The following is a 115343-nucleotide window of genomic DNA, read 5'->3' as shown; positions in this document are numbered from 1 at the left end:
AGAAGTTACATCCCACTTGTCATTAAGTGACGACTTTAAAATCCCAGTAAAACCATAAACTGTACGGTCTAAACCCAGTTCTTTACCACGCTCTAAGTCTGCAAAAGAATTAGGATTTAAATCGCCTCCTAAAGGAGCAAAAGTTCCACTTTTAAAAGAAGTACCTGGAGGTGTATCTTGTTGCCAATTTGCAATAAAATCAAACGTAGTATTATCACTAATCATATATTTTAAAGAACCTCTAAGTGCCAAAGTTTCTTTACCATTTAGGTCTCCACCAGAAAGGTTTTCTATATACCCATCTCTTCTATTGTAAATTGCAGCTACACGAGCAAATAACTTATCTTTTACCAAAGGAGTATTTACATAACCGTTTACTAAAAACTGATTGTAATTACCAATACCTGTTTTTAAAGAAGCAGAAGTCTCATTTTTAGCTTTATTTTGAATAATGTGCATTGCTCCAATTTGCGCCCCTCTACCAAAAAGAGTTCCTTGTGGGCCTTTTAAAACCTCTACACGTTCTATATCAAACAGCTCTACAACAGACCCACGAGATTTACTAATAGACACTCCGTCTTGAAAAACGGAAACTCTTGGCTCTACTCTAGAGTCGCCGCTATCACTAGTAATTCCTCTAACAACTATACCTGGGTTATTTACACTTTGAATTTGGATTTGCAAACCTGGTACATAATCTGAAAAAGTATCATACTCAAACGTACCTTGATTGTTTATAAACTCACTGCCGTAAGAGGTAATTGCAATTGGCACATCTTTATTTAACTGTTCTCTTTTTTGTGCTGTAACCACTAAACCATCCAACTGAAAAGAAGGTTCCTTTAATTTAAAGTTTACGGTAGTATTTGGAGTAGAAATTGTTACTGATTTTTTTATACTCTTGTACCCTAAGTAAGATACTGTAACTGTATATGTTTTATAGACTAAGCCATCAATTTTATAAGCTCCAGATTCATCTGTAACCGCGCCCATAGAAATGCTCTGTATAACCACATTAGCTCCAATTACAGGAGCTCCTGTTTCATCTACTACTTGCCCGTTAAGATTTCCTTTGTTTTGTGCCGCAACAGTACATACTGTTAGTAATAATAAAATAAAATAGTAATTCTTTTTCATTGTGTGTTTTTAAGTTGCCCAAAACTATATAGCTATTGTTAAGCTAAAAGTGCGGCTACTTTATAATAATGTTACACTAACATTAACACGCATTAAGTAAGTATTAATAAAAAGTTACTATTGTTAATACAAGTTTAAATAAAACACACAACTAACTCATAAACAAATAATTAACATTAAAAGTGTTATTCAACTTATAAATTGTACAACCATTCAATTTATACAATAAAAAAAGCCCTAAACAATATAATTAAATATAATGTTTAGGACTTGTATCAAAAATTAAAAACAATCGCTATTTTTTTAAATCGATGTCTTTTATGTTTTTAATCTTATTACGTTCTAAAAAGGCATCAATAGTTTCAAAATGTTCTATTACACGTTGATCTTTAAACTCAAATACTTTTTCTGCTAAACCTTGTAGAAAATCACGGTCGTGAGAAACTAGTATTAAAGTACCATCAAAATCTAACAATGCTTCTTTTAAAACATCTTTAGACTTTAAATCTAAATGATTTGTAGGCTCATCTAATATTAAAAGGTTTACCGGTTCTAACAATAGTTTTACCATTGCTAACCTTGTTTTTTCACCTCCAGATAGTACACTTACTTTTTTATCTACATCATCACCTTTAAACATAAACCTACCCAAAATATTTTTTATTTGCGTACGTACATCTCCTTTAGCAACCTCATCTACCGTCTGAAAAATAGTTAAATCTGGATCTAGTAATGAAGCTTGGTTTTGAGCAAAGTAACCTACTTGCACATTATGCCCTAAACTACACTTACCTTCGTACTCTATTTCTCCCAAGATAGATTTTATCATTGTAGATTTACCTTCTCCGTTTCTACCTACAAAAGATACTTTTTCTCCTCTGGAGATAGACATACTTGCGTTTTTAAACACAGTGTGGTCTCCGTATGTTTTGGTTAAATCTTCAACATTTACAGGGTAATCTCCAGAACGTTGCGCTGATGGGAATGACAACCTTAAAGCTGAATTATCTACTTCATCAATCTCTATAATATCTAGTTTTTCTAACATACGTTCTCTAGATGTAACCTGATTTGTTTTGGAATACGTTCCTTTAAACCGCTCTATAAAACGCATATTGTCCTCTATAAACTTCTGCTGTTCTTCATAAGCTTTTATTTGGTGTGCTCTACGCTCTTCTCTTAATTGCAAATAGTGAGAGTAATTTGCCTTGTAGTCGTAAATTTTACCCATAGTAACCTCTATGGTTCTATTAGTAATATTGTCTATAAAAGCCCTGTCATGCGATATTACCATTACAGCTTTTGCTTTATTTACTAAAAAGTCTTCTAACCAAATTACAGATTCTATATCTATATGGTTTGTTGGCTCATCTAACAAAATTAAGTCTGGCTTTTGCAGTAGTATTTTTGCTAGTTCTATACGCATACGCCAACCACCACTAAACTCACTTGTTTGTCTTGCAAAATCTTCCGACCTAAAACCTAAGCCTTTTAATGCTTTTTCTACCTCAGCATCATAATTTACATCTTCTAAGGCATAATATTGCTCTCCAAGCTCAGATACCTCTTCTATAATCTTCATATAGGCATCACTCTCATAATCTGTTCTTGTCTCTAGCTCTTTGTTTAAAAAGTCCATACGGTCTCTCATTGTAAAAACGTGACTAAAAGCCTTAGAAGCCTCCTCTACAACCGTACAATTATCCTCTGCAAGTAAATGCTGAGGCAAGTAAGCTATTACAGTATCTTTAGGACAACTAACTTTGCCTTTAGTAGCCTTTTGTTTACCGGCAACAATTTTCATCATTGTAGATTTACCTGCACCGTTTTTTCCCATAAGTGCTATTTTATCATTTTCATTAATAACAAAATTTACACCACTAAATAAGGTCGTTCCACTAAATTCTACTGCAATATTATCTACTGTAATCATCTGTATATTTTAAAGACTACAAAACTAACAAAAAGTAAAGTATGTAATACGTAGTTTAAATAGTTTAGTAAAAAATATACAAAAAGCCATTTAACACTCATTAACAAAGACTTAGAAGTATATTAACTAAGAAACTATAAGTTATCTTGTATATTAAGCTTGAACTTAAAAAATAAAATGACATGGGAATTATTGAAGATAAGAGATTAAAAAGAAAAGTAAAACAAACAAACCCTACAAACCCTACAGGGAATACCAATATAAACACTAACAAGTTTGATATTGATTCTGAAACCATTAAGGATCAGCAAAATAAGAAATAACCCCACTAGCTTTTATATGCAAAAGCTCTGAGATCTTTATGATTTTCAGGGCTTTTCTTTTTTTACAAAAAAATACGTTAGTAGTAATTTAAAGTGAAATTTTAAAAAATAAAGTCATATAATTGCAATAATTTCCTACGGAAATAGTTTTATTTAATCAATTTAAAAACAAATAATGAAAAAACAAATTTTACTACTTACTACATTCTTATCTGTTACGTGTTTTACGTATGCACAAGAATTAGAACCTACTGAACAAGCTAATAATGAAGAACAGTCTACTTTAGAGTATCAAGACAAAAAAAACATTGCTAAACTTAGTTTAACAAGTTTGGTCTTTAGAAACTTTCAGTTTCAGTACGAAAGAGTTTTAAACAAAACTTTTTCTGTTGCATTATCTTATGGTACAATACCTGAAGGTGGTATTCCTTTTGGAAGTTCTTTTGTTGATGAAGACGAAGATGATGACTTGTCTAACATTGTTAACAATGGTAAAATGAGCTACTCTAGTTTTACACCAGAAGTACGTATTTACACAGGAAAAAAAGGATATGGAAAAGGCTTTTATTTAGCTCCATTTTTTAGAGCATCTAAATACACTTTTAAAAATGTGAACTTTAGCTATGATGCAGATGGTGGCGGAACAGAAACTTTAACTACTAGCGGTACTATTAAAGGGAGTACTTTTGGCTTATTAATTGGGTCTCAGTTTAACTTAGGAAGTAACCTTGTTTTAGACTGGTGGATTGCTGGTCCGCACATTGGATCTAGTAATGGAAATTTAAAAGGTGTGTCATCTAGAGTTTTATCTCAGAACGAACAAGATGCATTATTAGAAACTTTACAAGACACAGATATTCCTTTAGTAGATACAGAGTATAAAGTTGATGCTAATGGCGCAGAAATAGATTTAGATGGTCCTTGGGCTGGCGTACGTGCTGGTTTAAGTATTGGATATAGATTTTAAAAAAACAACAATTTAAATATAAAACTCAATATTATGAAAAAAACAATTTACTTATTTGCACTAGTTACATTTGGCTTATTTATGAATAGTTGTAGTAGTGATGACGATTCTGGCAGCGACAATGTAATTGGTAGTTTTTTAAAAATTGATGACAACAAAACAGACTTTGTTCTTGGTATTGCAGAAGATTATGGTGCTTATAACGAAGAAGGTGAAGAAGGTATATATAACATAGATTTATCTTTACTAAGTACTGGATTTACTTTTGAAGATCAAGAATTGAATGGTACTGGTATTGGTATATACTTTGAAATTTTTTCATCTACACCTAATAAATTAGCCCCTGGAGTTTATGAATATGATGCTAATGCGCAAACTGCTTTAATTTTTGATGATGCTACTTTGTTTGAATATACTGAAGATGAAGAAAAGGAAATTGATCTAGTAAGTGGTACTATAACTATTATTAAAAGCGAAATTGGTTATTATGAATTAACTTTTAATGGAGAAGATGAATTAGGAAGAGTTATTTCTGGTAGTTTTTCTGGTAACGTTGAGTATATAAAAGAAATAGAAGAAGAAGATTAATAAATTCTATTTATATAAAAAACCCCTAAAACCATTTTGGTTTTAGGGGTTTTATTTTTGCAAAAAAAGTACAACTAACTACGGTTGTACTTTTCTCTTTATAAACTTATAATTAAATTAAAAAAAACCACTCTTCTACAGCAAGAAGAATGGTGTTTATTATTTTACAAAGCTACAATCGCTATTTAAGTACTAGCACTAAATCATCAGAATTTACTAAGGAACCACCAGATAAATGCACTTTATCTACAACACCTTCTGCTGTTGCGGTAACGGTAGTTTCCATTTTCATAGCTTCAATTACAAATAAAGGCTGGTTCTTTTTAACCTCTTCTCCTTTTTTAACTAAAACATTAGATAATAAACCTTGCAGTGGAGCACCTATTTCTTTATCATTTTCTTTATCAGCTTTAATATTTTGAGCTTTAACAACTTTTATTGCCTTATCCTTAACCATAACATTACGTAGCTGTCCGTTAATTTTAAAGAATATGCTTACGTTTCCGTTTTCATCAGGTTCGCCTTTTAACATTAATGATACTAGCACGTTTTTACCACGATCTAGCTCTACTATAATTTCTTCACCTACTTCCATACCATAAAAGAAGTTCTTTGTTGGTATGTTCATAACATTACCATATTTAACATGGTTGTTATAAGCATCTGTAAATACTTTTGGATATAGCTTGTAAGACAAGAAATCTGTCATTTCTAAATCTCTACCCATACCTTTTCTAAATTTACGCTTAAAAGACTTAAACTCTTTATCAAAATCTATAGGTTCTAAATGTGCATTTGGTCTTTCTGTATATGCATCTTGGTCCTTTAAAATTATTTTTTGAAGCTCTTTTGGAAAGCCTCCTACAGGCTGACCTAAATCTCCTTTAAAGAAACTAATTACAGACTGAGGAAAAGAAATTGAACCTCCTTTTTCTAAAACATCTTGCACAGTTAAATTATTACTAATCATATACTGCGCCATATCACCTACTACTTTAGAGCTAGGCGTTACTTTTATAATATCTCCAAAAAGCTGATTTACTTCTCCATACATTTTTGTTACATCAGGAAACTTATCCTCTAAACCAAGAGCAATTGCTTGTCCTTTTAAGTTAGAATATTGTCCTCCAGGAATCTCATGCTTATATACTTCTCCTGTACCAGATTTTAGTCCAGACTCAAACGTGTAGTAATAATTACGTACAGTTTCCCAATAGTTAGAGTATTCTGCTAACTTATCTGTATCTAATTTATTTTCGCGTTCGTGAAAACGTAACATTTCTACTAGAGAATTAAAGTTTGGTTGAGACGTTAAACCAGACAATCCGCCTAGTGCCACATCTACAACATCTACACCTGCTTCTATAGCTTTTAAATACATTGCTCCTTGTATAGAAGATGTATCATGTGTATGTAAGTGTATTGGTATATTTATTTCTGATTTTAAGGCCGATATAAGCTCAAACGCAGCGTTTGGTTTTAACAAACCAGCCATATCTTTAACTCCTAAAATATGTGCACCAGCATTTTCTATATCCTTTGCTAATTGAATATAATACTTAAGATCATACTTTGTTTTCTTTGGATCTAATATATCACCTGTATAACAAAGAGATCCTTCTGCTAAACCACCTGTTCTATTACGTACGTGCTCTATAGTTGGAGCAATAGATTTCATCCAATTTAACGAATCAAAAATACGAAACACGTCTACCCCTGTTTCCCAAGATTTTTCAACAAATTTTTCGATTAAATTATCTGGATATGCCGTATAACCAACGCCGTTAGAACCACGTAAAAGCATTTGCAGTAATACGTTTGGCATAGATTTACGAAGTAATGCTAAACGTTCCCATGGGTTTTCTTGTAAAAAACGCAAACAAACATCAAAGGTTGCACCACCCCAAACTTCCATACTAAATATTTCTGGAAAGTTTTTAGCATAGCCTTCAGATACTTTTAGCATATCTGTAGTTCGCATACGAGTTGCCAACAAACTTTGGTGACCATCTCGCATTGTAGTATCTGTAAAATGTACTTTTTTCTCATTGTTTAACCACGTAGCAAAACCTTCTGGCCCTAGCTCTGTTAACAAGTCCTTTGTTCCTTTTGGATACGAACTCATTTTTTCAAAAGAAGGTACCTTTGGTTTAGAAAAAACGTGATTTGGATCTTTCTTTTTTACATCTGGATTACCATTTACAATAGTTTCACCTAAGTATTCTATTAATTTATTAGCACGGTTTCTTGGCTCCACAAACTCAAACAAAGAGGGTTCGTTTTTAATAAAGTTAACCGTAACCTTACCATCTCTAAAAGTTTGGTGCTTAAGAATATTATCTAAAAACGCCATATTACTTTCTACACCTCTAATACGAAACTCTGCCAAAGCTCTACGCATTTTACGACAAGAGCCATCTAACGTTCTACTAATAGCAGAAACTTTTACAAGCATAGAATCAAAAAATGGAGAAATACGTACTCCTTGGTAAATACTACCTGCATCTAATCTAATACCAAAACCCGAAGCACTTCTGTAAGTTGTAACTACACCATAATCTGGTTTAAAATCGTTTGCAGGATCTTCTGTAGTAATTCTACACTGCAAAGCATAGCCAGTTATTTTTACAGAATCTTGGTCTTGTATTTTTATTTGTTGATCTGATAATTTGTAACCACCGGCAATAAACAACTGTGCTTTAACCAAGTCTATATTGGTAATCATTTCTGTTACCGTATGTTCTACTTGTATTCTTGGGTTAACTTCTATAAAGTAAATACTACCATCATCATCTACCAAAAACTCTACCGTACCTATATTATTATAATTTACAGCCTTACAAATATCTATTGCATATTTATATAAACTATCTCTGGTTTCTTGCGGCAAACCTATAGATGGGGCAAATTCTATTACTTTTTGGTAACGTCTTTGTACAGAGCAATCTCTCTCATACAAGTGTACCATATTACCGTGTGTATCTGCAACTATCTGTACCTCTATATGCTTAGGGTTTTCTACAAATTTTTCAAGAAAAACAGTATCATCTCCAAATGCATTTAAAGATTCTCTACGGGCTTCAGGGAAAGCTTTTTCTAATTCTTCTTGTGAACGTATTACACGCATTCCACGGCCTCCACCGCCAGAAGCAGCTTTTAACATTACAGGATAACTAATACGCTTAGCCTCTTCAATTGCTATGCTTACATCTGTTAAATCTTTATTACTACTTTGTATAACAGGAACATTATTAGCAACCGCTACCTCTTTTGCAGTAATTTTATCTCCTAAAGACTTTAGTACTGACACCTTTGGACCAACAAAAATAATATCATTGTCTGCACATTTCTGAGCAAACTCTGCATTTTCAGACAAAAAGCCATAACCAGGATGAATAGCATCTACACCATTTTCCTTAGCTACCTCTATTATAGCATCTATATTTAAATATGGTTTTAAAGGCTCATGATCTTCTCCTATTTGGTAACATTCATCTGCTTTGTACCTATGCAATGAATAGCGATCCTCATAGGTGTATACACCAACCGTTTTAATGCCTATTTCTACACAAGCTCTAAAAATACGGATTGCAATTTCTCCCCTATTTGCTACTAAAACCTTATTAATCTTCATTTATTACTATATTTATTAGTGTTTACTAATTAATTCCAATAATTTTATAAAACTACTCAAACACATTCAGAATAATTTAACAAAATCACCTCCTTATTCCCTGTTTTCAAAGGTACTTTATTTAAGCGTTTTTAACAATACTAAAATTTTACAAAACAGGGTTATTTCGTATCATATTATCACTATTTTACCTATATTACAATTATTTAATAAGTAATAAGCATAATACACTGCATATTTAATTCTTGGTAGTTTTTATTTTTAGCTTGACTTTCTCTTATAATTTTAGTACCTTTTAAGAGAATTAAAAAAAACTATGGGAAAAGGAGATAAGAAATCTAAAAGAGGAAAAATAATAAATGGCACTTACGGTGCAAGAAGAAAACGAAAAATTAAAAAACAACCAACATTACAAGAAAAAATTAGTCCAGATAAAAAGAAGTAAACCAACCAGTTATGCTTTTTATCTATAAAAAGTTACAGTTAAACCGACATAAAAGGGCATTTACACCACAACTTTGCTTATGTTTACCACATAACTTTTAATAAAAACCAAAAAAAAACCAACTTTGTAATAACAAGTTACAAACAAAACCAACCCCCAGGATATGCTTAAAAGTACATTTGTATTAATATCACTTGTAATAACAACATCTTTTACAAGCACAACTACTTCTAATTGCGATAATGCTTACTCCGCAAGTTCATACGCACTTAATTATGCTAAAAAATCTTTAAAAGCTGATAATTTTGATCACCAAAAATTTTATGCAAATAAAGCTTTTATTGCTCTTGAAAAAACCAAAAAGTTAATGAAAGAGTGTGATTGTGCTGATGCTAAAAATTCGGTTTTAAGTGGGTTAGAAAATATTGATAAAGCTGCAACACCTAAAGATTGGGATTTAGGAAGACATTATGCTAAACTAGCACTGCTAGATGTTGAAAATACAATTACCGCATTAGACATTTTTACTCAAAACGGCATTAACACCATTTCTTCTGATATAGAATTAAAAAATAATGCTTTATTGTTAGAAGCTGTAGAATTAGAAAAACAACGTGTAGCTCTTGAATCTGAGATAGAAAAGTTACTTTCTAAAAAGAGAGCTTTAGCTATTAAAATTGCTGAGAATATTCAAAAACAAAGGCAAAACTAAAATTAGTCAACCACTAATTTTAGTTCTACTCCGTTATTTTCTTCTACAACATTAAGCTCATAAGTATAAAAACCTAGCGGCAAAGGTGTTTCTCCTACGTAATCTATTGCTTGCAATGTATATGTTTCACCATCTGCTTCTATCAAAATTGAAGCGTATGCGTATGCCGTTTCATACTCAAAATACTCAGACACTTGTCCTGAAGCAACATTTGTATGCACATTTTCTGCATCTCCATTTACTTGCACCATATCATAATTTACCTCACTAACATTTTTTATCCTAATATTAACAGCTTCAAGGTTGTCATCCCTATCATCACAACTAAAAATAGTTAGCACTAATACAAGTAAAGGAAATAGAATTTTATTTTTCATAGGAAACATTTATTTGTCTACTGTAAAAAACGGAATTTTAAAGATATTATTATCTAATAAAAACTGGCATATTCTCTTTTTCAGTGTACTCCTCACTAAAAGTATAGCCATCTGTGGTAAAGTTTTTAATATCATCTAAAGTTTCTGCATTAGTGTCTATAATATAGCGCACCATAGAACCTCTTGCTTTTTTAGCATAAAAACTTATTACCTTTAACTTATCATTCTTCCAATCTTTAAAAACTGGAGTAACAATTGTAGTATTTAATGCTTTTTTATCTACTGCACCAAAATATTCGTTACTAGCTAAGTTTACAAAAACCTCATTTTCTTTTAATTCTGAATTTAAATACTCTGTTACATCTTTTTTCCAGAACTCGTGTAGGTTTTTATTGGTATCTACCGGCATTTTTGTACCCATTTCCAAACGGTAAGGCATCATTAAATCTAACGGTCTTAAAACGCCATACAAACCTGATAAGATTCTTAATTTATCTTGTAAAACTGCTAATTTATCTTCCTGTAAAGAATACGCGTCTAAACCTTGATACACATCTCCATTAAAAGCAAAAACAGCAGGTCTTGCATTTTTTACAGTAAAAGGAATTGTAAAATCTTGATTACGTTGCCAGTTTAATTGTGCCAAATTATCAGAAATACCCATTAGCTCAGATATAGCCTTAGGCGATTTCTTTTTAAGAACCTCATTTAGCTTTTTAGCTTGTTTTAAAAACTGAGGCTCTGTAAATTCTTCTGTTGGCAATTTAGAGTCAAAATCCAATGACTTTGCTGGCGAAATAACAATCTTCATATTATTTTTAATTTGGTATAAAAATAAACATCATTTTTATGTTATTACACAAACTCTAAAAGAGATTTTAAATACTAGTATAGTAAAAACTAATGTTATTGAGAATGCTTAGCGTAATGCCTCCACTTTTCTATAACACTTGCCATATCTTCTGGTATTTCTGTATTAAACTGCATAAGTTCTTTTGTAACAGGATGTACAAAACCAAGTGTTTTTGCGTGTAATGCCTGTCTTGGCAATATCTTAAATGCGTTTTCTACAAACTGTTTGTATTTTGTAAAGGTTGTTCCTTTTAAAATACGCTCTCCACCGTAGCGCTCATCATTAAATAATGTATGCCCTATGTGCTTCATATGCACTCTAATTTGGTGTGTTCTTCCAGTTTCTAGCTTACAAGAAATAACCGTAACATACCCTAAACGTTCTATAACTTTATAATGCGTTATTGCTTCTTTTCCTTCTTCTCCATCAGGAAAAACGTGCATTTGCAATCTATTTTTTGGATGTCTACCTAAATTACCCTCAATAGTACCTTCGTCATTTTCAACATTACCCCATACAATAGCTACATATTCCCTTTCTGATGTTTTATCAAAAAACTGTTTGGATAAAAACGTCATTGCTGCCTCAGTCTTGGCAACTACTAAAAGTCCAGACGTATCCTTATCTATCCTATGTACTAAACCTGGTCTATCACTACTATTGTTTGGCAATTCATCTTTACAATGGTGCAACAAAGCATTAATTAAAGTACCAGAGTAATTTCCGTGTCCTGGATGCACAACCATACCTGCTGGTTTATTTACAACCATAAGCACATCATCCTCATAAACAACGTCTATAGGAATATCTTCTGCTTGCAGCAAAAACTCATATGGCGGATGCGTAAACATAACACGTATGTCATCATTTGCCTTTACCTTATAATTTTGTTTAACCACCACATTATTAACCCAAATATGGCCATCTTTTGCGGCTTTTTGTATTTGACTACGTGTAGCGTTTTCAATAAAATTCATTAAAAACTTATCTATACGTAAAGGCTCTTGCCCTTTAGAAGCAACTACTTTATGGTGCTCATAAAGCTCATCTTCATTGGCTTGTGGCCCAATTTCTTCAGTCATATATTATGTTGCTTACTATTATTAGTGGTTACCGTTACCACAAACCAACTCTACCTTAGAGGTCTTTGGTAATTTATCTCCGGCTTTAATTTGTTTTCCTTTGTACTTTATTTTAAGTACCATATCTTCACCTATATTGTCTACATAGGTAACCTTTAAAACATCTAAACCAACAGCACGTAACATAGACGTAGCATTACGCTTTGTTTTTTGTATTACTTGTGGTACAGATACTTTTTTATATCCAGATGGGTTTACTGTAAAATATATTTTCCTGTTCTTTTTGACTTTATTACCTGCTGGTGGATTTTGCTCAATAATAGAAAACCTTGGGTAATTAGGGTTATAATTTGCAGAATCTAATACCTGAGAACGTAATCCTACCTTATCTATTTCGTGTTTCATTTGAGAGACTGCCATTTTAGAAAAATCTGGCACCTCTACAAATTCACCATGATTTGTTGTAGACTTTAACCATTGCAAAGCAACAAACACCAGTACAACCACTACTCCTAGTGCAATACCTAATTGTATTATTAATGTTTTACTTTTTAAAAAGTTGAAAAAATTTCGCATAACTATAATATTATCGCACAAATATATAAAACCCAATGCTTTTTTCTTTAATTTAAAAAAATGATATTTGTTATTAGCATTAATGACCCTTATTAATTTACCATGAAAAAAAATATTGCCATTATAATGGGAGGCTACTCTAACGAGTATAAAATATCCTTAAAAAGCGGAAACGTTGCTTATAAATACCTAGACTCTAACAAGTTTAACCTATATAGAATTCATATTTTAAAAGAAAAATGGGTTTATGTAAATGCTAATGATATAGAGTCTCCTGTAGATAAAAGTGATTTTAGTATTAAAGAAAATGGACAAAAAATAAAGTTTGACTGTGTGTTTAACGCTATTCATGGTACACCTGGCGAAGATGGCTACCTACAAGCTTATTTTAACTTAATTGGAGTTAAGCAAACAGCATGTGATTTTTACCAAGCCGCACTTACATTTAACAAAAGAGATTTACTTAGCACATTAAAACCTTATGGCATTAAAGCTGCTGCTTCTTATTACTTAAATAAAGGTGATGTTATAAAAGAAGAAGAAATTACAAATACAGTTGGACTACCTTGCTTTGTAAAAGCTAACAAAGCTGGTAGTAGCTTTGGAATATCTAAAGTGCACAAAAAAGAAGATTTAGCAAAGGCAATTGAAAATGCGTACCAAGCTGATGATGAAATTATTATTGAGGCTTTTTTAGATGGCACAGAGGTTTCCGTTGGCGTTATTACTTATAATGGCAAACCTAAAGTTTTACCAATTACAGAAATTACAACAGAGAACGATTTTTTTGATTACGAAGCCAAGTACGAGGGCAAATCACAAGAGATTACACCTGCTCGCATTACTAAGGAGCAAGAAGAAAAAGTCAGTAATATAACTAAAAGAATTTACAAGATTTTAAAAATGAAAGGCTATACCAGAAGCGAATTTATTTTTGTAGACAATGAGCCATATATGTTAGAAATGAATACTACACCTGGCCTAACCGAAGAAAGTATTTTACCGCAGCAAGCAGCAGCAGCAGGAATATCTTTACCAGAATTGTTTGAGAGTGCTATAACAGAGGCATTAAGATAAATTAAGTAACTTTAGCGTTCGTAAAAATCTGCTATACAACTTAATACATTTTTACATTAAAATAAAAACCACTACTATGAAACGTGCCATATTCCCTGGGTCTTTTGACCCTTTAACTTTAGGCCATACAGATATTATTAACAGAGGCATTACACTTTTTGATGAAGTAATTATTGCTATAGGTATTAATGCTGATAAAAAATACATGTTTACCCTAGAACAACGTATGCAATTTATTGGTGAAGCTTTTAAAGATGAGCCAAAAATAAAAGTTATGACCTATGAAGGGCTTACGGTAGAATTTTGCAAAAAAGTAGACGCTCATTTTATTTTACGTGGTCTGCGTAATCCTGCAGATTTTGAGTTTGAAAAAGCCATTGCACACACCAACAGAAAATTATCAGAAATTGAAACCGTATTTTTACTAACGTCTTCTGGCAAATCTTATATAAGCTCATCTATTGTGCGCGATGTTATTAGAAACAATGGTGATTATACCAGCTTAGTACCAGATACAGTTAGAGTTTTATAAATACAAAACCACCCCTTATTAAACCAAAAAATCAATTTTTAAAATGAAAAAAATTATAGGTCTTTTTAGCTTGCTATGCATTATTGCTTGTAGCGATAAACCAGAAGACAAGGAGAAAGATTTTCAGACTTTTTTTGAAACTAGCAACGGGTTAGAAACACCTACTTATACAGAGGTTATAGATTTTTATTTAGAACTTGCTCGTGAGTTTCCACAAATAAACGTGCTTACTATTGGCGAAACAGATAGTGGCCTTCCTCTGCATTTAGTAACTTATAATCCTGACGGAGAATTTAATTTTAATAAGTTAGACGATAAAACGGTTATATTAATTAATAACGGTATTCACCCTGGTGAAAGTGATGGTATAGATGCTACAATGCTCCTTTTTAGAGATTTAGTAGTAAATAAAATTAGTGCTCCTAGAAAAACAGTATTAACCACCATTCCTATTTATAACATTGGAGGCGCACTAAATCGAAACTCTACATCTAGAACCAACCAAAACGGACCTAAAGAATACGGGTTTAGAGGTAATGCGCAAAATTATGACCTAAACAGAGATTTTATAAAAAACGATACCAAGAATGCAAAAACTTTTGCAGAGATTTTTCATTTAACAAAACCAGATATTTTTATTGACAACCACGTTAGTAATGGTGCCGATTACCAATATACATTAACACATTTATTTACACAACATAATAAATTAGGTGGCGATCTGGGTAATTATCTTCATACAGAGATGATGCCAAATTTAGAAACTTCACTAGAAGAAATTAATTGGCCTATAACGCCATATGTAAACGTTTTTAATAGTGTTCCTGAAAAAGGTTTTTCTCAATTTATGGACCATCCTAGATATTCAACCGGTTATACTACGCTTTGGAACACCCTAGGGTTAATGGTAGAAACCCATATGCTTAAACCTTATAAAAAGCGAGTTATGGGTACGTATTATCTAATGCAAAAAATGATAGACATATCTGAAAAAGATCATAAAAAAATAAAAGAATTAAGATCAAATGCTTTTTTAGCAGACCAAGAAAAAACAACTTACCCTATACAATACACAATAGACACCACTAAAACATCTACTCTAAACTTTAAAGGGTATGAGGCAGATTTTTTAGAGAGTGAAGTTACTGGACTTACCAGATTAAAATATGACAGGTCTAGACCATTTACAAAAGAGGTAGAATATAAAAACTACATAAAACCTACCAAATTTGTTACCATACCAGAGGCATATATTATTCCTAAAGGTTGGAAAAAAGTGATTCCGTTTTTAGAGGTTAACAAAATAAACTATACCCAACTAGAAAAAGACACCATTATAAACGTTGCATCTTACAGAATTAAAGATTACCAAACACGTAAATCTGCTTATGAAGGTCACTACCCTCACAACAACACAACTGTTACTAGTAGTATGCAAAATGTACAATTTTTAAAGGGCGATTATTTTGTTCCCACTAACCAACCAGGTTTACGCTACATACTAGAAACATTAGAACCAGAAGCAGTTGACTCATTTTTTAACTGGAACTTTTTTGACACTATTTTACAGCAAAAAGAAGGTTTTTCTCCTTATGTTTTTGAAGACGTAGCTGCTAAATTATTAAAAAACAATCCGGCGCTTAAAGCAGAGTTTGACAAAATAAAAACTGAAGATGAAGGTTTTGCAAACAATTGGTATGCACAACTAGACTGGTTACACAAAAAATCTGCACATTATGAAAAAGCGCATTTGCAATATCCTATTTATAAATTATTGAAGAGTAATTAAAATTACTCTTCAAACAGTATTTTAATATTAGCATAAGAATTTTCTAAGGCCTTGGCAATTTTGCTTGGGCCTTTCCATTTTACCTTCTCTATACCCTCTTCAAGCTGGCCAGTAAGCTCTCCTTTATATGAGGTTTTCATTGCAAACCAATGCACCTCTTTTAACTTGTACTTCCCATTTCGCTTAAAAATATGGTAGGTAATCTTCAACAAGTTTTCAATTTTTAAACCTTGCACACCTGTTTCTTCTTCAACCTCTCTAATAGCACATTGCTCTATAGTTTCGCCTTTATCTAGCTTACCTTTAGGCAAATCCCACTTGTCATTTCTATAAATAAAAAGCACTTTACCCTCTTTATTTGTTACAACGCCACCACCAGCAACCACTATTGGAATTTTTTTAGAGAATTTTTTTAAAATCTCCTCTTTATTAGGGTGGTATATGTATGCCTTTGGCAATTTATTCTTAGACAAGGCCTTAATTGCCTCGTTAATTGCCTCTTCATTTAACAAAAAATATTTATTATCTGCTATATCTGACAGTTTATTTGTCAAAATCAAGGGCAATTCATTCACAAAAACTTTATACATTTGCGCTATGGTTTTAAATAAAGACACTGCAAAAAAAACAGCCGAACTTCTATTGCAAATTAATGCAATTAAGTTGAAACCAGAAAATCCTTTTACGTGGGCTTCTGGATGGCAATCTCCAATTTATTGTGATAATAGAATTATTCTATCTTATCCTATAATTCGTAACTACATACGAGAAGAAATGGCTAAGCAAGTAGAAGAACTGTACGGCAAACCAGACGTTATTGCTGGTGTAGCTACTGGTGCTATTGGTATTGGTATGCTTGTTGCTGAGTACTTAGGACTTCCGTTTGTATATGTTAGACCAGAACCAAAGTCTCATGGAAGACAAAACCAAATAGAAGGTCAATTATCTCCTAACCAAAACGTTGTGGTTATTGAAGATTTAATTAGCACCGGAAAAAGTAGTTTAAATGCTGTTAAGGCTTTAAAAGAGGCCGGAGCAAATGTTAAAGGTATGGTAGCTATTTTTACCTACGGATTTAATGTTGCAGACGAAAACTTTAAAACTGAGGATATAGAATTACACACACTTAGTGACTACCCTAATTTAATACAACAGGCGTCTGACACTAATTACATTAAAGAAGAACAATTAAACACATTACTGCAGTGGAAAAGTAACCCAGCAGTTTGGAAACCATAATATTATGCACATAGAAGCTCCAAAAAAAACAGTAAATAAAAGCGACAAAGAAGTTTTTGATTTTTTAATTGATATTAAAAACTTTGAACAGTTAATGCCAGAAAACATTAGTAAATTTGAGGTATTAAGTGAAGATAAATTTCTTTTTGCTCTTAAAGGAATGCCAGAAATAGTTTTAAAACTAAAAGAGCAACATCCTAATAATAAAATAATATTAGGAGCCGCTAGTGACAAACTTCCGTTTACTTTAACTGCAGATATTAATAGCATTGCAGCAGCAGAAACAGAAGTTACGCTTAGTTTTGAAGGCGAATTTAACGCAATGATGGCTATGATGATAAAAGGTCCTATTACTAAATTTATAGATACCTTATCAGACAACCTAAGTGTCATTTAATAAAGTAATTGTATTTCTTTTAAGTTATACTCTTTAAAAATATTATCCTCTAGTAGAACTATTAATCTTCCGCTAGAGGATACTCCTTTTATAAAGCCCATAAACAACTCTCCCTCTTTACTTTTAAAAGTTGATGGTTTATCTACTCTAAACATTATTTCCTGATATAACGCACGTAATGCGTCTGGACTATTTAAATAATCTGTAGTTAGATACTTTTTCAACTTAGTTAGTATCCCACTTAATACTTCATCTAAATTAAAAGTCTCTCCTTTAAGTAACTTTAAAGAAGATACATTGGGCAAATTGTTAAATTCTAGCTGATTTACATTTAACCCAATTCCTATAATAGATGACTGTATTTTACTGCCAGTCAGTATATTTTCAATTAAAATTCCACATATTTTAGAATTAGCTGACAGAATGTCGTTAGGCCACTTCACAGCTAAATTTGGTATATTTAATTCTTTTAAGGCTTCAAAAACAGCTAAAGAAACACACATATTTAACAAAAATTGATCTGCAACCTCTAAACCTTCACTTTTTTTTAAAACACTAAATGTTAAGTTTTTACCGGGTTCAGCAAGCCATTGTGTTCCCATTTGCCCACGACCTTGTATTTGTTTTTCTGCCGCAACCACAGTAAAATCGTCTAATGAGGTAGACACAATTAACTCTTTTAAATACTCATTTGTAGAGTTGGTGGCATTAAGTTTGATTATCTGCATATGTAGATTATAATAATATTCTGCAATCTTATGTTAAAAACAATAGTTAAAAAAACAAAAAAACAATAACTTTGTATAATCTAAAATTTTTGAATGCAAAAAAATACACCTAGTGCAGACGAACTTATTGCTTTAATTTTACAAGGAATTGAAGAAGTAAAAGGGCACGATATAAATTTACTAGACCTTAGAGAAATAGAAAATACTGTTTGTGACTATTTTATAGTTTGCAACGGTACCTCTAATACGCACGTTAATGCAATAGTAGGCTCAATCCAAAAAACCGTTAGTAAAGCCATACATGATAAACCTTGGCACGTAGAAGGCACAGATAATTCTGAATGGGTTTTACTAGACTACGTTAATGTTGTAGTACACGTTTTCCAGAAACAAATAAGAGATTTCTATGACATAGAAGGCCTTTGGGGAGACGCAAAAGTTACCGCAATAGAAAGTAGTTATAACCAGTAAATAATAAGAATGGCAAAAGATAATAGCACAAAACCTACTAAACCTAAATTTAACTCATGGTGGATTTATGGTATTTTAGTAGTTATAATTATAGGATTTCAATTTTTAAGTAGTGATGGTTTATCATCAACTAGTAAAAAAACAACATCAGATTTATTAGAATATATAAAAAACGGTGATGTTAAAAAGGTAATGATTATATCTAATGCAGGTTATGCAAAGGTATACTTAACAGAGGAAGCCTTAAAAAAGGACTCTCACAAGCCTGTTTCTAAACCTAGTTTCTCTTTAAATCCAACAGAGTCTCCTAGCTATGTTGTAAACTATGCTTCTTTAGAAATTTTTGAAAAAGAAGTAAAAGATGCAAAAGCATTAAATAATGTTGATACAATTATAGACAGTGAAAAAGAATCTAACACGTTTGAAAACTTGTTATTTACTTTACTACCATTTGTACTAATCATAGGTATTTGGATATTTATGATGCGTAGAATGTCTGGTGGTAGCGGCGGCGGTGCTGGTGGCCAAATATTTAATATTGGCAAATCTAAAGCAAAGCTGTTTGATGAAAAAACAGACACGCGTACATCTTTTAAAGATGTTGCTGGTTTAGAAGGTGCTAAAGAAGAAGTTGAAGAAATTGTTGAGTTCTTAAAAAACCCAGAAAAATATACATCTTTAGGTGGTAAAATACCAAAAGGAGCTTTATTAGTAGGCCCTCCTGGTACAGGTAAAACATTATTAGCTAAAGCCGTTGCTGGTGAAGCTAAAGTACCTTTCTTCTCTTTATCTGGTTCAGATTTTGTAGAGATGTTTGTTGGTGTAGGTGCATCTAGAGTACGTGATTTATTTAAGCAAGCAAAAGACAAGTCTCCTGCAATTATTTTTATTGATGAGATTGATGCTATTGGTAGAGCCCGTGGAAAAAATAATGTTACAGGTTCTAATGATGAAAGAGAAAACACATTAAACCAATTACTAACAGAAATGGATGGTTTTGGCACCAACACAAATGTTATTGTATTGGCAGCAACAAACCGTGCAGACGTTTTAGATAAAGCATTAATGAGAGCTGGTCGTTTTGACAGACAAATTTATGTAGACTTACCAGACATTAGAGAACGTAAAGAAATTTTTGAAGTACACGTTAAGCCAATTAAAACGGCAGAAACGTTAGATTTAGATTTCCTAGCTAAGCAAACTCCAGGTTTTTCTGGTGCAGACATAGCTAACGTTTGTAATGAAGCTGCTTTAATTGCTGCTCGTAAAGAGAAAAAAGCCGTTAATAAACAAGATTTCTTAGACGCTGTTGACCGTATAGTTGGTGGTTTAGAAAAGAAAAACAAAATAATTACTCCAGGAGAAAAGAAAACTATTGCTTATCATGAAGCAGGCCACGCAACTGTAAGTTGGATGCTAGAGCATGCTGCGCCATTAGTAAAAGTTACTATTGTACCTAGAGGACAGTCATTAGGAGCTGCTTGGTATTTACCAGAAGAACGCTTAATTGTTCGTTCTGAGCAAATGCTAGACGAAATGTGTGCTACTCTTGGTGGACGTGCTGCAGAAAAAGTTATTTTTGACAAAATATCTACTGGTGCTTTAAGTGATTTAGAAAAAGTAACCAAGCAAGCAAGAGGTATGGTTACTGTTTATGGTTTAAATGACAAAATAGGTAACTTAACGTATTACGATTCTTCAGGTAATGACTCTTATGGTTTCTCTAAGCCATACAGTGAGGAAACTGCTCGTATTATTGATGAAGAAATTTCTAAATTAATAGAAGAGCAATACGTAAGAGCTATAGAGCTTTTAGACAAAAACAAAGACAAGCTTACAGAGCTAGCAGAACGCTTATTAGAGAAAGAAGTTATCTTTAAAGATGATTTAGAAAAGATTTTTGGAAAGAGACCTTTTGCTAAAGATGTTAGAGAAAATGCGGAGGAAGAAGCAAAAAAAGACGCTACTACTAAGTCTTCAGAGGAAGAATAGTACGTATATAGTATAAATTTTAAGAATTTTAATGAGCATATTTGGTAAACTTTTTGGAACCAGTAAAAAAAAGAGTTCGGATGTACCCGCAGAAAACCGTGGTGTTCATATGCCAGAACTGGATTTACCTATAGACGAAAAGTTTACCATATATTTTAAAAAAAATGGTGGTAAATTTATTTACTGCGATTCTAATGACGAAATTTCATCTGCATTAAAAAATATAATGGAAGAGAACGACTGGCAAAACAGTTCTTTCTTTTCTTTAGATGACAGATTAGAAAAAAAATTTACTAACGAGCATATTACATTTTCTAAATCTGCTCAAAAAAGTACGGTGTTCTTTACAACCTGCGAGCATTTAATAGCTCAAAACGGATCTATCTTAATTTCTTCTAACCAATTAAAAGAAAGAAAGATGAATGAGCTACCAGATAATTTTATTGTTTACGCAACTACAAGTCAGCTTACCGCTAGCTTAGGAGATGGCTTAAAAAGCATAAAAAAGAAATACCAAGGCAGAATCCCTGCAAACATCACCACCATAAAACATTTTCAGTCTAATATAAAAGAAGAGGATTTTTTATCTTACGGAAGTACAGCTAAAAACTTATATCTTATCTTGATGGAAGATTTATAAGTATGAAAGAAATTTATAAAAGAGCAATAACAGGTATTATTTACGTATTACTTTTATTATCGGCTGTATTTTTAAACTCAGATGCATTCGATTTTTTATTTATGGCATTTGGTTTAGCTTGTTTATTTGAGTATAAACGTATAGTAAAATTAAAAGGTTACTATGTATTTGTTGCCTATTTAGCACTTTGGTGGACTTTTATTTATTTTATACAAGATGAATGGGTTATTAATTTACTACTTATTGCAACTTTAATAACAGACGTTCTACTACTATACTTTTTACTCTCTAAAAAAGAAAAAACTTTTTCTCCAATTGAGAAATTCCTAACCGGACTATTATTTTTAGGAGGTGGATGTATTTTTTTAACTATGATACCTTACAGAGGTGGTGGTTTTGAAAAAATATTAATTATGGGAATTTTTATTTTAATCTGGGTAAATGACAGTTTTGCTTACCTAGTTGGCCGTAAATTAGGACGTAACAAACTTTTTCCTTCGGTTTCTCCTAAAAAAACTATTGAAGGCGCAGCAGGCGGATTAGTATTTGCCTTAATTGCTGCGTATATTATTTCTATCTTTGAAACTAATTTAAGTATTGTACAATGGCTTATATTAGCAACCGTAATAGTTGTAACAGGTAATTTAGGCGATTTAATAGAATCTAAATTTAAAAGAAAAGCTAAAGTAAAAGATAGCGGAGCAATATTACCAGGACACGGAGGAATTTGGGATCGTTTAGACAGTTTAGTCTTTGCTGCACCATTTGCATTTTTAACATTAATTATATTTTCACATGTTTCATAAAGAGGGACAAAAAATTATTATCATTACCTTTATTTTAGTAGCTGCAGCAGTTATATCTGCTCAATATTTTGTTACATTAAACTGGCTAAGATTAGGTTTGCAAGTTGCTGCATTAGTTTTTTTAGTATTGATATTACAATTCTTTAGAAACCCTAAAAGAAAAGTAGTTAAAACTTTTGATGACATTTTAGCCCCTGTGGATGGTAAAGTTGTTGTTATTGAAGAAGTAGAAGAACCTGAATATTTTAAAGGTAAGCGCAAGCAAATTTCTATTTTTATGTCTCCTGTTAATGTACATGTTACAAGATATGCAGCTTCTGGCTCTATAAAATACTCTAAATATCACCCTGGAAAATATTTAGTTGCTTGGCACCCAAAAGCAAGTACAGAGAATGAACGTACTACAGTTGTAATAAACACTCCTAAATTTGGAGATATTTTATACCGACAAATTGCTGGTGCATTGGCAAAAAGAATTGTAAACTACGCTAAAGTTGGCGATAGTGTACACCAAGGTGAAGATGCTGGTTTTATTAAATTTGGATCTAGAGTAGATGTTTACCTACCACTAGACACCGTAGTTACTGTTAAATTAAACCAAAAAGTTGTTGGAGCAAAAACTTGTATTGCTACCTTACCAAGCCAGGATGACTAATGAAGAGCTACATAAAGAGTTTTTAGAGACTGTAGAGTACGTTAATAGCTATACAGAACCTTTGCCTGCAGATTTACTTTTAAAGCTGTATGCTTACTACCGTATAGCTCATAAAAACTTTGACAATCCAGGAAGTAGAACTCCACTTATTAATGCTTTTAAAGCAAATGCTTTAATACAAGCTAAAAACTTATCGCCTAAACAGGCAATGAAAAAATACATAAAATTAGTAGAGAAAGAAATTAGAATTAAAGAATAACTACACTACAACCTCTTTATTAAAAAATTCTTTTTCTAACAATGTAAAATATATTGTTGCCGCTATAGTTATTAAAAAATAGCTCAGCATAACACTTGTTGCCCCCTTAAAATATATTTGCATTCCAAACCAACCATTTTGTATTATTAAATAGGCTACACCCAGCACACTCCTAATTACCTCAATAGTTAATGCATATTTTTTTCTATCCATTAGGGTAGTATACCCATAAATACCAACAAAAATAAAACTTCCATAAAGCAAAGCTGCTGTAAAACCTATGCTTTCAAAATTATAAAACAAAAAAAGCATTAGTCCTAAAGTAGCAAACATTTGAAAAATAACATACCCCTTAAATAACTTAGAAGCTTCAGTTGCATAACGATCAAAAGTATAAACATCTTCAATAATATCAATAGGATACTTTTGTTTAACATCATTTGGTCTCCAACCTGTTGGCATAAACCAAATTCTAATTTTATCCCACACATTTTTTGTATGCCAAGCATCTTTAGCTAAACGCAAAAAATGCTGAAAATTTATATGTACAGGGTTCCATGTCGCAGCAGGTTTTAAAACTCCATATTGAGGCGGAACATCATCTAACTCCTCTTGAAATGTACCAAAAAGACGATCCCAGAAACTAAAAATTTGACCTAGATTTTTATCTATATACTCTGAATTAATTGCATGGTGTACCCTGTGCTGAGAAGGCGTTACAATAACATACTCTAACCAACCTAACTTACCTATATGCCTTGTGTGGTACCAAAACTGAGCAAACAAATGCAGTGGTACTAAAACAGCAATTACTTGCTCTGGAACCCCCAAAATAGCTACTGGAAGCAATAATAAAGGTACATAACCAACTAAATTAGAAATTGATTGACGTAATGCACAAGACAAGTTAAACTCTTCACTACTATGATGAATTACGTGTTGATTCCAGAAAATATTAATTTTATGACTCAGCCTATGATTCCAATAACCAGCAAAATCAATAAATAAAAAGCCAATGAGCCAAACACCCCAAGAGTTACCAATATTAAATAGCGCTAAGTGTTTAACTAAAAAAGGATAAGACACAATTAATAGTCCTATCCCTAGAGAATCTTTTATAATATTTGTAAACCCAGAACTTATACTAGAAACAGTATCCAATACTGTATACATTTGTTTTTTAACAAAATATCCGTAACCTATTTCTAGAGCCATTAAAAGCATAAAAAACGGAATAGCGTACAAAAGAGCAGTGGTATAGCTAATCATAAATGTCTGGTTTACTCAAATTTACTAAAAAAAACCAAACGATTTACATTACACTTTTAACAAAAAAAAGCTACTCTAAAACAGAGTAGCTTTTTGCATATTTATCAAAATAACAAGCTTATTTTAAACCTTTTAAACTCTTTTCTAAAGTTTCTATTTTAGCTTCTGCGTCTGCTTGTTTCTTACGCTCTACATCTATAACCTTGTCTGGAGCATTATTTACAAAACGCTCATTACTTAATTTTTTTTGTACAGAAACTAAAAAGCCTTTAGTGTATTTTAACTCCTCTTCTATTTTTTTAATCTCTGCCTCTATATCTATAGCGCCAACCATTGGAATAAAATATTCGTTAGATTTTACCCTAAAAGAAAGTGCGCCATCTACAGCAGCATCTGCATAGTTAATTGAAGATACATTTGTTAATTTAGCAATAACAACATCCCATTCTTTAGATACATTTTCTGCATTTAACACAGAAAGCTCTAAAGCTTCTTTCATTGGAATATTTTTGTTTTTCCTAATTGTTCTAACTCCAGAAACAACCTCAGCAGCAAAATCAAAATTAGCAATAATAGTCTCATCTACTTTTTGTTGTTTTGGCCATTGCGCAACAACTAAAGCTTGCTCTGGTGTACGATCTTCTATATGCTGCCAAACTTCCTCTGTTAAGAAAGGCATAAAAGGATGCAACAACTTTAAATTTTGCTCAAAAACTGTAATTAGAGCATTGTAGGTTGTTTTATCTATTGGCTTTTGGTATGCAGGTTTTACAATTTCTAACAACCAAGAGCTATAATCGTCCCAAACCAGTTTATAAATTGCCATTAAAGCATCAGAAATACGATACTTACTAAAATGGTCTTCAATCTCTAACAACGTTTTATTAAACTTAGCGTTGTACCACTCTAATCCTATTTTAGACGCTTCTGGCTGTGGAATATCTGCTACTTCCCAACCTTTTATCAATCTAAAGCCATTCCAAATTTTATTAGCAAAGTTCTTTCCTTGCTGACAAAGAGACTCATCAAACATTAGATCGTTACCTGCAGCAGCACTTAACAACAGCCCTACTCTAACGCCATCTGCACCATACTCTTCAATTAACTTTAAAGCATCTGGAGAATTACCTAGAGATTTAGACATTTTTCGTCTTTGTTTATCTCTAACCAGACCAGTTAAGTAAACATTTTCAAAAGGCTTTTGATCTTTATACTCATACCCAGCAACTATCATACGGGCAACCCAAAAGAATAAAATATCTGGACCTGTAACTAAATCGTTTGTTGGATAATAATATTTAATTTCTTCATTTTCTGGCTCTAATATTCCATTAAAAACACTCATTGGCCATAACCAAGAAGAAAACCAAGTATCTAGCGCATCTTCATCCTGACGAAGATCTTCAACTTTTAATGCTGCATTACCAGATTTTTCTTGGGCTAATTTTAACGCATCTTCTTTACTTTCTGCTACAACAAAATCATCTGCACCATCACCAAAATAATAAGCAGGTATTTGCTGTCCCCACCATAATTGACGAGAAATATTCCAATCGCGAATATTCTCCATCCAGTGACGATATGTGTTTTCAAACTTTTTAGGAAATAATTTAACCTCTGCATCATCACCAAGAACAGCTTCTATAGCTGGCTTAGCCAATTCTTCCATTTTTAAAAACCATTGGTCAGACAACCTTGGCTCTATAACAGCCTTTGTACGCTCTGATGTACCCACTTTGTTTAAATGCTGTTCAGTTTTTATTAAAAAGCCTTTTTCTTCTAACTCTTTAGAAATTTCTTTACGAACAACAAATCTATCTTTTCCCTCATAATGTAGACCAAAACTATTTAAAGTAGCATCTGCATTAAAAATATCTACTACCTCTAAGTTATGCTTATCTCCTAAATTTTTATCGTTTACATCATGTGCTGGCGTAACTTTTAAGCATCCAGTACCAAACTCAAGATCTACATACTCATCTTCTATAATAGGTATAACCCTATTTACAATTGGCACTATTGCTTTTTTACCTTTTAAATGAGTAAAACGCTCGTCATTAGGATTTATACAAATTGCTGTATCTCCAAAAATAGTTTCTGGACGAGTAGTTGCAATTGTTAACGTGTCTTCAGATCCTTCAATTTTATAATTGATGTAATATAGGTTTCCTTGTTTTTCTTCGTGAATTACCTCCTCATCAGACAATGTAGTTTGTGCCTCCGGATCCCAGTTTACCATACGGTAGCCACGATATATTTTTCCTTTATTATATAAATCAACAAAAACTTTAATTACAGATGCTGACATATGATCGTCCATAGTAAAAGAAGTACGGTCCCAGTCACAAGAACACCCTAATTTTTTAAGTTGATCTAAAATAACTCCTCCATACTCATCTGTCCAATCCCAAGCGTGTTTTAAAAACTCTTCTCTGCTTAGGTCTGCCTTATTAATTCCTTGTTCTTTTAATTTTGCTACAACCTTAGCTTCTGTTGCTATTGAGGCGTGATCAGTACCAGGAACCCAACAAGCATTTTTACCTTGCAAACGCGCTCTACGTATTAACACATCTTGTATAGTGTTGTTTAACATATGCCCCATATGTAAAACTCCTGTAACATTTGGCGGCGGTATTACAATGGTATATGGCTCTCTTTCATCTGGAGTAGAATGAAAATAATTATGTTTTAACCAATAGTCATACCACTGGTTTTCAGATTTTTGAGAATCGTATTTTGATGCAAGTTCCATTCTTTGGTATAGTTTTTGTATTACTCTGTGTGTGAGTATTTAATTTTAACAATAAAGCCTGCAAATTTAAAGAAAAATTAAGGATTTTTACTGTGTTTAAATACGAAACAAAAATAAGTAACGTTATTACATAACAAAAGAATTTTTAAAGGTTAAATTGTAAATAGTATATTTGATCTTAATTAAAACCCAAAATGATGAAAAAGATAGTATTAGTATTATTTGTTGGCCTACTAGCATTTAACCTAAGTGCACAAGACAAAAAGGCTAAAATTGAATTTAAAACTGAAACTGTAGACTACGGAAAAGTTGAACGTGGTGGTAATGGTGTAAGAGTTTTTGAATTTACAAATACTGGAGATGCACCTTTAATTATCAGCAAAGTAAACTCTAGCTGTGGATGTACTATTCCTAAAAAACCAAAAGAGCCTATTATGCCAGGAAAAACTGGTGTAATTGAAGTTAAATATGACACTAAAAGACCTGCTGGTCCTATTAGAAAAGCAATCACTGTTATTTCTAATGCAGAAACACCAACTAAGGTTTTAAAAATAAAAGGTGAACTTGTAGAAGCTAAATCTGTAGCACAATAATTACTACAAACCACAAAAAATAAAAAGCACCCAAAAAGGGTGCTTTTTTATTTAAATAAGTTTTTAATACGCAAATTAAAGAGTAGCCTTTCTCCCCTACGCTCTATTAAAACTACTACTTTTTTACCTGGAATATCGTCTACCATATGCGTAAGCTCTTGTAACTTATACTTATGTGCTTCTTTTTTATTTACCTCTAAAATAACGTCGCCAACTTTTAAACCAGCATCTTTTGCAGGACTGCCCTCTCTAAGGTCAGACACAACTATTTGAGGCACTAAACTTATAACCACTTCATTATCATAACTAACAGTTACTTTAGACGCAGAACCATTTTTACTTACTCCGCCAAAACCTTTTTGCTGCTTTAGCTTACTTTGTTTAATATAACGCATCCCTCCGTGTTGTAAAGCCATACCACTAGTTCTAAACCAAAAAGGCTTTTTATAGTTAGAATTTTTTTTGAAAGAAACCTGTTTATTAGGATAATCAATCACCCAATTAAACCTTTTTAAAACCTCCCCGCCTACACTACCATTACGTTCTCCTTTTTGAGCTAAATACCTTATAGATGTACTATCCGGAAAAGCAGTTTTTGTATCTTTAATAACGTAACTTCCCAATTTAAGATAATCTATCTTAGTTCTTTTCCCATAAATATCACCACTTAATCCTTTTCCTAAAAAGTCTTCAAAATACTTATGTTGCACAGCAATACCTTTTACTTTATTTTCAAAAAGCCAAACAGCATCACTACTACCCGTGTCTATTAACAATTTTACAGGTACAGTATTTTGTTTTAATAACGCAGCCGCTTCTATATAGGCTTTTTTACGCTCTAAACTTAGCGGTAAATATTCTATTTTTTTATTTTTAGATTGCTTGTAAGTATTAGGGTTGTAAACTTTAATAAAGGTATTTGTGTAATTAATTTCTACAATATGATTTTTAAAAAAATCATACCCTAAAATACCGTGTATAGGAACACCTAATTTTGGAGAAAAATTTAAATCTTTTTCCAAAACAATATAAACTAACTGATTCGTGTTTTTAAACGAATTTAGCTCTAATAAGTTTCCTTTAGATTTTAGAGCTCTTATTGGCTCACCTCCACCAAGACCTTTAATAGTAATTTCTGATACGTTTTTAATATCTACTGAATCTTGATTAGAAAAATTAAAAAGTATAGGTTTACTTACACCAGTGTCTAATATAAAAGTAAATTGAGCACCATTAATCTTTGCTGGTAATACAATGAGGTTGTTAATTAATTTAAACTTAATTTTTTCATACTTTTTACCTTCTGGTAACTCAAAATTTTGAGCTCCTGATAAAAAAGGAAAAAGCAGACAAAAAATAAAGATCCTGTGCATCATAATTACTGATTTTCAGCTCATACCCACTTAAAATACAAAAAAAAATGTTAAACCCCTTATTTTCAATCTTAAAATAGATGAAAAATAAGTATTTGGTTGTTGTTTTCTATGCTTGTATTTCTCATTTTTGCCTAAAATATTTTTTATGCCATCAATTTCAACAAAAGGGCTAGCAATGCCAGAATCACCAATTCGTAAATTGGTACCTTATGCAGAAGATGCAAAGAAAAGAGGAGTAAATGTTATTCATTTAAATATTGGTCAGCCAGATATTAAAACTCCACAAGTAGCTTTAGATGCAGTAAAAAATAACACACTAGATGTTATTGCATACAGCAGAACTGAAGGATCTGAAACATACAGAGAAAAAATAGCTGCTTATTATAAAAAACAAAATATAAATGTTACAGCACAAGAAATAATTGTAACAACCGGTGGATCTGAGGCTTTAGCTTTTGTAATGGGTAGTATTGCAGATGCAGATGATGAAATTATTATTCCAGAACCATTTTATGCAAATTACAACGGCTTTGCTACTGCAGCTGGTGTAAATGTGGTTCCTGTTGTATCTAAAATAGAAGATAATTTTGCACTACCTGCAATAGAGGAGTTTGAAAAATTAATTACTCCAAAAACAAAAGCAATATTAATTTGCAACCCAGGTAACCCTACAGGATACTTATATAGTAAAGAAGAAATTAAAAAATTAGCTGCAATTGTAAAAAAACACAATCTGTTTTTAATTGCAGATGAAGTATACAGAGAGTTTACTTACGACGGTAAGGAGCACTACTCTATTTTACAAGAAGAAGGCTTAGAAGAAAATGCTATGATTGTAGATTCTGTTTCTAAAAGGTATAGTATGTGCGGTGCACGTATTGGTTGCTTAGTATCTAAAAATAAAGAGCTTATAAAAACAGCTCTTAAATTTGCACAAGCAAGACTATCACCTCCTACATATGCACAAATTGCTAGTGAAGCTGCTTTAGACACACCTAATAGCTATTTTACAGATGTTATTGAAGAATACGTAGAACGTAGAAACATACTAATAACAGAGCTAGAGCAAGTAAATGGTGTACGTGTTGCAAAACCACAAGGCGCATTTTATTGTATAGCAGAATTACCTGTTAAAGATGCTGATAAGTTTGCACAATGGCTACTAGAAGACTTTAATGTTGACAACGAAACTGTGATGGTTGCACCTGCTGCTGGTTTTTATGCTACTAAAGGTCTTGGAAAAAATCAAATTAGAATAGCATACGTTTTAGACAAAGAACGATTAAAAAGAGCTGTTAAAATTATTAAACAGGCTTTAGCTGTATACCAAGATTAATGATTATTAAAGAAAACATATCATTAAAGGAATACAACACTTTTGGTATTGATGCAAAAGCATCTTACTTCTGTACAGTAACATCTGTAGCAGAACTACAAGAAGCAGTAGCATTAACCAATTACCCTAACAAGTTTATTATTAGTGGTGGTAGCAATATGCTTATCACCACTAATATAAATGCACTAGTAATACACATAGCAATTAAAGGTATAGAGGTTAGCAAGGAAGATAGCAACAATGTGTGGCTAAATGTTATGGCTGGTGAAAATTGGCATAATCTTGTACTTTGGTCTTTAGACCGTAATTATGGCGGACTAGAAAATATGTCTTTAATTCCGGGTAATACTGGTACTGCTCCAATACAAAACATTGGCGCTTATGGTGTAGAGTTAAAAGATAATTTTGTAAGCTGTGAAGCTCTACATATTAAAAGTGGAGAAATACATAGTTTTACTAAAGAAGAATGCAAATTTGGCTACAGAGATTCTTTTTTTAAAAACGATGGTAAAGGAAAATACATTATTACATCTGTAGTTTTAAAACTGACTAAAAAAGATCATAATTTAAAAATATCTTATGGTGCTATTGAAGCAGAATTATTAAAAAATAATATAAACCAACCTACTATTAAAGATGTTTCTAATGCAGTTATAACTATTAGACAAAGTAAACTACCTAACCCGGCAGAACTTGGTAATAGCGGCAGCTTTTTTAAGAACCCAATAGTAGACAAATTAATTTTTGATAACTTTAGCCAAAATAATCCTGAAGCTCCATTTTACGCCTTGCCAGACAATACGTACAAAATACCAGCTGGCTGGCTCATAGAACAATGTGGATTTAAAGGAAAAAGATTTGGTGATGCTGGCGTTCACAAAAATCAAGCTTTGGTTTTAGTAAACTATGGCAACGCAACAGGAAATGACATTCTTGAGCTATCTAAAAAAATACAAAACACTGTACTAAAGAGATTTAACATCAGTATTGAAGCAGAAGTTAATATCATAAAATAACCCCTGAAACCATAAAGGAACAGGGGTTATACCAAACCAAACTAACCAAAAATAAGTGGCAGTAACCAGCTGCCTACTTAAGTTGTAAATATTTTAATTATCGCAATCATTTTTGTAATCTTGCGTTGAACTATATACGTTAACAAATGTATATTTGGATGACGCAGTGTAAAAAAAATTTACAGAAATAGCGTAACACAACTAGAATGAGTACACTACTTGAAAAACATATTGTAGAATTACTACAAGACAGGGATGAAAAAGCAATATCTTTATTGTACGACCATTATGGTGATACTTTATTTGGTGTAGCTAACAAAGTTGTTAGAGACGAAGATTTAGCACAAGATGTGCTGCAAGAAAGTTTTGTGAAGATCTGGAAAAAAGCAGACTCTTATGATTCTTCTAAAGCAAAACTATTTACTTGGTTATTTAGAATTACACGTAACACAGCTATAGATAAACTTAGAAGTGTAAACACAAAATCAGATAAGGAAATCCAAATAGACGTTTCAGACGTATATAATTTAGGAACAGAGAGCACTAAGCCAGAATTAATGGATGTTAAGGATAACTTACACAAGTTAGAACCTAAATATAAAATTGTACTGGAAGCCTTATTTTTTGAGGGAATGACCCAACAAGAGGCTAGTGAAGAATTAGATATCCCTTTAGGAACTATTAAGTCTAGATTAAAAATAGGTCTTAGAGAATTAAAGAAAATATACGGTTCTACCGCATTAACAATACTTATATCATTTTTGTTATGACAGATAAAATAAAAAAATTCTTAGAATCAGACCTTCTAGAAAAGTATCTTTTAGATACCACTACTACAGAAGAAACGCTTAAGGTAGAACGCTACATAGCAATACACCCAGAGGTAAGCAAAACGTATAATGAATTGCAAGAGAATTTAGAAATTTTTGCAAAACTGCATGCTATTGACACTCCTGATGGTTTAAAAAATAAAATTTTAGAAAGAGTAAAAGCAGAGAAAAAATCAAACAAAAAATTCTATAGATATATAGGTATTGCATGTTCTTTAGCTTTTCTTTTTGCTGCTGCATCATTTTTCTTCTGGAATCAGAATAAATCATTACAAGAAGAAAACACTATTGTTAACAATAAAATGAAGACTATTGAAGACAACATGAAACAGCAATTAGAGGATGTTAGAAACCAATTTATTGTTCTTAACAACCCTAAAACAAAAAGATACAATGTAAAAGGAAACACAAAAGCAAAAGAATTAAAAGCAGTTGCTTATATAAATCCTGTTAAAAAACTATCATATATAAACGTTAAAAACATACCTAATTTACCAGAAGATCAATGTTTACAAATGTGGGCAGAAGTAGATGGTAAAATGATAAACATTGGTGTTATTAAAGACATTAGTGATAAAGATAAATTACTGGCATTACCTTACGGAGAAAATGCTATGGGTTACATTACAATAGAACCTAAAGGTGGTAACAAAACACCTACAGTAGAAAATATTGTAGCCAATATATCATACGCAAACTAACGTTAAAGTGTATACATATAAAAGCTATAATTAGTATCTTTGCTTAAAATTTAATTATGAAACTAGTTTTAATAACCATAGGCCTTCTAAGTCTCGGTTTTGCAGGAATAGCAATTAAAATTTGGGCAAAGAAAGATGGCAAATTTGCAGGGACGTGTGCTAGCCAAAGTCCATTTTTAAATAAAGACGGACAAGCTTGCGGTATGTGCGGCAAACTACCTGCGGAGCAAGATTGCAAAATGGAGGCATCAACAGAAATACAATAGGCAAATGAAAATTTGCCTTTTTTTATGAAATTATCTGAAGAAGAACTTATCTCTAATCTAACCAAAGCTAAAGCAGGTAACCAAATTGCTTTTAGCAACCTTTTGGACACTTTCTGGAACGATGTTTATGGCTTTTTATTAGTTAGAACAGAGAACGAGAATGATGCTGAAGACCTTACCATACAAACATTTTCTAAAGCTTTTGATAAAATAAACACTTACGATGATAGCTATAAGTTTAAAACTTGGCTAATTACAATTGGTAAAAATTTACACGTAGATTTATTTAGAAAAAGAAAACGTAGCGTATTAGAAAATATGAATTATGGCAATGATGATGTTATAAAAGTATTAGACGACGCACCCACTATTGAAGATCAATTAATAATAGATCAAAATTTAGCAAATTTACTGCAAGACATAAAAAAGCTAAAACCAGCATATCAAAAAATTATAAACCTACGCTACTTTAACGAACTTAGTTACGCAGATATAGCCACAGAGCTAAACGAACCTATAAACAGTGTTAAAGTAAAACTACTAAGAGCAAAAAAACTACTTGCACAAATTATAAAAGCTAAACGTAAATCTTGACCACTACTCTATTATAAGTAACGCTATTTTGTTCGTATATTTGTACAAAATATTTTTATGAGTATTAACACTGTAGATAACGTAAAACCGCCTAAGGGAAAACCAAAATGGTTACGAGTAAAACTACCTACTGGTAAAAAGTACACACAATTAAGAGGCTTAGTAGATAAGTATAGCCTTAATACTATTTGTACTTCTGGTAGTTGCCCTAATATGGGAGAATGTTGGGGAGAAGGCACAGCTACATTTATGATTCTTGGTAACGTATGTACAAGATCATGTGGTTTTTGCGGTGTAAAAACAGGCAGACCAGAAGATGTAGATTGGGAAGAACCAGAAAAAGTAGCTCGTTCTATTAAAATAATGAGCATTAAACATGCTGTTATTACATCTGTAGACAGAGACGATTTAAAAGATATGGGTTCTATTATATGGGCAGAAACTGTTAAGGCCATAAGAAGAATGAACCCTGAAACTACCTTAGAAACTCTTATTCCAGATTTTCAAGGAATAAACACTCATTTAGATCGTATTATTGAAGTGGCTCCAGAAGTAGTTTCTCATAATATGGAAACTGTAAAAAGATTAACAAGAGAAGTGCGTATACAAGCTAAATATGAAAGAAGTTTAGATGTATTACGATACTTAAAAGATAACGGTGCCAGAAGAACTAAATCTGGTATTATGCTTGGTCTTGGAGAAAAAGAAGAAGAAGTTATACAAACTTTAAGAGACCTTAGAGATGCAAATGTAGATGTTGTAACTATTGGTCAATATTTACAACCTTCTAAAAAACACCTACCTGTTAAGGAGTTTATTTTACCAGAACAGTTTAAAAAGTATGAAGAATTAGGATTAGAAATGGGCTTTAGACACGTAGAAAGTGGCGCCTTAGTTAGATCTTCATACAAAGCACACAAACATATTAACTAACTTTAGCTTACCTATAATTTGCTAAAGACTGCTTTTAACTAAGCATTATTTTTTCGTATTTAAAATGAAAAAAATAAACATTGGTATTAACGGCTTCGGCAGAATTGGTCGTACGTTATTTAGGTTACTAAACCAATACCCAAATTTAAACGTAGTAGCTATAAATGATTTGGCTGATGCTAAAACATTAGCTCACCTATTAAAGTATGATAGTGTACACGGTATTTTTAATGAGAATATTTCTAATACAGAAAGTACTATCACTGTAAATGATGAAGTAATTAACCTTACAAATGCTACTACTCCAAAAGATATTCCTTGGCACGCTAGTAATGTTGACTTGGTTATAGAATCGTCAGGTAAATTTAAAACGCAAGAAGATTTAAATTATCATTTACAAAACGGAGCTAAAAAAGTTATATTATCTGTACCACCAGTAGACAACGCTATTAAAATGATTGTTTACGGTATAAATCACACAGATATAACTGCAGAAGATCACATTATTTCCAATGCATCATGTACCACAAATAATGCTGCTCCTATGGTAAAGGTTATTAATGATTTATGCGGTATAGAGCAAGCGTATATTACAACTATACACTCTTATACCACAGACCAGAGTCTGCATGACCAACCACACAGAGATTTACGTAGAGCAAGAGCAGCAGGGCAATCTATTATCCCTACAACAACTGGTGCAGCAAGAGCATTAACCAAAATATTTCCAGATTTGGCAGATGTTATTGGAGGTTGCGGTATACGCGTACCTGTACCAAACGGTTCTTTAACAGATATTACTTTTAACGTAAAAAAAGAAACATCTATAAAAGAAATAAATAACGCTTTTAAGTACCAAGCAGCCAATGACTTAAAAGAAATTATGCATTACACCGAAGATCCTATTGTTTCTATTGATGTAAACAATAGTTTTTATTCTTGTACGTTTGATTCTCAGATGACTTCAGTAATTGGAAAAATGGTGAAAGTTATTGGTTGGTATGATAATGAGTCTGGATACAGCAGTAGAATTATTGACCTTATAAATTTGTTGGTTCAAAAAAAATATATTTGAAAAAAGTAAAACATAATCTAATTTTTAAAACAGTACTTGCTGCTATTTTTAGTTGCTTACTGTTTTCTTGTGCAGTTGCTCAAGAATCCCCAACTGCGCTTAAAGATTTAGATTACTACTTTGCTCTTGCACGAAAATACAAGAACCAGAACAACACAAAACCTGCCTTAGAAGCAATACAAAAAGCTACCGAATACGCAGAAAAAAATGAAGATGAAAAAGGTCAGATAGATTGTTTTCATCAATATGCATTTTTATATTTAAAACTTAACAATGTTCCTAGATCTAAATTTTATTGGGAACGCACCAAAGTATTATTAAAAGGTATTACATATCCTTATGGGTCTAGTGAAAGCAAATACCTTGAGGCAATTTATTTATACTTAGATAAAAATAATTTTCAGGCTGAAGAAAAATTAGTAGAAGCAAAACAACTAAGTAATGATCGTAATTTACTTAACCGCATAGTATTAACTCAGGCCAACATCAACTTTCAAAAAACAAATTTTTTAAAAGCATCTAGGTTTTATAATGCATTAGTTGTAAACTCAGACATTTACGAAAAAGACTATTTTACCACTCAAGGCTACTTGGGCCTTGCTAATATTAATTCTTTAGATAATCCTGAAGATTGTATTAAGTTTTGCTTAGAAGGCTTACCTATTGCAAAAGCAAATGGCTTTGTAAATGAATTATTAGAATTTAATACACTAATAGCTAAGGCGTATGAAGACATTGAAGACTACAACTCTTCTCTTCTTTTTAATAAGAATTTAATTCATATTAAAGACTCTATTTACAGTATTACTAATGCTAAAGCCAAAGAAAGAACTGCAAATGATATACATATAGAAGGGTTAGAGGAAGACGTAAAAACTCTACTTGAAAAAAACATAGAGCAAGAGGCATCTATAAACAGGTCTGAAAGCACTAATATTGTAGCCTTTGCTATTTTGGCAATTATTTCTCTTTTAGCTATTTCTTTATATAGAAATAATCAAATAAAAATAAAAACAAATAAAATACTACACCAAACCAATAAAGAATTAGAAATTGCTAAGGATGATGCTGTAAAAGCTATGGAAGCCAAAACCAATTTCTTATCTACAGTAAGCCATGAACTACGCACACCTTTATATGCTGTTACCGGTTTAACTAATTTATTGCTTGAGGAAAACCCAACAGAAAGCCAAAAAGATCATTTAAAATCTTTGAAATTTTCTGGAGACTACCTCTTAAACTTTATAAATGACATACTACAGGTAAATAAAATTGATGCTCAAAAACTAGAGACGTTACAGATAGAGTTTAGTCTAAGAAAAACAATTAAAGACGTAATAGACTCACTACAGCAAAGTGCAAAATCTAACAACACTAAACTTAGTTTAAATATTGATAAAAAAATATCTAGAGCACATTTAGGAGATCCTATAAAAATATCTCAAATACTTATAAACCTTATAGGTAACGCCATTAAGTTTACTAAAAACGGAGAAGTATTTGTTACTATTAATGAAATTAAGAAGGTTGAAGACCTTTGTACAATTTCTTTTGAAGTCAAAGACACAGGTATAGGAATATCTAATGAGTTACAAGAAAATATTTTTGATAGTTTTGAGCAAGGCTCTATACAAATAAATAGAGAATATGGTGGCACAGGACTTGGTTTAACCATTGTAAAAAACCTACTAAAACTTTTTGGAAGTACTATTCATTTAGAAAGTACAAAAGGAGTTGGATCTATTTTTAGCTTTGATATAGACCTAATTTGCAAAGATAAAAACACAGAAAATCCAGAAGAAGAATATATTCCGCAAGAATTTATTTTTGAAGGCTTAAAATTACTTATTGTTGAAGACAACAAAATAAATCAAGTAATTACAAAAAAAATGCTTTCTAAAAAAGGAATGGTTAGTGATATAGCTAATAACGGCACAGAAGCAATAGAGCTTGCACAGAACAACACTTACGATGCTATTTTAATGGATATTCATATGCCAGGCATTAGCGGTGTAGAAGCTACTATAGAAATTAGAAAATTTGATTCTGAAATACCTATTATTGCACTTACTGCAATATCTTTAGATGATAGTGTAGAAAATTTTTATGCTGCAGGCTGTGATGATATTGTTACCAAACCTTTTAAACCTGACTATTTCTACCAAAAAATTGGTGAGAATATTTTTAACAAAAAAATTACTTAATTAAGTCATTAATAGAAGACAGTAATTTATCTTTTCCTTTATCTAAAATTTTGTGCTGCACTTCTATGTAACACAAGTTTTTTAATTTTCCTTTTAGTCGTACAAAATCTTTTTCTGTAGTTAATACAAATTCTTTACTAGCAAAAGTTTCTATTTCTGCCGCTGTAAAAAAATGATGATCACTATATGCCAGATGTTCAAAATCTACACCTTGAGTATTTAAAAAATCTACTAAAGGCTTGGGATTTGCAATACCCGTTACCAAGGTTATTTTTTTTCCTTTAAAGCTAGTTAAAGTTAAACCCTCTGTAAACCCCTTTAGTTCTTGCGCATAACTTAAACTTGCAAACAATAATTGCTGGTGTTTTTTAAGTTTTAGCTTACCCTCTATTTTTAAACACTCTTCATTATTAATTGTAGCCGGACATTTTGTTACTATAATAACATTTGCTCTTTTAGCTTCATTTTTTGCATCACGCAAGTTTCCTGTTGGCAAATACCAATCATCAACATACAAATTACCATAAGCAGTAAGTAAAATAGCAAAGGTTGGCTTTACCTTTCTATGCTGATAAGCATCATCCAATAAAATAACATCTGGTTTAATTTGTTGTTCTAAAGTCTCAATTCCGTTTCTACGATCACCATCTACAACCATTGTTATAGCTGGGTATTTCTTATAAATTTGATAAGGCTCATCTCCTAATTCCTCTACTGTAGTTGCATTTTTAGCTATTAGCAAACCCTTTGATTTACGACCATACCCTCTACTTAAAACAGCTAGCTTATAATGTTGTTGTAGGTTTGATATTAAAAGCTCTATCATTGGCGTTTTACCTGTACCACCAGCACTTAAATTACCAACACATACTGTTGTTGTCTTATAAGATTTTGAAGAAAAAACACCTATATTAAACAAATAGTTACGCAGATATACCACTAAAGCGTAAAGTAAAGAAAAAGGAAATGCTATTTTTCTGAGTAGTTGCATAAGAACGAAAGTAAATATTTTATCTTTGAAAACCATTAAAGCAATCAAAAATGACTGTAAAAGAAATTACAAACATTATTGAAGATTTTGCGCCGCTAAATTACGCAGAAGATTTTGATAATGTAGGCCTACTAATTGGTAATGCTACCACAAAAGTTACTGGGGTACTAGTTACTCTAGACACTTTAGAAAATGTTGTAGATGAAGCTATTGCCAAAAACTGTAACTTAATTGTAAGTTTTCATCCTATTATTTTTTCTGGCCTAAAGAAAATTACGGGTGCAAACTATGTAGAGCGTGTAGTTTTAAAGGCTATTAAAAATGATATTGCAATTTACAGTATGCACACCGCCTTAGACAATAGTAACAAAGGTGTAAATGCTAAAATTTGTGAAGTTTTAGGACTTACAAACACTAAAATTTTAATTCCGCAAAAAGGCACCATAAAAAAATTAACAACTTATGTTCCTAAAAAAGAAGCTGCAGAATTAAAAGAAGTTTTATTTGCTGCTGGCGTAGGTAATATAGGTAATTATAGCAATTGTAGTTTTACAACAATAGGCACAGGTAGTTTTAAACCTAATGAAAAAGCCAACCCAACAATAGGCGAAATTGGAAAAACACAAACCGAAGAAGAAGTACAAATAAATGTAACTTTTGAAAAAGCTAAAGAGAAGAAAATTTTACAAGCTCTTTTTAAAAATCATTCTTACGAGGAGGTTGCTTACGAAATAACAACCTTAGAAAACACCAATCAAAATATTGGTATGGGAATGGTAGGTGAGCTAGAAAATCCCGTAAATGAGACCAAATTTCTTCAAGATTTAAAGATAAAGATGAATGCCGACTGTGTTAGGCACTCTAATTTACTAAATAAAAAAATAAAAAAAGTAGCTGTACTAGGCGGGAGTGGCTCTTTTGCAATAAATGCCGCAAAGGCTGTAAACGCTGATGTTTTTATTACAGCAGACTTAAAATACCATCAATTTTACGAGGCAGAAAACAAAATATTACTGGCAGATATAGGACACTTTGAAACAGAGCAGTTTACAAAAAATCTTTTAGTAGAGATACTTACAAAAAAAATTCCTAATTTTGCAGTCTCTTTATCGGAGAGTATTACAAATCCTATCAAGTATTTTTAAAAATATGGCAAAAAAGAAAGAAGCAACGGTAGAAGAAAAATTAAGAGCATTATATGACTTGCAATTAATTGATTCTAGAGTCGATGAGATAAGAAACGTTAGGGGTGAACTCCCGTTGGAAGTTGAAGATTTAGAAGATGAAGTTTTAGGACTTAAAACTAGATTGGATAAATTAAAAACTGATGTGGAAACCGTTAATTTTGAAATAACAGCTAAGAAAAATTTAATTGAGGAAGCTAAAGGCCTAATTAAAAAATACGCTGAACAACAAAAGAACGTAAGAAACAGTCGTGAATTTAACTCTTTATCTAAAGAAGTTGAGTTTCAAGAATTAGAAATTCAATTGGCTGAAAAAAACATCAAAGAATTTAAAGCGCAAATAGAGCAGAAAAAACAAGTTATTTCTGATACTAAAGAGCGTTTATCTGCTAAAGAATCTCACTTAAAGCACAAGAAAAGTGAATTAAGCGAAATTTTAGCTGAAACTGAAAAAGAAGAAAAAGCATTACTAAAAAAATCTGAAGACTTCCAAAGTCAAATTGAAGAGCGTTTAGTAAAAGCTTACACTAGAATTAGAACCAATGTAAAAAATGGTTTAGCAGTTGTAGCTATTGAAAGAGGTGCATCTGGAGGTTCTTTCTTTACAATACCACCACAGGTACAAGTAGAAATTGCTGCTCGTAAAAAAATTATTACAGATGAGCACAGTGGTAGAATATTAGTCGACCCTGTTTTAGCTGAAGAAGAAAGTGAAAGAATGCAAAAAATGTTTTCTAAATTATAGAAACATATTTTATATTGAATAAAAAAAAGACCGCTAAATTAGCGGTCTTTTTTTATTTAAGTAATTCTATTATTTTGTTAGTAACCTCGTCACTATCCCACTTTTCTTTTATATTAGGCAGCTGCATTACTTTTTTCATTATTGCTTCTTGCTCATCTCCTAATGCTAATGCCTCTGCATAAGGCCTATTGCTAAACGTTACCCTAGAGTACACCGGCAACCATTTTTCTGGGTATTCTGTTGCAAATTTTTTCTCTATCTTTTTTTGTAGTAAAAACATTGGATCTGCAGTTTTACTACTCATTTCTACAAAATTCCTATAACTAAGTTCTGCTATAGCATCTGCATTTGGTTTACGCTCTTTTTGGTATTCATTAAAAGCCAAAGTCCAATTCTCTGGATACTTTTTAAGTAAATTTGTAAGCACAAAAATATCTTCAAAACCAGCATTCATACCTTGACCATAAAAAGGTACTATTGCGTGTGCAGAATCGCCCACAAGCGCAGCCTTATCCCAATACGTCCAAGGAAAACATTTCATTGTAACCATTGCACTTGTCGGATTTTTAAAGAAATCTTCTATAAGGTTATCTAAATCTGGCATTACATTAGGGAAATGCGTAGAGAAGAACGTTCTAGCATCTTCTTTGGTCTTAATACTCTCAAAAGAAATATCACCCTCATACGGCATAAAAAGCGTACAGGTGAAGCTACCATCTAAGTTTGGCATAGCAATAAGCATAAACTTACCTCTTGGCCATATATGAAAAGAGTGTTTATCTAATTTATGTGTGCCATCTTCATTAGGTAAAATAGACAGTTCTTTATATCCTACCTTTATAAATTCCTGAGAATAATCAAACCTACTACGTCTTTGCATTTTATGACGTACTCTAGAAAAAGCGCCATCACAACCAAAAACACAGTCAAACTTATATTCTTCCCAGACACCTTTTTCAGATTCTCCTGTAAATATTTTTGCTTCAGGTAAATCTACATCCCAAACTTTTTCTGAAAAACGAAATTCTGTTCCTTCGGCTTCTGCCAAATCTATCATTTTTCTATTTAAAATTCCTCTAGATGTAGACCAAATTGCCTCTTCTTCTTTACCATATTTTTGGTAATATAAAGGCACACCATCTACGTGCATTGCTCTTTGGTAAAGTGGTATTGCTATTTCTTTTATTTCTTTTTCTAAACCTACTTGCTGCAATGCGTTCCAACCCCTATTGCTCATTGCTAGGTTTATAGACCTACCAGAAAACTCTACTGTGCGTATATCTGGTCGCCTGTCAAAAACAGTAACCTTGTGTCCTTCTTTTCTTAAGTAAATAGCTAATAAAGAGCCCACTAATCCGGAGCCAACTATGGCTATGTCTTTTGGAGATTTTGACATATTTTATTTGTGTAAAGAGGTGATAACGAACGTTAAAATTATACTAACAAGCATCTAAACATATTGTATAGCTCGTATATATAAAACATCCGCTTAATGCGTCTACATATAAAAAAGTCCTTCATAATTTTACTTTTATGAAGGACTTTTTCTTTTATAAACCTTATTCTAAGATTCCGTCTACAATTCCGTAGGCAACAGATTCTTCTGCGTTCATCCAGTAGTCTCTGTCAAAATCTTTCATTACTTTATTAAAGTCTTGACCACAATTTTCTGCTAAGATTCTTGCACTCAATTCTCTTGTTTTTATAATTTCTTTTGCTTGTATTTCTATATTAGAAGCCTGGCCTCCTGCCCCACCACTTGGTTGGTGAATCATTACCTGCGCGTGCGGTTGTATAAAACGTCTTCCTTTAGCACCAACAGATAATAATATAGAACCCATAGAAGCTGCTAAACCAGAACAAACTGTAGAAACAGGACTCTTAAGAGATTTAATCGTATCATAAATAGCAAAACCTGAAGTTACATAACCTCCTGGGCTATTTATAACGAACTGAATTTCTTCATTCCCTTGTAAATCTAAATATAACAAACGATCTATAACGTGCTTTGCTGAGTTATCATCTACCATACCCCATAAAAACACTTTTCTTTCATTCAACAATTTTTCATCAATTGCTTCTTGAACTTTACCTTTTTTTGAACTCATGCCTTATTTCTTATTTACATCAAAAATAATCAATTTATTTATAAAGTACACGCTAGGTTTCATCAATCTAAAAAACATACTACAAAACATAGTATCTTTGTTAAAAAACAATAAATATGATGCGTAAAATATTCACTTTTATACTAACTACAACACTTTTTATTTCTTGTAAAGAAGCTAAAAAAGAAGAGGTTTCTTCACCTAAAGAAACTGTAGTTACCAAAGAAAAAGAACTTACAGTTTTAGATTCTGTTGCTCATGCACACGGATATAAAAATTGGAAAAATATTTCTCAGATACAATTTACTTTTAATGTAGACCGTGGAGAAAACCATTTTGATAGAACTTGGAACTGGCGCACCAAAAGTAATGATGTATTAGCAATGTCTGCTAAAGACACTATTGCTTACAACAGAGCCTCTATGGATTCTATTACCCAAAAAACTAATGCTGGCTTTATTAACGATAAATATTGGCTACTAGCCCCTTTTAATCTTGTTTGGGATAAAAGCAACATTACATTTACAACTACCAAAAATGAAGAAGCGCCAATTAGCAAAAAACCAATGCGTAAATTAACCATTATATATGGTAATGCTGGTGGGTATACTCCTGGTGATGCTTATGATTTTTACTTTGAAGATGATTACCTAATTAAAGAATGGGTTTACAGAAAAGAAAATGCAGCAGAACCATCTATGAGTACTACTTGGGAAAACTACACTGAACAAAACGGATTAAAAATTGCCTTAGACCATAAGAATGCCGAAGGCAATTTTAAATTATATTTTACAGACGTAAAAAGCATTAGCAAGTAATTATTTGCTTTGCAAAATACCTTCTTTTAAAATTTGACCAAAACGGTACATATCTTCAAAAGAACAGTAAAATGGTGCAGGAGCTAAACGTATTACGTTTGGCTCTCTCCAATCTGTTATTACACCGTTTTTCATTAAGTAATTAAACAATTCTTTTCCTTGTCCATGTAACAACACAGACAGTTGTGTACCTCTTTCTTTAGGAGTTATAACCTCAAAAGTAGCTTCTTCTACTTCTTCATCTATTTCCTGTAATACAAACTCCAAATAACTTACTATTACATCTCTCTTTTTAATTAAAGCTGGCAAGCCTACCTCTGTAAACATTTCTAATGAAGCTAAATAAGGTGCCATAGCTAATACTGGCGGATTACTTACTTGCCAAGAATCTGCAGTGTGACTAGACTCAAACTCTGGTTTCATTAAAAAACGAGTTTCCTTTTTAGATCCCCACCAACCTTCTAATCTAGGAATAGTATCATCTGCTAAATGTTTTTCATTAACATACACTCCAGATGCGTTACCAGGACCACTATTTATGTATTTATAACTACACCATGATGCAAAATCTGCATTCCATTCATTTAACTTAAGTTCTATATTACCAGCTGCATGTGCCAAGTCCCAACCTACAAAAGCACCAACATCATGACCCGCTTTTGTTATGGTTTTCATATCAAAAACTTGTCCGTTATAATAGTTAACACCTCCAATTAAAACAAGTGCAAGCTCATCTCCTACTTCATTAATCTTAGCAACCACATCTTCTGTTCTCCAAAAATGCTCACCTTCTCTTTTTTTAACCTCAACTATTGCTTCCTTTGGGTCTAAACCGTGAAATTTAACCTGACTAGTTAGCATATACTGGTCTGATGGAAATGCCTTTTCTTCGCAGATAATTTTAAACCTCTTAGCGGTAGGCCTGTAAAAAGAAGCCATTAAAAAATGAAGATTTACCGTTAAGGTATTCATTACACAGACCTCTTTTATTTTTGCTCCTAATAATGTTGCCATAGGTGCCGCTAAGCGCTCATGGTAATCCCACCAAGATTTTTCTGCATAAAAATGCCCTTCTACCCCCAACTGTGCCCAGTCTTTCATTACATCATCTACAAACTTCTGCGCTGTTTTTGGCTGTAAACCCAGAGAGTTTCCTGTAAAATAAATAGCATCTTTACCATTAATTTTAGGAAAGTAAAACTGATCTCTATATCCTTTTAAAGCATCATTAGCATCTAATTCTTTTGCAAACTCTAAGGTATTTTTAAACTGCATCTATTTAATTTTTATTCAAAAATAAGAAATCAAAATAACTATTTTTGCAAAAACTTTTTTATGCATTTTTTATCGTCTTTATTAGAAAACTACATTGCAAATAACTCTGAAAATGAACCTACAGTTTTAACGGAACTTACTAGGGAAACACATTTAAAAGTTATACAACCAAGAATGTTAACAGGCCATTTTCAAGGACGTGTATTAAGTATGTTGTCTAAAATTATATCGCCAGAAAATATTTTAGAAATAGGCACTTACACAGGATATTCTGCTATTTGTTTAGCCGAAGGCTTACGTAATAATGGTAAATTACACACTATAGATGTTAATGAAGAACTAAGCCACATACAACAGAAATATTTTGAAAAAAGTGGCTTTTCTGATAAGATTGATGCTCACGTTGGCGATGCCTTAGATATTATACCAACGCTAGACGTTACTTTTGATTTGGTTTTTATTGATGCAGAAAAAAAGAGCTACCCTGCTTATTTTGAAGCTGCACTAGCAAAAACAAGACCTGGTGGTATAATTTTATCTGATAATGTTTTATGGTCTGGTAAAGTTGTAGAACCTTTGAGTCCAAAAGATGTTACTACAAAAATCTTATTAGATTACAATAAAGCTTTAAAAGAAGACTCTAGAGTAGATACTGTATTGCTACCTATTAGAGACGGACTTACGTTAAGTAGGGTTTTGTAACCTTTTTACTTAATTTATAAATTAAAATAGCAAAAACAATACCTACTAAAGCACCTGTAGCAATGTCTAAAGGATAATGCACACCTACATATATTCTGCTCGTACAAAATAACAATGGCCATATGTAGGCAAAGTATATCCATTTATACTCCGCTCTTAATACCAACACAACAATTGTTGTTAATGAAAATGATGATGATGCGTGCCCAGAGAAAAAACTATAACCTTTAGCTTCTACAACTACACGTATAAGGTCTCCTAAAGCGGTATCACTACTTGGCCTAACCCTTGCAACAAAATCCTTAGTTAAGTTGGTTAGTAACATTACAAACAAAAACACTGCTAGTACAGTAAAAAAATCTACCAATGCTTGCTTTCTTGGACGCTTGTAAAAAATTAGAATAAAAAAAAGTACATATAGAGGAATCCAATTATTAATATTGGTTACAAAAGACCAAAAATAATCATACTCTTCAATACCTAGATTATTTAAGTAAATAAAGAGATCTCTATCCCAATCTAATATTTTTTCCAACATAGATTACTTTCTCTTAATTACGCCAGCAATATCTTCTACATCTTCTTTTACCTTAGTAACACCTTCTTTAATGTCTTTGGTAAAGCTAGTATCAATACCTTGCTTTTCTGCGCTTTTAGTAATCTCTTGTTTTATATCTTCGGTTGCATCTTTAAGTTGACGCATACCTTTACCAAGTCCCTTAGCAATGTCAGGAACCTTATCTGCTCCAAAGACCATCACTACAATAAACATAATGAAGAAAATTTCGCCTCCGCTAATAAATAAGATAAACGTTGAATACATACTACAAATATAAACAGAAGTTTTATTTGCACCATAAAAAAAGCCCCACATCTTGAATAATTAACAAGTGTGGGACTTTCTATATTTTTAGGACTGAAACTATTTCTTCATATTTCCTTTAAACTTATCAAAACCAGACTTAACTTCTTTAGCTGGCCAAGAGTTGTTTGTTGTATCTATATCAGCAGTTTCTGCTTTAGGATCTACAACTATACCTACTAATTCTTTTTGAGAAGAAACTACTTTCTTAATTTCTTTATCACTCATTCTCCAAACTTCTGCTGGGTAAGTAATATTCTCTTTAGAACCGTCTGCATAAGTATACTCTACAATTAATGGCATTGGTATACCACCTGGCTTGTTAAAAGTAACTTCATAAAAGAATTTTGGCTCTTTAACTGCTGCTCTCTCTGCTGCAGTTAAGTTATCCATCATATATTCTTTTAATGTTTTAGAAACATCAGATGGGTTTTTACCTTTTAAGCTAGCGTCATAATCATCACTATCTATATCTGCTAAGAAAACCATTGGAGGCAAGTCGCTCATTTTTAAGTTTCTCTGCTCCATAATATCTCTAATTTGCTTTGGTGGCTTAGATGATACTTGGTATTTTTTAACCTCTTTAACTCCCATATCTACATAATCTGTAGTATAGAACCAACCTCTCCAGTAGTAATCTAAATCTACTGCAGACGCATCTTCCATAGTACGGAAGAAATCTTCTGGAGTTGGGTGTTTAAACATCCAACGTTGAGAGTATGTTTTAAATGCATGATCAAACAATTCTCTTCCCATAACAGTTTCTCTTAAAATATTAAGAGCCGTTGCAGGTTTACCATATGCGTTGTTACCTAATTGGTATACGTTTTCTGGGTTAGACATAATAGGAGCAATAAATTCTTGGTCTCCTGCCATGTAAGGTACTATTTTAGAAGGCTCTCCTCTTCTAGATGGGTATTTAGCATTTGGCGCTATAGCATCTGGAAACTCTTCTCCAAATTCTTGCTCTGCCATATATTGCATAAAAGTATCTAAACCTTCATCCATCCATCCCCACTGACGTTCATCAGAGTTAACAATCATTGGAAAAAAGTTGTGACCAACTTCATGAATAATTACACTAATCATTCCGTATTTTGTACGGTCTGAGTATTCTCCTTTTTCATTAGGTCTTCCGTAATTCCAGCAAATCATTGGGTATTCCATACCTTGTTGTTTTGCGTGTACAGAAATTGCCTTAGGATAAGGATAGTCAAAAGTATGACTAGAGTAAGAACGTAATGTATGCGCTACTGCTTTAGTAGAGTACTCTTCCCATAATGGGTTACCTTCTTTTGGGTATAAAGAAACTGCCATTGCTGTTTTACCACTTGGCAATTTAACATTTTGCATATCCCAAATAAATTTACGAGAAGTAGCAAAACCGTAATCTCTAACGTTTTTAGCTTTAAATTTCCACGTTTTTTTATCTTTAGAAAAACCTTTTTCTGCAGCTTCTGCTTCTTTTTGTGTTACAATAATAACTGGCTTATCAAAAGACTTTTTAGCCTTTTCATAACGCTTCATCATATCTTTAGAAAATACTTCTTTTCTATTTTGTAACTCTCCTGTTGCATCTAATACGTGATCTGCAGGTACAGTAATATTTACTTCGTAATCTCCAAAAGGAAGTGCAAATTCTCCACTACCCCAAAACTGATGATTTTGCCATCCGTCTACATCACTATAAACAGCCATTCTTGGGAAAAACTGTGCTATAACAAAAGCTTTATTTCCATCTTTCTCAAAATACTCATATCCAGATCTTGCTCTGTTTACAGTATGGTCTGGTACATTGTACCACCATTTAATAGAAAAAGAAACCTGAGTTTTGCTTTTTAATGGTGTAGGTAAATCTACACGCATCATAGTTTGGTTAATTGTGTATGGTAAATCTTTACCACTTGCATCTTTTACATGCTGAATTTTAAATCCACCATCAAATTCTGCTCCTTTCATATGAGAACCTGCAAATTGACCTACAGGCATTGCTCCTTGTAAAGCAGAACCATTTCTTAATGCAGATTTAGTACCTTTTTCACGTACGTTCTGATCTAACTGAACCCATAAAAATTCTAAATCATCTGGAGAATTATTTACATAAGTAATAGTCTCTTCTCCGTATATTTTTGCGTTTTTATCATCCAACTCAATATCCATTTTGTAGTTGGCTTGTTGCTGATAATAATTTGGACCTGGTGCTCCAGATGCAGACCTGTACGTGTTTGGAGTTGAGAACTCCTGATACATTTGTCTAAATTTGCTCTGGTTGGTGTGGCCAGCTTGTTTTTCTGTTTGTTCCTGTGCTTGCACCATTACAGTGGCAAACAAAAATAGAACAGCAGCTAAATAGTAGTTAATTTTGTTCATTTTACATTGTTTTAAGTAGGCGAAAATTAACACTTTTTTAGCGATTTGATAAAGGAGTCTTAAAACTTTAACATTCCTTTATTATTTCCACGTGTTAACACCACACTTTTCTTATTTTTTAAGAACTTAAAGTGCACTATATTCTTTTGTTCCTCATAAATATCTGTAAGCACTGTACTTTCTGCTTCAATGGTTTTTAAGTCTTCTAGCTTTATATTTTGTACTTCTAAATACATAACAACATTATCTACGTCATACTCTTTTCCTAAATAAGTAACCTCAACTTCTTTTCCGTTTACATAAATATGAAACTTTTGCTTCATGTATTTTTTAATATAATCTTCAGCTAAAGGGTTCTCGTTTTTAGTTGCCAAGTTAGATTTTACATCGTATCGCTGTTTTAAAAGCTCATCAAAATCATCTATAAATACTCTAGACGTAATTTGCAAAGTGTGTTCTTTATCAGAATATTTAACACTAGTAACACTCACATAATATTTATGTATGGCAACAAAAGCAAAAAGGGGTAACAACAATAATAAAAATCTTTTTTTAAGCATAATGTGTAATTTACAATCATCAAAAGTAAGCAATTGGCGTGCCAAATTATAGAACGCAATTGGATTATTTAGTTTGATGAATACTCTATTTTTCCGTTTTAAACTCTACACTCATTTTACGTAAGTAAGCCCAAATTTTTAATTGATCTTTGGTATTTATCACAACCTGAAAATCATCTTTAAACTCACAATACCACATAAACAAGTCTATCTTATCCTTTTCTATCTTTAATTCATTTACAAATAAAGAGTCTGCATAATATCTTTTAACGCGCATAGTTTTCTGGTATCTACGGTTACGCTCTACTCTTTTCTTTAATAATTTGGTTTGCCCGTTTATTGCATTTATTAAAGATAAAATTGATCCGCCAGACATTGATGTATACAGTGCACGTTCATCTGAAGATAGTGTTTTTACATTTTGATTAGGCAACCCCAATGACCTACCATCTACCACTGGTTTTAAAGGTAAATTATTTAAGTCTGTAGATAAGTCTCCAGACAAATTAAAAGGCTTTACTACAACTTCATTTAAAGTTGTTACAGACTCGTATAAAGGCACTATATAGTTGTTAGTTTTTAACATACTTTCTGTAACAACTACAACTTTATTTGCAAACTGAACTGCAGAAAACTCTAAGGTATCTTTTACACGAACCGGAATAGAGAAATAGCCATTTAAATTGGTTATTGTCCCTTTTTCTGTGGTTCTGTTTAATACATACACACCAACGACTTCTTCTGTAGTACTAGTTACAGTACCTTTTAAATCTACCTGCTTTTTCTGTGCCACAGTAGACGTTACTACAAAAATTAAAACAATAAAAAACGAAAGTCTATTCATTACCCTCTTCTTTTAATGTTAAAAAAGTTTTACTTTTCATTTTAAAAAAAGCTTTTATAAAAACATCATTGGTTTGCAACATAAAGGCATCAAAATCCTCATCTTGCTCGCAATACAATACAAATTCTTGTAGTCTTGATTTTGGTATTTTTAGCTTGGTAAGAGTTATAGAGTCTAAATACTTATGCTGCATTTTTTGTCCTGTAGCGTAACGCTTGTTTCTGGCTACACGCTCATTTAACATTTTTGTACGCCCGCTTACAAAATTAATAACCGGATCTAATGAGTTTTTAATACCATCAAAAGACATAGTTTTACCAGAAATTAATTCCCTTTCTGCTAATTCTAATGTTTTTACGTTTGCATGAACAAAACCTAAACTCATTGCTGTTACTTGTGTTCTTTGGTCCAGAACAACCTCGTCTAACTCCTCTAGAGTTTCGTCTAAATTGATGATGTAGCTTTTAAAATCTAGTATTTTTTGGGTGATAATAATCTCCCTATTTTTAAACTGCACAGCAGAAAACAACAAAGTATCTTGTAAACTAACTGGGATAGAAAAACCTCCATTTTCATTAGTTATAGACCCTTTGTTACTTGTTTTATTTAATACATAAACGCCAACAACCTCTTGCTCTTTACTAACTACGTTTCCTTTTAACGTTTTAACTTTTAGCTCTTGTGCTGTACTAAACTGAACTACAAATACAAAAAACAATAAAAGTTGAAAACGAGTCATATCTATCTTATTTAAATTTTAAAAATAATTCACTTTTCTGTCGTAAAAAATCCCAAACAACAAGTTCATTTTTATTTTTGGTAATACCTTTAAATCTAGGATCGTACTCGCAATACAGCATAAACTCCTCTATCCTATCTATTGGTATTTTTAAATTTTTAGAAAAAATAGAATCTACATACCTAGTGCGCAGCTCTTTGCTACGTGCGTATATATCATCTCTTTTTATACGGTCTTTAAGCATTTTTGTGCGCCCACTTAAAAAGTTTATTAGCGGATCTATACTCAAGTAATTATTACCGTTGTTTGCAGAAAATAATTCTCTTTCTGTTAAAGACAATACTTTTACATCTGCATTTGGTAAGCCTAAACTCTTGGCTGTTATAAATGTTCTGTTATCTAAAACAACCTCATCTAACTCCTCTAAAGTTTCATCTAAGTTTACTAGAAACGATGAGTAGTCTAGAATTTTTTGAGTGATTATAATTTGTTTGTTTTTAAACTGTACTGCAGAGAACTCTATTGTATCTTTTAAGTGCACAGGAATAGAAAAATTTCCGCTCTTAGACGTAATTGTACCCTTTTTATTTGTTTTATTTAATACATAAACACCAACTACTTCTTGTGAGTTACTTACAATACGCCCCTTTAGTATTTCTATTTTTTGCTGCGCATTGGTTTGTTGCGCAATTAAAACTAAAAACAAAAAAGTATATACGTACCTCATATAAAAAATAGTATGGTTAATTTATTTGCTGTTATCCTCTGTATCTACATCATCTTCCTTTAAAAAGGCTATACTTTTGCGTGTTAAAAAGTCCCAAATAATAAAATCGTTTTTTTCTTTAGATACAGAAGTAAACTCATTATCTACCTCGCAATACAACATAAACTCTTCTATACGGTCTTTAGGAATACTTAAATCTTTTATAAAAACAGAATCTGCATAAGAGTTACGCATTTGCTGACTTTGTGCATATCTCCTGTCTCTGGCAACACGCTTTTTTAGCATTTTAGTACGGCCGCTTATGGCATTTAAAAGCTTGTTCATATTTAAACTTAAACCACCAAACATTGGTCCGTGATCTGCATCATGCAACAAACGCTCGCTTTGTGGTAATACCACAGCATCTGCATTTGGCAACCCTAAACTTTTAGCGGTTACAAAGGTTCTGTTATCTAAAACAACCTCGTTTAACTCTTCTAAAGTTTCTTCTAAATAAATTAGATTGGTCTTTTTTTCTAAAATTTCTCGGGTAACAATTAGCTGTTTCTTTTTAAACTGTACAGCAGAAAAAATTAAAGTATCTTTTTCCTTGGCTGGCATTACAAAATAGCCTCTGGCACTAGTAATTGTTGCTTGTCCACTGGTAGTGTTAATTACATATACACCATTTACCTCTTGCGCTTTACTTACTACAGCGCCTTTAACAGCTTTGTAGAGTATATCTTGTCCGTTTGCATAAAAACAGACACTTATAAAAGTTAAAAAAAATACGTATTTCTTCAACCGTTATAATTTTTTATATTCTTTACTGTGAGTAACTAAAAAATCTATCAGCTGAAATTCGTTTGACTTTTTTAACAAGGTTTGCGATGGTATTTTATCATCACAATACTGTAAAAAGTTATCTATCTTATCTTGCTTTATACCTAAATCGGTTACAAAAAAATCGTCCTCATAAACCTGTCTTAAAACTCTACTAAGTTTAATTTCTGGTATTTTTGCATTAGGATTTTTCTTCTTTAGAGACTTGGTTAAAGCTTTAAAAATGTTTACAAAATTAATACCGTTTTGCAAACCTCCGTTTTCAATATCTGTATTAGCAACGTTTACAACAGTAGTGGTACGGTCTACCTCATACTCTACCTCTTTAAACTCTTCGTTTTTAAGCTCAACAAATTTTTCTTGATCTTCTGGACTTACAACTACCTCATCTAACTCTGTAACTTTTTCGTTAACGTCTATTACCAAACGGTTTTTCTTTAAAATATCTTTAGTAATAAAAACTATTTTAATTTGATAATTAACTGCTGTAAAAACTATTTGGTCTCCTAATTTTACGTCTATAGCAAAATCACCATCTTCATCTGTAACAGTAGCATCTTCTGCTGTTACATTAATAACATCTAAGTTTGGAACGCTAATATCTCTGTAAATAACGCTACCTCTTAAAAGGTTTCTATCATTATCTTGCGCAAATACAGACACTGTGGTCAGCAGTAAAAAAAGTACTAGTAAATTGTTTTTCATAAAGGTAGTTTTTAGAGACTAAAAAAATAGTTTCTTTTAGCATCTCTTAAATATAATGAAATGCAATTTACATTCAAAAAAAATAGAGTACCATTAAACTTTTGTTAATTTGTAGTAATCAAAATAAAATAAAAAAAAGAGCACCGTTTATGAAAAACTTATTATTAGCAAGCACATCTACCTTATTTGGAGAGCATTACCTAGAATATATTTTAGACGATGTTGCCTTGTTTTTTAAAGACGTAGACACTATTACATTTATACCATTTGCAAGACCAGGTGGTATTAGCCACGACAATTATACAGAAATTGCAGCAAAAGCTTTTGCTAAAATTAACAAAAAAATAATAGGCTTACACACCTACAAAAACGCACAAGAAGGCATTAGTAAAGCACAAGCATTTTTCTGTGGCGGCGGAAATACATTTTTACTTGTACAACAATTATATACACAAGATGCTATGCATTATTTAAAAGAACATATTAACACTGGCAAACCATATATGGGTACAAGCGCAGGTAGTAATATTGCAGGTGTAAGTATGCACACTACTAATGATATGCCAATTGTTTACCCGCCAAGTTTTGCTACAATGCAATTGGTCCCTTTTAATATAAATGCGCATTATTTAGACCCAGACCCTAATAGCAAACACAATGGCGAAACCAGAGAAACTAGACTAAAAGAGTTTCACGCGTTTAACAGCACACCTGTAGTTGGCTTAAGAGAAGGTAGTTTTTTACTGGTACAAGACACAAAAATTACCCTAAAAGGCAAACACACTGCACGTATTTTTGAAGCACAAAAAACACCTTACGAAAGCAAAACAATAGATTTTTAAACAACATATAATGTTTAGATGTCATTTATAGGACAAATTTTGTCTTTTAACCACTGTTTTAGGTGTTAACATATCTTTACTATATTTTTGTTTGCAATGCGTAATTGCATTTTTAAAACACTCCTACTATATGAAAAAATTAGTTTTCGGATTACTTTTTAGTATCTGTCTCTTTACTAGCACACAAGCGCAAGTAAAAATTGGCGAAAATCCTCAAAACCTACATTTTAATTCGGTTTTAGAATTAGAAAGCACTAGTAAAGCTTTAGTAGTAACTAGACTTTCTACCCTGCAAATGGACGCCATTACACCACTTAACGGTGCAGTAATTTACAATACAGATACCAGTTGTTTGCATTATTTTAACGGGACAGAATGGATTAACTTATGTGAAGCAGAAAATGCTGCAGATATTAATTTAGTTGATAATGGTGATGACACTTACACCTTTACAAATGCGGCTGGTGATGATATTACGTTTGAGACTCCTGCCTTTACAAGCAATCATACAGGTAGTTTTGGAGCTACTTTTTCTAGCGGAATAAAAATAACAGATGATGGAAATACGGTTAATATTGAAGTAGATCAAGTACACGGAAACTCTATACTAAACAAAACAATTGGCAGAACTAAAATTGCAGATGATGCTATTGGTGTAGATGAGTTAGGAGATACAAGTGTAAATACAAATAATCTTATAGACGAGTCGGTTACACCCGTAAAAATACAACCAAGCACAACACCAAACCAAGTTTTAAAAACAAATGCTACAGGTACCAATGTAGAATGGGGAACTTTAGATGCTACCAATATTGCAGGACAAGATTTAACTGCAGATGATGCTTCTATAACAGTAACCGGAGGAATTGGCACAACTTTAAATGCTACAAGTATTGTGGTTACCGATGGTGGAATTACGAATGCGAAATTAGATAAAACAAATATTCCTTTAAGCGGATTTGGTGATGCTACAACAGATGTTTCTTTAGGGGGCTTTCAAATTAATAATCTTGCAAACCCAACCTTAGATGATGATGCTGTTACTAAAATATATGTAGATGATGCCATTACCACTGCTGGTACAACTGCTTCTGCCGCTTTAGCTGCTGAAGTTGCTAGAGCAACTGCAGCGGAAAATGCAAATACAGCAAATATCACTTCTAATGACACTGATATCGCTACTAATACAACTAACATTACTAGCAATGATACAGATATTACAGATTTACAAAATGACAAAGAAGACAGTGCTAACAAATCTACTGATGTAAACTTAGCAGATGCTACTAACACCAACTTCCCAACTGAACTTGCAGTAAAAACATATGTAGATACACAAGTTGCTGCTTCTGACCAAGTAATTGTAAGTGCTGATACCGATAATAAAATAACTATTGGTACAGATGGTGGTGCTTTTTATGATGATGCTACATTACAGACTAGTATTGCCTCTAATGCTACCAATATTACTAGCAATGACACAGATATTACAGATTTACAAAACAACAAAGAAGACAGTACAAACAAATCTAATGATGGTACTTTAGCGGGTAATTCTGCTACAGATTTTCCAACTGAACAAGCCGTAAAAACGTATGTAGATGCTCAAGTTTCTACAATAAATACAATCTCTGATGGAAACATTTTAGTTGGTGACGCTACAAATACAGCTGCACAGGTTTCTATTTCTGGTGATGCAACTCTTGCTAATACTGGCGCTTTAACTATTGAAGATAACGCTATTACTTCTGTTAAAATATTAGATAATGAAATTGTAAATTCAGATGTAAACGCAGCTGCTGCTATTGATGGCTCTAAAATTACCCCAGTTTTTACCTCTAATGTTTCAACCACAGGTACAGTAACAATTGGAGCATACACACTGTTAAATACTGATGGTACTACAGGACAAGTTTTAACTACTGATGGTTCAGGAACTGCAACTTGGAAAAACCCAACTACAGGAATTCCAACAGGTACAGCTGGTTCAATTTTCTTTTCTGATGGCGCAGGTAATTTAACAGAAAACAATACTGAATTATTTTGGGATAACACTAATAATAGATTGGGTATCGGAACTAGTTCACCTACTAGTACTTTACAAATAACTGGAGAAGTTAGATCTACAAGTTTTGCTTCTTCACAAGGTACTGCTAACACACCTGCTTATAGCTTCTACACAGGAGATGACACCAACACAGGAATGTACAGACCAGCTGCCGATGAAATTGGCTTTTCTGTTGGGGGTACACAAGCGGTTAAAATTGAAGAAGATTCAGGCGAAACAAACGTTACTGTAAATGGTGCTTTTTCAACACGAATTAAAAGTATTAATACAGGAACAACAGCTGTTCTTGAGGTTGATGAACACACAGTTATTTTTTCAGGACCTGTAACGAATGTTACTTTTCCTGCATCTGCTAGTTTAGGTCAAGTATTAATTCTGAAAAACATTACAATCAACCCATTAACATCAAGCATAAATTTTATAAATGATATAGGAGCTTCTACTTCTAGTCTTCCTATTGGTGTTACTCAATTGCAATATGACGGTGGAAACTGGCAACAAATAAACTAGTATGAAAAACTTACTTTACATATTTTTATGTTGTAGTTCTGTTGCCGTAGCACAAAATGCTATGTACAACAACGGTAGCATACGCATACACGATACTGGTACTCTTGGGCTGCACGCCAACCTTATTAACGATGCTACGTTTGACCAAAATTTGGGTACAGCAGGGTTTTACGGTCAAGTAACAACTAGTGTTACTGGTGCTTTTATTCCTGTTTTTTATGATGTAGAAATTTTTAAACCTTTTAGTTCTGCTATTTTAGAGACTTCTATTACAGTAACTAATGCTCTAAACTTAGTAGATGGCGACTTTGTAACCTATCGTAATAACCCGTTAGAGAACATAAAACTAACACAAGACGCATTTACTGTAGGTGAGTCCAACCTGTCTAAAGTAGATGGGTATATGATGGTAGAACAAAAACAAAATTTCTTTTTTACCGTAGGTGATTCTGGTTACATTAGACCATTAACATTACAGTCGCAAAGCGAAAATGCCACTGCTAAATGTGCTTACTTTTTTGAAGATCCTAACTTGCCATCAACCTTTGCTACCAGTTTTAATACCAATAGTAAAGAAAAAGAAGTTAGAGCCGTGAGCACTACAGAGTTTTGGGATATAGACAGTAGCCTACCATCTACCGTTAGTATTTCTTGGGACAACCGTAGTGATATTGGTAGCCTTGTAGATGAGTATTACCAAGTAGGTATTGCTGGTTGGCACAGAATACAAAGAAGATGGGTAAATTTAGGCAGTGTAGACCCAATTGGCGACATAAACCAAGGTGCAGTAACCTCTGAGACTTTTGTTCCTAACAATTACGAAGTTATTACTTTGGCTAAAATGGCCATACCAACAGAGTTATTAGACCTAGAAAATTACTACGTAAGTAATAATGGCGATGGTGTAAACGATTTTCTTGTAATTCCAGAATTAGAACAATCTCCAAATAATAGGCTTCGTATTTACGACCGAAACGGACTTCAAGTTTTTGAAAAAGACAATTACACTAATGAGTTTAATGGCTACTCTAACATAAACAATAACGTATACAAAAGAAACGAAGGTCTACCAAGTGGTGTTTATTTTTACCTTGTATTTTTAGACGATTTACAGCTAGAGTACCAAGGATTTTTGTACTTAACCGGCACAGGAAATTAGTACTATGTAAGTTAACAAATCATCATTATTTTATATAAAAGCAGGCTTTTTAGCCTGCTTTTTTTATGCTATAAATTGGTTTTAAGCAGCAAATAAAGTAGTAGAATAACAATGGTTATTTTTAGCCTTAACACAATTGTAAGAATTTACTTTTAATTGAATACGTAAATTCAAATCTTATTTTTGTATTTTTATAATAGACAAACACTAAAACTACTTAAAACAAAGGCTTTACAGACTTACATAAGCACATAAAGCCTACAAAAAAGTCGTAACACATACAATAAACTATGTTATACAACATAATTTCTACAATTTTCCATTAATTTATTAATTTACAAATGCTAACCCATATATAAACAAATGAAAATCAACAAATTATTATTAATCAGTTTTTTTGCTATGGCTCAATACTCTTTTGGGCAAGTAAAAATAGGTAATGATATAAACACAATAGATTCTGCTTCTATTTTAGAGTTAGAAAGTACAGATAAGGTGTTAATTTTAACTAGAGTTACAAATACTCAAATGAATGCCATTACTCCCCTAACTGGCGCTATGGTGTATAACACAGATGAAGGTTGTATGTTTCAATACAATGGTATTTTGTGGCAATCTTTATGCAACACAAGTTCTTTTAACCAAACTAACACCGTTATTTTTGATAATAATGACGGTACGTTTTCATACATAAACGAAAACAATATTACTGTTGTTATTACAAAAGCGCAGCTATCAGACAACGGAGATGGTACATTTAGCTTTGTAAATGGTGGTGGAACTTCCATTAATTTTGATGGTACAGATAATCAAAATCTAACTACAGATGGCAATCCTGGTAGTTTAACTTTAGAAAACGGCGGTTCTGTTACTATAAATGTTAATGATGCGGATGCGGATGATACAAACGAATTAAATACTGACTTTAGTTTAAACGGTACTGCTTTAGAAATTACAGATGCAGACGGAACCTTATCTCAAGATTTAGACGCTACGTTTGTTACTGAAGCAGAGTTAACAACAAATAATACAACTACTACTGCTGCAATTAATGCTGTACAAACTGATGTTGATAATAACGAAGCAGCTGCAAGCACAGCAATCACTGCTTTACAAAATGACAAAGAAGATAGCGCTAACAAATCTGACGCAGTAACTCTAGGAACTTCTGATGATTTGTTCCCGACTCAAAATGCCGTAAAAACTTATGTAGATAACCAAGTAGCAGGTTCTGCTCAAGTAATAGTAAGTACTGATGCTGATAATAATGTGACTGCAGGTGCTGATGGTGGTGCTTTTTATGACGATGCTGCTTTACAAACTAACATTGCAACTAATGCATCAAACATAACAACAGCTAATACAGCTATAACAAACGTTCAAGACGATGTTGATGCAAATGAAACTGCAGCAAATACTGCTATTGCAGCGGTACAAACTGATGTTGATAATAACGAAGCGGCTGCAAACACAGCTATCACTCTAAAAGAAGATAGTGCAAACAAATCTGATGTAGTAACATTAGGAACTTCAGATGATTTGTTCCCGACTCAGAATGCTGTAAAAACATATGTAGATAACCAAGTAGCAGGTTCTGCACAAGTTATTGTGAGTACTGATGCTGATAATGATGTAACTGCTGGTACTGATGGTGGTGCTTTTTATGATGATGCGGCTTTACAAACTAGTATTGCAACTAATGCATCAAATATTACTGCTGCTAATACTGCTATAACAAACGTTCAAAACGATGTTGATGCGAACGAAACTGCAGCAAATACTGCTATTGCAGCGGTACAAACTGATGTTGACAATAATGAAGCGGCTGCTAACACAGCAATCACTGCTTTACAAAATGACAAAGAAGATAGCGCTAATAAATCTGATGTTGTAACATTGGGAACTTCAAATGATCTGTTCCCTACTCAGAATGCTGTAAAAACATACGTAGATAATCAAGTAGCAGGTTCTACTCAAGTAATAGTAAGTACTGATGCTGATAACGATGTAACCGCGGGTGCTGATGGTGGTGCTTTTTATGACGATGCGGCTTTACAAACTAACATTGCAACTAATGCAACAAATATAACTGCTGCGAATACAGCTATAACAAACGTTCAAAACGATGTTGATGCGAACGAAACTGCAGCAAATACTGCTATTGCAGCAGTACAAACTGATGTTGACAACAATGAAGCTGATGCGGATGCTGCCATAACCTCAGCGAATTCTGCAATCACAGCTTTACAAAATGACAAAGAAGATAGCGCTAACAAATCTGACGTAGTAACATTAGGAACTTCTGATGATTTGTTCCCGACTCAGAATGCAGTAAAAACATATGTAGATAACCAAGTAGCAGCTTCTGCTCAAGTAATTGTGAGTACTGATGCTGATAACGATGTGACTGCAGGTGCTGATGGTGGCGCCTTTTATGATGATGCTGCTCTACAAACTAGCATTGCAACTAATGCATCAAATATTACTGCTGAAACTACAAGGGCTACTAATGCAGAAAATGCTATTCAAGCTGATATCGATGTGAATGAAACTGCAGCGAATACTGCTATCGCAGCGGTACAAACTGATGTTGACAACAATGAGGCGGCTGCAAGCGCAGCAATCACTGCTTTACAAAATGACAAAGAAAATAGTGCAAACAAATCTGACGTAGTAACATTAGGAACTTCTAATGATTTGTTCCCTACTCAAAATGCTGTAAAAACATACGTAGATAATCAAGTAGCAGGTTCTGCTCAAGTAATAGTAAGTACTGATGCTGATAACGATGTAACTGCGGGTGCTGATGGTGGTGCTTTTTATGATGATGCTGCTTTACAAACTAGCATTGCAACTAATGCAACAAATATAACTGCTGCGAATACAGCTATAACAAACGTTCAAAACGATGTTGATGCGAATGAAACTGCAGCAAATACTGCTATTGCAGCAGTACAAACTGATGTTGATAATAACGAAGCGGCTGCAAACACAGCAATCGCTCTAAAAGAAAATAGTGCAAACAAATCTGACGTAGTAACATTAGGAACTTCTGATGATTTGTTCCCGACTCAAAACGCTGTAAAAACTTATGTAGATAACCAAGTAGCAGGTTCTGCTCAAGTAATTGTGAGTACTGATGCTGATAATGATGTGACTGCGGGTGCTGATGGTGGTGCGTTTTATGACGATGCTGCTTTACAAACTAGCATTGCAACTAATGCAACAAATATAACTGCTGCGAATACAGCTATAACAAACGTTCAAAACGATGTTGATGCTAACGAAACCGCAGCAAATACTGCTATTGCAGCAGTACAAACTGATGTTGACAACAATGAAGCTGATGCGGATGCTGCCATAACTACAGCGAACACAGCAATCACTGCTTTACAAAATAACAAAGAAAATAGTGCAAACAAATCTGACGTAGTAACATTAGGAACTTCTGATGATTTGTTCCCGACTCAAAACGCTGTAAAAACTTATGTAGATAACCAAGTAGCAGGTTCTACTCAAATTATTGTGAGCACTGATGCTGATAATGATGTGACTGCAGGTGCTGATGGTGGTGCTTTTTATGATGATGCTGCTCTACAAACTAGCATTGCAACTAATGCAACAAATATAACTGCTGAAACTACAAGGGCTACTAATGCAGAAAATGCTATTCAAGCTGATGTAGATGCGAATGAAACTGCAGCGAATACTTCTATCACTGCTTTACAAAATGACAAAGAAGATAGCGCTAATAAATCTGACGCAGTAACATTAGGAACTTCTGATGATTTGTTCCCGACTCAGAATGCTGTAAAAACTTATGTAGACAACCAAGTAGCAGGTTCTAACCAAGTTATTGTTAGTACTGATGCTGATAATGATGTGACTGCAGGTGCTGATGGTGGTGCGTTTTATGATGATGCTACTTTACAAACGAACATTGCAACTAATGCAACAAACATAACTGCTGAAACTACAAGGGCTACTAATGAAGAAAATGCTATTCAAGCTGATGTAGATGCGAATGAAACTGCAGCAAATACAGCAATCACAGCTTTACAAAATGACAAAGAAAATAGTGCCAACAAATCCGATGTAGTAACATTAGGAACTTCTGATGATCTGTTCCCGACTCAAAATGCAGTAAAAACTTATGTAGATAACCAAGTAGCAGGTTCTGCTCAAGTAATAGTAAGTACTGATGCTGATAACGATGTAACTGCGGGTGCTGATGGTGGTGCTTTTTATGATGATGCTGCTCTACAAACTAGCATTGCAACTAATGCAACAAATATAACTGCTGCGAATACAGCTATAACAGACGTTCAAAACGATGTTGATGCAAATGAAACTGCAGCAAATACTGCTATTGCAGCAGTACAAACTGACGTTAACAACAATGAATCAGCTGCAAACACAGCAATCGCTTTAAAAGAAGATAGTGCTAACAAATCTGATGTAGTAACTCTAGGAACTTCAGATGATTTGTTCCCGACTCAGAATGCAGTAAAAACTTATGTCGATAATCAAGTAGCTGGTTCTGCTCAAGTTATTGTGAGTACAGATGCTGATAATAATGTGACTGCAGGTGCTGATGGTGGTGCTTTTTATGACGATGCCGCTTTACAAACTAGCATTGCAACTAATACAACAAACATAACTGCTGCGAATACAGCTATAACAGACGTTCAAAACGATGTGGATGCGAATGAAACTGCAGCAAATACTGCTATCGCAGCAGTACAAACTGATGTTAACAACAATGAAGCGGCTGCAAACACTGCAATCACAACTTTACAAAATGATAAAGAAGATAGCGCTAACAAATCTGATGCAGTAACATTGGGAACTTCAGATGACTTGTTCCCGACTCAGAATGCTGTAAAAACTTATGTAGATAACCAAGTAGCGGGTTCTGCTCAAGTAATAGTAAGTACTGATGCTGATAACGATGTGACTGCGGGTGCTGATGGTGGTGCTTTTTATGACGATGCTGCTTTACAAACTAACATTGCAACTAACGCAACAAACATAACTGCTGCGAATACAGCTATAACAGACGTTCAAAACGATGTTGATGCTAACGAAACTGCAGCAAATACTGCTATCGCAGCAGTACAAACTGATGTTGATAATAACGAAGCGGCTGCAAACACAGCAATCACTGCTTTGCAAAATGACAAAGAAAATAGTGCAAACAAATCTGACGTAGTAACATTAGGAACTTCTAATGATTTGTTCCCTACTCAAAATGCTGTAAAAACATACGTAGATAATCAAGTAGCAGGTTCTGCTCAAGTAATAGTAAGTACTGATGCTGATAATGATGTAACTGCGGGTGCTGATGGTGGTGCTTTTTATGATGATGCTGCTTTACAAACTAGCATTGTAACTAATGCAACAAATATAACTGCTGCGAATACAGCTATAACAAACGTTCAAAACGATGTGGATGCTAACGAAACTGCAGCAAATACTGCTATTGCAGCAGTACAAACTGATGTTGATAATAACGAAGCGGCTGCAAACACAGCAATCACTGCTTTGCAAAATGACAAAGAAAATAGTGCAAACAAATCTGACGTAGTAACATTAGGAACTTCTAATGATTTGTTCCCTACTCAGAATGCTGTAAAAACTTATGTAGACAATCAAGTAGCAGGTTCTGCTCAAGTAATTGTGAGTACTGATGCTGATAATGATGTGACTGCAGGTGCTGATGGTGGTGCTTTTTATGACGATGCCGCTTTACAAACTAGCATTACAACTAATGCATCAAATATTACTGCTGAAACTACAAGAGCTACTAATGCAGAAAATGCTATTCAAGCTGATGTTGATGCTAACGAAACTGCAGCGAATACTTCTATCACTGCTTTACAAAATGACAAAGAAGATAGCGCTAATAAATCTGACGCAGTAACATTAGGAACTTCTGATGATTTGTTCCCGACTCAGAATGCTGTAAAAACTTATGTAGACAACCAAGTAGCAGGTTCTGCTCAAGTTATCGTAAGTACTGATGCTGATAATAATGTGACTGCGGGTGCTGATGGTGGTGCTTTTTATGATGATGCTGCTCTACAAACTAGCATAGCAACTAATGCAACAAACATAACTGCTACCAATACAGCTATAACAAACGTTCAAAACGATGTTGATGCAAATGAAGCTGCAGCGAACACAGCTATCGCTTTAAAAGAAAATAGTGCAAATAAATCTGACGTAGTAACATTAGGAACTTCTGATGATCTGTTCCCGACTCAAAATGCAGTAAAAACTTATGTAGATAACCAAGTAGCAGGTTCTACTCAAGTTATCGTAAGTACTGATGCTGATAATGATGTGACTGCGGGTGCTGATGGTGGTGCTTTTTATGATGATGCCGCTTTACAAACTAATATTGCAACTAATGCAACAAATATAACTGCTGCGAATACAGCTATAACTAACGTACAAAACGATGTGGATGCTAACGAAACTGCAGCAAATACTGCTATTGCAGCTGTACAAACTGATGTTGATAATAACGAAGCAGCAGCAAACACAGCAATCGCTTTAAAAGAAGATAGTGCAAATAAATCTGATGCAACTGATTTAGGAGATACAACTCCCTCTACTACCTTATTTCCTACTCAGAATGCAGTAAAGACATATGTTGACACTCAAATTAGCGGAATAGTTGGCGGAACAGTGACGTCTTTAACTCAAGATAATTCTACAGGAGTAATTAGTTATGTTAATGAAAGTGTTGTTACACAAACAGCAGATGTGATTTCTGCCGATACTGGAAATGACGTTAAAGCAGGTACAGATGGTGGTGCTTTTTATAGTAGTATGGTTAAGGCTCTTGGAAAAGTTAATGCTCTTGGTGTTGTAATAAAAGGAACTACCGGTGTTACTGTTGTAAAGCAACTTGGAGTTGGACATTACCGTGTAAACCTACCAGCAGGTACTGTTTCTGACGCAAACTACATTATTCAGTTAAGCCAGCCAGGAAGAAATGGTGCTGGTAATGACGATCCAGGAATTTCATACAGCAATCAAACCTCTACAGGATTTGATGTTATTGTTGGTGACAATGATAATGGAGGTACAGACAGAGCAAGATTTGACTCAGAATTTATGTTTGTAATTCTTGATTTGTAAGAAACTATCAACCTAAATATTAAAATAAATTTTAACCCTTAAAACTATCAATTTATAGAAAAAATCAAAAATCGAGTTACTTTTTAGTCCCCCCAAGTAATTCTTCAAATTAAACAAAAACTATATACGCTAGAAAAACGAACAAACATAAACCCAGCTAGCAACTTATATTTTATTTCTAATCAACTTAAAAAATAATAAAACAATTATATAGTACAAACCAATAATTTAATGAAGATGAGAAAACTAATTTTATATTTTATGCTTTTTGCCCCAATAATAGCATCTTATTCACAAATAGACGCAAACCTATTACTTGGGCTTACATCGGCCACAACCACAGAAATGAATGCAATAACAGGATCATTAGAAGGTTCTATTTTATACAATACAACCGAAAAAAGAATATACCTATACAATGCAAGTCTCTGGGAAAAAATTCCAGATATCACAGATTTATTGCCAGCAACATATACCCCTGGCTCTATTTTATTTGCTAATAGCTCAGGAGCACTAGAGGAAGATAATAATCAAATATTTTGGAACAGTACTAACAACAGACTAGGAATTGGAACAAACACACCCGATAACAAAATGCAAGTAAGTGGGGCTATTAGAAGCGCAGGTTTTTTAAATAGTAATGGAAATGAAGGAGAACCTGCATACAGATTTACTAACGATACCGACACAGGTATGTATTCAACAAACGCAAATGAACTTAGTTTTACTGTTGGCAATAATGAAGCTTTAAGATTGGATAGATACACTACAACAAAAACTCAAGTACTAATAAGTGAACGCCTAGGTGTTGGTTTTGATTTACCTGAAGATTCAGCTTACTCAGGAGCAGATGCTAACTCAACTTTAGACGTTAAAGGTTCCGTATCAACAGCAATAGACGTTACAACAGGAGACTTAACGTTAGACGATACTCACCATACAATAATATTGGGAGGTGCTCATAACATAACATTACCAGCTGCAAATACTTGTAAAGGCAGAATTTATATTATTAAAAACCCAATACTTTTTGGTGTTGGAGTAACAGCAAACATAAGTACTTACAAAAGTTTATTAGGCTTAAACGTAAGCTTAATAATTAGTCAAAAAACAATTTGGTTACAAAGTGATGGAACCGATTGGCAACAAATACAATAACAATGAAACATATACTTTTCTATATCGCTTTTTGCATTTCTAGCATAGTTGTATCACAAAACGTGGCACAAAATATTGGAAATATGAAAATATTTAATAATGGCCAAATGGGGTTTCATATTGACTTAGTTAACGATGGTAATTTTGACCAAAATGAAGGTTTAGCAGGTTTTTATGGTAACGATACCAGAACAATATCTGGTGCCTTTAAACCTATTTTTAATGATATGGAAATTATTGTTACCAACGATTTATTTTTAAATGTAGCTGTTGGCATTACGAACAACAATAATTTTATTTTAGGTGATGTTGTTACTCCTAGAACAGCAACAGATGTAAATTTAGATTTTACCAATTATGCATTTTATAATGGAGATGCCAACTTAACAAAAGTAGATGGCTACGCTGCCATTGCAAACAAAAACAACTTTATGTTTCCTATAGGTGATGTAAACAAAATTAGGTCTCTTTATATAGATTCTGAAACAATTAACAATACTGCAAAAAGTGCTTATTTTTATGAAGACCCAAACTCCCCTTCTACATTTTCAAAAACCTTTGATACTAATAATTTTGCAGATATTTTAACTGCCATAAGCACTTATGAATTTTGGCACCTAGAAGCAAATACTAATTCTAAAATTACACTAACCTGGGATACGGACAGTAATATTGAAGACTTTGTAGACTCTATTGATGATTTACGCATTGTGGGATGGAATAAAGCACTAAACATATGGGAAAACTTAGGTAACACAGAAATATCTGGAGATTTTAACTCCGGATCTATAACGTCTAACACATTTGTTCCTAATAATTACGATATTATAACTTTTGGCTCTAGCTTAAGTATTGAAACTACTAATTTTGACAATTACTTTATTTCTCCTAATAATGATGGTGTAAATGATTATCTATATTTTGAAGAAGTTGCTCTTTCTCCTAAAAACAATAATCTAAAAATTTATAGCAGATGGGGAAGAATTGTATATGATAAAAATAGTTACGATAATACTTTTGGAGGTAATGCCAATGTAAGTGGTGTTGTAAAAGCTGCTAATGCTTTACCAGATGGAGTATATTTTTATGTATTAAGTTTAAGAGATGTAAATGTTGTTCATCAAGGATATATTTATTTAGGATATCAAAATCAATAATATGTATTTTTGTGGCACATTTATAATTTTATGATCACTGAAAATAAGATTTGCTTAAAATTAATTTCTGCAAAAGAAACATACTCCGTTAGGCAACCTATTTTAAGAGCTAACAGACCTATATCTTCTTGTAAGTTTACTGGAGATGATTTAGAAACTACTCTTCATATTGGTGCTTACCTTAATTCTGGTATCGTGGGAGTTGCAACTTTATTACAAGCGCAAAATAGTACCATTTTAGATGCCAGTGCCTACCAATTAAGAGGAATGGCAATTAGTGACGAGCAACAAGGAAAAGGAGTTGGTAAAAAAATTATTACCTACGCAGAAACAATTTTAAAAGAAAAAGGCGTTTTATTATTGTGGATGAACGCAAGAGAAAGTGCAATTCCTTTTTATACAAAATGCGGTTACACAAAAGATGGCAGCATTTTTGACATAGATAAAGTAGGACCACATATAGTTATGTTTAAAAAATTAAATTAAGAGTTATGCAAAGAAGATCATTTATTCTAAAAAGTGGAATTATAGGTGCTGCAGCACTAACGGCCCCACATCTTATTTTTGCTCAAGAGCAAGAGAAAGAGGTTATCTATTCCATTGAAGAATTAATGGGCCAAGCAGATATAGATTTGTATGGCAAAGGCATTAACCTTAGAAAAGAAGCTCACGACTCGTTTAAAAAAATGAAAGTAGCTGCTTACAGCGCAGGTATTGATTTAAAAATAGTATCTAGCTATAGAGATTATTACAGACAAGAAGGTATTTGGGAACGTAAATATTTAAAATATACAGAAGACCAAAATCTAAAACCGCTAAATGCAATAGATAAAATTATAGAATACTCTACAATTCCAGGTACTAGTAGACACCATTGGGGAACAGACATAGATATTATAGATGGCTATCAAAAAACAAGCGGAGATGTTTTGGTTCCTAAAAAGTTTGAAGCAGGCGGACCATTTGAAGATCTTAAAAAATGGATGGACGAAAATGCGAACGACTTTGGCTTTTACTTAGTATATACTAACGATAAAAAACGTAGAGGGTTTAAATATGAACCTTGGCATTATAGCTACGCCCCTATTTCTAAACCTATGCTAGAACAATTTAGAGGTAAAAATATTATGAGATTAGTAAAAGATCAACAACTTTTAGGTGGTGAGCATTTTACTGCTGGCTTTTTAAAATCTTATATTGTAAATAATATTTTAGATATTAATCCTGAACTTTTGTAACTCTTTTTGTATCTTGGTTTTTAACTAACCAAGAATAAACTATAATGAGAAGAGGTGGTAACTGGAAAATAAGAATACTTATTGGACTTGCTATTGTTGCTTTTGCATATATACAACGTTGCAGCAATAAAGAAGAAAACCCATACACAGGAAGAGTACAAAATATTAATATGGATGCCAATCAAGAAATTGCAATTGGCTTACAAAGTGCACCACAAATGGCGCAGCAGCACGGAGGTTTATACCCTGACCAAAAATTACAAAATTTTGTAGACGCTGTTGGTAACAAGCTGGTACAAAACAGTATTGCTAAAGAAACCCCTTATAAATACGAATTTCATTTATTAGCAGACGAAAATACTATAAACGCTTTTGCACTACCTGGCGGACAAATATTTATTACCTATGCCCTATTTTCTAAACTTACAGAGGCACAACTAGCAGGTGTTTTAGGTCACGAAATTGGACATGTTATTGGTAGACACTCTGCTGAACGTATTGCAGATAGTAATTTTTGGCAAACTTTATCTACTGGAGCATCTGTTGGTGCAGATATGGGTGGAGTTGTAAATGGTATTGGGCAAAAAACACTACTAACTAATGGTCGTGGAGATGAATTAGAAAGTGATGAACTTGGTGTATTATTTATGATGCAAGCTGGTTACAACCCTGAAGAAATGATAGCGGTTATGAAAATATTAAAGGCTGCTGCAGGTCCAAACAGACAGCCAGAGTTCCAGAGTACACATCCAGACCCAGAAAACAGAATAGAAAAGATTAAAGAAGCTATAGAAAAATATAGAAATCAAAAATAACTATTCGATGAAATGCATTTTTATCTCGTTATTTTTATTTAATTTTGTAAATACCCAAACCTAACTTATTGTTTTTAACCATTATAGCTTTGTGAATATTAATTCAAAAAAAAGAGGACTATATGGGAAGGCTAATAGAATACAAGAAAATTTATTTAAGCGCATTTCACAATTGCAGACCAATACTAGCCGTTGTGTTATTAAAAGCATACTCATTCTTTTGCTTTGCGCTAATATCTATAACTGTTTATGCATTTTTATATAGAGCATTTACTGGTTTTAGATTCTAAATAATTACACCTTTAACTAGGTAACAATTTCAACGTATTACAAAATAAAAAAATCCCTTTGATTTTTTCAAAGGAATTTTTTGGTTGATGATTGCTGGATGAACTCTACTTTCTTTTTCTCTTATTTTTTCTTGCTAACTTTTTTTCTTTAGCTATTTTTTCTAAAAAAGCCATAGCTTCTTTTGCGTTAGACAACTCTGCGTGCAACATTACACTACGCCCTTTATCACACTTAATTCTAAGATCCGCTCCATTAGCTATTAGTATTTCCAAAATTTCTACTTTGTTATATCGCGCTGCAAATATTGCGGGCGTCATACCATTAGATTTTTTATTTACATCTTCGCCAAACTCTATAAGTTTACGTACTGTTTCTACATCGCCCTTTAAAATTGCCATACAAAAAGTATTTACTACCTCTGAATTAGCTACCTTTTCAATGTAATTTTCTTCTTCTAAATTAACATTTGCTTTTACTACACTTGTTGCTACTAAAAAAGTAGCTGCTACAACTAAAATTGTTTTTTTCATGATGATTGTTCTTTTTTTGATGATTGTGATGAATTGTATTGATATATTAATAGACGACCTCTAGCCACATATGTTTCAGTAAAAATTGATTATAACATAATTTTAACAACCATTTTTATATACGATATCGTTTTAGTAAAAACGAATAGTTAAGACTTTCTGAAAAATTTAAAAAAGACACTTAGATAACTGTAAAACTTAATAATTGGTGCTATTTTTGAGTAGCAAAAATTTATACGATGAACAAAAAAGTTATTTTAATGATTTTAGATGGATGGGGAAAATCTCCAGATCCTAAAATCTCGGCCATAGAAAATGCAAATACTCCATTTATAGATGGGTTGTATACAAAATACGCAAACGCTAATTTGTTAACCGACGGAATGAATGTTGGATTACCAGAAGGACAAATGGGAAACAGCGAAGTTGGACATATGAATTTGGGTGCTGGCCGTATTGTTTATCAAGATTTAGCAAAAATTAATTTAGCAGTTAAAGAGAATACTCTTAAAGATGAAAAAGTAATTACAGATGCTTTTAAATATGCTAAAGAAAATAACAAAGCTGTACACTTTTTAGGTTTACTTAGTAATGGTGGTGTACACTCACATACCACACACTTAAAAGGTCTTATTAGTGCTGCAGAAAGTTATGGTGTACAAAAATCGTATATACACGCTTTTACAGATGGTAGAGACGTAGATCCTAAAAGTGGTAAAAGTTATATTCATGATATTACTACTTTTTGTGAAGATAAAAACACAAAATTAGCTAGTGTAATTGGCCGTTACTATGCAATGGATCGTGATAAACGTTGGGAACGCGTTAAACTAGCATATGATTTATTAGTTAACAATGCTGGTACAAAAACTAATAATGTAGAACAAGCCATACAAGATAGTTATGACAATGATATTACAGATGAATTTGTAAAACCTATTGTTGTTACTGATGAAAACGGTGTACCAACTACAAAAATACAAGAAGATGATGTTGTCATCTTTTTTAACTTTAGAACTGACCGTGGTAGAGAACTAACAGAAATGCTAAGTCAGGAAATGTTTCACGAGTACAACACTCACCCACTAAAGTTATATTATGTTACAATGACAAATTATAACGAAGCCTATAAAAATGTACATGTTATTTATGATAAAGCAAATATTGAAGAAACATTAGGTGAGGTATTATCTAAAGCTAATAAAAAACAAATTCGTATTGCTGAAACAGAGAAATATCCACACGTAACGTTTTTCTTTAATGGCGGCAGAGAAGTCCCTTTTGATGGGGAACAACGTATTTTATGTCCGTCTCCAAAAGTTGCTACCTATGACTTACAGCCAGAAATGAGTGCTTTTGATATTAGAGACGCTATTATTCCTGAGTTAGAAAAAGGAGAAGCAGATTTTGTTTGCCTAAATTTTGCTAATCCAGATATGGTAGGTCATACTGGCGATATGCAAGCCGCAATAAAAGCTTGTGAAACAGTAGATAGTTGTGCAGAAGCTGTAATTACTGCTGGTTTAAAAAATGATTATACTACAATTGTAATAGCAGATCATGGTAACTGTGAAACTATGGTAAACCCAGATGGTAGTCCTAACACTGCACACACAACCAATCCTGTACCACTAATTTTAGTAGACAAAGAATTAAAACAAATAAACGACGGTGTTTTAGGAGATATAGCACCTACAATTTTAAAATTAATAGGAGTAGAACAACCAGAGTTAATGACACAAAAATCTTTAGTTTAAGATTTTTAACGTTATAATACTGTTTTTATAAGATTGTTTTACCTTTGCAAACTATGGTAAAAATTAAAACACCTGAAGAAATAGAAATAATGCGCGAAAGTGCATTAATGGTTTCTAAAACACTAGGCCTAATTGCTAAAGAAATTAAGCCTGGTGTAACTACTTTGCAGTTAGATAAAATTGCAGAAGAATTTATAAGAGATAATGGTGGTATCCCTGGTTTTTTAGGATTGTATGATTTTCCTAACACACTATGTATGAGTCCCAACCAACAGGTTGTACACGGCATACCTAATAATAAACCATTAAAAAACGGAGAAATAATATCTGTAGATTGTGGTGTATTAAAAAACGGTTATTACGGTGACCATGCTTATACTTTTGAGGTTGGTGAAGTAGATGCGGAAACTAAAAAATTACTAGACATTACTAAGCAATCTTTATACGTAGGTATAAAAGAGTTTAAAGCTGGCAATAGAGTTGGCGATGTTGGTTTTGCAATACAACAATTTTGCGAAGCAGAAGGTTACGGAGTTGTTCGTGAACTAGTTGGTCATGGATTGGGTAAAAAAATGCACGAAGGGCCAGAAATGCCAAACTACGGTAAACGTGGTAGAGGTAAAAAATTTGTTGAAGGTATGGTGGTTGCTATAGAGCCTATGATTAACCAAGGTACAAGAAAAATTGTACAGCATAGTGATGGATGGACAATTACAACTTTAGACAACAAACCAAGCGCACATTTTGAGCATGACGTAGCAATTGTAAATGGTAAACCACAATTATTATCTACTTTTGATTATATTTATGAAGCCCTAGGAATAAAGAGTAATGAAGAGGATGAGTTTAGGGTAAAATAAAAACCTAAACACATCTTATTTTATGAATTGCAAAACGTGCAATACAGGCATTACAGAAACACATAAATACTGCTCTAATTGTGGAGCAAAAATAGTTTTAGACAGAATATCATTAAAAGGCGCATGGCGAGAGTTCATTGGGCCTTTTTTTAGTTGGGACAATAACTTCTGGAAAACCTTATTTAACTTATTTACAAAACCTAAAGAGGTTTTAGAAGCATACATAAATGGTGCCCGTAAAAAATATTTTCAGCCATTTTCATATTTAGTAGTTTACGCAACCATAGCCTTAATTATAAATAAAATTTTCCCTAGCACTGAAGTAGTAGACTTTACTAATGGTTTTAAATATGGCATTGGCGATGCCAACCCTAAAGCTCCAAAAGAAGCATTAGAAAGCATCAATTTAATTTATCAGTTTTATACCAATTATTATAATCTAATTATAATATCTAGCATTCCTGCTTATAGCTTACTTACGTATTTAACTTTTAGAAAAAGAGACCATAATTACTCAGAGCACTTAGTTTTTAACGCATATATACAGGCAAATTTAGGCTATACACTTATTGTTCTACAACTTTTTTTATTTAATCTTATAGGGCTTTCAAAAGAAATAATTTCAAGTGCATTTATTCTTATATCTGCAATTTATGCATTATATGTTTTTATAAAATTATACCAACTTACTTTTAAACAAACACTATATGCTTTTTTTAGATACGTGGGTTATATTATACTTGCCTTTATTATTTTAATGATTTTAAGTATTGGCGTTGGTATTTTATACGCATTAGCAATAAAAACTAGCTAAAACATACTTTTAAAGTATATTTACGTTTTAATAGTTGCTACACAAATATGCAGCAAGCATTTAGTACCTAAATACATTTATGAAAAAGCTTTTTAAGACCATTTTAAACACTATACCTAGACCATTATTAATAAAACTAAGTTATGTGTCGCGTCCTATACTAACTTTTTTTATGCGCGGTAACACATACGTAGACCCTATAGACAGCAAAGGCTTTAAAAAGTTTTTACCTTATGGCTATGAAAAGCAAAGAGACAATGTATTATCTCCTTCTACTCTATCATTAGAACGCCACAGATTGCTTTGGCTTTATTTACAGAACGAAACAGATTTTTTCTCTGCTGAGCTTAAAGTTCTACATTTTGCTCCCGAACAAGCGTTTTATAAGCGTTTTAGAAAAATGAAGAATTTAGAATATACTACTACAGATTTAGAATCTCCGCTAGCAGATGTAAAAGCAGATATTTGCAACTTACCTTTTAAAGACAACACCTATGATGTAATTTTTTGTAATCATGTTTTAGAACACATACCAGATGACACTAAAGCTATGCAAGAAATGTACAGAATTTTAAAACCTGGCGGATGGGGAATTTTTCAGATACCACAAGACTTAGATAGAGAATCCACTTTTGAAGATGATACTATTACAGACCGTAAAGAGCGTGCTCGTATCTTTGGCCAGTATGACCATGTTCGTATATATGGAAGAGATTATTTTAATAAATTAAGACAAATTGGTTTTACTGTTGATGAAGTAGATTACACTGTAACTTTATCTCCACAAGAAGTAACAAAATACTGTTTAGCTAAAGGTGAAATTATCCCTGTAGTTAAAAAGTAATTACTACTTTAAAATTAACTTCCTAAACCCCTCTGTAATATAATCTTTAGTTTCTCCTTTATCATCCAAATAAATAATATAAGCTTCTAAAGTACTGTCGTTTTCTATAATTTTTTTAGAATCTTCTAAATCCATCGCCATAAAAGACGTTGCATAACCATCTGCTTTAGCACAATTAGTAGTTATTATTGTTGCGCCTAGTACTTTAGCATTTTTTGTGTAACCCGTTTTAGGGTTTAAGGTATGTACGTATTTTTCTTTTGTAACTGGGTCTACTCTAAAATGTCTGTAATTACCAGAAGATGCCATAGCTACATTTTGCAATTCTACTGCCGCTCTGTATTGACTCCTATCTTCAATCTGCGGGTCGTTAATACCTACAACCCATTTTTTATGCTTGCTTAAATTTTCACCTTTAGCATAAATTTCTCCACCAACTTCAATTAAATAATCTGTAATACCTTTTTTCTCTAACATTACTGCAAGCCTATCTATAGAATACCCTTTTGCAATGGCATTAAAATCAAAGAATATATTAGAATTAGTTTTATTAATAGTCCCCTTATTTGTTAATTCTACTTTATTAAAACCTACATACTCTAACAAACTATCTACTTTAGAACTATCTAATTTTATTTGTTCTCCAGGACCAAAACCCCAAGCATTAACCAAAGTTCCAACTGTAGGGTCAAAATACCCATCTGTTTTTATGTTTATCTCTTTAGACAAATTAAAAACATCTTTAAACATATGATCTACCTGCAAAGTAGAGTCTCCTTTATTAATTTTAGAAATATCTGACGAAGACATATAAGTAGACATAGATTTATTAATCACTTTAAAAACAGAATCTATTTCTTCTTTATAGTCTATTTTTTTATTTGAAAAATAAATAATACTGTATGATGTACCTAAGGCAGGACCATTATTACGGTTTTCCACAGTTTTAACAACATTGCTATCTTTACAAGAAGCCATTGTTACAACAACAAACAACAACACGCCAAGGTGTAATTTATATTTTAATAAGTCCATCATAATCTACTATATATTCCTCGTTTAAATACACTGGTAAGTTTGGGTCGGCAGCATTAGTTAGCCTAACGCCTGCATAATATGCTGTAGCCTCCATTTTTTCTGCATGCTCTTTCATTTTATCCATAAAGGGGATATCATAAGCATTAGGGTTAAGCGGATGTGCAATAGCCCTAACAACAATAAAATGTAATACCTTATCTTTTAAACACACAAATTGCGGGTTACGCTTTGGCTTACTATTAATACCCATAAACTCGTACCCATTAGCTTCTAAATGCTTGCCAACAATATTCATTGCCAAGTTATGTAGTTCTTGCTCTGTTAATGGTTTTCCCATATTACAAAATTAGAACAAAAAAAAGAGACTGCCCCAATAAAGAAGCAATCTCTTTCTAACTAAATTAAATAAGAAGTTCTAAGCCCTATAAGCTTTTTAAATATTGTACTGCAGCGTCTGCATTTGCAGCTTTTGCATATTTTAATGCTGTAGCTCCTATTTTAGATTTTGCTTTAACGTCTGCTCCATTAGCCACTAATAGCTTCATAAATTCTACTTTATTATATCTTGCAGCGTACATTAAAGGAGTCATACCCATTGTACCTGACTTTTTGTTAATATCTGATCCAAACTCTAAGAATTTTTGAGTCATATCAATATTACCTTTAACAACAGCTATACTCAAAGGAGTTAAACCTTTAATAGTTGTTTTTTCAATTTTCAAATCTCTCTTTAATAATGGCTTGTCTGGACCATTACTTGCAGATAAACTTGTTGCAACTAAACTAAATACGATTCCGAATGCGATAATTGATTTTTTCATGATAATTGTTTTTTTTGATGTGATGATTCTTTTTTTGATTTAAGCAATGTTGTTTAGACACTACATTTATATAGACGATGGTTTTTTTATTTTGTTTCAGAAAATTTTCATTATAACTTTTATTTAACAATGATTAGGTGTTGCTTAAAAGCTTCTTAACGTTCTACAAACAAGTTGTTAGCATTGACTATAAAGACTTTAAAAAAGCTACTGCTTCCGTAGCATTAGATAATTTTGCATACCCTAAAGCTGTGTATCCTATTTTAGATGTTACTGTAGCATCGGCACCTTTACTAATTAACAATTTTAACAGTTTAACATTGTTATACCTTGCTGCATACATTATTGGCGTCATACCAGAACCAACAGATTTTTGGTTGCTATCTGCCCCGTATTCTAAAAAACTAGCAGTTGTATCATAGTCTCCTTTTGCAACTGCAATACTTAATGGCGATACATTTTTAATTGTTGTTACTTCTATTTTTTTTAATGGAAGTGGTTTCTTTTCTGATGCTACAGAAGTTGCTACTACACTTAATAAAAGACTACATGCGATGATTGATTTTTTCATGATTGATGATTTAAATGATTATTATTTTTTGATTACACTGTAAAAGTATAACGGCTATGCAGTAAAAAAAATAGTTTTATGATAAACGGTAGATTACAAGAACCGAACGGTGAAAAAGTAAGCACTTAATTGAAAATACATATTAAAAAAAGCACATAAAAAAAGCCGATACAAAATGTATCGGCTTTACTATTATATTGCTTATTGGCTTATCCACCAAAGTCATCAAATCTAATGTGCTCATCTGGAATACCAAAATCTTCTCCCATTTTTTGAACAGCTTTGTTCATCAATGGAGGTCCACAGAAATACAATTCTATATCTTCTGGAGACTCGTGGTGATTTAAGTAATTATCTATTACACAATTGTGAATAAATCCAACAAAACCATCACCTGGTGCATCTATATTCTCTTTTACTTTCCAGTTATCTTCTGGTAAAGGCTCAGAAAGAGCTAAGTAAAACTTAAAGTTAGGGAATTCTCTTTCTAACTCGTAGAAGTGCTCTAAGTAAAATAACTCACGTTTAGAACGTCCACCATACCAGTAAGTAACTTTTCTACCAGTTTTTAATGTTTTGAATAGGTGATATAAGTGAGAACGCATTGGCGCCATACCTGCTCCACCACCTACGTAAAGCATTTCAGATTCAGATTCATTAATAAAGAATTCACCGTAAGGTCCTGAGATAACAACTTTATCTCCTGGTTTTTGCGCAAATATGTATGATGATGCAACACCAGGGTTCACATCCATCCATCCGTTTTTAGCTCTATCCCATGGCGGCGTAGCAATACGAACGTTTAACATAATTTCACGACCTTCTGCAGGGAAAGAAGCCATAGAATAAGCTCTTTCTACAGTTTCATCGTTCTTCATTGTTAATGGCCACAAATTAAATTTATCCCATTCTGCCTGAAACTTATCTGGAGTTTCATGCTCTTCTGGGTGAGCTGTAATATCTATATCAGCATATTTAATTTCACATTCAGGAATTTCTATCTGAATGTAACCACCTGCTTTGTAGCCCATATCCTCTGGAATCTCAACTACAAATTCTTTAATAAAAGATGCAACATTATAGTTACGTACAACCGTAGCATCCCATTTTTTTATACCAAATACTTCTTCAGGAATGGTAATTTCCATATCCTGTTTTACCTTAACCTGGCAAGCTAAACGCGCACCGTGGTTTAGTTCTTTTTTAGAGAAGTGAGGTGTTTCTGTTGGTAAAGCATCTCCACCACCAGATAAAACGTGACACTCACATTGGATACAAGTACCACCACCACCACATGCAGATGGCAAAAATATTTTTTGATTACCTAATGTTGTAAGCAAAGAACTTCCAGATCCTACTTCAACCTTTTTTTCTCCGTTAATAGTAATAGTAACAGGACCAGAAGGAGATAATTTTTCTTTTGTAAAAAGTAAAAGAGCAACTAATAATAACAATAATACCATAAAAGCAATTACTGTAATTACAACTGTACCTATTGTGCTTGTAGCTAAAATCATTCTTATTTATTTAAAGCGTTATTGTAAGAAACCGAATTTTCATCAATTTCATTTTTAACTTCCTTGTCTTGTGCTTTCTGTGCAGTTTCTTTTACTTCTTTTTTAGGAGCATCATCACCACCAGTTAACATACCACCAAAGCTCATAAAACCAATAGCCATAAGACCTGTGATGATAAACGTAATACCCAAACCTCTTAATGGAGCAGGAACATTAGAATATCTAATTTTTTCACGAATAGCAGCAATTGCTAAAATTGCTAAAAACCAACCTATACCAGAACTTACACCATAGTTAAAAGCCAAACCTAACGTTTGTATATCTCTAGATTGCATAAATAAAGAACCACCTAAAATGGCACAGTTTACAGCAATTAAAGGTAAAAATATACCTAAAGAGTTATATAATGATGGCGAAAACTTTTCTACTACTATCTCTACCAATTGTACCATAGTTGCAATAGTTGCAATAAATAGTATAAATGATAAAAAGCTTAAGTTATAATCTGCATACTCTGGCCCTAACCAAGCTAAAGCTCCATCTCTTAATAAGTACTGATCTAACAACCAGTTCATAGGTACAGTTACTGCAAGTACAAATATTACTGCAGCACCAAGACCAACGGCTGTGGATACTTTTTTAGATACTGCCAAATAGGAACACATTCCTAAAAAGGTAGCAAATACCATATTATCTATAAATATGGATTTAAAAAATAATTCTACATGTTCTAACATAACATTGTATTTTTTATATAACTAATTCTAGTTTTCTTCTATTAATGCTTTATTTCTTGAGCGTTGTACCCAGATAATAATACCAACTACTATTAATGCCATTGGAGACAATAACATAAATCCGTTGTTCTCATATCCTATAGCATACAATCCTGTTTTTTCTATAGGATCTCCTAATACTTTAAATCCTAATAAAGTACCAGAACCTAAAAGCTCTCTAAAGAAACCAACAATGATTAATATTAAACCGTAACCAAAAGAGTTACCAATACCATCTAGGAAAGACCTCCAAGGTCCGTTTGCTAATGCAAAGGCCTCAAAACGTCCCATGATAATACAGTTTGTAATAATTAACCCAACAAATACAGAAAGAGTTTTACTAAGTTCATATGCAAATGCCTTAAGCACTTGATCTACTATAATTACTAAGGCAGCTACTACTACCAATTGCACAATAATTCTAATTTTAGAAGGTATAATATTTCTCATTAAAGAGATAACAACGTTACCTATTCCTAATACAAACATTACTGAAACCGCCATTACTATTGACGCCTTTAACTCTGCTGTAATTGCCAATGCAGAACATATACCTAATACCTGTATAGTAATTGGGTTGTTATCTGCTAATGGATCTAATATTAGATTTGCATCTTTTTTAGAAAGTAATCCCATTTCTTATTTTTTAGCTATAGTTTCTAAATATCCCTGATAAAGTTTTACGCTTTCTTTAATCATAGCCGTTACACCATTACCTGTAATGGTTGCACCTGCTAAAGCATCAACTTTATTATCATCTTTTCTTTTATTTATTGGGTCATTGTTACCTTTTGCAACACTTATACCAACAAATGCACCGTTGTTTAAAATAGACTCTCCTTTAAAATCATCCATAAAATAACGTTGCTTAATATTTGCTCCTAGACCAGGTGTTTCTCCTTTATGATCAAAAAATACACCTTGTACTTTTAAATCATCGCCTACAGCAACAAAGCCCCAAATAGCATCCCAAAGACCTTTACCTCTCATTGGTATAATATAAGATTTTACACCATCTTTTTCTCCAATAAATAAAGGTAATTTTCTTGGTTCACCGTTTTTAGCTGCTGTCTCTTGCTTTTTTAAATCTATCAAATAAGCTTCATCATTTGGAGTAGCCTTACCGTCTACTATAACCAATTGCTCTTTAATATATTTTTTAAACTCAACTTCTACTTTATCAGTAGATATAAAGTTTATACTTCCTTCGTCTACATTTTCATCTACACCCATTGCATACAAGATGTTCTGTTGCTTCTCGAACTTCTCATTCATCTTAATTTTACCACTTAAACTAGATGCAGTAAATGCTAAGATAGAACCCACAACCACAACCATAATGGCTGCAAAAATGACGGTGTAACTATTTTTATCTGTATTAATTGCCATATCTATTCTTTTTACGCTGTTAAGCTGTAGCTTTTTTTGATCTTTTTAAACGTCTTTTAACGTTACCTTGAACTACGTAATGATCTATAGTTGGTGCAAAAACGTTCATTAATAATATTGCTAAGAACACACCTTCTGGATACGCAGGGTTAAATACTCTAATTAAAACAGAGATAAACCCAATAAAGAAACCGTAATACCATTTACCTTTATTTGTTTGCGAACCTGTAACAGGATCTGTAGCCATATAAACAATACCAAAAGCTAAACCACCAACAAGTAAATGTTGCCAAAACTCAAAGCTCATTAACCCGTAAAATTTGCTTCCTTCGCTAATCCAATCTGCACTAACAACTCCGTTAAAAATTAAACCCATTGTTAAAGCACCTACTACAGCACTTAACATAATTCTCCAGCTAGCTATTTTTGTAAAAATTAAAAACAACCCACCTAATAAAATTAAGAATGTAGAGGTTTCACCAACAGAACCTGGTATAAAACCAAAGAACATATCTGAAATTGAATATGATGCATCTGTATTTTGAGCTAACTGTCCTAATATAGTTTCTCCAGAAATTGCATCTGCAGTACCAGCTCTTTCAACAGCCTCGTGCACCCAAACTTTATCTCCACTCATCCAAGTAGGATAAGCAAAAAACAAAAATGCTCTAATAGTTAATGCTGGGTTTAAGATATTCATCCCTGTACCACCAAAAACTTCTTTACCTATTACAACACCAAAAATAACTGCAATTGCTAGCATCCATAATGGCGTATCTATTGGTACAATTAACGGCACTAACATACCAGTTACCAAGTAACCTTCTTCTACCTCATGCCCTTTTATAACTGCAAAAACAAATTCTACTGCTAAACCAATTACATAAGAAACAATTACTAGTGGTAATACTGTTGTAATACCTACTAAAAAGTTATCCCAAGTAAGGAAATCGTTTAGTAAAGAGAAATCTGCAGGAAAACCATTAATTGCAGAATAATGTTGGTAACCAGCATTAAACATTCCAAATATTAAAACTGGAACCAATGCCATTATTACCGTATTCATTGTACGCTTTAAATCATCTGCTGCTCTTACGTGAGACCCAGAGTGCGTAGTTTCATTAGGCAAGTACAAAAACGTATGGATTGCATTAAATGCAGGTGCCATTTTTTTGCCTTTATACTTTTCCTTTAAATTGTGTAATGTATTTTTAAGACCCATCTTTTATCCTATTTCTTTTTGTAATAAGTCCAACCCTTCTCTAATTATTTGCTGATGCGGTTGTTTAGATATACAGATAAACTCTGTTAAAGCAAAATCTTCAGGCGCAACCTCATACAATCCAAGCTGTTCCATTTCATCTAAATCCTTTATCATACAAGCTTTTAGCAGTTGCATTGGATAAATATCTAATGGAAAAACTTTTTCATAAGCACCAGTTACTACAAATGCTCTATGTTCTCCGTTAGTATTGGTATTTAAATCGTATTTTTTCTTAGGGTTTAACCAAGAGAAAGTCATTGCTCTAGTAGACGATATTTTGTTAAAAACTGGTTTATTCCAACCAAATAACTCATAATCATCTCCTTCAGGAATAACAGTTACTGTATTGTTATAAAATCCTAAATAACCTTCTGGGCTAGTTTTAGAACCTGTTAACACATCACCATTAATAACCCTAAAGTTTTCTATAGAAACTCCGCTAGCATATAAGAAAGTAGATATTTCTGCACCAATAGTAGTTGTGTAATATTTTGGAGCTTTAACAGCAGAACCAGCTAGTGCTATTGTTCTTTGCGCGTTAAACTTACCTGTTAACAACAACTCACCTATAATAACTAGATCTTGTGCATTAACAGTCCAAACCATTTCTCCTTTATTAATAGGATCTATCTTGTTTATTTGTGTACCAACTAAACCTGCAGGATGTGGACCAGCAACCTTATGTTCTGTAACACCAGACAAACCAGACAATGGAGAGTTACTACTACCTACAGATACGTGTACTTGACCAGTTGTTAAAGTTGCCAACGCTGTAACAGCTGCTTGCAATTCTTTTTCCTTGCCTTGTAACACATAATCTAAATTGGCTGCTAATGGCGCTGTTGTGTATCCTGATATAAATATAGCTTTAGGGGCTACATTAGGATTTGCAACAACATCATACGGTCTTTGTTTTACAAAAGGCCAACAACCAGACAATAACAACTGCGACTTTACGTCTTCTGCAGATGCGCTTGCTAAGTTTAGCATACTGTGTTCTACTACTTCACCAGTTTTATTAGCGCGTATTTTCAGCGTTAATATTCTTCTTCTTGCTCCTCTTACTATTTCAACAAGCTCACCAGATACAGGAGAAACAAACTTCATTTCTTCTACATCTTTGTTGTAAAAAATAGGTTCACCTGCTTTTACAGTTGTTCCTTCTTTTACCAACATCTTTGGCATTATCCCGTGAAAATCGTTAAGATTTATTGCATAAACATTGCTTAAAACCGCTTTAGAAGTAGTTTGATCAGCGGCACCGACTAGGTTGATATTTAAGCCTTTTTTTATTCGAATGTCTTTAGACATATTATTGCAGACCTTAGGTTAACAAAATTTGCTGCGAATTTAAAGTTTTAACCGCAAACTTCCTTGCAAAATCAGTTAAGATGTATTTATTTATATTAATTCTAAATAAATAATATTGGATTATTAGCTCTTAATTTTTAGGCACAACTTTTGCTTATCTTTGTAATACAATTACAACATAAATGAAACAGTACACTTTATTATTTTCTTTGCTTTTATCTTATTTTTCAATTTTTGGACAAAATGCCACTGAAAAAGATGCTCCTAAGAACATAAAATCTATCATATTTAAAGGTCCCACTGAGGATCAATTTCCTGTTGCACAATTAGGCGACCCACTAACTTTAGAGTTTGATGATATAACTGCCTCTGAAGAAGATTACTATTACAAAATTACATATTATAATTACGACTGGACACCGTCTAGCCTTTCTAAGTCACAGTACCTGAGTGGATTTGACAACCTAAGAATTACAAATTACGAAAACAGTTATAATACACTACAAGCATACTCTAACTATCGTTTACAAATACCTAACAATAATTTAAGCCTAAAGGTAAGCGGCAACTATATGTTAGAAATTTACAACAATTACAATGAGCTTCAGTTCTCTAGACGCTTTGTTATTTATAAAGATGCTGTTTTGGTTGGTGTTAGTATTAAAAGAACAAGAGACTTTGAGTTTTTAAATCAAAAACAGGCCGTACAGATTGCAATTAACGCAGGTAATTTTCAACTTATCAACCCTAAAAACGAAGTTAAAGTAACCATTTTACAAAATTACTATTGGCCCTCTGCAATAACAAATTTAAAACCACAATACACTATTGGTAAAGAACTTTTATACAAATACGATAAGGAAAGTAATTTTTTTGGAGGTAATGAGTTTTTAAACTTTACTACTAAAGATTTAAGAGCTACTAGCACTGCAATTGCAAGAGTACAAATGAAAGAATTATACAACCACTATATGTATGCAGATATCCTAAGAGCCAATGAACCCTACACCTATTACCCAGATATTAATGGTGATTTTGTGGTAACAACACAACAAGGAGAAGACGCGTCTAGAGAGTCTGAGTACACTAATGTGCACTTTAAACTACCTTATACAGATGTTATTGGCTTAAATGATGTTTATGTTTTTGGTAAGTTTAACAACTACGCCATTACAGATGAAAACAAAATGACATATAATGAAGATACCGGATACCTAGAAACTAGTATAATGCTAAAACAAGGGTTTTACAATTACAAATACGTACTAAAGACGGATAAAGACGAATTAAAATACAATGCAATTGGAGGCAATTTTCATTTTACAGAAAACAACTATCTTGTTTTGGTTTATTACAGAAATTTTGGAGATCAATATGATAGCGTTATAGGTGTTGGAAATGGAAATTCTAGAAACATTACCAACTAAAATAACCAAAGTCAGATCAATGAACAGCCATAATTAACGGTTTACCGAAAAAATGTTCGTTCAGCGAATATATGAATGACTATTAAGTTAGTTTAAATTTTCCTTTTTATATTTGTATGTAGCTAATGTGTCACGCTTATAGCAACTTAGCACATTTCTACTTTAAAATAAGGAGAGGCATTACTCTGTAATGAGACATTCTTTTTTTTAACATAATACCAAATTGAGTATTATATTTTTTAAAGTTAAAACGTATGACTACACAAGTTACTAAAGGCATAAAAATATCAGTTACCACCAACTTTGAAGGTACTTTTTTTAAAAATTACAAAATGCATTACGCATTTGGCTACACCGTAACCATAGAAAATTTAAGCAAGGAATCTGTACAGTTAACATCTAGACATTGGGAAATTTATGATTCTCTAAACGATTTAGAGATTATGGATGGTGAAGGAGTTGTTGGCAAAAAACCGGTTTTAAACCCAGGGCAATCTCATACATACAACTCTGGTTGCCTATTAACATCTCCTATTGGAGCTATGCGCGGACATTACAATATGGTTAGCTTTACAGACGGTAAAAAGTTTAGAGTTTACATTCCTAGTTTTAAATTTAGCGCTCCATTTGCACTAAACTAAAAAAACCTTTTTTCTAACATTCTAATTGTTTTAATAACGAATAGGATTTTACTACATTTGTTACAATTATTTAATTTATAAAACGTAGCACAATGGGTAAAGGATTTTTTGAAGTTCCAACCGCTTTTAACGAACCAATAAAAAGCTATGCTCCGGGATCACCAGAGCGCGAAGCTGTATTAGAGCAATACAAGGCTTATTACAACAGTACTGTAGATGTTCCTTTATATATTGGAGCAGAAGAGATAAAGACTGGTAACACAAAACCAATGTCTCCTCCACACGATCACAAACACATTGTTGGTCAGTACCATTTAGCAGAAAAAGAACACGTAACTAAAGCAATAGATAACGCTTTAGAATCCAGAGAAGCTTGGGCTAACCTTGCTTGGGAGCAACGTGCCGCTATTTTCTTGAAGGCTGCAGAATTAATTGCAGGTCCTTATAGAGCTAAAATAAACGCTGCCACAATGATGGCACAATCTAAAACTATACACCAAGCAGAAATTGACGCTGCTTGCGAACTAATAGATTTTTTACGTTTTAACGTAGAGTATATGTCTCAGATTTATGCTGAGCAACCAGATTCTGCAGAAGGTATCTGGAACCGTGTAGAATACCGTCCATTAGAAGGTTTTGTATATGCAATTACACCATTTAACTTTACTGCTATTGCCGGTAACTTACCTGCTAGTGCAGCTATGATGGGTAATGTTGTTTTATGGAAGCCTAGTGATAGTCAAGTATTTTCTGCAAAAGTAATTATTGATGTGTTTAAAGAAGCAGGCGTACCAGATGGCGTTATTAACGTTGTTTACGGTGATCCAGTTATGATTACAGAAACTGCTTTAGCTAGTCCTGACTTTGCTGGTTTACACTTTACAGGTTCTACTTATGTTTTTAAAGAACTTTGGAAACAAATAGGTAACAACATACACAATTACAAAACATACCCTAAAATAGTTGGTGAAACTGGTGGTAAAGATTTTATTTTAGCACACAAAACAGCTAACCCTGCACAAGTTGCTACAGCTATTGTACGTGGTGCTTTTGAGTTCCAAGGACAAAAATGTAGTGCTGCATCTAGAGTATACTTACCAAAATCTAAAGCTCAAGAAACTTTAGACTTAGTAAAAAGAGATTTAGCTACCATTAACAAACCAGGCTCGCCTGAAGATATGAGCAACTTTGTTACAGCTGTAATTCATGAAGGTTCTTTTGATAAGTTAGCAAAATATATAGATGGAGCTAAAGCTGATGAAAATGCTGAAATTTTTGCTGGTGGTAATTATGACAAATCTAAAGGTTACTTTATAGAGCCTACAGTTATTGTTACAACAGATCCTAAATATACAACTATGGAAACTGAGCTTTTTGGCCCTGTAGTTACTATTTATGTATATGATGACAAAGATTGGAAAGAAACACTACAGTTAGTAGATGGTACATCTGAGTACGCATTAACTGGCGCTGTTTTATCTACAGATCGTTACGCAATAGAAGAAGCTACAAAAGCATTACAAAACTGTGCTGGTAATTTCTACATTAACGATAAACCAACAGGAGCAGTTGTTGGTCAGCAACCATTTGGTGGTGCCAGATCATCTGGAACTAACGATAAAGCTGGTTCTGCACAAAACTTATTACGTTGGGTTTCTCCAAGATTAATTAAAGAAACATTTGTTACACCAACAGATTACAGGTATCCGTTTTTAGGATAAGATCTTTTTAAAAACAAATTTAAAGCCAAAACGATAGATATTTATCTATTAGTTTTGGCTTTTTTATGTTTAATAAGAAGTCACATCTATTGAAAAATTGCTTTTTAAACAATTTTAATGTAAATTTAACGTTAAGTAAATGTAAACAGACAGTTTACTTATTGTAAATTTAATTAAAAAATAGACAGACTATGAAAGAGAGCGTTACCACACACACAGAAAAACAGAGAAAAAAAATTAGCATAACCAACATATATAGTTATATGAAGAATTATGCTAAAAATTGTAAGTATTCTTTTAACAGAATGCTTAGTATCTAAGTTACCCCTTGTACTTTAAAGGCAAGTAAACTACTTTTTTGGTTTCAAAAAAGTCCTCAGAGAAATAATCAGAAAGATTGTAAATCTCAGTAGTTTTATAATCTTTTAACTCCTCTGACAAATCACCCCCTTTAAGGTACAAAATACCGTTACGGCGTTCGTGTAAAGAATCTTTTTTTATACGCCCCTTTATCCAACGGACAAAAGTAGGCATTGCAGCTACTGCCCTACTCACTATAAAATCAAACTGAGTATCAAGATCTTCTACACGCATATGTTTAGCAGTAACATTAGTTAATCCTAAACCATCTACAACTTGTTGTACTACTTTTATTTTTTTACCAATTGCATCAACTAAAGTAAATTGAGTTTCAGGAAAAAGAATGGCCAAAGGTATACCAGGGAAACCTCCACCTGTACCAACATCTAAAACAGTTGTTCCAGGTAAAAACTGCTGAAATTTAGCAATCCCTGTAGAATGCAGCACATGGCGTAGATATATTTCGTCTATATCTTTCCTAGAAACCACATTAATTTTTTGGTTCCAATCTGCATACAACGCTTCAAGCTTTACAAAGTGCTGTTTTTGTTGTTCTGTTAAGTCTGGAAAATACTTAAAAATAATATCTGCCTTCATAAATTTAATCTAAGTTTTGGCAAAAGTAAGCAATTCCATAATCATAAAAATTTCTTATTTTAAGATAATTATCATATTATAAAAAGTACTTTTGCATTATCTTTACTTAGTTTTTGTGACTATTAGCGACAAATAGATCATAATAATCAATACATAAAAAAAATCTACTAAATAAAATATATTCCTCAATAAAACAATTACAGAGGAAAACGGAATTAAGAATTTAATAATTATGGAGAATAAATCAATAAGGTTTTCACGTAAAGATTCAGCTCAATTTTTTAAAACATTGAACAAACGTGTTAATACATACTTTAAAGAAAACGAGATTAAAAAAACAGGAAACTGGAAACTACACATTAAAACAATAGTAATGTTTACGCTATTTTTAGCGCCTTACTTTTTAATATTAACCCTTGGCCTACCAATTTGGGCTAATTTACTATTAACCATTGTTATGGGAGTTGGTATGGCTGGTGTTGGTATGAACGTTATGCACGATGGTAACCATGGCGCATACTCTAACAACAAATGGGTAAATAAAATAATGGGTGGTAGTATCTACATTTTAGCTGGTAATGTTTACAACTGGCAGGTACAACATAATGTATTACACCACACTTACACAAACATCCATGAACATGATGAAGATTTAGAAGCCGGAAGAATTTTACGTTTTTCTAAACATGCAGAATGGAGAAAACACCATAAATTTCAGCATTTTTACTCTGTATTTCTATACGGTTTATTAACCTTTAACTGGGCTATTACTACAGATTTTCAACAGATGTATCGTTATATGAAGCGTAATTTGTCTTATGGTAAAAAACCAAGTAAAGTAGGTAACTGGAGTACACTTGTAATTACAAAATTATTGTACATTACAATTTGGATTGTTTTACCATTACTTTTTGCTAATGTTGCTTGGTGGCAAGTACTTATTGGATTTTTTATTATGCACTATGTTGCTGGTGTTATTTTGAGTGTCGTATTTCAATTAGCACATGTTGTTCATGATGCAGAAACACCATTGCCAGATGAAACAGGTACAATGAAAAACACTTGGGCTATACACCAATTGTTTACTACTGTAAATTTTGGAACTAAAAATAAGGTTGTAAATTGGTTTACAGGTGGATTAAATCATCAGGTTGAACATCATATTTTTCCAAATATTAGTCACATTCATTACACAAATATCTCTAAAATTGTGAAACAAACGGCAAATGAATTTAATTTGCCTTATAATGAATACAAAACTACTAGAAAAGCTATAATTTCGCACTTTAAACATTTGAAAGAGCTTGGAAAAAAACCAGCTTTACAGTACTAGTAAAAACAAAAAAAGTATGAGCAATCATTTATCTGACAGAATCACAAATATGTCTACATCTGCCACATTAGCAATGGCAGCAAAAGCAAGAGAATTACGTAACGCTGGCAAAGATATTATTGGTTTAAGTTTAGGAGAACCAGATTTTAATATTCCAGATTTTATTAAAGACGCAGCTAAACAAGCTATTGATGATAACTACAGTAGTTATTCTCCTGTAGATGGTTATGCAGATTTAAAACAAGCTATTGCAAATAAGTTTAAAAGAGATAACAATTTAACATACGGACTTAACCAAATTGTGGTTAGTACAGGTGCTAAACAATCTTTAGCAAACATAGCAATGTGTATGCTTAACAAAGGAGACGAAGTAATTTTACCCGCTCCTTACTGGGTTAGCTATAGTGATATTGTTAAACTTGCAGAAGGAACTCCTGTAGAAGTAGCTACTAGTATAGATACAGATTTTAAAATGACCCCTGCTCAGCTAGAAGCAGCTATTACCCCTAACACTAAAATGATGTGGTTTAGCTCTCCTTGTAACCCAAGCGGATCTGTATACAGCAAAGAAGAGTTAGAAGGCTTAGCAGAAGTATTAAAAAAGCATCCTAATATTTATGTGGTTTCTGATGAAATTTATGAACACATAAACTTTAGAGGAGGACACGTTAGTATTGCCGGTATAGATGGTATGTATGAGCGTACCATAACAGTAAACGGTGTATCCAAAGCATTTGCAATGACAGGATGGCGTATTGGTTTTATTGGTGCTCCAGAATTTATTGCTAAAGCGTGTACTAAATTTCAAGGACAAAACACAAGTGGTGCTAATGCTATTGCACAACGCGCTACAATTGCTGCACTTGAAGCTCCCGTAAGCAAAATACAGTTTATGATAGATGAGTTTCATAAAAGAAGAGATCTTGTTTTAGAACTATTAGGACAAATAGAAGGGTTTAACTTAAATGTACCTGAAGGCGCTTTTTATGTTTTTCCAGACATCTCTGCGTTTTTTGGTAAAACTTTAAACGGTACTACTATTAACAACGCGTCAGACTTATCTATGTACTTATTAGAAAATGCAAATGTTGCTACAGTAACAGGTGAAGCTTTTGGCAATCCTAACTGTATCCGTATTTCTTATGCTGCATCAGAAAAAGAATTAAAAGAAGCTATAAGCAGAATTAAAGCTGTTTTATAATTATATACTTAAAAACTACAAAAGGGTCTTATTAGCATTTGCTATAAGACCTTTTTTTATACTTTTACTTTAAAAAATAATTATTACAATAGAAACACACATAGCGGTTACACAAAAAGAACCTATTAGGTTTCAAGACTATGGAACTGGTATTTTTACAGGTATAAGCACAAAATCTGCTTTAAAAAAAGCAATAAAAAAAGGGTTAATTTATATTGATGGCAAAAAAGCAACTACCGCTACGTTTATAAATGGAGCTGAAAAAATAACCTATCACAAGCCTAAAGAAAATCAGAATAAGAAAAAGCTAGATTTAGAGTTAGAGGTTATTTACCAAGACAATTATTTAGCCGTAATAAATAAACCTGCAGGAATATTAGTTAGCGGCAACTCTTTTAAAACCATAGATAACGCACTAGAGCAAAACATTGTAAAAAGTACCCTAGCAGACGCTACAAAACCACGACCAACACACAGACTAGATTATCCTACAACAGGACTACTATTAATTGGAAAAACCTCAGCTAGCATATTAGCCCTTAATAAGCTTTTTGAAAATAAAAAGATCACAAAAACTTACTTAGCAGTTACTATTGGAAAAATGCCCGTAAAAGGAATTATTAGCACCATAGTAGACAATAAAGAGGCCTTATCTAAATACAACGTAATAAAAAGTGTAGCCTCAAAAAGATTTAGCTATCTAAATCTTGTAAAATTAAAACCAGAAACAGGAAGAAAACACCAACTTAGAGTACATTTATCCTCTATTGGAAACCCTATTTTAGGAGATGCGCAGTATGGACTTGAAGATAAAATTATAAAAGGAAAAGGATTGTATTTACACGCATATTCACTTGACTTTATTCATCCATTTACAAATAAAAAAATGAGCTTAAAAAAGGTGCCACATAAAAAATTTACTAAGCTATTTCCTGCCCCTTTAGACTACGATTTCTCTGTTTAAATAAAATAATTATCTTAGCTGTAAAACCAGCATAAATGCCCAACACCAATACTACTTGTAAAAATTGTGAAAACAAATTTGATGCAACTTATGAGTTTTGTCCACATTGCGGACAAAAATCTAACGACAAATTAACGGTTGGTGTTTTATTTAGCAACACAATTAAAAACTATTTTTCTGTAGACGCTCGTTTCTTTAAAAGTTTTTTTCCTTTGCTTTTAAAACCTGGGTATTTACCTACTAAATTTATAGAAGGCAAGCGCTTATTATATCTTCACCCTGCACAACTGTACTTATTCTCGTCAATCGTATTTTTCTTTTTCTTTTCATTTAAGGTAAGTAAACAAGAACGTCAAATTAGAGAAAGTGTAAAATCAGAAAAAACACTTAAACAAACTATAGATTCTATAAAAACATACAACGCTAACGATTCTTTAGCTGCTGCCACTGTTATAGAGAAACTAAAGCAAAACCAAGATAAAACAGGCCTAAAAGATGAAGAATTAGCTAAGTTAGATTCTATTATTAAAGGACAAAATTACAAAGGTGATGACTTTATGACTTTTGGCTTTAACGAATCTAAAGTAGATTCTTTAATTGACATTAACGCACCAGACTCTTTAATAACCAAAGAAATGGGGCAAACAGAAGATGCAGGCTATTTTACAAAAAAAGCATACACTCAAGTCTTAAAACTTTATAAAGACAACGGTAGTTTAGCAAGCATTTTACACTCGTTTTATGACACTATACCAATTGCATTGTTTTTTCTACTACCAATATTCGCATTTATTCTAAAATTACTTTTTTACAGTAAAGGGCCATTTGCATACCACTTGGTGTTTGCTTTTTACTATTTTTCATATCTATTTAGCACATTTATAATTTTATTACTAATTAGTTTTGTGTGGCCTAGTTTCTCTGGTTATGTTCAATTTTTAATTATACTTTCTACCTTTATATATTTGTGTATTGCTCTACAAAAATTTTATAAGCAAGGCTGGCTTTTAAGCTTCTTTAAGGGCTCTTTAGCTACTTTTATTTATTTTGTAATTGTAATACCCATAGCAATTACAATACTAAGTGCTTTTGCATTTTTAATGTATTAAATAGTAGCAAATAGTTACTTTTAAAAGAACATAGCATTTTTAAATACTACTATGCTCTACTAATAATGTTTATTTTAGTAAAATTCAAAAAAAATTACAACTGTGAAAATATTTCAAATTGCAATAGCCTTACTTTTTTCCTTATCAATTTATAGCCAAAAACCAGCATATGTAATTTATAATGCTAAAGGTAAAAAAGTAGGTTACAAGAAAATGCTAAAAGACCTAAGTCAAAAAGATATTGTTCTGTTTGGAGAACTACACAATAACGCCATTGCTCACTGGTTAGAACTTGAGGTTACTAAAGACATACATAAAAGCAAAACAATTGTATTAGGCGCAGAAATGCTAGAGGCAGACAACCAAACACAAGTAAACAATTACCTAAATAATATTATAGACGCAAAAGCATTAGACACTGTTGCTAGGTTATGGCCTAATTACAAAACAGACTATGCTCCTCTGGTAAATTACGCAAAAGAGAACAAACTGCCTTTTATTGCAACTAACATTCCAAGACGATATGCCAACTTGGTCTACAAGAAGGGCTTTTCTGGTTTAGATTCTTTATCTACACTAGAAAAAAGCTGGATAGCACCTTTACCTATTATTTTTGATAGCGAATTACCCACTTATAAAAATATTTTAAAAATGATGGGAGATCATGGTACTCCAGAGCTAGTTATGGCACAAGCAATAAAAGACGCTACAATGGCTCATTTTATTTTAAAAAATTACAAACCCAATACCACCTTTATACATTACAATGGTGCATACCACTCTAATAATTACGAAGGTATTTTATGGTATTTAAAAAACAAAAACGGTAATTTAAACTACGTAACTATTAGCACTGTAAATCAAGAAGATATTACCAAGCTAAAAGAAGAGCATTTAAATGTTGCTGATTATATTATATGTGTTGACGCTGATATGACAACCACATACTAAACTCATAATAATGACAAACAAAGAGTTAATTCAGAAATTTTACACCTCCTTTTCTAATGCAGATATTAAGGGTATGCTTAGTTGCTATCACGATGATATTACATTTACAGATCCTGCCTTTGGAACATTACAAGGCAATAGAGCAAAAGCAATGTGGCAAATGTTATTAAGCAGAAGTAACGGAGGAACTCAAATAACATTTAACTCTATTACAACTAATAAAAACAAAGGAAGTGTGCATTGGAAAGCCGTGTACACTTACGGTTCAAAAAAAAGAAAAGTTACAAATAACATTACAGCTAATTTTACCTTTTTAGACGGAAAAATAATTGAACACGTAGACACATTTAATTTATGGAACTGGTCTAAACAAGCATTAGGTATAAGCGGATATTTATTAGGTTGGTCTTCTTTTTTTAAATCTAAAATTCAAACTAAAACAAACAACTTGTTAGATACATTTATATCTTCTTCCAAAAATACGGAGTTAAAATAATAAGTACCGTAAATAGCTCCAACCTACCTGCTAACATCAAAAAGGCTGTCCACCATTTACCTAAAGCAGGTAAACCATCAAAATTAGCTAACGGATTTAGACTACCAAGACCCGGACCTACATTACCTAAAGAAGTTGCTGCACCACCAATAGCAGTAACAAAATCTAACCCAAGAAAACTAAGCACCAAAGCTCCTAGTATAAATAGCAGCATATATAAAACCAAAAAAGCTATAATATTGTAGACAATCTTTTCTGGCACCATCTTATTATTATAACGTACTGGTATAATTGCGTTAACGTGTAACGTACGTTTAAACTCTAATAATCCGTTTTTAATAATAAGTAAATGGCGCATTACTTTTATACCACCAGATGTAGAACCAGCACAACCACCTAAAAACATTAATCCAAAAAAGAAAACAGTTAAAAAAGGTGTCCAGCTTGTAAAGTCTGCAGTAACAAAACCTGTTGTAGTTATTACAGATATAATTTGAAAGAGTGTATGTCTAAATGCACTTTCTGCTTCTCCTAATACCATAGGGTGATAATCTGAAACAGGAACATCTGCTTTTAAATATACTGTTAAAGCTGCTATTAAGGTAAAAAACACTACAAAGCCAGTATAAAATTTAAACTCTTCATCTTTTAACATTTTTTGTATTTTACCCTTAAAAGCAAAGTAACTCAACACAAAGTTACTACCCGCCAAAAACATAAATAAAATAACTATATATTGTATCAAAGGATCGTTATTCCAATACGCTAAACTTGCATTTTTAGTAGAAAAACCTCCTGTAGACAATGTTGCTAAGGAGTGGTTTATGGCATCAAAAAAAGACATTCCTGCCAACTTCAATAAAATAGTTTCTGCAACTGTATAACCAACATAAATATACCAAAGTCTTTTTGCCGTATCTGTAATACGAGGGTGTAATTTATCTGCACTTGGACCAGGAGATTCTGCAGAAAACAACTGCATACCACCAATACCTAAAATTGGTAAAATTGCAATTGCTAAAACAATAATACCCATACCACCAATCCAGTGTGTTAAGCTTCGCCAAAACAGAATGCCTTCTGGTAAAACTTCTATATCATTTAAAATAGTAGCTCCTGTGGTCGTATAACCAGAGACAGTTTCAAAAAAAGCATTGGTAAAACTAGGTATAGATTCTGTAAAAAGGTATGGTAAAACTCCTGAAAGCGACATAACTATCCAACCAAAAGTTACAATTAAATATCCTTCTTTTCTTTTTACCTCTTTTTTGTGACCTCTAGTACCAAGCATTGCCATAGCACCAGCAGCCAAGGTAACCAAAGCAGCCATTGTAATTTCTAATGTAGCACCATCTTTATATATAGCACTAATACCTGCAGACAACCCCATAAATGCTCCGTTACAAAGTAGTAACAAACCCATTATGTGTATTATAATTTTGTAGTTAAGCGTCATTTTACAAGAAAAGCTTTTCAATTTTAGGAATAGACCTTGGTAAACAACATACCACTACCCTATCTCCTTCTAAGATTTTAAAATCTCCAAGAGCAATTATACCTTCGCCTTTTCTAACAACACCACCAATGGTTGCTGATCTAGGAAAATCTAACTCTTTAATAATTTTACCATTAACGGCAGAACAATCTTTTACAACAAACTCTAAAATTTCTGCATTAAGGTTGTTTAAGCGCGTCATTGCCACAACTTCTCCACGCCTAATATGTTTAAATATATTATTGGCTGCTAAAAGTTTTTTATTGATTAACGTATCTATACCAATAGTATGCGATAGCTGAAAATAATCCATATTTTCTACCAAGGCAATTGTTTTTTTAATGTTTCTAGATTTAGCAACCAAACAAGACATAATATTGGTTTCTGAATTTGAAGTAACAGATATAAATGCATCCATAGCATCCAAATTTTCTTCCTCTAAAACCTCAACAATTCTCCCATCTGCATTAATTACTAAAGCATTAGGTAAATCGTCTGCAAGCTGCATTGCTCTTTCTTTATCTTTTTCTATAAGCTTAACATTAAACCTTTTTCCGCATAAATCACGAGCAGCTTTATAGCCAAGCTTGCTACCACCGTGAATCATCACGTTTTTAATTTGCTTCTTCTCTTTACCGGTAAGCTTCAATAAATCATCTAAACCTTCTTTAGAGGTTATAAAATATACTTGATCTCCTTTCATAAACTCAGTATCACCTCTTGGTATAATGGTGTACTGCGTACCTACACGCTGTATTGCTATAGGCATAAAGTTTAATTCAGGAAAAATACGAGCAGCTTCTTTAACCATTTTACCAACAAATGGTGCCGATTTTGGTAATGACACACCAATCATTATTAGCGCACCATCCTCAAACTCATAACTTTCGTTAAAAGCAGATTGATTTAACAACAATTGTATTTCTGTTGCCGCAAGCTCCTCTGGAGAAATAAGTTCATCTACTCCTAATTTCTCAAAGTTAAGCTCTTCTTTATTTCTTATAAATTCTGTGTTAGAAATACGTGCAATAGTACGCTTACAACCTAGTTGCTTAGCTAAAATGCAAAGTGTTAGATTAGTAGTTTCTGATGATGTAACACCAATTACAAGATCAGATTTTTCAACCTGTGCATCTTTTAAAACCGCAATAGATGTAGCATCACCCCTTAAAACACGAATATCTAAGTGACTGTCTGCGTACGCTAAACTCTCTTTATAGGTATCTATTAAGGTAATATCTTGTGACTCAAAAGACAATAATTTTGCCAAATGAAAGCCAACCTCTCCTGCACCCGCTATAATAATCTTCATAAACTTATTTAACTAAATCAAAGTCTACCTTAATAAACTTTGGAGGGCAAAACTACTCAATTTTAAACAATTCGTCATTATTTAGACGTAAAAACAACTAATAACTTAAACTGCACAAAAGCTACCTTATTTATTTATTTCATAAGCAGTTAACTTTATCTATTGTAACCCTGTTTTTTTTAACGCTTAATATACTTTTATATTACACACTTACTGGTTTTAGCTCTTTTAAGAGTGTAAAAGGCATTAAATGTAACCTTTGTAGTATCTTTGCAAAAAAAATAACAATGGCAGAAAAAGTTACTCCTTACAAAGATTCTGAGCTTGGAAAAAAAGAACAGGTTACACAAATGTTTGATACCATTTCTAAGAATTATGATGGGTTAAACAGAGTAATTTCTTTTGGAATAGATATTAAATGGCGTAATAGAGTGGTTAATCTTTTAAAAAGTAAAAAACCTAAAACCATTTTAGATATTGCTACTGGCACAGGTGACCTTGCCATTAACCTTACAAAAACGGGTGCTACTAAAATTACAGGGTTAGATATTTCTCCTGGTATGTTAGAGGTTGGCAAACAAAAAGTAGCTGCTAAAAATTTAGACAGCACCATAGATATGATTATTGGTGATAGTGAAAACTTACCGTTTGATGACAACTCTTTTGATGCCATTACCGTTGCCTTTGGTGTGCGTAATTTTGAAAACTTAGACAAAGGGTTAACAGAAATTTTACGCGTATTAAAACCTAAAGGAACTTTTGTTGTTTTAGAAACCTCTGTACCTACAAAAACACCTTTTAAACAAGGTTATAAATTTTACACAAAATACATACTACCTACTATTGGTAAAATGTTCTCTAAAGACCGTACTGCATACTCTTATTTATCAGAATCTGCATCTATTTTTCCGCATGGAAAAGAATTCAACAATATTTTACAAAAAAATGGGTTTATATCTATAGAGAATAAGCCGCAAACTTTTGGAGTTGCATCCATTTACGTTGCATCTAAATAAGATATGAAAATCTAATGAAAAAAATTCTGTTTCTTTTTTTGTGCCTATTTATTACTGTTAGCACTATAAATGCGCAGTTTAATGAAGATCCAATAATAAATTTAGAGTCCGAAGATTTACGACCTTTAAACTGGGGATACTTTTTAGGATTTAACCAATACGATTTTAAATTTGACTATAAAGATGATTTAGGTGATGTTTTGGTTGATAAATCTATGGGATTTAACGTAGGTTTAATTGGAGAACTAAGGTTAAATGAATTTTTAGATTTACGTTTTGAACCTGGCCTACATTACACAAAAAGAACATTAGGCTTTAGAGGTTTTACCGATGCTAATGATGCCATTAGAGAAATAAAAAGCACTTACATTAATTTTCCGCTTTTACTTAAAGTAAGCACAAGAAGAATTGGAAACTGGAAACCTTATTTAATTGGTGGTGCATCTACGTCTATGAACTTAAGTGCTAATGAAGACAGTGTAGAAGATAACAGTAGTGCTACATTTAGAATGAAGAAAGCTACCTATTATTATGAAATGGGTTTTGGAATAGATTTTTACCTGGAGTACTTTAAATTTTCGCCTTCTATTAGAGGTGTTTTTGCTATTAACAATGAGTTAGTACCAGATGCTGACCCTAATAGTCCTTGGACAGGAAATATTAACTCTATGAAAACAAGAGGTATTTTTATAAACTTTACTTTTGAGTAACACCCTTAAGCTCCTCTTCTAATTTCGTTTAGCAAAATTGCTGTTGCTGTTGCTACATTTAAACTCTCTGTAGTTTTTGCCCCAAATTGTGGTATGCTTATTTTTTTAGTCACCAAATTTTCAATTGTTACAGAAACACCGTTAGCTTCATTACCCATTACCAATACACCATTCTCTGCTGCAAAGCTTTCTTTATACACATTTTTTCCGTCCATAAAAGCACCATAAACGGGCATTTTTGTCGACTTTAAAAACACTTCTAAATCACCATATACAATATTAACTCTTGCTAAAGAACCCATTGTTGCTTGTAATGTTTTGGGATTATAACAATCTACAGTGTGGTTAGAACAAAATAAGTTAGTTACCCCAAACCAATCACACAACCTTATTATAGTACCTAAATTTCCAGGGTCACGAACATCATCAACAGCAACAACCCAATTATTTGGTGTTATTTCTTTTTCTTTAGGTTGATGAAAAACAGCTAAAATATTATTAGGCGTTTTTAAGGCACTAATTTTTTTTAAATCGGCAGTAGAAATTAATTCACTTTTAAAATTTTCATCCTCTAAAACAGTAGAACTTGTTGTATAAATTGCATAAGGCTTTATGTTGGCCTTTACCAACTCTTTTACCGTCTTTACCCCTTCTACTACAAACAATTTATGTTCTGTTCGGTACTTTTTTTGCTGTAGATTCTTTATAAATTTTATTTGGCTTTTACTAACCATACAAATAATGTATTTTTGAACTCTATGAAAATGCGCTTACGTAACACAAAACATTTTGCTAAAATAAGTTTATTATTGCTAGTTATAGCAATAACATCTTGTAATGCGCTAAAAAAAGTAGAAGATGACGAGCTTTTATTAACAAAAAACACCATTACTGCTGATGGTAAAAAAATAAAAAGCGAAGAAGCATTTAGCTTAATTTCTCAAAAACCAAATAGTAATTTATTAGGCTACCCATTACGTTTAAACTTATACAACCTAGCTAAAGATAATCCAGACTCTTTGTACCAAGTTTGGTTGCATAAAAAACCCAAACGCGTAGAACGTTTAAATAAATTTTTATCTAAAAAACAGGTAGATGGCCTAGGAGAATCTTTTATGGTAAAAGGTGCCAGTCAATGGTTAAAAAACATAGGAGAATCTCCTGCAATTATAGACACATCCAAATCTGCAAAATCTGCAAAACTTTTAAAGTCTTATTATGATAGTAAAGGGTATTTTGACACTAAATCATCATACCAAATAGACTCTATTAATAAAAAACAGCGTGCACATATTAATTACAAGTTACAACTTGGAGACCCATATATTATAGATAGCATCACTAAAACCATCAGCTCTAAAACATTAGACTCTATCTACAATTTAAATGTAGAAAACTCTTTTTTAAAAGAAAACGAACAATACAACGCCTCTAACTTATATAAAGAAAGAGAGCGTTTAACTAACTTGTTTAGAAATACAGGAATATTTAATTTTCAAGAAAGCTCTATTATTTATGACATTCCTAGTGACAGTACACTAAAACCAATCTCTAAAAAAATGGAGGTTGAGCTACGTATTAGCAACCTTAAACAAAGAGGAGAAAACAAACTAACAGAATATAAAATTTACAAGTTTGACACTATAAATATTTATACAGATTATTTTTTTGGAGATGATATTTCTAAAATGAAATCTATTAAATATGACAACTATACACTTTTTTACAAAGACAAGTTAAAGTATAAACCTAAAGCTATAACTAATGCCATTTTTATAAAAAAAGATAGTATTTACAGAGAAATAAATAAGTCTAGAACGTACAAACAAATAAGTAATTTAAATACGTTTAAATACCCTAACATTACTTTTGACACTTTAACAAGTAAGCTTAATACAAATATTTATTTATCACCTTTAAAAAAATACACTCTAGAAACTAACGTAGAAGGTACACACTCTAACATACAAAGACTTGGCGCTGCTCTTAGCACATCTTTAAATATTAAAAATGTTTTTGGTGGCGCAGAAACACTTAGTATATCCGCTCGTGGTTCTGTTGGTGTTTTAAGTGAAGTTAACAATCCTAATGAGAACTCTGTCTCCGAAATTGGGGCAGATGTTAATTTAACTGTACCCAGAATATGGATGCCTTTTAAAACTAAAAAAATTATACCTCCTTATATGTTACCACAAACAAGAATGGTAATTGGTACAAATTTTCAGAAAAACATAGGTTTAGATAAGCAAAATTTTAATGCTATTTTAGGATACAACTGGTCTCCTTCTCAATTTAAAAAAAATTCTTTAGAATTAATAAATGTACAGTTTATTAGAAATTTAAACCCTGGTAGGTTTTACAATGTATACCAAAGTACATACAGCAGACTAGATAAAATTGCAGATGATTACCAAGACAACCCTGCCTTAAGTGCGTTTTTTGAAACATCTGATAACGATTCTGACCCAAAACTAATAATTCCTACCGGTACAAGTGGCTTTATAGACCAGGTTTTAAACCAAGGTTTAATACCTACAACATCTAGTGATTATAAAGAGGTTAGTAGTATAGATGAAAGAGAAAAAAGACTAACAGAAAACAACTTAATTTTTGCTACAAGTTTTTCTTATTCTAAAGACAGCAGAAATGGTGTTAACGACAATGATTTTCATCAATTTAAAATAAAGGTAGAAAGTGCTGGTAACTTATTATCTCTATTATCTGGCGTTACAGAATTTAAGAAAAATGAAAACGGACATAAAGAGATTTTTGGAGTTCCTTTTTCTCAGTATATAAAAACAGATTTTGACTATATTAAGCACTGGAGTTTTCCGTCTCAAAACGTTTTAGCCTTTAGAGGTTTTCTAGGGTTAGCAGTACCTTATGGCAACTCTAACAGTATCCCTTTTGCAAAAAGTTACTTTGCTGGTGGCTCTAATGACAACCGTGCCTGGAACGCCTATTCTTTAGGACCAGGAAGCACGCAATCTTTAAATGATTTTAATGAAGCCAACCTAAAAATTGCAGCAAATTTAGAATTTAGATTCCCTATTGCAGGTAGTATAAAAGGCGCTTTATTTGCAGATGCAGGTAATATTTGGAACGTATTTGATAACGAAGAAAATGAAGATGCAATCTTTAAAGATTTCAATTCTTTAGAAGAAATAGCATTGGGCACAGGCTTTGGTTTAAGGTATGATTTTACATTCTTTGTACTACGTTTAGATACTGGTTTTAAAACATATAATCCAGAGTTAGAAGCATCAAAAAGATGGTTTAATGAATATAATTTTAGCAATGCCACAATAAACATTGGTGTTAATTATCCTTTTTAACCCTAAATATTTTATTACTTTTGCTTTGTTAATCTAATAAAATACCAACACATAAAGTATGGCTCACAACATTAAACCTGGAGTTGCTACAGGCGACCAAGTACAAGAAATTTTTAACTACGCAAAAGAAAAAGGCTTTGCCTTACCTGCAGTTAATGTAATTGGATCTGACACAATTAATAGTGTTATGGAAACAGCAGCAAGCTTAAACGCTCCTGTAATTATTCAATTCTCTAACGGAGGTGCTCAATTTAACGCTGGTAAAGGGTTATCTAATGAAGACCAAAAAGCAGCTATTGCTGGTGCAGTTGCAGGTGCAAAACACGTGCATGAATTAGCAAAAGTTTACGGTGCTACTGTTATTTTGCACACAGACCACTGTGCTAAAAAACTATTACCTTGGATAGATGGTTTATTAGATGCTAGTGAAGCACATTATAAAGAAACAGGAAAATCTTTATTTAGTTCTCATATGATAGATTTATCTGAAGAGCCAATTGAAGAAAACATAGAAATTTGTAAAGAGTATCTTGCTAGAATGGCAAAAATGGATATGACTTTAGAAATTGAATTAGGTATTACTGGTGGAGAAGAAGATGGTGTAGATAATTCTGATGTAGATGATTCTAAACTATACACACAACCAGAAGAAGTTGCTTATGCTTACGAAGAACTATCTAAAGTAAGCCCTAAATTTACAATTGCTGCTGCATTTGGTAATGTACACGGTGTGTATAAGCCAGGTAATGTAAAATTAACCCCAAAAATTTTATTAAATTCACAGGAGTATATCACTAAAAAGTACAATGTAGAAGAAAACCATATTGATTTTGTTTTTCACGGAGGATCTGGTTCTACATTAGAAGAAATTAGAGAAGCAATTGGTTACGGAGTAATAAAAATGAATATTGATACAGATTTACAATACGCATTTTTAGAAGGTGTTAGAGATTATGTATTGGGTAAAAAAGACTATTTACAAGCACAAATAGGAAACCCAGATGGTGCAGATGTACCTAATAAAAAGTTTTACGATCCAAGAGTTTGGCTTCGTGAAGGAGAGAAAACGTTTAGTACACGTTTAAAGAAAGCATTTGAGGATCTTAATAATGTAAATACATTATAATAAAAGATCCCCACTTAATTTAATATTATTTTATGTCGGCTTGGTTTAAAAGAAAAGAAAAAGGAATACAAACAGCTACAGAAGAGAAAAAAGACACTCCTAAAGGATTGTGGTATAAATCTCCAACAGGTAAAATTGTTGAATCTGAAGTTTTAGCAAAGAATTTTTACGTTAGTCCAGAAGATGACTACCACGTAAGAATAGGAAGTAAGGAATATTTTGAAATACTTTTTGATGATAATAAGTTTAAAGAATTAGACGAAAAACTATCATCTAAAGACCCTTTAAAGTTTGAAGATACTAAGAAGTATGTAGATCGCTTAAAAGCAGCCGAGAAAAAAACAGGGCTACAAGACGCTGTTAGAACTGCAATAGGTAAATCTAATGGTAGTGATATTGTTATTGCTTGTATGGATTTTAGCTTTATTGGTGGCTCTATGGGAAGCGTTGTTGGTGAAAAAATAGCAAGAGCTATAGATTTTGCTATAAAAAAGAAGGTTCCTTTTATGATGATTTCAAAATCTGGAGGAGCACGTATGATGGAGGCTGCATTGTCTCTTATGCAACTTGCAAAAACATCTGTTAAGTTAGCGCAATTAGCAGAGGCTAATTTGCCATACATTTCTTTATGTACAGACCCAACAACTGGTGGTACTACAGCATCTTATGCAATGTTAGGTGATATTAATATATCTGAGCCTGGAGCCTTAATTGGTTTTGCAGGTCCTAGAATTGTAAAAGATACTACAGGTAAAGACCTTCCAGAAGGTTTTCAGTCTGCAGAATTTTTAAAAGAGCACGGATTTTTAGATTTTATTACACATAGAAGAGATTTAAAACAAAAAATAAATCTTTATCTAGATTTGATACAAAACAACCCTGTTCGTAAACAAAAACCTATTTCTGCTTAAGTCAAAATAGATTTTTACAATACTTTAATCCTTGCTTCTAGACGCTATTAATAGTTTATATAAGCAAGGATTATTTTTTTAAAACTGTGTAATACTTAAAAAAGTAGTTAGTAAACTTTATAATGGTTTATAAAATTAATGCCTTTATTAAAGTTTAAAAAATATTTTCTTCAAGAATAAAAGTCTCACAAATAAATTGTACATTTGCGGCTTGATTGAGATTCAGTCATATACATAAAAATCATTAAACAAATATTGGAATGTATTTAACAAAAGAAGTAAAAACCGAAATCTTTAAGAAACACGGTAAAAACGAAAAAGATTCTGGTACTGCAGAAGCACAAATTGCTTTGTTTACACACAGAATTAACCACTTAACTGGTCACTTAAGAAGAAATCACAAAGATTACAACACTGAGCGTTCTCTAGTTAAATTGGTAGGTAAAAGAAGAAGTCTTCTAGATTACTTAATCAAAAAAGATATTGTACGTTACCGTGCAATTATTGCAGAATTAGGTATTAGAAAATAATACATCAAGGGAAAGCATTGCTTTCCCTTTTTTTATACCAGCTAATTTATAATAATTATCTTAGCTAAAATTTAAAAGACCTTGTAGTAGTATAAGGCAAACTAAAAGCTTATTTATAGTTTTTCATTGGTCAACACAACAACACAACACCTCGTCTAACAAGACGTAAGACCATTGTTTAACAAGCCTTAAATAAAATATAAGGCTTTAAAAAAAATTTATGATTCCAAAAGTATTTAAAGAGGTCATAGACCTTGGGGACGGTAGAGAAATTTCTATTGAAACCGGAAAATTAGCAAAACAGGCCCACGGTTCTGTTGTTGTTCAATCTGGAAATTGTATGTTACTGTGTACATTAGTATCTAACTACAAACAAAGTGATGTAGATTTTCTTCCTTTAACGGTAGATTACCGTGAAAAGTTTGCTTCTGCAGGTCGTTACCCAGGAGGTTTCTTTAAAAGAGAAGCAAGACCTAGTGATGGTGAAGTTTTAACTATGCGTTTAGTAGACCGTGTTTTACGTCCACTTTTCCCAAAAGATTACCATGCAGAAACTCAAGTTATGATACAGTTAATGTCTCATGACGAAAATGTAATGCCAGACGCTATGGCTGGTTTAGCTGCTTCTGCTGCTATTCAGTTATCAGATGTTCCTTTTGAAACTCCTATTTCTGAAGCAAGAGTTGGTCGTATTAATGGTGAGTTTATCATTAACCCAACTAGAGCTCAATTAGAAGAATCTGACATTGATATGATGATTGGTGCTTCTGCTGACTCTGTAATGATGGTAGAAGGTGAAATGCTAGAAATTTCTGAAGAAGAAATGGCAGAAGCTATTAAATTTGCTCATGAAGCTATTAAAGCACAATGTGCAGCTCAAGTAAAATTAGCTGAGGCATTTGGTAAAAAAGATACACGTGAATATGATGCTGAAAGATCTGATGATGATTTAGTAAAGAAAATTCATGATATGGCATATGACAAAGTATATGCTGTAGCTAAGGCTGGTTCTTCTAAACACGAGAGAACTACTGCTTTTGGCGAAATTAAAGAAGAAATTAAAGCTACTTTTTCTGAAGAAGAATTAGCAGATTACGGTGGCTTGGTATCTAAATATTATGCTAAGGCAGAAAAAGCTGCAATACGTAACTTAACTTTAGATGAAGGTTTACGTTTAGATGGTCGTAAGACTGATGAAATTAGACCAATCTGGTGTGAGGTAGACTACCTACCATCTACCCACGGTTCTTCTATTTTTACACGTGGAGAAACTCAAGCATTAGCAACAGTTACTTTAGGTACATCTAGAGAAGCAAACCAAATAGATATGCCATCTTACGAAGGTGAAGAGCGTTTCTATTTACATTACAACTTCCCTCCTTTCTCAACTGGTGAGGCACGTCCTTTAAGAGGTACTTCTCGTCGTGAGGTTGGTCACGGTAATTTAGCACAACGTGCTTTAAAAAATATGGTTCCTGCAGATTGTCCTTACACTGTACGTGTAGTATCTGAAGTATTAGAATCTAACGGTTCTTCTTCTATGGCAACTGTTTGTGCTGGTACAATGGCATTAATGGATGCAGGCGTACAACTTAAAAAGCCGGTTTCTGGTATTGCTATGGGATTAATTTCTGATGCAGAAACAGGTAAATACGCTGTATTATCTGATATTTTAGGTGATGAAGATCACTTAGGAGATATGGACTTTAAAGTTACTGGTACTGCAGACGGTATTACTGCTTGCCAAATGGATATTAAAGTAAAAGGTCTTTCTTATGAAATTCTTGTAAACGCTTTAAAACAAGCTCGTGATGGTCGTTTACATATCTTAGGAAAATTAACAGATACTATTTCTGCTCCTGCTGGAGATGTTAAGTCTCACTCACCAAAAATGATCACTAGAAGAATTCCTAACGAATTTATTGGTGCATTAATTGGTCCAGGTGGTAAAGTTATTCAAGAGCTTCAAAAAGAAACAGGTACAACTATTGTTATCAATGAAGATCCTGTTACTGAAGAAGGTGTTGTAGAAATTTTAGGTACAGGACAAGATGGTATTGATGCTGTTTTAGCTAAAATTGACTCTTTACTGTTTAAGCCAGAAAAAGGTAGTGTATACGAAGTAAAAGTAATTAAAATGTTAGATTTTGGTGCTGTTGTAGAATATACAGAGGCTCCAGGAAATGAAGTTTTATTACACGTATCTGAATTAGCTTGGGAGCGTACAGAAAATGTTACTGATGTTGTAAATATGGGTGACGTTTTTGATGTAAAATACTTTGGTGTAGACCCAAGAACACGTAAAGAAAAAGTATCTAGAAAAGCTTTATTACCTAAACCAGAAGGTTATGTAGAAAGAGCTCCTAGAGAAAATAAAGGACGTAATGACAACAGAGGTAGAGATAATCGTGGACGTGACAATCGTCGTGACGATCGCAAACCTAGAGAAGATAAAAAAGAAGATTAATTTTTAGTTTTCTCAAAATAACAAAAGCCCAACAATTTAAATTTGTTGGGCTTTTTTTATCCTAAATTTTCCAAATAGCATTTAAAACTTATACTTTTAAAGTTACAAACACAAAATAATAGTACTTTAGCTTATCAATATAAAATAGCATAAAATGAAAACAAGAAGAACACTAGCCGCATTAACACTACTAATTACCTGTACACTATTACAGTCTTGTTACGTTGCTAAAAAATCTAATGACTTTTTTGGAATTGAAACCTCTAACCTTAACACCTTGTATCTTATAGATGTATCTGGAAGTATGGAAGGTATAGATGAAGGCTCTATAAAAGATCAAGTAATGAGAGAAGCTGGCAACAAAGCAGGCAATCAGGTGAGTAAAGTTATTGGTGGTAAAATTGGAAATTTACTAGGTAAGCAAGTAACCAAAGAAGCTACAAAATTAGGCGCTGTAAAACGCAAATTAATACCTGCTATTAAAGGTTTACCAGATGGCAAAAAATTTGTTGTTTTTACTTTTAATAATGATGTTACAAAACAAGCTACAGGATTTAGGGTTGCAAGTAACACTTCTAGAACATCATCAAACATTTTTGTTCAAAATTTAAAAGCTAACGGAGGCACCAATACGCTAGAAGGTTTACTAGAAGCATTATCTACAGCAGACGTACAAGAAATTGTTTTAATGAGTGACGGCTTACCTAACAGCGGGCCAGAATCTGTATTAGAAGAAATTAGAAAAGTAAATACTAACAATATTATTATACATACTATTGCTTTTGGTGAAGATGCAGACTTAAATTTTATGAGGACTTTAGCTCAAGAAAACAATGGTGTTTCAATCACCTCTAAAATGTAAGTATAAGCAAAAAATAGCGTTTGCTACACAAGTCAAAAAAACTCAAAAAAAGCCTTAAAATTAATATTTTAAGGCTTTTTTTATATAAAACAGTCATTTTTTATTCAAAACAGTCATTTTTACGCGACAGTCTGTCACCTCTAAATCATAAAAATTAAACTTCAAATTTAAAATATTTCAAACATTTTGCATATCAATTAACAACATCACAATCTAAATGTATATCATTAACAGATTAATGATTCCTTAAAATTAGATTTTGTTATCTGGACTCTCGCATAGTCCTTGTGCCATTAAGTGTATATAAAACAATATATACACAAAATGAAAGTATTAGTAATTGGTGCAGGTAATATGGGATTAACATACTCAGAAGGTATGTCTAAATCTCCACTTTTAAACAAACACAAACTTAGAATTTACGACACCGATCCAAAAAAAATTGAAACCCTTAGAGAAAATCCAGCATTTAATGTTTTTAAAAGCCTAGAAGATTGTTTGCCACAATCTGATTTAATTTTTATTGCTGTAAAGCCTTTTCATAGTGATGATTTGTTTGCTAAAATGAAAACTATGCTTAACAATCAGCAAATAATTGTATCCTTAATGGCTGGGGTTACTATACAATCTATTCAAGAGAGGTTAGCTGTAACCAAAGTAATACGTACAATGCCTAATTTACCAGCACAAGTTGGCAAAGGGGTTACATCGTACACAGAATCTAAAGATGTTTCTAAAATAGAACTATTAATGGTTCGTAATTTGTTAGACACTACCGGAACATCAATTCACGTTAAAACAGAAAATTTTATAGATGCTTCTACAGGTATTTCTGGTAGCGGACCTGCCTATGTATTTTATTTTATGCAATCTATGTTAGAGGCTGCTTTAAAAATGGGATTCTCAGACTATGATTCTAAAGTTCTTGTGAGTAGCACTTTTGAAGGCGCTATAGAACTATTTAACCAAAATGACATATCACCTAAAAAATGGATAGATCGTGTTGCTTCTAAAGGTGGCACAACCCAAGCTGCAATAGACTCTATGGAAGACAACAATGTAAAACAGCTTATACAAGATGCTGCTTACGCCGCATTTAATAGAGCCATAGAAATGGGTAAAGAAAAATAAAAATGGAAGTAAAAAGAGTAGTTGTAAAAGTAGGTACTAATGTACTTACAAATAAAGACAATAGAATTTTAGGGCCAATTTTAAAAGAACTTGTACGCCAAATCTCTGTTTTATATGAAAGAGATATCATGGTTGTGTTGGTATCATCTGGATCTGCAATTGCAGGAAAAGAAATATTAGGGGAAACTAATATCACAGACAAATCTACAAGAAGACAAGTGTACTCTTCTGTTGGTCAACCAAGATTAATGAGGCACTATTACAGTCTTTTTAGTGATTACGGTATGCGATGTGCACAGGTATTAGCAACTAAAAGAGATTTTGATTTAGGAATACATAGGGACAATATGATTAATTGTTATGAAGGTTTACTGTCTGAAGGCATAATACCAATTGCCAATGAAGATGATGCTGTTTCTGTAACAATGTCTATGTTTTCTGACAATGATGAATTAGCAAGCTTAGTTGCCGAGTTAATAGATGCTGATAGACTTATTATTTTATCAGATACAGATGGTTTGTATACTGGACACCCAGATGATAAAAACTCTAAAAAAATTAGCCAAGTTACACATGACCAAGATGTAGAACAATATGTTAAAGCAAGTGGAAAAAAAGAAGGGGAAGGTCGTGGTGGTATGGCTTCAAAATTAAAAATAGCTAAAAGCACCGCTAAAAAAGAGATTCCTACTTACATAGCAAATGGTAAAAAACAAAATGTTATTGTAGATATTATTGATAACAAAAAAATAGGAACAAAATTTATTCATTAAAATAAAAAATATGAAATTATTAAGCTCCAAAATAAAAAATGACGTTCTAGAGTCAATGATTAAAATTATTGATAATGACAGAGAAAAAATTCTAGAAGAGAATAAAAAAGATATTGAAGCTTTCAACAAAGAAGATCAAGCACTTTTAGACCGTTTAATAGTTAACAATAGCAAAATAGACGGAATGATTAAAGCTATTACGGAAGTAAAAAACCAAGAAGACCCTGTTAATCAAGAAATATCTAGCCTAACTTTAGATAGTGGATTAGTAGTTACCAACAAAACAGCCCCATTTGGCACTATACTTATTATTTATGAATCTAGACCAGATGTTACAATAGAGGCTGCAGTTTTAGCTTTTAAAGCAAATAATAAAATTTTATTAAAAGGAGGTAAAGAAGCCCTATACAGTAACAACATACTAGAAAAGTGTTGGCATAAAGCATTAGAAGAAAATAATGTATCTACAGACTGGATTAAGCTTTTACACTTAAAAAGAGAAGAAACACAAGATTTTTTAAAGAACCCTCCTGAAAAGCTAGATTTAATTGTGCCTAGAGGAGGCGAACGTTTAATAAAATTTGTAAAAGAACATGCTAGTTGCGCTGTTTTAGTAAGTGGTCGTGGTAATAACTTTTTATATGTTGCTGAAGATGCAAACTGGACTAAAGCAATAAATGTAATTGTAAACGCAAAAACTGATAAAATATCTGGTTGTAACGCATTAGATAAAGTGTTAATTAATAAAAACATTACTAATTACGAGGCTAAAATTAAAGAGTTAGAACAAGTATTAGATCAATTAAATGTTAGTATTATAACAGATAATAAAACGTCTAAAATAATACCCAATAACCAAGAGATTAAAAAAAATAGTACTTGGTCTCAAGAATTTTTATCATTAAAAATTCTTATTGGTGAGGTTGCCAATTTAGATGATGCTATAAAAAAAATTAATACTTACTCTGGCGGTCACTCTGCTGCTATTTTAACTGAGGACAAAGAAAAAGCAGATACATTTATGCAACAAGTAGACAGTGCAGCTGTATACCATAATGCATCAACCAGATTTACAGATGGCGGACAAATGGGTGTTGGTGCTGAGCTTGCAATTAGTACTGATAAATTACACCATAGAGGACCGCTTGGATTAAAACAATTGGTAACTAATAAATATTATGTCTTTGGAGACGGACACATAAGAGAATAGGCATAAAACATAGGTTTACCTCAATAAAAAGAGACTATTTCTAATATTAGAAACAGTCTCTTTTTTGCTTTTACAAAAATAAAACAATATCAAATTCCTTATTCTTTAACAAGTCTTTAACATTTTAAAGTCAAATACAATCTTTTTCTTAAGATATTCATAAATAAAAAAATAGAAAAATCTAAAATGGCATTGCGTTCGTAAAACTAAGAGAGAACAGAGTTAATAAACTATAATAATTATGAACACTATACCTATGCTATTAAAAACTTCATATCAAAAGACTGCTACTATTTTTCAGGATTTTAAAACATCTGTAGACGAAAAAGTAAGTGCTTCAAAAGAAAATAATTCATTGGCCATATTAGTATTAACTACTACATTTTTATTATTACTGGGGTCTATTTACTATATGGTAACTTTTCAAAACGATTTCCTTCAATTTAACCAAGACAGAACAAATTCTACTTTTGGATTAATATTTATGGGCATTGCCACTACCCTATTGGTTTTTAAAGTTGCTTTTTTCTTATTTGTGCTTTACAGATATTTTAAATATAAACCTATTGAGTCTGTTTCTGATGATAAATTACCAACAGTTACAGTTATAGTTCCTGCTTATAATGAAGGTAAACAGGTGTATGATACTTTAGTTAGCTTAATAAATAGTGATTTCCCTAAACAAAAACTACAGTTAATTTCTATTGATGATGGTAGTGCAGATGACACTTGGGATTGGATGCAAAAAGCAAAACAAAGGTTAGGTGATAGTGTAGAAATATACCAACAACCAGAAAATAAAGGAAAAAGACACGCTTTATATCGTGGTTTTAATATAGGTACAGGAGATGTTTTTGTTACTGTAGATAGTGATTCTATAGTAGACGCAGATACACTACGTAATTTAGTTAGCCCATTTGTTGTTAATGATAAAGTAGGTGCTGTTGCAGGTAACATTAGAGTATTAAATAAAGCTAAAGCACTAATACCAAAAATGTTAGATGTTAGTTTTGTTTTAAGTTTTGAGTTTGTACGTTCTGCAGAAAGCACATTAAATTCTGTTTTATGTACGCCAGGAGCATTGGCTGCTTACCGTAGTTCTGCTGTTTTTAAAATATTACCAAAGTGGATTAACCAAACTTTTATGGGAAAACCATCGGATATTGGAGAAGATAGAGCTATGACAAATATGATTTTAAAAGAAGGTAACCACGTACTTTTTCAAAGAAACGCAAATGCATACACTAACGTGCCAGAAAAATACAAAGGACTTTACAAAATGTTTATTAGATGGGGAAGAAGTAATGTACGTGAAAACATAGAAATGGCTAAATATGTATTTACAAACTTCAGAAAAGAATCTAAAGCTGGTTCTAGATTGTTGTTTTTAAATCAATCTATAAAAATAATAATGAGCTACCCATTTTTAATATTTATGTTATTCTTTGTAGCAACGCACCCACTATTATTTTTAAGCTCTACGTTATTTAGCATACTAATTTTATCTACTTTCTCTGTTATATTTTATTCTAACAAGTACAAGCCACAAGAATCTTTATGGGCTTATACATATAGTATTTTATACACGTTTGGCTTATTCTGGATTACTCCTTATGCAATAGCAACAGCAAGTAGAAGAGGTTGGCTAACTCGTGGATTAGCAGAAAAAAAATAGTTTTAAAAGACTAAAAATAATTTTTAAAAGTAGATATATACATCATATATCTACTTTTTTTATATCTGAATATTAACACATTAGAAAAAAAAGTAGACATTTTATAAGGTTAAAGTGTTTATTTCGACGAATTAATAAGAAAAAGATAAAATTAACATTACCAAAATGTAACATTTCTTGTTTTTCTACGTATAAGTATATGCAGCCCTTTGGTTGCGCGTAAATTATATATTAAATGAGACAGCTTAAAATTACAAAACAGGTTACCAACAGGGAAACCGCATCGCTAGATAAATATTTACAGGAAATTGGTAAAGTAGACTTAATTACTGCCGATGAAGAAGTAGAATTAGCACAGCGTATTAAAGCGGGAGACCAAGTAGCCTTAGAAAAATTAACTAAAGCAAACCTTAGGTTCGTAGTTTCTGTTGCTAAGCAATACCAAAATCAAGGTTTAACGTTACCAGATTTAATTAATGAAGGTAATTTAGGTCTTATTAAAGCTGCACAACGTTTTGATGAAACTCGTGGATTTAAATTTATCTCTTATGCTGTATGGTGGATTCGTCAATCTATATTACAAGCATTAGCAGAGCAATCTCGTATTGTACGTTTACCATTAAATAAAATTGGATCTATAAATAAGATTAATAAAACTTTTGCTTTCTTAGAACAAGCACATGAGCGCAAGCCATCTGCTGAAGAGATAGCTAAGGAATTAGATATGACTATTGAAGATGTAAAGCAGTCTTTAAAAAATTCTGGTCGCCACGTATCAATGGATGCTCCATTAATTGATGGTGAAGATTCTAACTTATATGATGTATTGCGCAGTGGCGAGTCTCCTAATCCAGATAGAGAGTTATTAATTGAATCTCTACGTACAGAAATAGAAAGAGCATTAGAAACACTAACACCAAGAGAAGCAGACGTTATACGTTTATACTTTGGTTTAGCAGAGCAACACTCTATGACTTTAGAAGAAATAGGAGAGACTTTTGATTTAACTCGAGAAAGAGTAAGACAAATTAAAGAAAAAGCTATTAGGAGGCTTAAACATACTTCTAGAAGCAAAATATTAAAAACATATCTTGGATAAACCATAACGGTTTAGAAGCGCAAATCATTTTTTTAACAACACATAACAACAGTAGTTGTCTTTTTGGTATAAAAATTGTAATTTGTGAACTGTAACAACAGTTTATCATGACTGTTCGTTTTTTGATTGATGAATGAACTCCGGCTGATTACCGGAGTTTTTCAATTTATATACCTAACATAGAGTTAACTAAACAAAACGCATCGTTTACTCATTCCCTATTTTTATTTTCTATAGTTTGATTTAAGTTTATCAAAATTTAACTCACAACTTATGAAAAAGATCATCACTTCAACATTAATGCTTACACTTTTAATATCCTCTTGTGACAAGAGGGTCAAAGAAAAGCAAACAGAACTAAAAAGCAATCAACAAGAAATTATTAATTCTGAAAATAAAAAAATAGCTGACTTACCATTTCAGATAGATTCAATAACAACTCAAATACTAATACATCCAATTATTTCTATTGATAAAGATTCAGAAAAATATATAAACAGAAGCTCATACAAGAACAATAATATCATTAATCAAGGAATTAGTCAGTATGGTGATGTAATCAACGGTAACATCGTTAATTTAAAGTTTGAAGCATTAAACACAAACAAATTAATTGCGTTATCATCAAAAGATATAAAAATTACCAGTATAACCTTTTTAAGAGATATTTATAACGAAACAAATAAAGAAATTCTACTCTATTCTATTACAGATACAGACACCAATTATGACAAGCAAATAGATCATAAAGATGAAGCTACTCTATATATAAGTTATATAGACGGTAGTAATTTTAAACGTCTATCATTAACTACTAAAGATATTGTACATCAATATAAATTCACATTAAATAAACAGCGCCTTTATTTTAATACTTTAGTCGATATAAACAAAGATGGCGCACTAACTACTCCCCAAGACAAACTACACTACGGTTTTGTAGCTCTTTTAAGTGATAACTTAGATATTACTCACTACAACCCCATATAAACAATAAAAGTCCTAGAAGTTAGCTTCTAGGACTTTTATTGTGTTTAGTATAATCTTATTACTGCTTGCTATAAAGTATTGTTTGTATAGCACATACAAAGCAGTTTATAATTTATAATCTTTGATTTTAGGGTATAAAAAAAGCCCTTATCGTTAAATAAGGGCTTCTCAAAAAAAAGGCGACGGCCTACTCTCCCACCTAGTGGCAGTACCATCGGCGCAGATGAGCTTAACTTCCCTGTTCGGAATGGAAAGGGGTGAGCCTCATCGCCATGGCCACCTTAAATTGTTTGTTAATTGTAATACACTATAGGTATTACACTCAACAGCTAGTTTTAAAGTAACTAACAAATATCGTTAACATAATTGGGACAGTGTGCGCCTTGGAAAGGGCACACGAAGAATATAAATAC

The 115343-nt window shown here is 32.5% G+C and carries 107 protein-coding genes and 1 rRNA gene (1 of these 108 running past the window's edge); 67 read left to right on the top strand and 41 right to left on the bottom strand.

The features are described from left to right. A protein-coding gene (locus Q4487_RS15900) for a TonB-dependent receptor (protein WP_303545032.1) crosses the window boundary here: on the bottom strand, positions 1-1137 show its beginning. Its footprint begins 1365 nt before the window's first position; only the first 1137 of its 2502 coding nucleotides appear in the window; the start codon lies at positions 1135-1137; its stop codon lies beyond the left edge, outside the window. Positions 1138-1432: 295 nt separating this feature from the next. Continuing rightward, complete coding sequence (locus Q4487_RS15895; RefSeq protein ID WP_303545035.1) at positions 1433-3070, bottom strand: ABC-F family ATP-binding cassette domain-containing protein; 1638 nt, start codon at positions 3068-3070, stop codon at positions 1433-1435. Positions 3071-3252: 182 nt separating this feature from the next. Between Q4487_RS15895 and Q4487_RS15890 the strand changes: the two genes are divergently transcribed. From Q4487_RS15890 to Q4487_RS15880, 3 genes are all read left to right on the top strand, one after another. After that, positions 3253-3393: a hypothetical protein gene (locus Q4487_RS15890; protein WP_198519415.1), complete on the top strand. Its 141-nt coding sequence runs from the start codon at positions 3253-3255 to the stop codon at positions 3391-3393. A 175-nt stretch (positions 3394-3568) separates the two neighbouring features. Then, a complete protein-coding gene (locus tag Q4487_RS15885; protein ID WP_100895101.1) occupies positions 3569-4360 on the top strand; it encodes a DUF3575 domain-containing protein in 792 nt (263 codons plus the stop codon). A gap of 33 nt (positions 4361-4393) precedes the next feature. Next, on the top strand, positions 4394-4948 hold the full coding sequence (locus Q4487_RS15880) for a hypothetical protein (RefSeq protein ID WP_303545040.1): 555 nt from the start codon (positions 4394-4396) through the stop codon (positions 4946-4948). 181 nt (positions 4949-5129) lie between these two features. Here Q4487_RS15880 and Q4487_RS15875 read toward each other — a convergent pair whose 3' ends face one another. Beyond that, positions 5130-8582 carry a pyruvate carboxylase gene (locus tag Q4487_RS15875; RefSeq protein ID WP_303545043.1) on the bottom strand — a complete coding sequence of 1151 codons (3453 nt, stop codon included), beginning with the start codon at positions 8580-8582 and terminating at the stop codon, positions 5130-5132. 316 nt (positions 8583-8898) lie between these two features. Here Q4487_RS15875 and Q4487_RS15870 point away from each other — a divergent pair, with 316 nt between their 5' ends. Then, positions 8899-9027, top strand: coding sequence for a 30S ribosomal protein THX (locus tag Q4487_RS15870; protein ID WP_075695785.1), 129 nt, complete (start codon positions 8899-8901; stop codon positions 9025-9027). Positions 9028-9190: 163 nt separating this feature from the next. Continuing rightward, on the top strand, positions 9191-9739 hold the full coding sequence (locus tag Q4487_RS15865) for a hypothetical protein (RefSeq protein WP_303545047.1): 549 nt from the start codon (positions 9191-9193) through the stop codon (positions 9737-9739). Between the two features lie 2 nt (positions 9740-9741). On the opposite strand, the gene Q4487_RS15860 is transcribed toward Q4487_RS15865, so the two are convergent. The 4 genes from Q4487_RS15860 to Q4487_RS15845 all read right to left on the bottom strand — a co-directional run bounded on the left by Q4487_RS15860 (position 9742) and on the right by Q4487_RS15845 (position 12627). Further along, entirely contained in the window at positions 9742-10116 is a 375-nt protein-coding gene (locus tag Q4487_RS15860; protein WP_303545050.1) for a hypothetical protein, read from the bottom strand. 49 nt (positions 10117-10165) lie between these two features. Beyond that, a complete protein-coding gene (gene yaaA / locus Q4487_RS15855) occupies positions 10166-10927 on the bottom strand; it encodes a peroxide stress protein YaaA (protein WP_303545052.1) in 762 nt (253 codons plus the stop codon). A 95-nt stretch (positions 10928-11022) separates the two neighbouring features. Further along, on the bottom strand, positions 11023-12051 hold the full coding sequence (locus tag Q4487_RS15850; RefSeq protein WP_303545054.1) for an RluA family pseudouridine synthase: 1029 nt from the start codon (positions 12049-12051) through the stop codon (positions 11023-11025). A gap of 21 nt (positions 12052-12072) precedes the next feature. Continuing rightward, entirely contained in the window at positions 12073-12627 is a 555-nt protein-coding gene (locus Q4487_RS15845; RefSeq protein ID WP_100895095.1) for a PASTA domain-containing protein, read from the bottom strand. A gap of 102 nt (positions 12628-12729) precedes the next feature. Here Q4487_RS15845 and Q4487_RS15840 point away from each other — a divergent pair, with 102 nt between their 5' ends. The 3 genes from Q4487_RS15840 to Q4487_RS15830 all read left to right on the top strand — a co-directional run bounded on the left by Q4487_RS15840 (position 12730) and on the right by Q4487_RS15830 (position 16025). After that, entirely contained in the window at positions 12730-13704 is a 975-nt protein-coding gene (locus Q4487_RS15840) for a D-alanine--D-alanine ligase (RefSeq protein ID WP_303545059.1), read from the top strand. 76 nt (positions 13705-13780) lie between these two features. After that, positions 13781-14236 (top strand): pantetheine-phosphate adenylyltransferase, encoded by a 456-nt coding sequence (gene coaD, locus Q4487_RS15835; RefSeq protein WP_303545062.1) that lies wholly within the window; start codon positions 13781-13783, stop codon positions 14234-14236. 43 nt (positions 14237-14279) lie between these two features. After that, positions 14280-16025 (top strand): M14 family metallopeptidase, encoded by a 1746-nt coding sequence (locus tag Q4487_RS15830; RefSeq protein WP_303545065.1) that lies wholly within the window; start codon positions 14280-14282, stop codon positions 16023-16025. Between the two features lie 2 nt (positions 16026-16027). Here the strand turns inward: Q4487_RS15830 and Q4487_RS15825 are convergent, their stop codons facing one another. Continuing rightward, complete coding sequence (locus tag Q4487_RS15825) at positions 16028-16615, bottom strand: NUDIX hydrolase (protein WP_100896827.1); 588 nt, start codon at positions 16613-16615, stop codon at positions 16028-16030. 7 nt (positions 16616-16622) lie between these two features. Here Q4487_RS15825 and pyrE point away from each other — a divergent pair, with 7 nt between their 5' ends. Then, the gene (gene pyrE, locus Q4487_RS15820; protein WP_013620152.1) at positions 16623-17264 is read left to right on the top strand and encodes an orotate phosphoribosyltransferase; all 642 of its coding nucleotides are present in this window, start codon (positions 16623-16625) and stop codon (positions 17262-17264) included. Between the two features lie 4 nt (positions 17265-17268). After that, on the top strand, positions 17269-17661 hold the full coding sequence (locus Q4487_RS15815) for an orotate phosphoribosyltransferase (protein WP_100895091.1): 393 nt from the start codon (positions 17269-17271) through the stop codon (positions 17659-17661). Here the strand turns inward: Q4487_RS15815 and Q4487_RS15810 are convergent. Continuing rightward, positions 17658-18389 carry a biotin--[acetyl-CoA-carboxylase] ligase gene (locus Q4487_RS15810; protein ID WP_303545070.1) on the bottom strand — a complete coding sequence of 244 codons (732 nt, stop codon included), beginning with the start codon at positions 18387-18389 and terminating at the stop codon, positions 17658-17660. The genes Q4487_RS15815 and Q4487_RS15810 overlap by 4 nt on opposite strands. A gap of 93 nt (positions 18390-18482) precedes the next feature. Between Q4487_RS15810 and rsfS the strand changes: the two genes are divergently transcribed. From rsfS to Q4487_RS15780, 6 genes are read left to right on the top strand one after another with little or no spacing between them, the layout of a single operon-like run. Then, on the top strand, positions 18483-18860 hold the full coding sequence (gene rsfS / locus Q4487_RS15805; RefSeq protein WP_100895089.1) for a ribosome silencing factor: 378 nt from the start codon (positions 18483-18485) through the stop codon (positions 18858-18860). 9 nt (positions 18861-18869) lie between these two features. Further along, the gene (ftsH, locus tag Q4487_RS15800) at positions 18870-20852 is read left to right on the top strand and encodes an ATP-dependent zinc metalloprotease FtsH (RefSeq protein WP_100895088.1); all 1983 of its coding nucleotides are present in this window, start codon (positions 18870-18872) and stop codon (positions 20850-20852) included. 31 nt (positions 20853-20883) lie between these two features. Then, a complete protein-coding gene (locus Q4487_RS15795; RefSeq protein WP_100895087.1) occupies positions 20884-21492 on the top strand; it encodes an LUD domain-containing protein in 609 nt (202 codons plus the stop codon). Positions 21493-21494: 2 nt separating this feature from the next. After that, positions 21495-22298, top strand: coding sequence for a phosphatidate cytidylyltransferase (locus Q4487_RS15790; RefSeq protein WP_303545079.1), 804 nt, complete (start codon positions 21495-21497; stop codon positions 22296-22298). Then, entirely contained in the window at positions 22288-22953 is a 666-nt protein-coding gene (locus Q4487_RS15785) for a phosphatidylserine decarboxylase family protein (protein ID WP_303545081.1), read from the top strand. The genes Q4487_RS15790 and Q4487_RS15785 overlap by 11 nt, the downstream gene beginning before the upstream one ends. Beyond that, the gene (locus tag Q4487_RS15780) at positions 22946-23212 is read left to right on the top strand and encodes an acyl-CoA-binding protein (protein ID WP_100895084.1); all 267 of its coding nucleotides are present in this window, start codon (positions 22946-22948) and stop codon (positions 23210-23212) included. The genes Q4487_RS15785 and Q4487_RS15780 overlap by 8 nt, the downstream gene beginning before the upstream one ends. Here Q4487_RS15780 and Q4487_RS15775 read toward each other — a convergent pair whose 3' ends face one another. Beyond that, on the bottom strand, positions 23213-24481 hold the full coding sequence (locus Q4487_RS15775) for a sterol desaturase family protein (RefSeq protein WP_303545087.1): 1269 nt from the start codon (positions 24479-24481) through the stop codon (positions 23213-23215). It lies immediately after the preceding gene. 118 nt (positions 24482-24599) lie between these two features. Beyond that, the gene (locus Q4487_RS15770; protein ID WP_303545092.1) at positions 24600-27233 is read right to left on the bottom strand and encodes a valine--tRNA ligase; all 2634 of its coding nucleotides are present in this window, start codon (positions 27231-27233) and stop codon (positions 24600-24602) included. 197 nt (positions 27234-27430) lie between these two features. Between Q4487_RS15770 and Q4487_RS15765 the strand changes: the two genes are divergently transcribed. After that, a complete protein-coding gene (locus Q4487_RS15765; protein WP_075694382.1) occupies positions 27431-27826 on the top strand; it encodes a DUF1573 domain-containing protein in 396 nt (131 codons plus the stop codon). 47 nt (positions 27827-27873) lie between these two features. Here Q4487_RS15765 and Q4487_RS15760 read toward each other — a convergent pair whose 3' ends face one another. Continuing rightward, positions 27874-29202 carry an aspartyl protease family protein gene (locus tag Q4487_RS15760; protein ID WP_303545094.1) on the bottom strand — a complete coding sequence of 443 codons (1329 nt, stop codon included), beginning with the start codon at positions 29200-29202 and terminating at the stop codon, positions 27874-27876. A gap of 145 nt (positions 29203-29347) precedes the next feature. On the opposite strand from Q4487_RS15760, the gene Q4487_RS15755 reads away from it, so the two are divergent. The 9 genes from Q4487_RS15755 (at position 29348) to Q4487_RS15715 (ending at position 38157) form a co-directional block, all read left to right on the top strand. Then, positions 29348-30538: a pyridoxal phosphate-dependent aminotransferase gene (locus tag Q4487_RS15755; protein WP_303545096.1), complete on the top strand. Its 1191-nt coding sequence runs from the start codon at positions 29348-29350 to the stop codon at positions 30536-30538. Further along, entirely contained in the window at positions 30538-31554 is a 1017-nt protein-coding gene (murB, locus tag Q4487_RS15750; protein WP_303545098.1) for a UDP-N-acetylmuramate dehydrogenase, read from the top strand. Before Q4487_RS15755 ends, murB begins: the two co-directional genes overlap by 1 nt. Before the next feature lie 206 nt (positions 31555-31760). Beyond that, positions 31761-32324, top strand: a complete 564-nt coding sequence (locus Q4487_RS15745) for an RNA polymerase sigma factor (RefSeq protein WP_100895078.1) — start codon at positions 31761-31763, stop codon at positions 32322-32324. Continuing rightward, positions 32321-33085, top strand: coding sequence for an anti-sigma factor (locus Q4487_RS15740; protein ID WP_100895077.1), 765 nt, complete (start codon positions 32321-32323; stop codon positions 33083-33085). Before Q4487_RS15745 ends, Q4487_RS15740 begins: the two co-directional genes overlap by 4 nt. Positions 33086-33141: 56 nt before the next feature. Beyond that, entirely contained in the window at positions 33142-33351 is a 210-nt protein-coding gene (locus Q4487_RS15735; RefSeq protein ID WP_100895076.1) for a membrane or secreted protein, read from the top strand. A gap of 24 nt (positions 33352-33375) precedes the next feature. Continuing rightward, positions 33376-33945: an RNA polymerase sigma factor gene (locus Q4487_RS15730; protein ID WP_100895075.1), complete on the top strand. Its 570-nt coding sequence runs from the start codon at positions 33376-33378 to the stop codon at positions 33943-33945. Positions 33946-34002: 57 nt separating this feature from the next. Further along, on the top strand, positions 34003-34878 hold the full coding sequence (lipA, locus tag Q4487_RS15725; RefSeq protein WP_100895074.1) for a lipoyl synthase: 876 nt from the start codon (positions 34003-34005) through the stop codon (positions 34876-34878). Between the two features lie 64 nt (positions 34879-34942). After that, positions 34943-35953, top strand: coding sequence for a type I glyceraldehyde-3-phosphate dehydrogenase (gene gap, locus Q4487_RS15720; RefSeq protein WP_303545107.1), 1011 nt, complete (start codon positions 34943-34945; stop codon positions 35951-35953). Next, positions 35950-38157, top strand: coding sequence for a response regulator (locus Q4487_RS15715; RefSeq protein ID WP_303571904.1), 2208 nt, complete (start codon positions 35950-35952; stop codon positions 38155-38157). Before gap ends, Q4487_RS15715 begins: the two co-directional genes overlap by 4 nt. Here Q4487_RS15715 and lpxK read toward each other — a convergent pair. Beyond that, positions 38150-39148: a tetraacyldisaccharide 4'-kinase gene (gene lpxK, locus Q4487_RS15710; protein WP_303545113.1), complete on the bottom strand. Its 999-nt coding sequence runs from the start codon at positions 39146-39148 to the stop codon at positions 38150-38152. The two genes, Q4487_RS15715 and lpxK, sit on opposite strands and share 8 nt — an antisense overlap. 50 nt (positions 39149-39198) lie before the next feature. Here lpxK and Q4487_RS15705 point away from each other — a divergent pair, with 50 nt between their 5' ends. Together Q4487_RS15705 and Q4487_RS15700 are read left to right on the top strand one after the other, a co-directional pair. Next, entirely contained in the window at positions 39199-40293 is a 1095-nt protein-coding gene (locus Q4487_RS15705; protein WP_303545116.1) for a Nif3-like dinuclear metal center hexameric protein, read from the top strand. A gap of 4 nt (positions 40294-40297) precedes the next feature. Next, entirely contained in the window at positions 40298-41077 is a 780-nt protein-coding gene (locus Q4487_RS15700; RefSeq protein WP_100895070.1) for a zinc ribbon domain-containing protein, read from the top strand. Between the two features lie 52 nt (positions 41078-41129). Here the strand turns inward: Q4487_RS15700 and Q4487_RS15695 are convergent, their stop codons facing one another. After that, positions 41130-42473 carry an NAD(P)/FAD-dependent oxidoreductase gene (locus Q4487_RS15695; protein WP_100895069.1) on the bottom strand — a complete coding sequence of 448 codons (1344 nt, stop codon included), beginning with the start codon at positions 42471-42473 and terminating at the stop codon, positions 41130-41132. A 163-nt stretch (positions 42474-42636) separates the two neighbouring features. Then, entirely contained in the window at positions 42637-43185 is a 549-nt protein-coding gene (locus tag Q4487_RS15690; RefSeq protein WP_100895068.1) for a ClpP family protease, read from the bottom strand. Between the two features lie 116 nt (positions 43186-43301). Here Q4487_RS15690 and Q4487_RS15685 point away from each other — a divergent pair, with 116 nt between their 5' ends. Then, a complete protein-coding gene (locus Q4487_RS15685; protein WP_336622677.1) occupies positions 43302-44003 on the top strand; it encodes a hypothetical protein in 702 nt (233 codons plus the stop codon). Here Q4487_RS15685 and kynU read toward each other — a convergent pair whose 3' ends face one another. Then, positions 44004-45278, bottom strand: coding sequence for a kynureninase (gene kynU / locus Q4487_RS15680; RefSeq protein ID WP_303545122.1), 1275 nt, complete (start codon positions 45276-45278; stop codon positions 44004-44006). 60 nt (positions 45279-45338) lie between these two features. On the opposite strand from kynU, the gene Q4487_RS15675 reads away from it, so the two are divergent. After that, the gene (locus Q4487_RS15675; protein WP_303545125.1) at positions 45339-45980 is read left to right on the top strand and encodes an O-methyltransferase; all 642 of its coding nucleotides are present in this window, start codon (positions 45339-45341) and stop codon (positions 45978-45980) included. On the opposite strand, the gene Q4487_RS15670 is transcribed toward Q4487_RS15675, so the two are convergent. From Q4487_RS15670 to Q4487_RS15630, 9 genes are all read right to left on the bottom strand, one after another. Further along, positions 45958-46518: a phosphatase PAP2 family protein gene (locus tag Q4487_RS15670; protein WP_303545128.1), complete on the bottom strand. Its 561-nt coding sequence runs from the start codon at positions 46516-46518 to the stop codon at positions 45958-45960. The two genes, Q4487_RS15675 and Q4487_RS15670, sit on opposite strands and share 23 nt — an antisense overlap. A gap of 3 nt (positions 46519-46521) precedes the next feature. Further along, positions 46522-46803 carry a twin-arginine translocase TatA/TatE family subunit gene (locus Q4487_RS15665; RefSeq protein WP_303545131.1) on the bottom strand — a complete coding sequence of 94 codons (282 nt, stop codon included), beginning with the start codon at positions 46801-46803 and terminating at the stop codon, positions 46522-46524. Between the two features lie 99 nt (positions 46804-46902). Then, complete coding sequence (locus tag Q4487_RS15660) at positions 46903-49212, bottom strand: M1 family metallopeptidase (protein WP_100895064.1); 2310 nt, start codon at positions 49210-49212, stop codon at positions 46903-46905. Positions 49213-49271: 59 nt separating this feature from the next. Continuing rightward, positions 49272-49772, bottom strand: coding sequence for a DUF6702 family protein (locus tag Q4487_RS15655; protein WP_232732607.1), 501 nt, complete (start codon positions 49770-49772; stop codon positions 49272-49274). Between the two features lie 85 nt (positions 49773-49857). Next, on the bottom strand, positions 49858-50616 hold the full coding sequence (locus Q4487_RS15650; protein WP_303545137.1) for a carboxypeptidase-like regulatory domain-containing protein: 759 nt from the start codon (positions 50614-50616) through the stop codon (positions 49858-49860). Then, on the bottom strand, positions 50609-51355 hold the full coding sequence (locus Q4487_RS15645) for a carboxypeptidase-like regulatory domain-containing protein (protein ID WP_303545141.1): 747 nt from the start codon (positions 51353-51355) through the stop codon (positions 50609-50611). Before Q4487_RS15645 ends, Q4487_RS15650 begins: the two co-directional genes overlap by 8 nt. 7 nt (positions 51356-51362) lie before the next feature. Further along, complete coding sequence (locus tag Q4487_RS15640; RefSeq protein WP_303545144.1) at positions 51363-52082, bottom strand: carboxypeptidase-like regulatory domain-containing protein; 720 nt, start codon at positions 52080-52082, stop codon at positions 51363-51365. A 21-nt stretch (positions 52083-52103) separates the two neighbouring features. After that, positions 52104-52865 (bottom strand): hypothetical protein, encoded by a 762-nt coding sequence (locus tag Q4487_RS15635; RefSeq protein WP_100895059.1) that lies wholly within the window; start codon positions 52863-52865, stop codon positions 52104-52106. Between the two features lie 3 nt (positions 52866-52868). Then, positions 52869-53609 carry a hypothetical protein gene (locus tag Q4487_RS15630; protein WP_303545147.1) on the bottom strand — a complete coding sequence of 247 codons (741 nt, stop codon included), beginning with the start codon at positions 53607-53609 and terminating at the stop codon, positions 52869-52871. A 149-nt stretch (positions 53610-53758) separates the two neighbouring features. Here Q4487_RS15630 and pepE point away from each other — a divergent pair, with 149 nt between their 5' ends. From pepE to Q4487_RS17070, 10 genes are all read left to right on the top strand, one after another. Continuing rightward, on the top strand, positions 53759-54451 hold the full coding sequence (gene pepE / locus Q4487_RS15625; protein ID WP_303545149.1) for a dipeptidase PepE: 693 nt from the start codon (positions 53759-53761) through the stop codon (positions 54449-54451). 130 nt (positions 54452-54581) lie between these two features. Next, positions 54582-57029 carry a hypothetical protein gene (locus Q4487_RS15620; RefSeq protein ID WP_303545152.1) on the top strand — a complete coding sequence of 816 codons (2448 nt, stop codon included), beginning with the start codon at positions 54582-54584 and terminating at the stop codon, positions 57027-57029. Position 57030: 1 nt separating this feature from the next. Continuing rightward, positions 57031-58188: a gliding motility-associated C-terminal domain-containing protein gene (locus tag Q4487_RS15615; protein ID WP_303545155.1), complete on the top strand. Its 1158-nt coding sequence runs from the start codon at positions 57031-57033 to the stop codon at positions 58186-58188. Positions 58189-58551: 363 nt separating this feature from the next. Beyond that, positions 58552-65337, top strand: a complete 6786-nt coding sequence (locus Q4487_RS15610; RefSeq protein WP_303571902.1) for a hypothetical protein — start codon at positions 58552-58554, stop codon at positions 65335-65337. Positions 65338-65568: 231 nt separating this feature from the next. Continuing rightward, positions 65569-66495: a hypothetical protein gene (locus tag Q4487_RS15605; RefSeq protein WP_157811110.1), complete on the top strand. Its 927-nt coding sequence runs from the start codon at positions 65569-65571 to the stop codon at positions 66493-66495. 83 nt (positions 66496-66578) lie between these two features. Next, positions 66579-67652 (top strand): gliding motility-associated C-terminal domain-containing protein, encoded by a 1074-nt coding sequence (locus Q4487_RS15600; RefSeq protein ID WP_303545487.1) that lies wholly within the window; start codon positions 66579-66581, stop codon positions 67650-67652. Between the two features lie 30 nt (positions 67653-67682). Then, positions 67683-68138: a GNAT family N-acetyltransferase gene (locus Q4487_RS15595; RefSeq protein WP_303545490.1), complete on the top strand. Its 456-nt coding sequence runs from the start codon at positions 67683-67685 to the stop codon at positions 68136-68138. Between the two features lie 5 nt (positions 68139-68143). Continuing rightward, the gene (locus Q4487_RS15590; RefSeq protein WP_303545493.1) at positions 68144-68890 is read left to right on the top strand and encodes a M15 family metallopeptidase; all 747 of its coding nucleotides are present in this window, start codon (positions 68144-68146) and stop codon (positions 68888-68890) included. Positions 68891-68934: 44 nt separating this feature from the next. Continuing rightward, entirely contained in the window at positions 68935-69705 is a 771-nt protein-coding gene (locus Q4487_RS15585) for a M48 family metalloprotease (protein WP_303545496.1), read from the top strand. 122 nt (positions 69706-69827) lie between these two features. After that, entirely contained in the window at positions 69828-69995 is a 168-nt protein-coding gene (locus Q4487_RS17070; protein WP_330400387.1) for a DUF6747 family protein, read from the top strand. A gap of 105 nt (positions 69996-70100) precedes the next feature. On the opposite strand, the gene Q4487_RS15580 is transcribed toward Q4487_RS17070, so the two are convergent. Next, the gene (locus Q4487_RS15580; RefSeq protein ID WP_303545499.1) at positions 70101-70526 is read right to left on the bottom strand and encodes an ankyrin repeat domain-containing protein; all 426 of its coding nucleotides are present in this window, start codon (positions 70524-70526) and stop codon (positions 70101-70103) included. 239 nt (positions 70527-70765) lie between these two features. Here Q4487_RS15580 and gpmI point away from each other — a divergent pair, with 239 nt between their 5' ends. From gpmI to Q4487_RS15560, 4 genes are all read left to right on the top strand, one after another. Continuing rightward, positions 70766-72283, top strand: a complete 1518-nt coding sequence (gpmI, locus tag Q4487_RS15575) for a 2,3-bisphosphoglycerate-independent phosphoglycerate mutase (protein WP_303545501.1) — start codon at positions 70766-70768, stop codon at positions 72281-72283. Positions 72284-72336: 53 nt separating this feature from the next. Then, the gene (map, locus tag Q4487_RS15570; RefSeq protein WP_100895048.1) at positions 72337-73143 is read left to right on the top strand and encodes a type I methionyl aminopeptidase; all 807 of its coding nucleotides are present in this window, start codon (positions 72337-72339) and stop codon (positions 73141-73143) included. Positions 73144-73165: 22 nt separating this feature from the next. Then, positions 73166-73957, top strand: coding sequence for a DUF3667 domain-containing protein (locus Q4487_RS15565; protein ID WP_303545505.1), 792 nt, complete (start codon positions 73166-73168; stop codon positions 73955-73957). A gap of 79 nt (positions 73958-74036) precedes the next feature. Then, a complete protein-coding gene (locus Q4487_RS15560) occupies positions 74037-74801 on the top strand; it encodes a class I SAM-dependent methyltransferase (RefSeq protein WP_100895046.1) in 765 nt (254 codons plus the stop codon). A 3-nt stretch (positions 74802-74804) separates the two neighbouring features. On the opposite strand, the gene Q4487_RS15555 is transcribed toward Q4487_RS15560, so the two are convergent. The 10 genes from Q4487_RS15555 to Q4487_RS15510 all read right to left on the bottom strand — a co-directional run bounded on the left by Q4487_RS15555 (position 74805) and on the right by Q4487_RS15510 (position 83488). Further along, on the bottom strand, positions 74805-75839 hold the full coding sequence (locus Q4487_RS15555) for an FAD:protein FMN transferase (protein WP_303545509.1): 1035 nt from the start codon (positions 75837-75839) through the stop codon (positions 74805-74807). Further along, positions 75817-76176 carry a Na(+)-translocating NADH-quinone reductase subunit F gene (locus Q4487_RS15550; protein WP_303545512.1) on the bottom strand — a complete coding sequence of 120 codons (360 nt, stop codon included), beginning with the start codon at positions 76174-76176 and terminating at the stop codon, positions 75817-75819. Before Q4487_RS15550 ends, Q4487_RS15555 begins: the two co-directional genes overlap by 23 nt. Before the next feature lie 85 nt (positions 76177-76261). Continuing rightward, positions 76262-76660: an ankyrin repeat domain-containing protein gene (locus tag Q4487_RS15545; protein ID WP_100895043.1), complete on the bottom strand. Its 399-nt coding sequence runs from the start codon at positions 76658-76660 to the stop codon at positions 76262-76264. Positions 76661-76847: 187 nt separating this feature from the next. Continuing rightward, positions 76848-77231 carry an ankyrin repeat domain-containing protein gene (locus Q4487_RS15540; protein ID WP_303545517.1) on the bottom strand — a complete coding sequence of 128 codons (384 nt, stop codon included), beginning with the start codon at positions 77229-77231 and terminating at the stop codon, positions 76848-76850. A gap of 209 nt (positions 77232-77440) precedes the next feature. Further along, the gene (gene nqrF / locus Q4487_RS15535; protein WP_100895041.1) at positions 77441-78748 is read right to left on the bottom strand and encodes an NADH:ubiquinone reductase (Na(+)-transporting) subunit F; all 1308 of its coding nucleotides are present in this window, start codon (positions 78746-78748) and stop codon (positions 77441-77443) included. A gap of 2 nt (positions 78749-78750) precedes the next feature. Further along, positions 78751-79485 carry an NADH:ubiquinone reductase (Na(+)-transporting) subunit E gene (gene nqrE / locus Q4487_RS15530; RefSeq protein ID WP_100895040.1) on the bottom strand — a complete coding sequence of 245 codons (735 nt, stop codon included), beginning with the start codon at positions 79483-79485 and terminating at the stop codon, positions 78751-78753. Between the two features lie 27 nt (positions 79486-79512). After that, complete coding sequence (locus Q4487_RS15525; RefSeq protein WP_013620212.1) at positions 79513-80160, bottom strand: NADH:ubiquinone reductase (Na(+)-transporting) subunit D; 648 nt, start codon at positions 80158-80160, stop codon at positions 79513-79515. A 3-nt stretch (positions 80161-80163) separates the two neighbouring features. Next, positions 80164-80913, bottom strand: coding sequence for a Na(+)-translocating NADH-quinone reductase subunit C (locus Q4487_RS15520; RefSeq protein ID WP_100895038.1), 750 nt, complete (start codon positions 80911-80913; stop codon positions 80164-80166). Positions 80914-80932: 19 nt separating this feature from the next. Next, a complete protein-coding gene (locus Q4487_RS15515; RefSeq protein ID WP_100895037.1) occupies positions 80933-82135 on the bottom strand; it encodes an NADH:ubiquinone reductase (Na(+)-transporting) subunit B in 1203 nt (400 codons plus the stop codon). A gap of 3 nt (positions 82136-82138) precedes the next feature. Further along, entirely contained in the window at positions 82139-83488 is a 1350-nt protein-coding gene (locus Q4487_RS15510) for a Na(+)-translocating NADH-quinone reductase subunit A (protein WP_303545526.1), read from the bottom strand. 182 nt (positions 83489-83670) lie between these two features. Between Q4487_RS15510 and Q4487_RS15505 the strand changes: the two genes are divergently transcribed. From Q4487_RS15505 to pruA, 3 genes are all read left to right on the top strand, one after another. Further along, positions 83671-84915 carry a type IX secretion system plug protein domain-containing protein gene (locus tag Q4487_RS15505; protein WP_303545529.1) on the top strand — a complete coding sequence of 415 codons (1245 nt, stop codon included), beginning with the start codon at positions 83671-83673 and terminating at the stop codon, positions 84913-84915. A gap of 254 nt (positions 84916-85169) precedes the next feature. Beyond that, positions 85170-85556, top strand: a complete 387-nt coding sequence (gene apaG / locus Q4487_RS15500; protein WP_100895034.1) for a Co2+/Mg2+ efflux protein ApaG — start codon at positions 85170-85172, stop codon at positions 85554-85556. Between the two features lie 92 nt (positions 85557-85648). Next, positions 85649-87277, top strand: coding sequence for an L-glutamate gamma-semialdehyde dehydrogenase (gene pruA / locus Q4487_RS15495; protein ID WP_100895033.1), 1629 nt, complete (start codon positions 85649-85651; stop codon positions 87275-87277). Positions 87278-87598: 321 nt separating this feature from the next. On the opposite strand, the gene rsmG is transcribed toward pruA, so the two are convergent. Further along, a complete protein-coding gene (rsmG, locus tag Q4487_RS15490; RefSeq protein ID WP_303545536.1) occupies positions 87599-88234 on the bottom strand; it encodes a 16S rRNA (guanine(527)-N(7))-methyltransferase RsmG in 636 nt (211 codons plus the stop codon). Between the two features lie 232 nt (positions 88235-88466). Between rsmG and Q4487_RS15485 the strand changes: the two genes are divergently transcribed. The 6 genes from Q4487_RS15485 to Q4487_RS15460 all read left to right on the top strand — a co-directional run bounded on the left by Q4487_RS15485 (position 88467) and on the right by Q4487_RS15460 (position 94288). Next, positions 88467-89567, top strand: coding sequence for an acyl-CoA desaturase (locus Q4487_RS15485; protein ID WP_100895031.1), 1101 nt, complete (start codon positions 88467-88469; stop codon positions 89565-89567). A gap of 16 nt (positions 89568-89583) precedes the next feature. Continuing rightward, on the top strand, positions 89584-90768 hold the full coding sequence (locus Q4487_RS15480; RefSeq protein ID WP_303545539.1) for a pyridoxal phosphate-dependent aminotransferase: 1185 nt from the start codon (positions 89584-89586) through the stop codon (positions 90766-90768). Positions 90769-90844: 76 nt separating this feature from the next. Further along, positions 90845-91732, top strand: coding sequence for an RluA family pseudouridine synthase (locus Q4487_RS15475; protein ID WP_368411510.1), 888 nt, complete (start codon positions 90845-90847; stop codon positions 91730-91732). Between the two features lie 35 nt (positions 91733-91767). Next, complete coding sequence (locus Q4487_RS15470; protein WP_303545543.1) at positions 91768-92841, top strand: DUF3667 domain-containing protein; 1074 nt, start codon at positions 91768-91770, stop codon at positions 92839-92841. Between the two features lie 102 nt (positions 92842-92943). Next, positions 92944-93792: a ChaN family lipoprotein gene (locus Q4487_RS15465; RefSeq protein ID WP_303545546.1), complete on the top strand. Its 849-nt coding sequence runs from the start codon at positions 92944-92946 to the stop codon at positions 93790-93792. A gap of 10 nt (positions 93793-93802) precedes the next feature. Next, positions 93803-94288 (top strand): nuclear transport factor 2 family protein, encoded by a 486-nt coding sequence (locus Q4487_RS15460; protein WP_100895027.1) that lies wholly within the window; start codon positions 93803-93805, stop codon positions 94286-94288. On the opposite strand, the gene Q4487_RS15455 is transcribed toward Q4487_RS15460, so the two are convergent. After that, on the bottom strand, positions 94254-95744 hold the full coding sequence (locus Q4487_RS15455) for a TrkH family potassium uptake protein (protein ID WP_100895026.1): 1491 nt from the start codon (positions 95742-95744) through the stop codon (positions 94254-94256). The two genes, Q4487_RS15460 and Q4487_RS15455, sit on opposite strands and share 35 nt — an antisense overlap. Position 95745: 1 nt before the next feature. After that, a complete protein-coding gene (gene trkA, locus Q4487_RS15450) occupies positions 95746-97095 on the bottom strand; it encodes a Trk system potassium transporter TrkA (RefSeq protein ID WP_303545550.1) in 1350 nt (449 codons plus the stop codon). 287 nt (positions 97096-97382) lie between these two features. On the opposite strand from trkA, the gene ubiE reads away from it, so the two are divergent. Then, the gene (gene ubiE, locus Q4487_RS15445) at positions 97383-98111 is read left to right on the top strand and encodes a bifunctional demethylmenaquinone methyltransferase/2-methoxy-6-polyprenyl-1,4-benzoquinol methylase UbiE (protein WP_303545553.1); all 729 of its coding nucleotides are present in this window, start codon (positions 97383-97385) and stop codon (positions 98109-98111) included. 14 nt (positions 98112-98125) lie between these two features. Beyond that, positions 98126-98821 carry a porin family protein gene (locus tag Q4487_RS15440; RefSeq protein ID WP_303545556.1) on the top strand — a complete coding sequence of 232 codons (696 nt, stop codon included), beginning with the start codon at positions 98126-98128 and terminating at the stop codon, positions 98819-98821. 5 nt (positions 98822-98826) lie between these two features. On the opposite strand, the gene Q4487_RS15435 is transcribed toward Q4487_RS15440, so the two are convergent. Continuing rightward, positions 98827-99555: an RNA methyltransferase gene (locus tag Q4487_RS15435; protein WP_303545559.1), complete on the bottom strand. Its 729-nt coding sequence runs from the start codon at positions 99553-99555 to the stop codon at positions 98827-98829. 24 nt (positions 99556-99579) lie between these two features. Between Q4487_RS15435 and Q4487_RS15430 the strand changes: the two genes are divergently transcribed. The 12 genes from Q4487_RS15430 to Q4487_RS15375 all read left to right on the top strand — a co-directional run bounded on the left by Q4487_RS15430 (position 99580) and on the right by Q4487_RS15375 (position 114930). After that, on the top strand, positions 99580-102156 hold the full coding sequence (locus tag Q4487_RS15430) for a BamA/TamA family outer membrane protein (RefSeq protein ID WP_303545585.1): 2577 nt from the start codon (positions 99580-99582) through the stop codon (positions 102154-102156). Between the two features lie 58 nt (positions 102157-102214). Beyond that, a complete protein-coding gene (fbaA, locus tag Q4487_RS15425) occupies positions 102215-103282 on the top strand; it encodes a class II fructose-bisphosphate aldolase (protein ID WP_100895020.1) in 1068 nt (355 codons plus the stop codon). Positions 103283-103314: 32 nt separating this feature from the next. Beyond that, the gene (gene accD, locus Q4487_RS15420; RefSeq protein WP_100895019.1) at positions 103315-104193 is read left to right on the top strand and encodes an acetyl-CoA carboxylase, carboxyltransferase subunit beta; all 879 of its coding nucleotides are present in this window, start codon (positions 103315-103317) and stop codon (positions 104191-104193) included. 260 nt (positions 104194-104453) lie between these two features. Next, entirely contained in the window at positions 104454-104723 is a 270-nt protein-coding gene (gene rpsO / locus Q4487_RS15415) for a 30S ribosomal protein S15 (RefSeq protein ID WP_072305038.1), read from the top strand. 220 nt (positions 104724-104943) lie between these two features. Continuing rightward, the gene (locus Q4487_RS15410) at positions 104944-107190 is read left to right on the top strand and encodes a polyribonucleotide nucleotidyltransferase (protein ID WP_303545565.1); all 2247 of its coding nucleotides are present in this window, start codon (positions 104944-104946) and stop codon (positions 107188-107190) included. 154 nt (positions 107191-107344) lie between these two features. Further along, a complete protein-coding gene (locus Q4487_RS15405) occupies positions 107345-108052 on the top strand; it encodes a VWA domain-containing protein (protein ID WP_303545568.1) in 708 nt (235 codons plus the stop codon). Between the two features lie 324 nt (positions 108053-108376). Then, entirely contained in the window at positions 108377-109183 is an 807-nt protein-coding gene (proC, locus tag Q4487_RS15400; RefSeq protein ID WP_303545571.1) for a pyrroline-5-carboxylate reductase, read from the top strand. A gap of 2 nt (positions 109184-109185) precedes the next feature. Further along, positions 109186-109956: a glutamate 5-kinase gene (proB, locus tag Q4487_RS15395; RefSeq protein WP_303545574.1), complete on the top strand. Its 771-nt coding sequence runs from the start codon at positions 109186-109188 to the stop codon at positions 109954-109956. A gap of 10 nt (positions 109957-109966) precedes the next feature. Further along, complete coding sequence (locus Q4487_RS15390; protein WP_303545577.1) at positions 109967-111166, top strand: glutamate-5-semialdehyde dehydrogenase; 1200 nt, start codon at positions 109967-109969, stop codon at positions 111164-111166. Positions 111167-111407: 241 nt separating this feature from the next. Beyond that, a complete protein-coding gene (locus Q4487_RS15385; protein ID WP_100895013.1) occupies positions 111408-112841 on the top strand; it encodes a glycosyltransferase family 2 protein in 1434 nt (477 codons plus the stop codon). Positions 112842-113076: 235 nt separating this feature from the next. Next, complete coding sequence (locus tag Q4487_RS15380; RefSeq protein WP_013620242.1) at positions 113077-113940, top strand: RNA polymerase sigma factor RpoD/SigA; 864 nt, start codon at positions 113077-113079, stop codon at positions 113938-113940. A 273-nt stretch (positions 113941-114213) separates the two neighbouring features. Then, entirely contained in the window at positions 114214-114930 is a 717-nt protein-coding gene (locus Q4487_RS15375; protein ID WP_303571901.1) for a hypothetical protein, read from the top strand. Between the two features lie 174 nt (positions 114931-115104). Here the strand turns inward: Q4487_RS15375 and rrf are convergent. Further along, a 5S ribosomal RNA gene (gene rrf, locus Q4487_RS15370) occupies positions 115105-115214 on the bottom strand. Positions 115215-115343 lie beyond the last annotated feature (129 nt).

It is taken from the genome of Cellulophaga sp. 3_MG-2023 (genome assembly GCF_030546975.1).
Classification (GTDB): domain Bacteria; phylum Bacteroidota; class Bacteroidia; order Flavobacteriales; family Flavobacteriaceae; genus Cellulophaga.
Note: the sequence above shows the minus strand (reverse complement) of the source record. Positions and strands in the feature narration are given on the sequence as shown.

Excerpts from the sequence above, each read along its gene's own strand:
- accD (WP_100895019.1), top strand. The coding sequence starts at position 103,315 with ATGTCGGCTTGGTTTAAAAGAAAAGAAAAAGGAATACAAACAGCTACA.
- Q4487_RS15675 (WP_303545125.1), top strand. The coding sequence starts at position 45,339 with ATGCATTTTTTATCGTCTTTATTAGAAAACTACATTGCAAATAACTCT.
- Q4487_RS15795 (WP_100895087.1), top strand. The coding sequence starts at position 20,884 with ATGAGCATATTTGGTAAACTTTTTGGAACCAGTAAAAAAAAGAGTTCG.
- Q4487_RS15885 (WP_100895101.1), top strand. The coding sequence starts at position 3,569 with ATGAAAAAACAAATTTTACTACTTACTACATTCTTATCTGTTACGTGT.
- Q4487_RS15845 (WP_100895095.1), bottom strand. The coding sequence starts at position 12,627 with ATGCGAAATTTTTTCAACTTTTTAAAAAGTAAAACATTAATAATACAA.
- gpmI (WP_303545501.1), top strand. The coding sequence starts at position 70,766 with ATGAACAAAAAAGTTATTTTAATGATTTTAGATGGATGGGGAAAATCT.
- Q4487_RS15810 (WP_303545070.1), bottom strand. The coding sequence starts at position 18,389 with ATGCAGATAATCAAACTTAATGCCACCAACTCTACAAATGAGTATTTA.
- Q4487_RS15595 (WP_303545490.1), top strand. The coding sequence starts at position 67,683 with ATGATCACTGAAAATAAGATTTGCTTAAAATTAATTTCTGCAAAAGAA.
- Q4487_RS15455 (WP_100895026.1), bottom strand. The coding sequence starts at position 95,744 with ATGACGCTTAACTACAAAATTATAATACACATAATGGGTTTGTTACTA.
- Q4487_RS15665 (WP_303545131.1), bottom strand. The coding sequence starts at position 46,803 with ATGTATTCAACGTTTATCTTATTTATTAGCGGAGGCGAAATTTTCTTC.
- Q4487_RS15440 (WP_303545556.1), top strand. The coding sequence starts at position 98,126 with ATGAAAAAAATTCTGTTTCTTTTTTTGTGCCTATTTATTACTGTTAGC.
- fbaA (WP_100895020.1), top strand. The coding sequence starts at position 102,215 with ATGGCTCACAACATTAAACCTGGAGTTGCTACAGGCGACCAAGTACAA.
- Q4487_RS15780 (WP_100895084.1), top strand. The coding sequence starts at position 22,946 with ATGACTAATGAAGAGCTACATAAAGAGTTTTTAGAGACTGTAGAGTAC.
- Q4487_RS15705 (WP_303545116.1), top strand. The coding sequence starts at position 39,199 with ATGACTGTAAAAGAAATTACAAACATTATTGAAGATTTTGCGCCGCTA.
- pruA (WP_100895033.1), top strand. The coding sequence starts at position 85,649 with ATGGGTAAAGGATTTTTTGAAGTTCCAACCGCTTTTAACGAACCAATA.
- Q4487_RS15730 (WP_100895075.1), top strand. The coding sequence starts at position 33,376 with ATGAAATTATCTGAAGAAGAACTTATCTCTAATCTAACCAAAGCTAAA.
- Q4487_RS15875 (WP_303545043.1), bottom strand. The coding sequence starts at position 8,582 with ATGAAGATTAATAAGGTTTTAGTAGCAAATAGGGGAGAAATTGCAATC.
- Q4487_RS15650 (WP_303545137.1), bottom strand. The coding sequence starts at position 50,616 with ATGAATAGACTTTCGTTTTTTATTGTTTTAATTTTTGTAGTAACGTCT.
- Q4487_RS15645 (WP_303545141.1), bottom strand. The coding sequence starts at position 51,355 with ATGACTCGTTTTCAACTTTTATTGTTTTTTGTATTTGTAGTTCAGTTT.
- Q4487_RS15585 (WP_303545496.1), top strand. The coding sequence starts at position 68,935 with ATGAGAAGAGGTGGTAACTGGAAAATAAGAATACTTATTGGACTTGCT.
- apaG (WP_100895034.1), top strand. The coding sequence starts at position 85,170 with ATGACTACACAAGTTACTAAAGGCATAAAAATATCAGTTACCACCAAC.
- Q4487_RS15850 (WP_303545054.1), bottom strand. The coding sequence starts at position 12,051 with ATGACTGAAGAAATTGGGCCACAAGCCAATGAAGATGAGCTTTATGAG.
- Q4487_RS15700 (WP_100895070.1), top strand. The coding sequence starts at position 40,298 with ATGGCAAAAAAGAAAGAAGCAACGGTAGAAGAAAAATTAAGAGCATTA.
- Q4487_RS15815 (WP_100895091.1), top strand. The coding sequence starts at position 17,269 with ATGCACATAGAAGCTCCAAAAAAAACAGTAAATAAAAGCGACAAAGAA.
- Q4487_RS15565 (WP_303545505.1), top strand. The coding sequence starts at position 73,166 with ATGAATTGCAAAACGTGCAATACAGGCATTACAGAAACACATAAATAC.
- Q4487_RS15380 (WP_013620242.1), top strand. The coding sequence starts at position 113,077 with ATGAGACAGCTTAAAATTACAAAACAGGTTACCAACAGGGAAACCGCA.
- Q4487_RS15865 (WP_303545047.1), top strand. The coding sequence starts at position 9,191 with ATGCTTAAAAGTACATTTGTATTAATATCACTTGTAATAACAACATCT.
- nqrE (WP_100895040.1), bottom strand. The coding sequence starts at position 79,485 with ATGTTAGAACATGTAGAATTATTTTTTAAATCCATATTTATAGATAAT.
- Q4487_RS15685 (WP_336622677.1), top strand. The coding sequence starts at position 43,302 with ATGATGCGTAAAATATTCACTTTTATACTAACTACAACACTTTTTATT.
- Q4487_RS15695 (WP_100895069.1), bottom strand. The coding sequence starts at position 42,473 with ATGTCAAAATCTCCAAAAGACATAGCCATAGTTGGCTCCGGATTAGTG.
- yaaA (WP_303545052.1), bottom strand. The coding sequence starts at position 10,927 with ATGAAGATTGTTATTTCGCCAGCAAAGTCATTGGATTTTGACTCTAAA.
- Q4487_RS15615 (WP_303545155.1), top strand. The coding sequence starts at position 57,031 with ATGAAAAACTTACTTTACATATTTTTATGTTGTAGTTCTGTTGCCGTA.
- Q4487_RS15470 (WP_303545543.1), top strand. The coding sequence starts at position 91,768 with ATGCCCAACACCAATACTACTTGTAAAAATTGTGAAAACAAATTTGAT.
- lpxK (WP_303545113.1), bottom strand. The coding sequence starts at position 39,148 with ATGCAACTACTCAGAAAAATAGCATTTCCTTTTTCTTTACTTTACGCT.
- Q4487_RS15830 (WP_303545065.1), top strand. The coding sequence starts at position 14,280 with ATGAAAAAAATTATAGGTCTTTTTAGCTTGCTATGCATTATTGCTTGT.
- Q4487_RS15785 (WP_303545081.1), top strand. The coding sequence starts at position 22,288 with ATGTTTCATAAAGAGGGACAAAAAATTATTATCATTACCTTTATTTTA.
- Q4487_RS15375 (WP_303571901.1), top strand. The coding sequence starts at position 114,214 with ATGAAAAAGATCATCACTTCAACATTAATGCTTACACTTTTAATATCC.
- Q4487_RS15655 (WP_232732607.1), bottom strand. The coding sequence starts at position 49,772 with ATGCTTAAAAAAAGATTTTTATTATTGTTGTTACCCCTTTTTGCTTTT.
- Q4487_RS15385 (WP_100895013.1), top strand. The coding sequence starts at position 111,408 with ATGAACACTATACCTATGCTATTAAAAACTTCATATCAAAAGACTGCT.
- Q4487_RS15525 (WP_013620212.1), bottom strand. The coding sequence starts at position 80,160 with ATGGGATTACTTTCTAAAAAAGATGCAAATCTAATATTAGATCCATTA.
- coaD (WP_303545062.1), top strand. The coding sequence starts at position 13,781 with ATGAAACGTGCCATATTCCCTGGGTCTTTTGACCCTTTAACTTTAGGC.
- gap (WP_303545107.1), top strand. The coding sequence starts at position 34,943 with ATGAAAAAAATAAACATTGGTATTAACGGCTTCGGCAGAATTGGTCGT.
- Q4487_RS15515 (WP_100895037.1), bottom strand. The coding sequence starts at position 82,135 with ATGGGTCTTAAAAATACATTACACAATTTAAAGGAAAAGTATAAAGGC.
- rpsO (WP_072305038.1), top strand. The coding sequence starts at position 104,454 with ATGTATTTAACAAAAGAAGTAAAAACCGAAATCTTTAAGAAACACGGT.
- Q4487_RS15690 (WP_100895068.1), bottom strand. The coding sequence starts at position 43,185 with ATGAGTTCAAAAAAAGGTAAAGTTCAAGAAGCAATTGATGAAAAATTG.
- nqrF (WP_100895041.1), bottom strand. The coding sequence starts at position 78,748 with ATGATTTTAGCTACAAGCACAATAGGTACAGTTGTAATTACAGTAATT.
- pepE (WP_303545149.1), top strand. The coding sequence starts at position 53,759 with ATGAAAAACTTATTATTAGCAAGCACATCTACCTTATTTGGAGAGCAT.
- ubiE (WP_303545553.1), top strand. The coding sequence starts at position 97,383 with ATGGCAGAAAAAGTTACTCCTTACAAAGATTCTGAGCTTGGAAAAAAA.
- Q4487_RS15640 (WP_303545144.1), bottom strand. The coding sequence starts at position 52,082 with ATGAGGTACGTATATACTTTTTTGTTTTTAGTTTTAATTGCGCAACAA.
- Q4487_RS15550 (WP_303545512.1), bottom strand. The coding sequence starts at position 76,176 with ATGGGAAAACCATTAACAGAGCAAGAACTACATAACTTGGCAATGAAT.
- Q4487_RS15580 (WP_303545499.1), bottom strand. The coding sequence starts at position 70,526 with ATGAAAAAAACAATTTTAGTTGTAGCAGCTACTTTTTTAGTAGCAACA.
- Q4487_RS15660 (WP_100895064.1), bottom strand. The coding sequence starts at position 49,212 with ATGAACAAAATTAACTACTATTTAGCTGCTGTTCTATTTTTGTTTGCC.
- Q4487_RS15670 (WP_303545128.1), bottom strand. The coding sequence starts at position 46,518 with ATGTTGGAAAAAATATTAGATTGGGATAGAGATCTCTTTATTTACTTA.
- Q4487_RS15520 (WP_100895038.1), bottom strand. The coding sequence starts at position 80,913 with ATGGCAATTAATACAGATAAAAATAGTTACACCGTCATTTTTGCAGCC.
- Q4487_RS15765 (WP_075694382.1), top strand. The coding sequence starts at position 27,431 with ATGAAAAAGATAGTATTAGTATTATTTGTTGGCCTACTAGCATTTAAC.
- Q4487_RS15760 (WP_303545094.1), bottom strand. The coding sequence starts at position 29,202 with ATGATGCACAGGATCTTTATTTTTTGTCTGCTTTTTCCTTTTTTATCA.
- Q4487_RS15770 (WP_303545092.1), bottom strand. The coding sequence starts at position 27,233 with ATGGAACTTGCATCAAAATACGATTCTCAAAAATCTGAAAACCAGTGG.
- proB (WP_303545574.1), top strand. The coding sequence starts at position 109,186 with ATGGAAGTAAAAAGAGTAGTTGTAAAAGTAGGTACTAATGTACTTACA.
- Q4487_RS15775 (WP_303545087.1), bottom strand. The coding sequence starts at position 24,481 with ATGATTAGCTATACCACTGCTCTTTTGTACGCTATTCCGTTTTTTATG.
- Q4487_RS15405 (WP_303545568.1), top strand. The coding sequence starts at position 107,345 with ATGAAAACAAGAAGAACACTAGCCGCATTAACACTACTAATTACCTGT.
- murB (WP_303545098.1), top strand. The coding sequence starts at position 30,538 with ATGATTATTAAAGAAAACATATCATTAAAGGAATACAACACTTTTGGT.
- Q4487_RS15620 (WP_303545152.1), top strand. The coding sequence starts at position 54,582 with ATGAAAAAATTAGTTTTCGGATTACTTTTTAGTATCTGTCTCTTTACT.
- rsfS (WP_100895089.1), top strand. The coding sequence starts at position 18,483 with ATGCAAAAAAATACACCTAGTGCAGACGAACTTATTGCTTTAATTTTA.
- rsmG (WP_303545536.1), bottom strand. The coding sequence starts at position 88,234 with ATGAAGGCAGATATTATTTTTAAGTATTTTCCAGACTTAACAGAACAA.
- Q4487_RS15555 (WP_303545509.1), bottom strand. The coding sequence starts at position 75,839 with ATGATGGACTTATTAAAATATAAATTACACCTTGGCGTGTTGTTGTTT.
- Q4487_RS15560 (WP_100895046.1), top strand. The coding sequence starts at position 74,037 with ATGAAAAAGCTTTTTAAGACCATTTTAAACACTATACCTAGACCATTA.
- Q4487_RS15540 (WP_303545517.1), bottom strand. The coding sequence starts at position 77,231 with ATGAAAAAATCAATCATCGCATGTAGTCTTTTATTAAGTGTAGTAGCA.
- Q4487_RS15485 (WP_100895031.1), top strand. The coding sequence starts at position 88,467 with ATGGAGAATAAATCAATAAGGTTTTCACGTAAAGATTCAGCTCAATTT.
- Q4487_RS15435 (WP_303545559.1), bottom strand. The coding sequence starts at position 99,555 with ATGGTTAGTAAAAGCCAAATAAAATTTATAAAGAATCTACAGCAAAAA.
- Q4487_RS15825 (WP_100896827.1), bottom strand. The coding sequence starts at position 16,615 with ATGTATAAAGTTTTTGTGAATGAATTGCCCTTGATTTTGACAAATAAA.
- Q4487_RS15430 (WP_303545585.1), top strand. The coding sequence starts at position 99,580 with ATGAAAATGCGCTTACGTAACACAAAACATTTTGCTAAAATAAGTTTA.
- Q4487_RS15745 (WP_100895078.1), top strand. The coding sequence starts at position 31,761 with ATGAGTACACTACTTGAAAAACATATTGTAGAATTACTACAAGACAGG.
- Q4487_RS15755 (WP_303545096.1), top strand. The coding sequence starts at position 29,348 with ATGCCATCAATTTCAACAAAAGGGCTAGCAATGCCAGAATCACCAATT.
- Q4487_RS15590 (WP_303545493.1), top strand. The coding sequence starts at position 68,144 with ATGCAAAGAAGATCATTTATTCTAAAAAGTGGAATTATAGGTGCTGCA.
- Q4487_RS15880 (WP_303545040.1), top strand. The coding sequence starts at position 4,394 with ATGAAAAAAACAATTTACTTATTTGCACTAGTTACATTTGGCTTATTT.
- Q4487_RS15610 (WP_303571902.1), top strand. The coding sequence starts at position 58,552 with ATGAAAATCAACAAATTATTATTAATCAGTTTTTTTGCTATGGCTCAA.
- Q4487_RS15860 (WP_303545050.1), bottom strand. The coding sequence starts at position 10,116 with ATGAAAAATAAAATTCTATTTCCTTTACTTGTATTAGTGCTAACTATT.
- Q4487_RS15505 (WP_303545529.1), top strand. The coding sequence starts at position 83,671 with ATGAAACAGTACACTTTATTATTTTCTTTGCTTTTATCTTATTTTTCA.
- ftsH (WP_100895088.1), top strand. The coding sequence starts at position 18,870 with ATGGCAAAAGATAATAGCACAAAACCTACTAAACCTAAATTTAACTCA.
- map (WP_100895048.1), top strand. The coding sequence starts at position 72,337 with ATGGTAAAAATTAAAACACCTGAAGAAATAGAAATAATGCGCGAAAGT.
- Q4487_RS15390 (WP_303545577.1), top strand. The coding sequence starts at position 109,967 with ATGAAATTATTAAGCTCCAAAATAAAAAATGACGTTCTAGAGTCAATG.
- Q4487_RS15605 (WP_157811110.1), top strand. The coding sequence starts at position 65,569 with ATGAAGATGAGAAAACTAATTTTATATTTTATGCTTTTTGCCCCAATA.
- kynU (WP_303545122.1), bottom strand. The coding sequence starts at position 45,278 with ATGCAGTTTAAAAATACCTTAGAGTTTGCAAAAGAATTAGATGCTAAT.
- proC (WP_303545571.1), top strand. The coding sequence starts at position 108,377 with ATGAAAGTATTAGTAATTGGTGCAGGTAATATGGGATTAACATACTCA.
- lipA (WP_100895074.1), top strand. The coding sequence starts at position 34,003 with ATGAGTATTAACACTGTAGATAACGTAAAACCGCCTAAGGGAAAACCA.
- Q4487_RS15545 (WP_100895043.1), bottom strand. The coding sequence starts at position 76,660 with ATGAAAAAATCAATTATCGCATTCGGAATCGTATTTAGTTTAGTTGCA.
- Q4487_RS15600 (WP_303545487.1), top strand. The coding sequence starts at position 66,579 with ATGAAAATATTTAATAATGGCCAAATGGGGTTTCATATTGACTTAGTT.
- Q4487_RS15460 (WP_100895027.1), top strand. The coding sequence starts at position 93,803 with ATGACAAACAAAGAGTTAATTCAGAAATTTTACACCTCCTTTTCTAAT.
- Q4487_RS15890 (WP_198519415.1), top strand. The coding sequence starts at position 3,253 with ATGGGAATTATTGAAGATAAGAGATTAAAAAGAAAAGTAAAACAAACA.
- trkA (WP_303545550.1), bottom strand. The coding sequence starts at position 97,095 with ATGAAGATTATTATAGCGGGTGCAGGAGAGGTTGGCTTTCATTTGGCA.
- Q4487_RS15480 (WP_303545539.1), top strand. The coding sequence starts at position 89,584 with ATGAGCAATCATTTATCTGACAGAATCACAAATATGTCTACATCTGCC.
- Q4487_RS15895 (WP_303545035.1), bottom strand. The coding sequence starts at position 3,070 with ATGATTACAGTAGATAATATTGCAGTAGAATTTAGTGGAACGACCTTA.
- Q4487_RS15410 (WP_303545565.1), top strand. The coding sequence starts at position 104,944 with ATGATTCCAAAAGTATTTAAAGAGGTCATAGACCTTGGGGACGGTAGA.
- Q4487_RS15510 (WP_303545526.1), bottom strand. The coding sequence starts at position 83,488 with ATGTCTAAAGACATTCGAATAAAAAAAGGCTTAAATATCAACCTAGTC.
- Q4487_RS17070 (WP_330400387.1), top strand. The coding sequence starts at position 69,828 with ATGGGAAGGCTAATAGAATACAAGAAAATTTATTTAAGCGCATTTCAC.
- Q4487_RS15630 (WP_303545147.1), bottom strand. The coding sequence starts at position 53,609 with ATGAAAAACAATTTACTAGTACTTTTTTTACTGCTGACCACAGTGTCT.
- Q4487_RS15740 (WP_100895077.1), top strand. The coding sequence starts at position 32,321 with ATGACAGATAAAATAAAAAAATTCTTAGAATCAGACCTTCTAGAAAAG.
- Q4487_RS15735 (WP_100895076.1), top strand. The coding sequence starts at position 33,142 with ATGAAACTAGTTTTAATAACCATAGGCCTTCTAAGTCTCGGTTTTGCA.
- pyrE (WP_013620152.1), top strand. The coding sequence starts at position 16,623 with ATGGTTTTAAATAAAGACACTGCAAAAAAAACAGCCGAACTTCTATTG.
- Q4487_RS15790 (WP_303545079.1), top strand. The coding sequence starts at position 21,495 with ATGAAAGAAATTTATAAAAGAGCAATAACAGGTATTATTTACGTATTA.
- Q4487_RS15870 (WP_075695785.1), top strand. The coding sequence starts at position 8,899 with ATGGGAAAAGGAGATAAGAAATCTAAAAGAGGAAAAATAATAAATGGC.
- Q4487_RS15840 (WP_303545059.1), top strand. The coding sequence starts at position 12,730 with ATGAAAAAAAATATTGCCATTATAATGGGAGGCTACTCTAACGAGTAT.